This window comes from Brevibacillus sp. NRS-1366, from assembly GCF_050467985.1.
Genome location: NZ_JBITPN010000051.1, coordinates 1 through 115,343, shown reverse-complemented (window position 1 = coordinate 115,343; position 115,343 = coordinate 1). Strand labels below are relative to the sequence as shown.

General features: G+C 47.9%; 112 protein-coding genes and 1 riboswitch (1 of these 113 running past the window's edge). Of the genes, 74 read left to right on the top strand and 38 right to left on the bottom strand.

Annotated elements, in window-relative coordinates; all coding sequences use genetic code 11:
• From ACIFQN_RS29745 to ACIFQN_RS29730, 4 genes are all read right to left on the bottom strand, one after another.
• On the bottom strand, positions 1-353 hold the start of the coding sequence (locus ACIFQN_RS29745) for a molybdenum cofactor biosynthesis protein (RefSeq protein ID WP_429836660.1). The gene continues 355 nt to the left of window position 1, outside the view; only the first 353 of its 708 coding nucleotides appear in the window; its start codon is at positions 351-353; its stop codon lies off the left edge, out of view.
• Between the two features lie 106 nt (positions 354-459).
• Positions 460-1,278 (bottom strand): SPL family radical SAM protein, encoded by an 819-nt coding sequence (locus tag ACIFQN_RS29740; protein ID WP_429836659.1) that lies wholly within the window; start codon positions 1,276-1,278, stop codon positions 460-462.
• Between the two features lie 11 nt (positions 1,279-1,289).
• The gene (locus tag ACIFQN_RS29735) at positions 1,290-2,003 is read right to left on the bottom strand and encodes a 2OG-Fe(II) oxygenase (RefSeq protein ID WP_429836657.1); all 714 of its coding nucleotides are present in this window, start codon (positions 2,001-2,003) and stop codon (positions 1,290-1,292) included.
• A complete protein-coding gene (locus ACIFQN_RS29730) occupies positions 1,993-2,544 on the bottom strand; it encodes a methylated-DNA--[protein]-cysteine S-methyltransferase (RefSeq protein ID WP_429836656.1) in 552 nt (183 codons plus the stop codon). Before ACIFQN_RS29730 ends, ACIFQN_RS29735 begins: the two co-directional genes overlap by 11 nt.
• Before the next feature lie 188 nt (positions 2,545-2,732).
• Here ACIFQN_RS29730 and ACIFQN_RS29725 point away from each other — a divergent pair, with 188 nt between their 5' ends.
• From ACIFQN_RS29725 to ACIFQN_RS29715, 3 genes are all read left to right on the top strand, one after another.
• On the top strand, positions 2,733-3,680 hold the full coding sequence (locus tag ACIFQN_RS29725; RefSeq protein WP_429836655.1) for a DNA-3-methyladenine glycosylase family protein: 948 nt from the start codon (positions 2,733-2,735) through the stop codon (positions 3,678-3,680).
• A gap of 117 nt (positions 3,681-3,797) precedes the next feature.
• Positions 3,798-4,280, top strand: a complete 483-nt coding sequence (gene moaC / locus ACIFQN_RS29720) for a cyclic pyranopterin monophosphate synthase MoaC (protein WP_429836654.1) — start codon at positions 3,798-3,800, stop codon at positions 4,278-4,280.
• A gap of 3 nt (positions 4,281-4,283) precedes the next feature.
• A complete protein-coding gene (locus ACIFQN_RS29715; protein ID WP_429836653.1) occupies positions 4,284-5,540 on the top strand; it encodes an MFS transporter in 1,257 nt (418 codons plus the stop codon).
• A gap of 42 nt (positions 5,541-5,582) precedes the next feature.
• On the opposite strand, the gene ACIFQN_RS29710 is transcribed toward ACIFQN_RS29715, so the two are convergent.
• Together ACIFQN_RS29710 and ACIFQN_RS29705 are read right to left on the bottom strand one after the other, a co-directional pair.
• On the bottom strand, positions 5,583-7,733 hold the full coding sequence (locus tag ACIFQN_RS29710; RefSeq protein ID WP_429836652.1) for an ATP-binding protein: 2,151 nt from the start codon (positions 7,731-7,733) through the stop codon (positions 5,583-5,585).
• Entirely contained in the window at positions 7,711-8,415 is a 705-nt protein-coding gene (locus ACIFQN_RS29705) for a response regulator transcription factor (protein WP_429836651.1), read from the bottom strand. Before ACIFQN_RS29705 ends, ACIFQN_RS29710 begins: the two co-directional genes overlap by 23 nt.
• A gap of 177 nt (positions 8,416-8,592) precedes the next feature.
• On the opposite strand from ACIFQN_RS29705, the gene qhpC reads away from it, so the two are divergent.
• The 10 genes from qhpC to ACIFQN_RS29655 are packed head-to-tail and all read left to right on the top strand — an operon-like array spanning position 8,593 to position 20,678.
• Entirely contained in the window at positions 8,593-8,913 is a 321-nt protein-coding gene (gene qhpC / locus ACIFQN_RS29700; RefSeq protein ID WP_213024910.1) for a quinohemoprotein amine dehydrogenase subunit gamma, read from the top strand.
• Positions 8,914-8,925: 12 nt separating this feature from the next.
• Positions 8,926-10,581 (top strand): quinohemoprotein amine dehydrogenase subunit alpha, encoded by a 1,656-nt coding sequence (gene peaA / locus ACIFQN_RS29695; protein ID WP_429836650.1) that lies wholly within the window; start codon positions 8,926-8,928, stop codon positions 10,579-10,581.
• A gap of 17 nt (positions 10,582-10,598) precedes the next feature.
• Positions 10,599-12,038 carry an SPASM domain-containing protein gene (locus ACIFQN_RS29690; RefSeq protein WP_429836649.1) on the top strand — a complete coding sequence of 480 codons (1,440 nt, stop codon included), beginning with the start codon at positions 10,599-10,601 and terminating at the stop codon, positions 12,036-12,038.
• Positions 12,038-13,114 (top strand): YncE family protein, encoded by a 1,077-nt coding sequence (locus ACIFQN_RS29685; protein WP_429836648.1) that lies wholly within the window; start codon positions 12,038-12,040, stop codon positions 13,112-13,114. Before ACIFQN_RS29690 ends, ACIFQN_RS29685 begins: the two co-directional genes overlap by 1 nt.
• A 14-nt stretch (positions 13,115-13,128) precedes the next feature.
• Complete coding sequence (locus tag ACIFQN_RS29680; RefSeq protein WP_429836647.1) at positions 13,129-14,064, top strand: hypothetical protein; 936 nt, start codon at positions 13,129-13,131, stop codon at positions 14,062-14,064.
• A gap of 32 nt (positions 14,065-14,096) precedes the next feature.
• Positions 14,097-15,089: a peptidase U32 family protein gene (locus ACIFQN_RS29675; protein WP_429836646.1), complete on the top strand. Its 993-nt coding sequence runs from the start codon at positions 14,097-14,099 to the stop codon at positions 15,087-15,089.
• A 7-nt stretch (positions 15,090-15,096) separates the two neighbouring features.
• Positions 15,097-16,782, top strand: a complete 1,686-nt coding sequence (locus tag ACIFQN_RS29670) for an ABC transporter ATP-binding protein (RefSeq protein ID WP_429836645.1) — start codon at positions 15,097-15,099, stop codon at positions 16,780-16,782.
• Positions 16,754-17,488, top strand: coding sequence for a subtilisin-like serine protease QhpE (qhpE, locus tag ACIFQN_RS29665; RefSeq protein ID WP_429836644.1), 735 nt, complete (start codon positions 16,754-16,756; stop codon positions 17,486-17,488). The genes ACIFQN_RS29670 and qhpE overlap by 29 nt, the downstream gene beginning before the upstream one ends.
• Positions 17,489-17,533: 45 nt before the next feature.
• Entirely contained in the window at positions 17,534-19,033 is a 1,500-nt protein-coding gene (locus ACIFQN_RS29660; RefSeq protein ID WP_429836643.1) for an aldehyde dehydrogenase family protein, read from the top strand.
• 37 nt (positions 19,034-19,070) lie between these two features.
• On the top strand, positions 19,071-20,678 hold the full coding sequence (locus ACIFQN_RS29655) for an acyl-CoA synthetase (protein WP_429836642.1): 1,608 nt from the start codon (positions 19,071-19,073) through the stop codon (positions 20,676-20,678).
• Positions 20,679-20,869: 191 nt separating this feature from the next.
• On the opposite strand, the gene ACIFQN_RS29650 is transcribed toward ACIFQN_RS29655, so the two are convergent.
• The gene (locus ACIFQN_RS29650) at positions 20,870-21,220 is read right to left on the bottom strand and encodes a winged helix-turn-helix transcriptional regulator (RefSeq protein ID WP_429836641.1); all 351 of its coding nucleotides are present in this window, start codon (positions 21,218-21,220) and stop codon (positions 20,870-20,872) included.
• 177 nt (positions 21,221-21,397) lie between these two features.
• Between ACIFQN_RS29650 and ACIFQN_RS29645 the strand changes: the two genes are divergently transcribed.
• From ACIFQN_RS29645 to ACIFQN_RS29560, 18 genes are all read left to right on the top strand, one after another.
• Complete coding sequence (locus ACIFQN_RS29645) at positions 21,398-22,153, top strand: NAD(P)-dependent oxidoreductase (protein WP_429836640.1); 756 nt, start codon at positions 21,398-21,400, stop codon at positions 22,151-22,153.
• A gap of 312 nt (positions 22,154-22,465) precedes the next feature.
• Positions 22,466-23,425, top strand: a complete 960-nt coding sequence (locus ACIFQN_RS29640; RefSeq protein WP_429836639.1) for a VOC family protein — start codon at positions 22,466-22,468, stop codon at positions 23,423-23,425.
• Positions 23,426-23,468: 43 nt separating this feature from the next.
• Positions 23,469-24,311 (top strand): alpha/beta fold hydrolase, encoded by an 843-nt coding sequence (locus tag ACIFQN_RS29635; protein ID WP_429836638.1) that lies wholly within the window; start codon positions 23,469-23,471, stop codon positions 24,309-24,311.
• The gene (locus ACIFQN_RS29630) at positions 24,311-24,964 is read left to right on the top strand and encodes a GntR family transcriptional regulator (protein ID WP_429836637.1); all 654 of its coding nucleotides are present in this window, start codon (positions 24,311-24,313) and stop codon (positions 24,962-24,964) included. The genes ACIFQN_RS29635 and ACIFQN_RS29630 overlap by 1 nt, the downstream gene beginning before the upstream one ends.
• Positions 24,965-25,010: 46 nt before the next feature.
• Complete coding sequence (locus ACIFQN_RS29625; protein ID WP_429836636.1) at positions 25,011-26,357, top strand: aromatic ring-hydroxylating dioxygenase subunit alpha; 1,347 nt, start codon at positions 25,011-25,013, stop codon at positions 26,355-26,357.
• 43 nt (positions 26,358-26,400) lie between these two features.
• The gene (locus ACIFQN_RS29620) at positions 26,401-26,913 is read left to right on the top strand and encodes an aromatic-ring-hydroxylating dioxygenase subunit beta (protein ID WP_429836635.1); all 513 of its coding nucleotides are present in this window, start codon (positions 26,401-26,403) and stop codon (positions 26,911-26,913) included.
• Between the two features lie 55 nt (positions 26,914-26,968).
• Complete coding sequence (locus ACIFQN_RS29615; protein ID WP_429836634.1) at positions 26,969-27,184, top strand: hypothetical protein; 216 nt, start codon at positions 26,969-26,971, stop codon at positions 27,182-27,184.
• Between the two features lie 26 nt (positions 27,185-27,210).
• A complete protein-coding gene (gene hcaB / locus ACIFQN_RS29610; protein WP_429836633.1) occupies positions 27,211-28,023 on the top strand; it encodes a 3-(cis-5,6-dihydroxycyclohexa-1,3-dien-1-yl)propanoate dehydrogenase in 813 nt (270 codons plus the stop codon).
• Positions 28,024-28,068: 45 nt separating this feature from the next.
• Positions 28,069-28,854 (top strand): 2-keto-4-pentenoate hydratase, encoded by a 786-nt coding sequence (locus ACIFQN_RS29605; RefSeq protein WP_429836632.1) that lies wholly within the window; start codon positions 28,069-28,071, stop codon positions 28,852-28,854.
• A 32-nt stretch (positions 28,855-28,886) separates the two neighbouring features.
• Positions 28,887-29,765, top strand: a complete 879-nt coding sequence (locus ACIFQN_RS29600) for an acetaldehyde dehydrogenase (acetylating) (RefSeq protein ID WP_429836631.1) — start codon at positions 28,887-28,889, stop codon at positions 29,763-29,765.
• A gap of 18 nt (positions 29,766-29,783) precedes the next feature.
• Complete coding sequence (gene dmpG, locus ACIFQN_RS29595) at positions 29,784-30,794, top strand: 4-hydroxy-2-oxovalerate aldolase (protein WP_429836630.1); 1,011 nt, start codon at positions 29,784-29,786, stop codon at positions 30,792-30,794.
• Complete coding sequence (locus tag ACIFQN_RS29590; protein ID WP_429836629.1) at positions 30,791-32,200, top strand: MFS transporter; 1,410 nt, start codon at positions 30,791-30,793, stop codon at positions 32,198-32,200. Before dmpG ends, ACIFQN_RS29590 begins: the two co-directional genes overlap by 4 nt.
• A gap of 121 nt (positions 32,201-32,321) precedes the next feature.
• Positions 32,322-32,448: riboswitch (SAM riboswitch) on the top strand.
• 99 nt (positions 32,449-32,547) lie between these two features.
• A complete protein-coding gene (locus tag ACIFQN_RS29585) occupies positions 32,548-33,729 on the top strand; it encodes a pyridoxal phosphate-dependent aminotransferase (RefSeq protein ID WP_429836628.1) in 1,182 nt (393 codons plus the stop codon).
• A gap of 713 nt (positions 33,730-34,442) precedes the next feature.
• The gene (locus ACIFQN_RS29580) at positions 34,443-34,913 is read left to right on the top strand and encodes a hypothetical protein (protein ID WP_429836627.1); all 471 of its coding nucleotides are present in this window, start codon (positions 34,443-34,445) and stop codon (positions 34,911-34,913) included.
• A 207-nt stretch (positions 34,914-35,120) separates the two neighbouring features.
• The gene (locus ACIFQN_RS29575; protein WP_429836626.1) at positions 35,121-36,329 is read left to right on the top strand and encodes a PLP-dependent aminotransferase family protein; all 1,209 of its coding nucleotides are present in this window, start codon (positions 35,121-35,123) and stop codon (positions 36,327-36,329) included.
• A gap of 168 nt (positions 36,330-36,497) precedes the next feature.
• The gene (locus ACIFQN_RS29570) at positions 36,498-38,018 is read left to right on the top strand and encodes a spore germination protein (protein WP_429836625.1); all 1,521 of its coding nucleotides are present in this window, start codon (positions 36,498-36,500) and stop codon (positions 38,016-38,018) included.
• Positions 38,015-39,226, top strand: coding sequence for a Ger(x)C family spore germination protein (locus ACIFQN_RS29565; protein WP_429836624.1), 1,212 nt, complete (start codon positions 38,015-38,017; stop codon positions 39,224-39,226). Before ACIFQN_RS29570 ends, ACIFQN_RS29565 begins: the two co-directional genes overlap by 4 nt.
• A 225-nt stretch (positions 39,227-39,451) precedes the next feature.
• Complete coding sequence (locus ACIFQN_RS29560) at positions 39,452-40,549, top strand: GerAB/ArcD/ProY family transporter (RefSeq protein WP_429836623.1); 1,098 nt, start codon at positions 39,452-39,454, stop codon at positions 40,547-40,549.
• A 69-nt stretch (positions 40,550-40,618) separates the two neighbouring features.
• On the opposite strand, the gene ACIFQN_RS29555 is transcribed toward ACIFQN_RS29560, so the two are convergent.
• Both ACIFQN_RS29555 and ACIFQN_RS29550 read right to left on the bottom strand, forming a co-directional pair.
• Entirely contained in the window at positions 40,619-41,467 is an 849-nt protein-coding gene (locus ACIFQN_RS29555) for a family 1 encapsulin nanocompartment shell protein (protein WP_429836622.1), read from the bottom strand.
• A 35-nt stretch (positions 41,468-41,502) separates the two neighbouring features.
• Positions 41,503-42,102 carry an IMEF encapsulin system ferritin-like cargo protein gene (locus ACIFQN_RS29550; RefSeq protein ID WP_429836621.1) on the bottom strand — a complete coding sequence of 200 codons (600 nt, stop codon included), beginning with the start codon at positions 42,100-42,102 and terminating at the stop codon, positions 41,503-41,505.
• 293 nt (positions 42,103-42,395) lie between these two features.
• On the opposite strand from ACIFQN_RS29550, the gene ACIFQN_RS29545 reads away from it, so the two are divergent.
• Positions 42,396-42,677: a DUF2325 domain-containing protein gene (locus ACIFQN_RS29545; protein ID WP_429836620.1), complete on the top strand. Its 282-nt coding sequence runs from the start codon at positions 42,396-42,398 to the stop codon at positions 42,675-42,677.
• A 62-nt stretch (positions 42,678-42,739) separates the two neighbouring features.
• Positions 42,740-42,886: a hypothetical protein gene (locus ACIFQN_RS29540; RefSeq protein ID WP_429836619.1), complete on the top strand. Its 147-nt coding sequence runs from the start codon at positions 42,740-42,742 to the stop codon at positions 42,884-42,886.
• Between the two features lie 21 nt (positions 42,887-42,907).
• On the opposite strand, the gene ACIFQN_RS29535 is transcribed toward ACIFQN_RS29540, so the two are convergent.
• The 3 genes from ACIFQN_RS29535 to ACIFQN_RS29525 all read right to left on the bottom strand — a co-directional run bounded on the left by ACIFQN_RS29535 (position 42,908) and on the right by ACIFQN_RS29525 (position 45,100).
• A complete protein-coding gene (locus tag ACIFQN_RS29535) occupies positions 42,908-43,207 on the bottom strand; it encodes a S1C family serine protease (protein WP_429836753.1) in 300 nt (99 codons plus the stop codon).
• The gene (locus ACIFQN_RS29530) at positions 43,203-44,663 is read right to left on the bottom strand and encodes a recombinase family protein (RefSeq protein ID WP_429836618.1); all 1,461 of its coding nucleotides are present in this window, start codon (positions 44,661-44,663) and stop codon (positions 43,203-43,205) included. Before ACIFQN_RS29530 ends, ACIFQN_RS29535 begins: the two co-directional genes overlap by 5 nt.
• A 116-nt stretch (positions 44,664-44,779) precedes the next feature.
• On the bottom strand, positions 44,780-45,100 hold the full coding sequence (locus tag ACIFQN_RS29525) for a winged helix-turn-helix transcriptional regulator (RefSeq protein WP_429836617.1): 321 nt from the start codon (positions 45,098-45,100) through the stop codon (positions 44,780-44,782).
• Positions 45,101-45,287: 187 nt separating this feature from the next.
• Between ACIFQN_RS29525 and ACIFQN_RS29520 the strand changes: the two genes are divergently transcribed.
• Positions 45,288-46,400: a YheC/YheD family protein gene (locus ACIFQN_RS29520; protein ID WP_429836616.1), complete on the top strand. Its 1,113-nt coding sequence runs from the start codon at positions 45,288-45,290 to the stop codon at positions 46,398-46,400.
• Here the strand turns inward: ACIFQN_RS29520 and ACIFQN_RS29515 are convergent.
• Complete coding sequence (locus ACIFQN_RS29515; protein ID WP_429836615.1) at positions 46,343-46,897, bottom strand: trypsin-like peptidase domain-containing protein; 555 nt, start codon at positions 46,895-46,897, stop codon at positions 46,343-46,345. The genes ACIFQN_RS29520 and ACIFQN_RS29515 overlap by 58 nt on opposite strands.
• 278 nt (positions 46,898-47,175) lie before the next feature.
• On the opposite strand from ACIFQN_RS29515, the gene ACIFQN_RS29510 reads away from it, so the two are divergent.
• Positions 47,176-47,715, top strand: a complete 540-nt coding sequence (locus ACIFQN_RS29510; protein WP_429836614.1) for a PadR family transcriptional regulator — start codon at positions 47,176-47,178, stop codon at positions 47,713-47,715.
• A 72-nt stretch (positions 47,716-47,787) separates the two neighbouring features.
• On the opposite strand, the gene ACIFQN_RS29505 is transcribed toward ACIFQN_RS29510, so the two are convergent.
• Positions 47,788-48,900 carry an aminopeptidase gene (locus tag ACIFQN_RS29505; RefSeq protein ID WP_429836613.1) on the bottom strand — a complete coding sequence of 371 codons (1,113 nt, stop codon included), beginning with the start codon at positions 48,898-48,900 and terminating at the stop codon, positions 47,788-47,790.
• Between the two features lie 166 nt (positions 48,901-49,066).
• Positions 49,067-49,162 (bottom strand): YjcZ family sporulation protein, encoded by a 96-nt coding sequence (locus ACIFQN_RS29500; protein ID WP_429836612.1) that lies wholly within the window; start codon positions 49,160-49,162, stop codon positions 49,067-49,069.
• 248 nt (positions 49,163-49,410) lie between these two features.
• On the opposite strand from ACIFQN_RS29500, the gene ACIFQN_RS29495 reads away from it, so the two are divergent.
• The 3 genes from ACIFQN_RS29495 (at position 49,411) to ytxJ (ending at position 50,695) form a co-directional block, all read left to right on the top strand.
• On the top strand, positions 49,411-49,644 hold the full coding sequence (locus ACIFQN_RS29495; protein WP_429836611.1) for a hypothetical protein: 234 nt from the start codon (positions 49,411-49,413) through the stop codon (positions 49,642-49,644).
• Positions 49,645-49,807: 163 nt separating this feature from the next.
• Positions 49,808-50,206, top strand: coding sequence for a hypothetical protein (locus ACIFQN_RS29490; protein WP_429836610.1), 399 nt, complete (start codon positions 49,808-49,810; stop codon positions 50,204-50,206).
• 162 nt (positions 50,207-50,368) lie between these two features.
• Positions 50,369-50,695 (top strand): bacillithiol system redox-active protein YtxJ, encoded by a 327-nt coding sequence (gene ytxJ / locus ACIFQN_RS29485; protein ID WP_429836609.1) that lies wholly within the window; start codon positions 50,369-50,371, stop codon positions 50,693-50,695.
• Between the two features lie 48 nt (positions 50,696-50,743).
• Here ytxJ and ACIFQN_RS29480 read toward each other — a convergent pair whose 3' ends face one another.
• Positions 50,744-52,921 (bottom strand): cell division protein FtsA, encoded by a 2,178-nt coding sequence (locus tag ACIFQN_RS29480; protein WP_429836608.1) that lies wholly within the window; start codon positions 52,919-52,921, stop codon positions 50,744-50,746.
• A 275-nt stretch (positions 52,922-53,196) separates the two neighbouring features.
• On the opposite strand from ACIFQN_RS29480, the gene ACIFQN_RS29475 reads away from it, so the two are divergent.
• The 4 genes from ACIFQN_RS29475 to ACIFQN_RS29460 all read left to right on the top strand — a co-directional run bounded on the left by ACIFQN_RS29475 (position 53,197) and on the right by ACIFQN_RS29460 (position 56,825).
• Complete coding sequence (locus ACIFQN_RS29475) at positions 53,197-54,294, top strand: bifunctional 3-deoxy-7-phosphoheptulonate synthase/chorismate mutase (protein WP_429836607.1); 1,098 nt, start codon at positions 53,197-53,199, stop codon at positions 54,292-54,294.
• Positions 54,295-54,412: 118 nt separating this feature from the next.
• Positions 54,413-54,721: a metal-sensitive transcriptional regulator gene (locus tag ACIFQN_RS29470; RefSeq protein WP_429836606.1), complete on the top strand. Its 309-nt coding sequence runs from the start codon at positions 54,413-54,415 to the stop codon at positions 54,719-54,721.
• A 118-nt stretch (positions 54,722-54,839) separates the two neighbouring features.
• Positions 54,840-55,850 (top strand): catabolite control protein A, encoded by a 1,011-nt coding sequence (gene ccpA / locus ACIFQN_RS29465; RefSeq protein ID WP_429836605.1) that lies wholly within the window; start codon positions 54,840-54,842, stop codon positions 55,848-55,850.
• 42 nt (positions 55,851-55,892) lie between these two features.
• Complete coding sequence (locus ACIFQN_RS29460) at positions 55,893-56,825, top strand: 5'-methylthioadenosine/adenosylhomocysteine nucleosidase (RefSeq protein WP_429836752.1); 933 nt, start codon at positions 55,893-55,895, stop codon at positions 56,823-56,825.
• 284 nt (positions 56,826-57,109) lie between these two features.
• Here ACIFQN_RS29460 and ACIFQN_RS29455 read toward each other — a convergent pair whose 3' ends face one another.
• The 6 genes from ACIFQN_RS29455 to ACIFQN_RS29430 all read right to left on the bottom strand — a co-directional run bounded on the left by ACIFQN_RS29455 (position 57,110) and on the right by ACIFQN_RS29430 (position 66,272).
• The gene (locus ACIFQN_RS29455; RefSeq protein WP_429836604.1) at positions 57,110-58,273 is read right to left on the bottom strand and encodes an acetoin utilization protein AcuC; all 1,164 of its coding nucleotides are present in this window, start codon (positions 58,271-58,273) and stop codon (positions 57,110-57,112) included.
• Positions 58,270-58,914 carry a CBS and ACT domain-containing protein gene (locus tag ACIFQN_RS29450; RefSeq protein WP_429836603.1) on the bottom strand — a complete coding sequence of 215 codons (645 nt, stop codon included), beginning with the start codon at positions 58,912-58,914 and terminating at the stop codon, positions 58,270-58,272. Before ACIFQN_RS29450 ends, ACIFQN_RS29455 begins: the two co-directional genes overlap by 4 nt.
• 40 nt (positions 58,915-58,954) lie before the next feature.
• Positions 58,955-59,587 carry an N-acetyltransferase gene (locus ACIFQN_RS29445; RefSeq protein ID WP_429836602.1) on the bottom strand — a complete coding sequence of 211 codons (633 nt, stop codon included), beginning with the start codon at positions 59,585-59,587 and terminating at the stop codon, positions 58,955-58,957.
• 79 nt (positions 59,588-59,666) lie between these two features.
• Positions 59,667-62,801, bottom strand: a complete 3,135-nt coding sequence (locus tag ACIFQN_RS29440) for a PBP1A family penicillin-binding protein (RefSeq protein ID WP_429836601.1) — start codon at positions 62,799-62,801, stop codon at positions 59,667-59,669.
• Between the two features lie 283 nt (positions 62,802-63,084).
• A complete protein-coding gene (gene rpsD / locus ACIFQN_RS29435) occupies positions 63,085-63,684 on the bottom strand; it encodes a 30S ribosomal protein S4 (RefSeq protein ID WP_429836600.1) in 600 nt (199 codons plus the stop codon).
• Positions 63,685-63,980: 296 nt separating this feature from the next.
• Positions 63,981-66,272, bottom strand: a complete 2,292-nt coding sequence (locus tag ACIFQN_RS29430) for a YcdB/YcdC domain-containing protein (protein ID WP_429836599.1) — start codon at positions 66,270-66,272, stop codon at positions 63,981-63,983.
• 232 nt (positions 66,273-66,504) lie between these two features.
• Here ACIFQN_RS29430 and ACIFQN_RS29425 point away from each other — a divergent pair, with 232 nt between their 5' ends.
• From ACIFQN_RS29425 to ACIFQN_RS29400, 6 genes are all read left to right on the top strand, one after another.
• Positions 66,505-67,083, top strand: coding sequence for a histidine phosphatase family protein (locus ACIFQN_RS29425; RefSeq protein ID WP_429836598.1), 579 nt, complete (start codon positions 66,505-66,507; stop codon positions 67,081-67,083).
• 167 nt (positions 67,084-67,250) lie between these two features.
• Positions 67,251-69,494, top strand: a complete 2,244-nt coding sequence (locus tag ACIFQN_RS29420) for a diguanylate cyclase (RefSeq protein ID WP_429836751.1) — start codon at positions 67,251-67,253, stop codon at positions 69,492-69,494.
• A 75-nt stretch (positions 69,495-69,569) separates the two neighbouring features.
• Positions 69,570-70,565 (top strand): MBL fold metallo-hydrolase, encoded by a 996-nt coding sequence (locus tag ACIFQN_RS29415; RefSeq protein WP_429836597.1) that lies wholly within the window; start codon positions 69,570-69,572, stop codon positions 70,563-70,565.
• A gap of 123 nt (positions 70,566-70,688) precedes the next feature.
• The gene (locus ACIFQN_RS29410; protein ID WP_429836596.1) at positions 70,689-71,603 is read left to right on the top strand and encodes a hypothetical protein; all 915 of its coding nucleotides are present in this window, start codon (positions 70,689-70,691) and stop codon (positions 71,601-71,603) included.
• 359 nt (positions 71,604-71,962) lie between these two features.
• Complete coding sequence (refZ, locus tag ACIFQN_RS29405; protein ID WP_429836595.1) at positions 71,963-72,586, top strand: forespore capture DNA-binding protein RefZ; 624 nt, start codon at positions 71,963-71,965, stop codon at positions 72,584-72,586.
• Between the two features lie 28 nt (positions 72,587-72,614).
• Positions 72,615-75,020 (top strand): septation ring formation regulator EzrA, encoded by a 2,406-nt coding sequence (locus ACIFQN_RS29400; RefSeq protein WP_429836594.1) that lies wholly within the window; start codon positions 72,615-72,617, stop codon positions 75,018-75,020.
• A 347-nt stretch (positions 75,021-75,367) separates the two neighbouring features.
• Here the strand turns inward: ACIFQN_RS29400 and ACIFQN_RS29395 are convergent, their stop codons facing one another.
• On the bottom strand, positions 75,368-76,246 hold the full coding sequence (locus ACIFQN_RS29395) for a LysR family transcriptional regulator (protein ID WP_429836593.1): 879 nt from the start codon (positions 76,244-76,246) through the stop codon (positions 75,368-75,370).
• 100 nt (positions 76,247-76,346) lie between these two features.
• Between ACIFQN_RS29395 and ACIFQN_RS29390 the strand changes: the two genes are divergently transcribed.
• Positions 76,347-77,492, top strand: a complete 1,146-nt coding sequence (locus ACIFQN_RS29390; protein ID WP_429836592.1) for an MFS transporter — start codon at positions 76,347-76,349, stop codon at positions 77,490-77,492.
• Positions 77,493-77,725: 233 nt separating this feature from the next.
• Here the strand turns inward: ACIFQN_RS29390 and ACIFQN_RS29385 are convergent, their stop codons facing one another.
• Both ACIFQN_RS29385 and ACIFQN_RS29380 read right to left on the bottom strand, forming a co-directional pair.
• Positions 77,726-79,012: an NAD(P)/FAD-dependent oxidoreductase gene (locus tag ACIFQN_RS29385; RefSeq protein WP_429836591.1), complete on the bottom strand. Its 1,287-nt coding sequence runs from the start codon at positions 79,010-79,012 to the stop codon at positions 77,726-77,728.
• A 94-nt stretch (positions 79,013-79,106) separates the two neighbouring features.
• Positions 79,107-79,928 carry a GNAT family N-acetyltransferase gene (locus ACIFQN_RS29380; protein WP_429836590.1) on the bottom strand — a complete coding sequence of 274 codons (822 nt, stop codon included), beginning with the start codon at positions 79,926-79,928 and terminating at the stop codon, positions 79,107-79,109.
• A 162-nt stretch (positions 79,929-80,090) separates the two neighbouring features.
• Between ACIFQN_RS29380 and ACIFQN_RS29375 the strand changes: the two genes are divergently transcribed.
• Positions 80,091-81,170 (top strand): M42 family metallopeptidase, encoded by a 1,080-nt coding sequence (locus ACIFQN_RS29375; protein ID WP_429836589.1) that lies wholly within the window; start codon positions 80,091-80,093, stop codon positions 81,168-81,170.
• A 19-nt stretch (positions 81,171-81,189) separates the two neighbouring features.
• Positions 81,190-81,699 carry a hypothetical protein gene (locus ACIFQN_RS29370; protein ID WP_429836588.1) on the top strand — a complete coding sequence of 170 codons (510 nt, stop codon included), beginning with the start codon at positions 81,190-81,192 and terminating at the stop codon, positions 81,697-81,699.
• Positions 81,700-81,763: 64 nt separating this feature from the next.
• Here the strand turns inward: ACIFQN_RS29370 and ACIFQN_RS29365 are convergent, their stop codons facing one another.
• The 4 genes from ACIFQN_RS29365 to hutG all read right to left on the bottom strand — a co-directional run bounded on the left by ACIFQN_RS29365 (position 81,764) and on the right by hutG (position 85,522).
• Complete coding sequence (locus ACIFQN_RS29365; protein WP_429836757.1) at positions 81,764-81,904, bottom strand: hypothetical protein; 141 nt, start codon at positions 81,902-81,904, stop codon at positions 81,764-81,766.
• 26 nt (positions 81,905-81,930) lie between these two features.
• Positions 81,931-83,181 (bottom strand): MFS transporter, encoded by a 1,251-nt coding sequence (locus tag ACIFQN_RS29360; RefSeq protein WP_429836587.1) that lies wholly within the window; start codon positions 83,179-83,181, stop codon positions 81,931-81,933.
• A gap of 183 nt (positions 83,182-83,364) precedes the next feature.
• Positions 83,365-84,552: a sodium/glutamate symporter gene (gltS, locus tag ACIFQN_RS29355; protein ID WP_429836586.1), complete on the bottom strand. Its 1,188-nt coding sequence runs from the start codon at positions 84,550-84,552 to the stop codon at positions 83,365-83,367.
• A complete protein-coding gene (hutG, locus tag ACIFQN_RS29350) occupies positions 84,536-85,522 on the bottom strand; it encodes a formimidoylglutamase (RefSeq protein WP_429836585.1) in 987 nt (328 codons plus the stop codon). The genes gltS and hutG overlap by 17 nt, the downstream gene beginning before the upstream one ends.
• A 122-nt stretch (positions 85,523-85,644) precedes the next feature.
• Between hutG and ACIFQN_RS29345 the strand changes: the two genes are divergently transcribed.
• From ACIFQN_RS29345 to ACIFQN_RS29325, 5 genes are all read left to right on the top strand, one after another.
• Positions 85,645-86,550: a LysR family transcriptional regulator gene (locus ACIFQN_RS29345; RefSeq protein ID WP_429836584.1), complete on the top strand. Its 906-nt coding sequence runs from the start codon at positions 85,645-85,647 to the stop codon at positions 86,548-86,550.
• A 352-nt stretch (positions 86,551-86,902) separates the two neighbouring features.
• Entirely contained in the window at positions 86,903-87,127 is a 225-nt protein-coding gene (locus ACIFQN_RS29340; RefSeq protein WP_429836583.1) for a hypothetical protein, read from the top strand.
• Between the two features lie 111 nt (positions 87,128-87,238).
• Positions 87,239-87,550 (top strand): YtrH family sporulation protein, encoded by a 312-nt coding sequence (locus ACIFQN_RS29335; protein ID WP_429836582.1) that lies wholly within the window; start codon positions 87,239-87,241, stop codon positions 87,548-87,550.
• Positions 87,547-88,086 (top strand): hypothetical protein, encoded by a 540-nt coding sequence (locus tag ACIFQN_RS29330; RefSeq protein WP_429836581.1) that lies wholly within the window; start codon positions 87,547-87,549, stop codon positions 88,084-88,086. Before ACIFQN_RS29335 ends, ACIFQN_RS29330 begins: the two co-directional genes overlap by 4 nt.
• A gap of 48 nt (positions 88,087-88,134) precedes the next feature.
• Positions 88,135-88,911: a sporulation protein gene (locus ACIFQN_RS29325; protein ID WP_429836580.1), complete on the top strand. Its 777-nt coding sequence runs from the start codon at positions 88,135-88,137 to the stop codon at positions 88,909-88,911.
• 81 nt (positions 88,912-88,992) lie between these two features.
• Here ACIFQN_RS29325 and ACIFQN_RS29320 read toward each other — a convergent pair whose 3' ends face one another.
• Complete coding sequence (locus tag ACIFQN_RS29320) at positions 88,993-89,085, bottom strand: YjcZ family sporulation protein (RefSeq protein ID WP_429836579.1); 93 nt, start codon at positions 89,083-89,085, stop codon at positions 88,993-88,995.
• Positions 89,086-89,289: 204 nt separating this feature from the next.
• On the opposite strand from ACIFQN_RS29320, the gene codY reads away from it, so the two are divergent.
• From codY to ACIFQN_RS29270, 10 genes are all read left to right on the top strand, one after another.
• Positions 89,290-90,066 (top strand): GTP-sensing pleiotropic transcriptional regulator CodY, encoded by a 777-nt coding sequence (gene codY / locus ACIFQN_RS29315; protein ID WP_429836578.1) that lies wholly within the window; start codon positions 89,290-89,292, stop codon positions 90,064-90,066.
• Between the two features lie 203 nt (positions 90,067-90,269).
• Positions 90,270-91,763 (top strand): M81 family metallopeptidase, encoded by a 1,494-nt coding sequence (locus ACIFQN_RS29310; RefSeq protein WP_429836577.1) that lies wholly within the window; start codon positions 90,270-90,272, stop codon positions 91,761-91,763.
• Positions 91,764-91,770: 7 nt separating this feature from the next.
• Positions 91,771-92,643, top strand: a complete 873-nt coding sequence (locus ACIFQN_RS29305) for a MurR/RpiR family transcriptional regulator (protein WP_429836576.1) — start codon at positions 91,771-91,773, stop codon at positions 92,641-92,643.
• Positions 92,644-92,675: 32 nt separating this feature from the next.
• Complete coding sequence (locus ACIFQN_RS29300; protein ID WP_429836575.1) at positions 92,676-94,286, top strand: ABC transporter substrate-binding protein; 1,611 nt, start codon at positions 92,676-92,678, stop codon at positions 94,284-94,286.
• Positions 94,287-94,306: 20 nt separating this feature from the next.
• Positions 94,307-95,227: an ABC transporter permease gene (locus tag ACIFQN_RS29295; RefSeq protein ID WP_429836574.1), complete on the top strand. Its 921-nt coding sequence runs from the start codon at positions 94,307-94,309 to the stop codon at positions 95,225-95,227.
• 16 nt (positions 95,228-95,243) lie between these two features.
• A complete protein-coding gene (locus tag ACIFQN_RS29290) occupies positions 95,244-96,098 on the top strand; it encodes an ABC transporter permease (protein WP_429836750.1) in 855 nt (284 codons plus the stop codon).
• A 26-nt stretch (positions 96,099-96,124) separates the two neighbouring features.
• Complete coding sequence (locus tag ACIFQN_RS29285; protein WP_429836573.1) at positions 96,125-97,108, top strand: ABC transporter ATP-binding protein; 984 nt, start codon at positions 96,125-96,127, stop codon at positions 97,106-97,108.
• Entirely contained in the window at positions 97,105-98,112 is a 1,008-nt protein-coding gene (locus tag ACIFQN_RS29280; protein WP_429836572.1) for an ABC transporter ATP-binding protein, read from the top strand. The genes ACIFQN_RS29285 and ACIFQN_RS29280 overlap by 4 nt, the downstream gene beginning before the upstream one ends.
• Positions 98,093-99,205: an o-succinylbenzoate synthase gene (gene menC, locus ACIFQN_RS29275; protein WP_429836571.1), complete on the top strand. Its 1,113-nt coding sequence runs from the start codon at positions 98,093-98,095 to the stop codon at positions 99,203-99,205. The genes ACIFQN_RS29280 and menC overlap by 20 nt, the downstream gene beginning before the upstream one ends.
• Before the next feature lie 63 nt (positions 99,206-99,268).
• Positions 99,269-100,711, top strand: coding sequence for a serine hydrolase (locus ACIFQN_RS29270; RefSeq protein WP_429836570.1), 1,443 nt, complete (start codon positions 99,269-99,271; stop codon positions 100,709-100,711).
• Between the two features lie 58 nt (positions 100,712-100,769).
• Here the strand turns inward: ACIFQN_RS29270 and ACIFQN_RS29265 are convergent, their stop codons facing one another.
• Together ACIFQN_RS29265 and ACIFQN_RS29260 are read right to left on the bottom strand one after the other, a co-directional pair.
• Complete coding sequence (locus tag ACIFQN_RS29265; RefSeq protein ID WP_429836569.1) at positions 100,770-102,092, bottom strand: MFS transporter; 1,323 nt, start codon at positions 102,090-102,092, stop codon at positions 100,770-100,772.
• On the bottom strand, positions 102,070-102,804 hold the full coding sequence (locus tag ACIFQN_RS29260; protein WP_429836568.1) for an ArsR/SmtB family transcription factor: 735 nt from the start codon (positions 102,802-102,804) through the stop codon (positions 102,070-102,072). Before ACIFQN_RS29260 ends, ACIFQN_RS29265 begins: the two co-directional genes overlap by 23 nt.
• Positions 102,805-102,969: 165 nt before the next feature.
• Between ACIFQN_RS29260 and ACIFQN_RS29255 the strand changes: the two genes are divergently transcribed.
• Positions 102,970-104,181, top strand: a complete 1,212-nt coding sequence (locus tag ACIFQN_RS29255; RefSeq protein WP_429836567.1) for an MFS transporter — start codon at positions 102,970-102,972, stop codon at positions 104,179-104,181.
• A 228-nt stretch (positions 104,182-104,409) separates the two neighbouring features.
• Positions 104,410-105,675, top strand: a complete 1,266-nt coding sequence (locus tag ACIFQN_RS29250) for an MFS transporter (protein WP_429836566.1) — start codon at positions 104,410-104,412, stop codon at positions 105,673-105,675.
• On the opposite strand, the gene ACIFQN_RS29245 is transcribed toward ACIFQN_RS29250, so the two are convergent.
• Positions 105,646-106,425: an SDR family NAD(P)-dependent oxidoreductase gene (locus ACIFQN_RS29245; protein WP_429836565.1), complete on the bottom strand. Its 780-nt coding sequence runs from the start codon at positions 106,423-106,425 to the stop codon at positions 105,646-105,648. The genes ACIFQN_RS29250 and ACIFQN_RS29245 overlap by 30 nt on opposite strands.
• A 129-nt stretch (positions 106,426-106,554) precedes the next feature.
• Here ACIFQN_RS29245 and ACIFQN_RS29240 point away from each other — a divergent pair, with 129 nt between their 5' ends.
• Positions 106,555-106,767, top strand: coding sequence for a DUF1540 domain-containing protein (locus ACIFQN_RS29240; protein ID WP_429836564.1), 213 nt, complete (start codon positions 106,555-106,557; stop codon positions 106,765-106,767).
• 71 nt (positions 106,768-106,838) lie between these two features.
• On the opposite strand, the gene ACIFQN_RS29235 is transcribed toward ACIFQN_RS29240, so the two are convergent.
• Entirely contained in the window at positions 106,839-107,429 is a 591-nt protein-coding gene (locus tag ACIFQN_RS29235) for a hypothetical protein (RefSeq protein WP_429836563.1), read from the bottom strand.
• Between the two features lie 95 nt (positions 107,430-107,524).
• Here ACIFQN_RS29235 and ACIFQN_RS29230 point away from each other — a divergent pair, with 95 nt between their 5' ends.
• Positions 107,525-108,103, top strand: a complete 579-nt coding sequence (locus tag ACIFQN_RS29230; RefSeq protein WP_429836562.1) for a DUF456 domain-containing protein — start codon at positions 107,525-107,527, stop codon at positions 108,101-108,103.
• A 64-nt stretch (positions 108,104-108,167) separates the two neighbouring features.
• Here ACIFQN_RS29230 and ACIFQN_RS29225 read toward each other — a convergent pair whose 3' ends face one another.
• Positions 108,168-108,701 carry a DUF84 family protein gene (locus tag ACIFQN_RS29225; protein ID WP_429836561.1) on the bottom strand — a complete coding sequence of 178 codons (534 nt, stop codon included), beginning with the start codon at positions 108,699-108,701 and terminating at the stop codon, positions 108,168-108,170.
• A 122-nt stretch (positions 108,702-108,823) separates the two neighbouring features.
• Here ACIFQN_RS29225 and dapF point away from each other — a divergent pair, with 122 nt between their 5' ends.
• Complete coding sequence (dapF, locus tag ACIFQN_RS29220) at positions 108,824-109,684, top strand: diaminopimelate epimerase (RefSeq protein ID WP_429836560.1); 861 nt, start codon at positions 108,824-108,826, stop codon at positions 109,682-109,684.
• 61 nt (positions 109,685-109,745) lie between these two features.
• Here dapF and ACIFQN_RS29215 read toward each other — a convergent pair whose 3' ends face one another.
• Both ACIFQN_RS29215 and ACIFQN_RS29210 read right to left on the bottom strand, forming a co-directional pair.
• On the bottom strand, positions 109,746-110,759 hold the full coding sequence (locus tag ACIFQN_RS29215; protein ID WP_429836559.1) for a LysM peptidoglycan-binding domain-containing protein: 1,014 nt from the start codon (positions 110,757-110,759) through the stop codon (positions 109,746-109,748).
• 270 nt (positions 110,760-111,029) lie between these two features.
• A complete protein-coding gene (locus ACIFQN_RS29210) occupies positions 111,030-111,167 on the bottom strand; it encodes a hypothetical protein (protein WP_164684945.1) in 138 nt (45 codons plus the stop codon).
• 272 nt (positions 111,168-111,439) lie between these two features.
• Here ACIFQN_RS29210 and ACIFQN_RS29205 point away from each other — a divergent pair, with 272 nt between their 5' ends.
• From ACIFQN_RS29205 to ACIFQN_RS29195, 3 genes are read left to right on the top strand one after another with little or no spacing between them, the layout of a single operon-like run.
• Positions 111,440-112,582, top strand: a complete 1,143-nt coding sequence (locus tag ACIFQN_RS29205; protein WP_429836558.1) for a cysteine desulfurase family protein — start codon at positions 111,440-111,442, stop codon at positions 112,580-112,582.
• Between the two features lie 48 nt (positions 112,583-112,630).
• On the top strand, positions 112,631-113,830 hold the full coding sequence (gene thiI / locus ACIFQN_RS29200) for a tRNA uracil 4-sulfurtransferase ThiI (protein WP_429836557.1): 1,200 nt from the start codon (positions 112,631-112,633) through the stop codon (positions 113,828-113,830).
• Between the two features lie 44 nt (positions 113,831-113,874).
• Entirely contained in the window at positions 113,875-114,651 is a 777-nt protein-coding gene (locus ACIFQN_RS29195) for a fumarylacetoacetate hydrolase family protein (RefSeq protein ID WP_429836556.1), read from the top strand.
• Between the two features lie 75 nt (positions 114,652-114,726).
• Here the strand turns inward: ACIFQN_RS29195 and ACIFQN_RS29190 are convergent, their stop codons facing one another.
• Positions 114,727-115,008 carry a hypothetical protein gene (locus ACIFQN_RS29190; RefSeq protein ID WP_429836555.1) on the bottom strand — a complete coding sequence of 94 codons (282 nt, stop codon included), beginning with the start codon at positions 115,006-115,008 and terminating at the stop codon, positions 114,727-114,729.
• Positions 115,009-115,343 lie beyond the last annotated feature (335 nt).

Sequence of the window (115,343 nt, the reverse complement as noted above, 5' to 3'; positions counted from 1 at the left end):
ACGGTTCCGACAAAAGTGAGGACCGCTCCGGCATGCGGATTGCTCACGAGGCGAACCAGCTTATCTGCGGAAAGAGGCTCCGTCGTAATGGCAAAACGCGGTTCTTCTTCTCCACCGCTTACCGGGGGAAGCAGGGCGATCTCATCGTCCGGCGAGATGAGGCGGTCTGGAGCTGCATATTCGTGATTAATGGAAACGAAGCAACTGCCAAGCAAGGGAGACAGCGCCGAATGCTCCTCCCCAATCACTTGGAGAAGTTCGCGAACGCTCATATTTTCAGGCAAGGTTACCTGCACCTCGCGTGCATTAGCCTTCTCAGCAAGACCAGCAAACAACAGGATCGTAATCGTCAAGGCAACTCCTCATTTCCCATTGAGATAACAGTTCTCTATGGTTTGAAGATATCATAATCCGCCACAGATGCCAATGAAAGAGGCAGCATAAACCCGCTTTCTTTCGTTAAGGGGCAAAGCCATTTTGACTCAAAAACACTTCCTCTTTGCCAAATACAGCGGTGAGTCGATCATAAACCGTTTGATAGGCAGTCGGTTCATACCATTCTGTCTGACCAAGCTGTTCATAGAGCGCAGCAATCCCATTTTTCTTGGTTCGCTTGCCGCCGCTGCCATCTCCCATGTAAAAATCATCCACACAGACTCGATTCACCAATGGGCGCAGGAGTTGGGCAAATGCTTCGCTGCTCGGCAACACCGGGGCGATCGTGGCTTGCGTGGGAATCCCTGCCTCTCGTAATAGCTGAAGCGTCTTGAGGCGCGCTTGGATCGGCGGTGCTTCGGGCGAAAAATGCTTGCGAATGGCATCCAAATCAGTCTCCACGGTCATGCTGACTCGCACACGATCCTGCAAAAGGGAAAGCAAATTGATATCACGGCGAACCAGCGGACTGCGCGTTTGGACGAGAAGAAAATCGGGCGGATCGTCCACCATTACTTCAAGCAGTGAGCGTGTCACTCGCTCCTTATGTTCGATAGGCTGATACGGGTCGGTCGCAGAAGACATAAAGATGGTGACTCTACCCTTCGACTTGGCTCTGCGAAGCTCTTTTCTGAGCAAATCGGCTGCTTCCTGCTTGATGTCTACCCACGTTCCCCATGGTTTTTCGCGAAAAAGAGAGACAGGCATTTGCCGCACGTAACAGTATGAACAAGCAAAAGAACAACCTGTATAAGGATTGAGAGAATGTGTGTAATCGGAAAGAAAACCGCTTCCTTTATTCAGCAAGGTTTTCGGGTACTTGTGGAATAACTCGGTTTTCACGCAGCAATCCCTCACTTCGCATCATGAAAAATAATTCCCAGACTGTATCTTGTACCCGCGGTGATCGTGCTGACGCCATGCCGCAGCGTAGTCCGGTAATAACCGCGCGATCCAGCTACAGGTCGATGATTGGTTGGAAAAATGAGTCCTGATCCTTGCTCCAGTGTAATGACATGACCTCTGCTTTGTGCTCTTGGCCTCTGTTCCATTAATAAAAATTCTCCACCCGAGTAATCTACCTCTTTTTGATTGAGCACAAAGACGACTTGAAACGGAAAATACACCTCGCCGTACAAGTCCTGATGCAGACAGTTGTACCCGCCAGCCTCGTATTTCAGAATCAGTGGGGTGGAGCGTACTTGCCCTTGCTCGTGACATTGCTTGAGGAAAGCAGATAGTGTTTCAGGATAGAGGGCATCATGACCGAGCAGCACAAGCCACCGATTCGCCGTTTTGGCAAGCTCAGGATAAAAACCTTCCCGTAGCTGCTGCATGAGTGGCGGGAGGGGAGCCTGGTAATAGCGGTATTGCCCCATTCCAAAACGGTATCTCGCCATATCGATTGTGCTTCGAAAACGGACATCCTCCTGATAGGTTGCGATGATCTCCTGGCATTGATCAGCGTCGAGTAAAGCTGGCAATGTCGCAAAGCCTTGTTCGTCCAATGTCTGCTGCAAGAGGCTCCAGTCAAGTCCTGCCATACGCTTCTCCAAGCTACTGGGCATGCTGTTTGCTCCCTTCAGCAAGTGTACCTCTCTTTTCTAGTTGAAGCAGCTTGGTCTTCATTTCCAGCCCGCCTCGATAACCGGTTAGCGAGCCGTTTTTTCCGATGACGCGATGACAGGGCACAGTGATTAACACCGGATTCGCCCCGATTGCGGTACCTACTGCCCGTACGGCTGCCGGTTTTTGAATGGAGGCGGCAATATCAGAGTAGGACGTTGTTTGCCCATAAGGAATTTGGCAGAGCGCATCCCATACGGCAACCTGAAAGGGAGTGCCCTGATAATCAAAGGGAATGGAAAATTGTGTGCGTTTGCCCTGTATATATTCAATGATTTCTGCCGTATAAGGCTGTAGCACGGTGGAATCTTCTATAAGTGTGCTGTTTGGGAAACGGTTTCGTGCCCAATCTGTCAATTCTTCAAAGGGCTTGTGCAAAGACCCAATATAACACAGACCCTTTATGGTTGCTGCGATAAACAAGCTCCAATCCTCGTACACGAGCTTTGTCCAATAAATCGGTTGATTTGTATTTGCCCTCACGTGGGAATCCCTCCTAGATCGCTTAACTATATACATTTTTGTCGCTTCAGAGACAGTATACCTCTGAGAGCAGCATCATGTACGCATTTGCGAATGGAACAGCAAGATAACGAAATAATGTGAAAAGGTTGGTATGATAAAACAAGAAGAGCAAAGGTACGAGGCACTGGCCGAAACGGAGGATGACGATGAAGCAGAGTACGACTGAAGTAAAGTGGGATGGGCACTGGGAAGATTACGAGCAAGAGCTGAAGCTGTTTGTACCAAATGAATTTCGCTTTATCCAAAATCTAAACTACTTGTCGAATGCTTCGGGTGAATGCTTGTTTCATATAAAGGATCAGCGAATATACAGGGCGATTCCGATTGGTCTACAGACACCGGTAGTTGAGATACGTGCCGATGGTGATCACGCGATGATTATTCGTTTTTTAGGAGATACGAAACCCAAGGAAAAAGGGGTACGATCTGCAATCGCCCGCTATGTTTACGAATGGTTCGATCTGGATACGGATTTGACCGCTTTCTATGAACTGGCAAAAAGGGATGCACTGCTGCAAAGAGCCGTTCAAGAGTTTTATGGACTACGCAATATCGGGATTCCTGATTTATTCGAAGCAATCAGTTGGGGAATTATTGGCCAGCAAATTAATATGACGTTTGCGTATACATTGAAAAGAAGGTTAGTCGAAAGCTATGGTCGGCAAGTGGAGTGCGACGGTCATGTATACTGGCTGTATCCTACCCCGCAGGATATCGCCGCACTGCGCGTAGAAGACTTACAGGAACTGAAAATGAGCGTCAAAAAAAGCGAGTATCTCATCGACGTAGCTAGACTGATCGTGGAAGGGAAACTGTGCAAAGAACAATTGATGGACGCCGGGACTGTGAAAGCAGCTGAAAAAATGCTCGTCCAAATCCGCGGGATCGGTCCGTGGACAGCCAATTATGTATTAATGCGCTGCCTCAGAATGCCAGCGGCTTTTCCGATTGATGATGTGGGGCTGCACAACGCCATCAAGTACCTGCTCGGGACAAAGGAAAAACCGACGAAGGAAGAAATAATCAAGCTGTCCGCAGCATGGACGAATTGGGAGTCGTATGCGACGTTTTACTTATGGAGATTTCTGTATTGATAAGGCACTTCCTCCTCGATATTCTCATTGCTTTTATCCAGCGGCGGGAGTAAGGTAAAGAGTAGATTAGCAACTAATGTAGACCTGAGTTGTTCCGATGGAGGATAGAGCAAAAACATGAGCGACCAATTAACGCATTTTAATGAACAAAATCGTGCGCGGATGGTAGATGTCTCAGATAAGGATATCACCAAGAGGGAAGCTGTTGCCCATAGCCAAATCATCATGAAGCCCGAGACACTTGGACGTATTCGCGAAGGGCGTGTAGAGAAGGGCGACGTACTGGCTGTTGCACAAGTAGCTGGAGTGATGGCTGCCAAAAAAACGTGGGAAATCATTCCGATGTGCCATCCCCTGCCTCTTACCGGGATTGATATCCGCTTTTCCTTTACGGATGAAACCACGCTCGAGGTAGAAGCAGCCGTAAAGACGACCGGAAAAACAGGCGTAGAGATGGAAGCATTGACAGCTGTGAGTGTAGCTGCTCTGACTGTGTATGATATGTGCAAAGCGATGGACAAGGAAATGATCATCGGACCGACTAGTCTCCTCACCAAAACAGGCGGAAAAAGCGGCGACTTTCGGCGGGGAGAGAAATAAACCATGAAAGAGAAATGGGAGTCCTATCCGAGCAGCATTCGTCTATTGGCGATTGCTGCCATCATTTTTTCTACAGGAATGGCTTGTATCTGGCCACTGGTAACGATCTATATTCACGATTATTTAGGAAAGCCGCTTACTGTTGCCGGCTTTTTGCTGCTTTTGAATCAGGGAGCCTTCCTCATCGGCAGTGTGGCTGGCGGCATGCTGTTTGACCGCTGGGGAAAAATGAGAACGATCATCCTTTCTTCTGCCGGCATTATTGCCATGTCTACCAGCCTTGGATTTACGGATGATTTTACGTTGTATACGATCTTCTTTCTGTTAAACGGCCTGTTTTATGGCACGTTGTCGCCGGTAATCAATGCGCTCGCCGTCGTTTTGTGGCCTGAAGGCGGACGCAAGGGCCTCAACATGATTTATGTGGCACAGAATGCGGGTGTCGCTGCAGGCTCTGCCTTGGGGGGAGTTCTGGCAAGCGTATCGTTTGCATGGACCTTCTTTGGCAACGCCATCACCCAAGTAATTGTGCTCGTCCTGTTTGCGGTTATGCTGCCGCGTTACGTGAAGTCGTTGGCCTTAAAGCCGCAAAGTCCGGAAATGCCGGCACAGGAAGCAGGCAAGGCGGAGATGCTGCTGTCTCAGCCTGCCCCAGCGAAAAAGGTTGTCTGGGGAGCACTCCTCATGCTGTGTGCCGGGCTTTTGATCAGCTGGATTGTGTACGTGCAATGGACCACGGTCCTGTCTGCGTATATGCAGTCGCTTGGAATCTCTTTGCGCCAGTATAGCTTCTTGTGGACGATTAACGGGGGCTTGATCTTGTTTGGACAGCCGTTGATTGCCTGGGTGATCAGTCGTTTTGCCCGGACGCTAAAAGCACAGATGCTGCTTGGCTCCTATGTATTTGTACTGTCGATGCTGATCTTGTCTCAGACGACATCGTATACGGGCTTTGTTGCTGCGATGTTTGTCATGACGCTGGGCGAGATGCTCGTGTGGCCAGCGGTTCCAGCCGTAGCCGCCGAGTATACACCAGAAGGTCAGGAAGGCTTCATCCAAGGGCTGGTTTCAGGCACAGGCTCTGCGGGCCGCATGCTCGGACCGCTCCTTGGCGCCTTCATTTTTCAAACCTTCCAAGCAGAGGGACTGCTTTATATCATGGCAGGCTTGGCTCTGTTATCAGTCCTGTTCTTCGCCCTGCACAGCTCCTTCCAAAAAGGGAGCCACCGGGTACCCGTACAAACAGCGGAAAAATTATAAAGAAAAAAGACGCCTTGTGCGTCTTTTTTCACCTTTTCGATTCTAAACGACTTCCAAATGATCCGTCCCCACATCTGGGAATGAAATCGAAACGGTAGTTCCTACGCCTTTCTTGCTGGTTATGAGAATTTCTCCCTTATGTCCTTCGATGATTTTTTGAGATATAGCCAAACCTAATCCGGTCCCAATAATCTGTGCTTTAAAGACCTCTGGGTCTCTGAAAAAAGGAGTAAAGATCTTTTCGACATGTTCCTCAGATATCCCCATCCCGTTGTCCGCAATTTCGATGATGACCGATGCATGCTGTTGAAGGGCATTGATCCGAATTTCGCCTTTTCTATGACTTTGCGAATACTTGATTGCGTTGTCAATAATGTTGATGAGCGCTCGGTTTACTTTAGCGGGATCAACGTATATAAGCGGCAAGTCGTCTTCGAAGGTCATTTGAAACTGAACCGCTGAATCCAGCGAATTGTTTCGCGCAATGTTCACAGCGTGTTCGATAAGGAATTCAACAGGCACCCACTCTTTTTTGAAATGAGTTTCATGTAGTTCCATCGCCGAAATCTCAAACAAATCATCAATCAGCCTGATGATGTGGTTGGTTCGAAGGAGAATCAACTGTGTCCATTCCTGTTGCTTTTCAGCCGAAAACTGATGTTCATGCAGTAGTTGAAGATAGCCTTTGATCGAGGTAAGTGGGGTCTTTAGGTCATGCGAAATTTGAACAATTAATTCCGTACGAGCTGTTTCCGACTGTTGCAATTTTATTAGTGTTTCATTCAACTGCATGTTGGCGTCCCACAGCTCTTTTGTCCGTTCCAATACGCGTTCTTCCAATACGCTGGCCTTCTTTGTCAGCTCATTGATCAACTTTTCAATTGTTGTCTCCATAAAATGGAAAGTCTTGGTTAACTGTCCGATCTCATCAGATGACGTGATGGGAATATGGACTCGATAATTCCCTTTGATGATTTCCTGGGATGCGCGTATCAACCGATTGATCGGCTCGGTTACGGTTTTAGAGAAATAGTAAGAGAATAGAATGACGACCAGAGAACCTAGTAGAAGAAAGAGCAGCAGTCGCCATATAAATCGTTCCTTTTGCATGGACGTTTGCACGTTTGCATCATGGATAATGGGAGCAGTAATATCTGATTCAGGAATGACAAACTGTAACTCCCAGCCATTGCTTGTAATAGGGGCGGAAAGCAAGTATAAAATACCTTCACTCGTTGAAATCTTTTGAATGGGCTCTGTATACTTCTTTTCTGAAAGTCTGGGTGAAGCGTGATCAGAAAACAGCTTTTCCGAGAGTTCATTGCTTTGGCTGGCTACTAGATTGCCTTCGTTATCCCGAATGAAAGCGAACGCATGTGGTTCTGGAAATGTAAGGTTCAAGAGTTTATCGTTAATAAACTGAATGGGCAAATCGGCTCCGACTACACCACGCAAGGTTCCCGAGGGGAGATAAACCGGAATGGCAGCTGTAACGACCATTTCCCAGTGCGTCACGTCAGAATACGGATCAGTCCACTGGATATCTCTGTTTGGATTATGTTCTTCGTCGGCTATCGAGTAAAATTCAAAGTCTTTCACATTGATATCAGGTGGCAATTTGTTGATAGAGGTTTCATGATCCGCATTCATAGCCGGATAAATGAGCCATGCCGATTCAGAAAAACAGAAAAATACGCCTTTCAGGAGCGGTTCATTTTCAAACGTTTGCATAAAGAGCGGTTCCAGCCCCTTTGCCGTTGCCAGATCTTGCGAGGAAAACGGCTTTGGAGCGATTGCGCTGATAAACAGATTGGCTTTCTCATATTCGCTATGAAACGGTTCCCACTGGTATCCCTCCGAACTGCTTACCAATGGGATCGTCCCGGTTGCGTGTAAGGCAGCCTTGTTTGCGAAGAGATATTCAGCTTGCCGCTGTATGATTTTCAAGTGCTGCTCGACATTCAAAAATTTTACATTAATATTATCCGCTTCTTTTTGCAGAAGGGCAGACTTTTGTTCCAAGACTTTCCCGATGGTTTGCTGAATCTGAAGCTGTGTAATGCTTTGGGAAAAGGAATTGACTTGAACAACACTGTAGAAACCCAGAGCTACAAAGGGGATAAACGCGAGCAAAGCCATAAGAGACAGGATTTTCAGGTAAAATGATTGTTTAATGACTCGATACGGCCACAAACTTGTATCCCACTCCTCGTACGGTCACAATATAGCGCGGGTTCAGCGGATCTTCCTCCAGCTTCTTCCGCAGACTTGACAGATGAACGATAACGGTTCTTTTTTCACTTAACGAGTCGATTCCCCAGATTTTGTCCAACAATTGTTCAGGAGAGAACACTTGGTTAGGATGCTTGGTGAAAAAGGCAAGGAGGTCAAACTCCTTCGCTGTCAGGTGAACCCTGTTGCCATCGCAAAATACTTCTCGTGAGCCTTTGTCGACCGTGATCTGGTCGAAACAGAAGACTTGATCCTGCTGTTTTGGCTGAGTCTGTCTGAGGATGCGGTTTCTGCGCAAATGAGCAAGGACACGCGCCAAGAGGACATTCACATTAAACGGTTTTTCGATGTAATCATCTGCCCCTATGCTTAGCCCCAAAATTTTATCATCGTCACCGCTTTTGCAGCTGACAAACAGAATCGGCGCAGACGTGAGCAAGCGAAGCTGCTTACATAGCTGAATGCCGTCGACATCCGGCAGCATAATGTCCAAGAGGACCAGGGCAGGCTGATTTTTTTTGACATGTTCAAGCGCTTCTTTCCCCGTAGAGGCAATCACATGAGGAAGTGCCTCGATATCCAAACAGGTGGAAAGGAGTTTCTGAATCTCACTGTCATCTTCCACGATCAGGATTTCCTCCACGATGAACCCCCTTTTCGTATCTCGGTATCTCCACTTTTGCAATCATTGTCGGAAGATTCTTGAAAAACTTGACGTGAACTTGATCAAAATTTGACTTCGCTTGAACCTGAAATTGAGCGAATTGTCTTATTATGCATTATAAAGCAGGAGCAGAAAAAAGAAAGGGGGGGGTTCTCTATGAGACATGTTCACTCGTTGAATTGGAAAGGAAAAAAAGTAGAAAGACTGGTTCGAATGGAAAAAGAGCCTGAGGTGGAAGGCTTGGGGCTCTTGCCGATGGGATGTTCCACGCTTTTTGATCCTGGCTGGGAGGTTGATTTTTCTGGTACCGGTCAGGAGGGGCTTTGTCAGCCGCACTATCGTGATATTTACGGGTGCTACGGCGATTGCTGGTGGGCCGCTCAAGTACCTGACGGCCTGACGAACTACGGCAGTTGGGCGGATGAATGCCCAGTCGCTGCAAATGATTGGCGAAAAATCCAATACGTCAAACCTTAGTGGGGTGAACCGATGTCAAAATCAAAACTGCTCGTCGGTTTGTCCGTCGCAGTCGTCTTGATTGTTGTGATTATCAGTCTGTTAAACGGGGAATCGAAGGAAGCGGTGAAGCAAGAGGCCGAACAGACAAAGCAGGAAGGACCAAAGTCAACGTCTTCCGTCCATGTAAGCGCAAAGGTGGAACAATCCTGTATGAGCTGCCATGCCGTGGATAACAGCGGAAAACTTGCCCGTATCGAATATGTGAGGAAAAGTCCTGAAGGATGGAGCGACACGATTGCACGGATGGAACGCAATCATGGCGTGAAATTGACAGATGCTGACCGCGAACAAATCATCGAGGATTTAAGCCGGGAACGCGGGCTCGCTCCAGAGGAAGCCGAACAGGTCCAATACTGGTTGGCGAACAAACAATCCTTTGCGGAGCCAACTCCTGCAAATGTGAATCTGCAAAATTCATGCATGACTTGTCATGCGACCGGAAGATTTATGGCACAGCGTCGGACGGAAGAGGAGTGGAAAAACCTGAAGGACTTTCACCTCGTCTCATTCCCTTCCACCTATTTGAATCATCGGCATATGGACTGGCCGAAAGAAGCGGAAGATGTCCTCCGTTACCTGGCGGAACAATACCCGGAGGAGACGCCGGAGTGGAAAGAGTGGAAGGGCAAGGAATTTGACCCGACAGGAGCTTGGAAAGTCGTCGGCTTTCAAGGGACAAAAGGGTTTTACATCGGCGACAGTACATTTGCAAAAAACGGAAACGGGTTTACCGAAACCAAGAGCGTTCGCTACGTATATGACCAATCGAGCGTTCAGTCATCGGGGGATGTGCAGATCTACTCAGGATATATGCTGCGCGCCCACTATATGAAGGATGGCAAAAAAGTAAACGGCGTCTACAACATGGCAGAGAACGGAACCATGATCATAGGAGATTGGTCGGAGCAAAAAGACCAGGGAATTGCTGGAGAGGAGACCTATTACAAGGTACAAACGGAGAAGCCGGAAGTGATTTTTGTGACACAGACGGCACTGAAAAAAGGAAGCACCAATCAGATCACCTTGTACGGAATGAATCTGAACAAGCTGAAGAAGGAAGATTTGCAGCTTCCAGCAGGCGTTACTGTAGATAATCTGACAGCCAAGTCGAGTGAGGAAGTGCAGCTCTCCGTTAGGGTGAGTGACGCTGCGCAGATTGGTTCCTTCGCCATCGGTACACCGCAGACCACAGTCCGAAGCAATCTGGTTGTCTATGACAACGTAGATACGATCAAAGTCACTCCTGATTATGCGATAGCACGGATCGGCGGAGCAGGGCCGATGGACAAGGTCAGCGTCCAGTTTGTCGCTTATGCCTACAGCAACGGCAAGGATGGAAAACCAGGAACAGCCGATGACCTGTCATTGGGACCTGTGGAAGCAAATTGGACGTTTGAACCATTCCCTGCTGGATCAGACCCGCAGAATACGCAATACATGGGTACGCTTGACAAGAACGGTTTGTTTACGCCGCAAGTAGAAGGCATAAATCCAAAACGGACGTATACGCAAGAAAATCTGGGCACTGCTACGGTGATTGCCACGGCCACAATCGACGGACGAACAGTAACGGCCGAGAGCCACCTTGTTTCCACCGTACCGGATTACAACAATCTCATTCACTGACGACGGGAGGGAGTCCATTGGAAAGTCTCGTGCTTAGCAATATTCTTCATTTCGACGTAGGTGAGGATGAATATTTGTTCCATGGCTTGACGGGAAATATTTTGAAGCTTGACGATGTAGCAAAAGAATTCGTTTATTTTGCCAAAACGCTTGGAGAAAGGAAAGGGGATTCATTTCATGTGGATGTCAACCGGTATCTAGCGGAGAGGGCGGCAGACCATCGGGACATGCTGGAAGAGCTTAAGGAGCTGGAAATCATCAATCCTGCAGGCCGTTTTTCCGCAACGCCTCCTGCTCCTAAGCATACAGAGAGACTTCCGGTTAAAACCCTCGTCTTTCATCTGGTGAATGAATGCAATTTGCGTTGCACGTACTGCTATGCAGGCGACGGCGAGTACGGCGCGCCGAAAAAGTACATGACAATGGAAACCGCAGATCGGGCTATCGAATTCCTCATGGAAAACAGCTATCAAGAGGAATCGGTCACAATCGTACTCTTTGGTGGCGAACCGTTTTTAAATTGGAAAGTCTTAAAGCATATTGTGGAGCAAGCCGTCGAACAAGGGGAGAAGTGGGGCAAAAAGGTTCATTTTTCGCTGACGACAAACGGAACACTGATGTCTACCGAACAGATGGAATTTCTTCACCAGTACCAGATCGGCACGTCTGTCAGCATGGATGGTACGCGCGAAGCTCATGACAAAAACAGGCCCATGGCAGGGGGCCAAGGCTCTTATGAGCGAACAAGCAAAAATGTGGCGAAATTAATGGCCACGCATAAATCAGCCCCGGTCGGTACCCGAGTAACTGTGGCAAAAGGCTTTGAAAAGCTGGAAACCTCACTTGCCCATTTGCTTTCCAAAGGCTTTTATGAAGTAGGCTTCGCTCCTGTTACCGAAACCGATCAGCACCTGGCCTTAGGTGAGGAAGATCTAAACGAATTGCTGCACCAGTTCCGCGACCTGTCCGACCACTATGTGGAACATGCGCTGCGAAATGAATATCTGGGTTTCTCCAATCTGACCAATGTCCTGAAGGAACTGCATATGGGAACCAACAAGGCATACGGGTGTGGGGCAGGGCTGGGATTTTTTGCGGTCAGTCCGGACGGAGGGCTATTCCTTTGCCACCGGTTTAATGAGAATGAACAGTTCCGGATGGGCGACATCTACTCCGGTGTCAATCGCAGCAAGCAGCGGCAGATGTTGGATGAGCTGCATGTGGATCGCAAAGAATCTTGCGGAACATGCTCACTCAAGCACATCTGTTCTGGCGGCTGCTACTATGAAGCGATGGAGAGACAGGGAGATTACCGGCGGCCAAATGCCCATTACTGCGATTGGATGCATGAATGGATCACTATCGGCTTACAAGCGTACGTCAGAATCCTTGAGGGTAATCCTGCTTTTCTTGATACGATTAGCGGCACAGGAAAAGAGAGGTGTGTCAGCAATTGATGCTAAAGAGAATCCTGAGCATATGTTACCTGTCTGTTGCACTGGCCGGATTATTCGTCTACTCGCACGGTCACGCCAGCGCCGAAGGGTACACGGAAAAAGTTTTTTGGGCGGGCTACAATGAAGTGACTGTGGTGAACCCGACTGTTCCAGAGGTTGTGGCAAGCATCAAAATAAAAGGACCTGCCAGGGACATGAGTTTTACCGAAGATGGGAAAAAGGGGCTTATTCTGGGGAATGGAAGAACCACCCTGTATGTCATTGATACCGTGCAAAACAAGGTCACTGATGAGATCAACCTGAGCGGCAGAACGGATACAGGCCTGTTGGACAGAAGGGTATGGGGCAGTACCATTTCGCCTGATGGCACAAAGGCATATGCCTTCGTGACACAGGGAGAAAAACAAGTCAATCGCTATAAGCTGCACCCGAGCAAGATTTTGGAGATCGATTTGCAAACCAAAGAGGTATTAAGAAGCGTAGAAGCGCCTTATGGCATCCATGTCCTGCAATTTCATCTCGAACACCGGGACACGATCTTAGTCTGGGGCTATGATTTGTACACCATGGATGTAAAAGAGATGAAACTTACGCTCAAGCAGGGGATCAAGCATCCGACGAAACCGGAAGACGGATCGACTAACATGCTGATGCTCTTCCCGCGCGATCGCGAGTCTAACTTGAACATCACCCCAGTGACTACATCCTATCCGGATGGCCGCGTCACGGAAGGGATTTTGTGGTACGACTTCAAAACCGACAAGTTGAAAACGGTTGCATTTGACAAGGAACCGGTGGGAATGTTTTCGGCTGTAGCCAATTTAGAAAAAACGCATGCTTACGTGATCATGAACCACTGGTACAAGGTGGATATGAAGACAGGACGCGTGCTAAAAGATATCTACCCGCCGACAGGCACCATCTATGACATGAATATGAGCGCAGATGGCAAGAAATTGTATCTGGGCGGCGGCGGCAATGACTTTATCATCGCCGACATGGACATGAACATTCAGAAAACGTTGAAAATGCCCACGGATGGTTGGAGCATGAAAGTCGTCCGAGTCAAAAACTAGTTCGAGAGGTGCCTATGGTTGAATTTGCTGTAGCTGTTCAGTCTGTTCGGGACCTGCCTATGACGACAGCACCCTGGACTCCCTTTGCACATCAAAACAATGTCGAGGCAGAATTGCAGACGCTCTTTTTTGAAGAGTGGTCTACTCAACTCGGGGCTTTGGTGAAGCCCGGCCGGATATACTTTGGTTCTGAATTTTGTCAATACAGGCTAGCACCGCTCTTTGCTGTCAAACAAGCGCTAACGTTTTGTCGGGAAAACGGTTTTACCTTTACCTTTGCTACACCCTTTGTGCATCAGGACCAATTTCACCGGTTGGCTGAGCTTCTCTCCTTTCTAAACGATGCAGGCCCCTGCTCAGGAAAGCGGATTGAGGTGGTGGTTAACGATTGGGGTGTTTACCACCACATCCGAACGCATTTTGTGAACCTTGATGTAGTAATCGGCCGGCTGTTAAACAAAATGATCCGTGACCCGCGTGTCGCACATCATTATGACAACGAGAGGGCGCCGGAGTCGGCGAGAGAGTTTTTCAAGCAGTCGGGGCTATTGTCAACCTGGTTCACCCATTTCCTGGATGGCAGCAATGTGGTTGGCTTCGATTTTGATCAGCTGATACAAGGGACGGATGTGTCGGATAAGGATTCACCCCTCATTGCCTCCTTGCATTTTCCGTTTGGTTTTGTGGCTAGCGGCAGCGCCTGTTTGGTGGGATTCATGGATACTCCAAAATCCGACAAGTTTCGCGGGGACCCCAACTGTAAGCAGCAGTGCCAATCGTACGTGTTCGAGCTGTCAAACAGGCGGCATACCGACATGGAGCATCGCGTGTTTCAAAAAGGGACAACGGCCTTTTATGCCCACAAAACCGCAACAATCAAGCAAGGGCTTAGCAGCGTGCAAACAATTCTCAATCCGCGGGTAGTCTTCAGCCCGAGAATTCCTATGTAATGAAACCAGACGCGTGAAAGGAGGGTTCATCCTTGAAGATTTTAGCACCTTTAGGCTCAGCTGATGAAGTGGAGATGCTTGCGGAAAATGGGGCGGAAGAATTTTATTGCGGGATCACTCCGCTTGAATGGATAAACAAGTATTCCTCCGGTGTCTGGATTAACCGCCGCAATCCATTTGCCGGTCTCCCGTCTTTCAAGGAGCTGAAACGGGCGGTTTCCTTGTCACACAGCTATGGCATCCCTGTATTTCTTACACTAAACGCTCCTTACTATGTGGAAGAGCAGTACCCGATGCTCCTCGATCTGGTGACGCATTGCAACAATGACATCGGGATCAACGCCTTTATCGTAAGCGACATCGGTCTGATGAAAGCGATCAAGCATCACTGCCCGGATGCGGCGATTCATGTCAGCAGTCTGGCAGCACCGATTAATACGGGAAGCATTGCCCTCTATAAAGAGCTGCAGGCCGAGAGGATCGTATTATCACGCAGCGTCCAACTGCAAGAAATGCCAGCATTGAGGAAGGCAGCGGGAGATATTGAGCTTGAGGTGTTTATCTTGAATGATGGTTGTGTATATGAAGAAAGCTTTTGCATGACCACCCACAGCGCAGGTGCGTTTTGCTCGCAAACGCAATGGGACTTTAATCTTTTTTCATCGGATGGCAACAAGAAGATAAGCGATGCAGAAAAGGTGAAATTACAGGAACAGATACAGGATTACCGTGAATTCGTCTGGTTTGTCAACGATTGCGGCTGTCAGATTGCACAAGATGGCCTTCCACTTGGGCCGTGCGGATTGTGCGACATCTGGAAGCTGCACCAGATTGGAGTGGATTCGCTCAAGATCGTAGGCAGGGAAGGCGCTCCGTATCGAAAGCTCGCCAGCGTGCAGTTGGTTAAAGCCTTGGTTGATCAGGTACGTGCCAAACTTGGTGAGTCAGAAGCGGTTCAAGAGGCGAGACGGTTGAGAAATCAGCCGCAGTTCTGCGAATCAGGCTTGATGTGCTATTACCGTTAGGCTTCCTATGAAAGAGAGAATGCTTTCGTACCTGCGTCCCTATCGTTTTACGCTTGTGATTGTCTTGATTTTTAATGTTTGCTCAACGCTTATCACCACCATCCAACCGATGCTGGGGAAAATCATGATCGATGACGTGCTTCTTTCACAAAAATATCCGTTTCCACTCGCTTTGGGTGCTGCTGCTTCCTTGATGGCGATCGCGTATGGGCTGTCTCTGGCAACGAAGTACCTGTATATGAAAACAAGTCTAAACCTGATGCTCGATATGCGGACTTCTTTTTACGATCATTTGCTGCACCTCCCTTATTCGTTTTTCTCGCAAAAACGGGTGGGTGACGTCGTCTCGCGGGTGAATGAGGATTTGGCGGAAACGCAGCGATTGTATACGGATAGCTTCATGCAGCTGGTCAGTATTGGACTAACCTGTTTGCTGCACGTCGGATTGCTATTTTACTTGGAGTGGAAAACAGCGTTTGGCTGCCTCGCATTGCTGCCGCTATTGATTTGGGGCACGCAAAAATTTCGCGATCTGCTATATCTGGGCAATCTGACATTGCGTGAATTGTCGGCGCATAATCAAAGCTTTTTGTTTGACACGCTGTCATCTGTCAGGTTCATTCGGACAGCTAACCTGCAAAGCTGGCTGAAGCATCAATACAAAGAAAAGCTGCAAAAAACAAACAAGCAGACCATAAAAGTGACGTTTGTCAGTGCGCTTGCCCAGGGTGTTCCCCAGGCCGTGCTTATTTTCTCCACGCTAGGCATCCTGTTGTTTTTGGGCCTAAAGGTGCAGGCCGGAAGCATGAGCATCGGAACACTCATCGCCTTTACAGCGTATCAAACGGGCCTTTATTCAGCGATTCAGGGCTTAGCCAATCTGTACATTCGCTTGCAAAAAGGAAAAGCAGCTGTGCAGCGGGTCAACGAGTTTTTGAATATTCCCGAGGAATGTGACGGCCGGGAGACGATGATTCCGTTTCGCAGAGAGCTACGGTTTGAGCAGGTCTGTTTTTCACACGATGGAGGCTCGCTGATTCTGAACAATCTGGACCTTTCTATTCAGAAAGGTGAAAAAATCGGGATTGTCGGTGAGAGTGGAATCGGGAAAAGCACGCTCGCTGACCTGTTGGCACGGCTGTTTCAGCCATCGAGCGGGATCATCACGTTAGATGGTGTCGATATTAGGCACATGAAACGAAGCGAATGGATGCAACATGTATGCCTCTTGGCTCATGATCACCCTATCTGGTTCGGCTCCCTTGCCGACTATCTCCGGTTGGGCTCGCGTACTGTCAGCGAAGAACAGATGCAAATCGCGTTGCAAGAGGTAGGTCTATGGAAAGATGTTGAAAAAATGCCAGACGCACTTCAGACGCAAGTTGGTGAAAAGGGAGTAAAGCTGTCCGCCGGGCAAAGGCAGCGCTTACTACTAGCTCGGGCCTTGCTGCAGGAGCCTGAGATTCTCATTTTGGATGAAGCCACCTGCCATTTGGATCTGGAAGCGGAACGAAAAATCATGGAGCTGATTCAACAACGATTCATGCATAAAACCGTGATCCTGATCACACACCGGCTGCCAAACATCATGTGGGTAGATCGTTTGCTTCGTTTGAAGGACGGTTCCATCCGTGATGAGAAACGAAAATGGGGAGGTGATGAACGTGGTGCACCTGCGAGGTTGCATGGCTGAGAAAGATTGGGGAAGGGGACAAGGAGTCAAAATCGCTTGCATAGATAGCGGGATCAACCCATGGCACCCGCATATCAACACCTTAGCCGGGGGGATCGGCTTTACGGTAACGGGTGACGGCCGTATCTTGGCAACGGAAAATTATCACGATGAGCTGGGCCACGGCACAGCAGTGGCTGGCGTCATCATGGAGCAGGTTCCCGAAGCGGAATTGTGGTCGGTCAAAATTTTTCACCACACGCTTTCAACTTATATGGAAGTGCTTTGCACAGCGATTGAATGGTGTATAGAAGAAAGAATGGATTTAATCAATTTAAGCCTCGGGATCAGGCGCGATGCTCCAGAGCTTAAGCTTTTGTGCGAGCAGGCAGCAGAAGCGGGAGTCCTCATCGTGACCGCCTGCGATGAGCAAAACAATCTGGTATGGCCCGGCTATTATGACTCAGTATTTGGGGTGAGGGCAGGTCAGCATTGCAGTAGTGACGTGTTTTTCTATCACCCTGAGCAAAAGCCTTCCTTTCATGCTTTCGGTTTGCCTCGAGAGCTTGCGGGACCCATGCAGAAGTTTAATTTTCAGGGGCACAGCTTTGCGGCTGCCCATGTGACAGGCTATTTAGCCAAACTGAAGGAACACTTCAAGATTACTTCCAAAATGGAAATGGAACAGGCTTTACAAGAGGTTTGTTGGTCCAAGGTTAGCCCTTGAATCATAGATATGATCACTTAGGTCCAATTGGAGGAGGAATTTAGTATGGCAGAAAGCACAGCGGTAAAGCTCGACCCACGGGTTCAACAATTTTTAGAAGGGGGACCCAAGCGGCTTTTTATTGGCGGAGAGTTCGTGGAGGCTGAATCCGGCAAGACATTTCCGACCATCAATCCTGCTACCAGCGAGGTGCTTGCACATGTTTGCGAAGCAGACCAAACCGATGTAGAACTCGCGGTGCAAGCGGCGGAACGGGCATTTGCCGTCTGGTCAAAAGTATCGCCGAGCGACCGGGGCAAACTGCTTTGGAAATTAGCCGATCTGATGGAAGCGAACCTGGAAGCACTGGCCCAATTGGACACATTGGACAATGGAAAGCCGATTCGTGAGACGCGACATGCCGACGTGCCGCTTTCTATCGAACACATCCGTTATTACGCAGGCTGGACTACCAAAATCCACGGTGAAGTGATCAACAATTCCGTCAGTCCCAACATGCTTACCTATACGCGGCGTGAACCATTAGGCGTTGTTGGCCAAATCATCCCTTGGAATTTCCCTTTGTTAATGCTTTCTTGGAAAATAGCCGCTGCGCTTGCTGCTGGAAACACTGTTGTGCTGAAAAGTGCGGAACAAACGCCTCTGACCGCTTTGTATATGGCCCACCTAATTCAAGAAGCTGGTTTCCCAGGCGGGGTAGTCAATATTTTGTCAGGGGACGGCCCCAATACGGGAGCGGCGATCGTCAAACATCCACGCATCCGAAAAATTGCCTTTACCGGTTCCACGGAAGTAGGCAAGCTGATCATGCGTGAATCGGCAAGCAATCTGAAATGCATCTCCCTGGAATTGGGCGGCAAATCACCCAATATTATTTTCCCTGATGCTGATTTTACCAAAGCAGTTCCTGGCGCACTGCTGGGCATTTTCTTCAACCAAGGACAGGTATGCTGCGCGGGCTCTAGGCTGTTTGTTCATAAAAAGGTGTACGACAATGTGCTTGCCGACATGAGCAGTTATGCTTCCAAGCTGAAGCAAGGACCAGGGCTCGATCATTCTACCGAAATCGGTCCACTTGTATCTGATGAACAATACAACAGGGTTTCCTACTATCTGAACAAAGGCAGAGAGGAGGGAGCCAACGCTTTGATCGGCGGCAAACCGCTTGATGGCCCTGGCTATTTTGTGCCGCCGACGATTTTCACAGATGTCAGCGATGAGATGTCGATCGCCCGGGAAGAGATCTTCGGGCCTGTCGTGACTGCCCTTCCGTTTTCCGACGAAGACCAAATCGCAGATGTGATTCGCCGGGCGAACGATACCGAATATGGGCTGGCAGCAGGTGTATGGACGACGGACGTGAAAAAAGCGCACCGGGTTGCCCATGCGCTGGAGGCGGGGACAGTGTGGGTAAACTGCTACAACTCGTTTGATGCGTCCGTGCCGTTCGGCGGATACAAGCAATCCGGATTTGGCCGGGAAAACGGCAGTTATGCTCTTGAGTTGTATACGCAGGTGAAAGCCGTTTGGATGAATCTCGATTAGTCCAAGTGGTTTGACGGAATGAAGCAGGAGGCTGACCATGACAAAAACAATCCACGACGGTTCCTTTCAGATACCGGAGAGGTACAATTTTGCGGGTGTTGTAAGTGATTATGCAAAGAAGAACCCGGACAAAAATGCGATCATCACGGTAAACGAGGCAGGTGAAGCCAAATCCTGTACGTACCGGGAATTGATCGGTCGAGCAAACCGAATCGGAAACGGCTTGCGTTCACTTGGGCTGGGGCGGGGCGACAAAGTGCTTGTCATCGTTCCAAGGGGAGTGGAGGCTTACGCGATCTATCTTGCGTTAAACAAGATTGGTGCGGTCATTATGCCGTGTTCAGAATTGCTGCGGGGGCATGATATCGAGTATCGGAGCAATCATGCCGGTGCCAAGGCGGTCATCGCCTATCCAGATATTGTGGAGGAGCTGGAAGGCATACGTCCCAGATGCACGACGCTTACGTACTACATTCAGCTCGGCCGGCCGCATGCAGGCTGGTTATCGCTTGACGAGCTATCGGCCGATGCAGAAGACAAGTTGGAAGCCATTCAGACGAGTTCGGATGAGCTTGCGTTTCTTTCCTACACATCAGGGACAACAGGCGGGCCAAAAGGAGTCATGCACGTTCACGGATGGCCTTATGCTCATCTATCCGTTGCAGCAACTCATTGGCTCGATGTGAGAGAAGAGGACCTGGTGTGGGCAACGGCCGGACCTGGTTGGGCAAAATGGGTTTGGAGCCCGTTTGTCTCCACATTGGGAAAGGGAGCAACCGCTTTTGTCTACGAGGGAAAATTCTCAGCAACGACGTATTTGAAATGGCTGGAACAATTCCCGATCTCCGTTTTATGCGCGACACCGACTGAATACCGTTTCATGGCCAAAGTCAGCGATATTGAAAATGTTTCACCGTCTGCTCTGCGTTCCGCCTGCTCTGCTGGTGAACCGCTCAATCGGGAAGTCATCTCTACCTTTCAGCGCGTTTTCGGTGTTGGCGTCCGTGACGGTTACGGTCAAACGGAAAATACCCTCTTGGTTGGAACATTCGTAGGCATGGAGCCAAAGCCTGGTTCGATGGGACGTCCGTCACCAGTGGTACGCGTGGCTATTATCAATGAAGAGGGAAAAGAAGTTCCGGTTGGAGAGATTGGCGATATTGCCATCGACCGAAACATGACGGCTCTTTTCAGGGGGTATCTGCATGATGCTGAGCGAACGGCAAAAGCGTTTCGCGGTAATTGGTATGTAACAGGCGACCAGGGACGGCTCGATGAGGATGGCTATATCTGGTTTGAAGGACGCGCCGACGACATTATTATCTCGGCAGGATACACGATCGGTCCATTCGAAGTCGAAGATGCACTGGTGAAACACCCTGCGGTAGCCGAATGTGCAGCTGTCGCTAGCCCAGACCCGGACCGCGGCGAGGTAGTAAAAGCATTTGTCGTACTAAAGGCTGGGTACACAGGCTCTGAGGAGCTCATCAGGGAGCTGCAGGAGCATTCGAAAAAGCTGACGGCTCCCTATAAATATCCGCGAAAAATCGAGTTTCTCCAAGAATTGCCCAAAACCACGTCAGGCAAAATTCGCCGTATGGAGCTGCGCGGAAAAGAAAAGGAAAGCATCACTGATGTGAACTGACCCCTGTCAAGTAGACTGGAAATACTTCTTGCGTGTATCCATGACGAGTATCAGATCATTTCTTCGAATGATCTGATAGACGATGATCTCGTTGTTATAGAGGTCTTTCATGGCGGAAGATCGAGCTTTACTGTCAAAGATTCGCTGTAAACCTCAGACAGCCCTCATCATGTCCGCATGGTGGGGGCTGTCTACTTCTCCAACGGCAATTCGTGTGCATGATCGTGCGTCCATTGTGCAACGGCGTTTAGTGGTTCGATCAAGGTTACTCCCAATGGGGTCAATGAATATTCCACCTGCGGCGGAACATGCGGATATACGGTTCGCTTGACAATGCCGGTAAACTCCAACTGCCGGAGCGTTTGCGAAAGCATTTTGTGAGAAATTCCATCAATATCTTGGTGCAGCTGAGTATATCGACGGGGCTCCCTATGCAGATGATAAATCACGATGACCGTCCATTTCTGAAAGATAAGATCCAATACTCCTCGGTGGGGACATCCATGTACGCCCTTCAGTTGCTCAGGCAGTGTCTGTTCCATCTTTTTCACCCTCCTCGTGAAGTTGGTTTTTACATCCTATAGCTCTCATTTTGGTTAGTATATCACGAAAAAGTGCATTCTTGAGGTCTTTTTAGCAAGCATGCTATAGTTCACTAAATGCTAAGATGTCGACACCGCATGAACCGATAATTCAATCAACACTTACAGGAGGTAAATATGAACGTAATCATCTTTGGGGCGAATGGAAATCTCGGAAGGTGTCTGGTTTCGGAGGGTATTCTGGCTGGCTGCAATGTGACCGGATTTGTGAGAAACCGTGGGAAATGGACCGAGCGAACCGGAGCGTCTCTCCCAACTGAACGATTAACGATAATGGAGGGCGACGCCACCAATCCGCAGCAAGTATATGATGCATTAACGGACTGCGATGCGGCTGTCATAGCGGCAGGCAATCCCAAGGATGCGGATAGATTCGCCTGCATCGTTGACACGATTGTCACTCAAGCGGATCGACATCCCCGATTTGGCGGACGACTCTGGATGCTGAGTGGTGCTGCACTTCTCGATATTCCGCATACGAATCGGAACATGATTGGCCTGCCCGGAATGCCTCCTATGTATCAGGTTCATCAGATCAATTACGACCGCATCCGCCAATCAAAGCTCGACTGGTCCGTTCTTTGCCCGGGCCCGATGGTAGAGAATGCAGACAACGCTTATATGACAAATCTTCGTTTTTCGACGGAAGAGTCGCCTCTGACCGTCTCAGAATCCGAACGATCTTTGCCAGAGCCAGCGCTGCTTGGCCTGCTCGCCCAGAAGACTCCCGAACTGATCATTCCCTACAAAGAGGCAGCGCGCTTCATCATGAACCATCTGGAACATTCTGGTCCGTTCGCAGGGAAACGCGTTGGAATTGCCCTGCCTGAAGGGAGAGTTGGGGAGAAGGCTGGCTGGAACCTTGGACAATGACACTAGTAGACAAGAAACCGCCCATTAAGACGGAAGTCGCAGGATCGATCGAGCCGACTCCTCATTCAAGAAGATAATTCTTAAATGGTAGCTAAAATGTTAGTTCGCTGAACGAAAATGCGGTTTCTACTGATAATGAACACGTTTACTCAAAAAGGCTGCCGGTAAAATGGCAGCCTTTTCTCAGCTGAAAGGCTAAATACTTGAAGGAACGCCGTGTCAAATTATGGTTGACAGCTAATATACTAAAATATTAGAATGGGGTTAGAAGCGATTGATCAGCTTTTAAACGACCGAAAAGGAGTTGCTAAAATGTTAATGCCGGAAATTTCTAAGCTTGGACATGTGGCTTTAATAACACCTGATTTGGAAAAGTCGCTTTGGTTTTTTCGTGATGTGTTAGGACTTGAGGAAGTGGAGCGCAAAGACGGCACGATTTATTTGAAGGCTTGGGGAGATTTTGAACACCACACCCTTTCCCTGAAGGCTGGGGACACTGCCTCTGTCGACCATATTGGTTGGAGAACGAAACGTCCGGAAGATGTGGAGAATTTTGCGACTCTTCTGCAAACAGCAGGTACCAACGTGCAATGGATCGAAGCGGGTCAGGAAGCCGGTCAAGGAAAAGCGATTCGATTTAAATTGCCGAGCCAGCATTCCTTTGAGATTTACTACGATATAGAGAAACCATTAGCTGAAGAAGATCGACGTTCCGTATTGAAAAATCAAAGATATAAATCTTGGAATCGCGGCGTTTCCCCTCGACGGATCGATCACGTAAATCTGTCGACATCGATGGACCCGGGTGTTATTCACAACTGGCTGTCGGAGAATTTGGGATTCAAGCTGCGTGAATACATTAAAATTGAGAATGGTCCTGTTGTTGCAGGCTGGATGAGTGTAACGAATCTTGTTCATGATGTTGCGGTTATGGGAGATCCCCAAGCGGTTACGCCTAACCGTTTCCACCATCTGGCTTACTGGCTTGATAATAGTCAGGATGTGCTTAGAGCATGCGACATTTTGCGTGAGAATGGAATCGAGTTTCATGGACCGGGCAAGCATGGGATTACGCAGGCTTTGTACGCGTACGTACTGGATCCAGGAAGCGGACATCGGGTTGAGCTGTTCACCGGCAGTTACCTGATTTTTGAACCGGATTGGGAGCCGGTGGAATGGACAGAGAAAGATATGGCAGTAGGGCTAACCTATTGGGGACAAGAAATCGACCCTGTCAAATACCCGGTTAACAGCCATACCACGGAAGGTTAATCGACCCTAAAAGCAGTGAAATTAGAAAGTAGGAGAGATAGATATGGAAAATTATCGTACACAAGTCGTGGATACCGGCAACCACCAAACTTTTTTCTGCGAAGGAGGGGAATCAAATCCCGAGACCATCATCTTTCTTCATGGTTCCGGCCCAGGAGCAACAGCCCAGTCCAATTGGAGGGAAATACTTCCGGAGATGATGAAGTCTTTTCATGTGATCGCTCCCGACTTGTACGGATTCGGCCAAACCCGCCATCCTGAGGTTCTTCCCAAGAGCTTCTGGGAATGGACTCGATTAAGAGTGGAGCAAGTTTTGGAATTGATGGATCATCTGGGGATCCAGAAAGCCCGTTTGGTGGGGAATTCCATGGGGGGATATATCTCTCTCAATCTGGTTATGACCGCGCCGGAAAGATTTGAACGAGTGGTTTTGATGGGAAGTGCAGGAGGGGTGGCTACTCCATTTCCGGAAATCATGAGGATGTCCCGCTTTTTCAAAGATCCAAGCTATACGGCACTAAAAAATCTCACGAAGTGGTTTGTATACGATGATAAGGTTCTCGGAGATCAATTAGAGACCGTCTTGCAAGAGCGTTACCAGGAGATTATGCGACCGGAGATCCGGAGATCTTATGAAACCATGTTTCCTATGATGCCTGAAGAAATCATCGTACCGACTTCCGCTCTGAAACGCATGGATTTACCGTTCTTGCTCTTGCATGGACGCGATGATCGTTTTGTTTCCATGGAATCGAGTCTGTATTTCCTGCAGCATTTGCCTAACGTGCAGCTGCATCTCTTCGACCGCTGCGGTCATTGGCTTCAAATCGAGAAGAAAGAAACCTTCATTAAAATGATTTCCGACTTCTTCCGGGGCGAAATCTAGTGGGGGATGAAAAAGTTATGAGATCAAAAAGAATTGAAGCGTACAACTATATTAAAACCGGGATCCTGAACCAAGAATGGCAATCATCTCAAGCGATCGATGTCAATGAACTTAGCGAAAAATTAAACATGAGTCGCACACCAATCATGGAAGCACTTACCAGGCTTGAAGACGAAGGCATTGTGAGGATTGTTCCTCAGGTTGGTGCGTTCATTCGGCAACATACGAAGGAAGAAGCGTATGAGGTTCTTGTGATTCGCGCGGTTCTGGAAGGGATGCTGGTGGAAAGAGCAACTCCCCATTTGGATCAGAAATTCTTTGATGAATTGGACTTCATATTGAACAGTATGGAGAAACCGGATATCACTTCGAGAGAGTATGCTAACCTTAACAAAGATTTCCACCTTAAAATATATCAGGCAACCGGTATGCCCAATGCTCTGGCGCTTATCAGAAAATATTGGAACGTCACAGAATATTTAGCAATATCAGGAAGGTTGTTCAAGACACGGGAGGACATCTCGTATTCCATACTTGAACACAAGATGATCTACCACCATCTAAAGATGAAAAATGCCTTATTGGCGAGACAGCTGATGGAGAACCATTTACTCAGGGTGGCTCAAAACCAATTATCACAACATGATGACTGAGCAGTGTACGACTCGCCCTTCATCACAAATTGGGGAGGAATCCGAAGTGGCCGTTAACGAAAAACATGCAACCAACGCCGAAACCCTTTTGGAAGACATGAGTGAGAAATTAAAGGTAGGGATGATTCCGAGTAAAATTTTTTATGATCCAGAGCTTTTCGAGTTGGAGAAAGAAAAGATATTTGCGAAAACATGGTGTTTTTTAGCCCATGAGACGGAAATTCCCAATCCCGGAGACTATGTTGTAAGGTATATAGCAGACGATAGCTTTATCGTTGTTCGGGATGAAGCTGGCAAAGTCCAGGTTTTATTTAATTCATGCTCACACCGTGGCATGCCGCTGTGCAATGCGGAGGTAGGCAATGCATCGCATTTTCGTTGTCCCTACCACGGATGGACATATAAGAACACTGGCGATCTTATAGGCGTTCCCTTCGGTAAGGAGTTATATGGGGAAAAAGGGTTCTGCAAAGAGAAGTGGGGATTAAAAAACGCGCCCCGCTTTGACATCTACAATGAAATGATCTTCGGATGTCTCGATCCCGATGCCGCTTCGTTAGATGAATTTTTGGGAGATTTCAAGTGGTACCTGGACATCTATCTAAAAAAGAGCGAAGCAGGAATGGAGGTTATCGGAGCACCGCAGAGATGGATTATCGACGCGGATTGGAAGGTTGGGGCCGATAATTTTGTTGGTGACGCCTACCATGTTGGCGTTACGCATCGAAGCATATTCGAAGCTGAAATTAATGTGCCGCCTGGCATTAATCCTCACTTTCATAAACATGGTGTCCAGGCATTTGCCGGAATGGGTGGAGTCGGAATGGTAAATGTGCCTCCCAAAAGTTACGGCGGATATCCGGAAACAATGCTCGAAGGGATCAAGAAGAGCTTGTCGGAGCAGGATGCTATCATGAATTCCGATAAATATTCCTTGATGCAATCGCATGGGAATCTGTTTCCGAATCTGAGTTTTCTTGCAACCGCGGGAGCTCCCCCGACAGATACAGATGATGAATATAAGGCCCCTCAAACCACGATGCGGATTTGGCGTCCTGTCGCCCCAGGGAAAATGGAAGTCTGGTCATGGTTTATGGTTGAGAAAGATGCGCCTCAATGGTATAAAGATGCCTCGTACAAAGCGTATGTTTTAACTTTCGGCCCTTCCGGAACATTCGAGCAGGACGATGCAGAAAATTTCCGTGGAATTACGAAAGTAGCGAAAGGCCTGATGGCTAAAAATCACTATTTGAACTATACAATAGGCATGTTTTCCGACATCGAACCCATTGCGGATTGGCCTGGTCCGGGTACTGCTTACCCTACAGCCTATTTTGAAGCAAATCAACGTGCTTATTATTCTATTTACCTTGATTACATGAGTCGTAAGTAGCAGCTGATGATTTGTTTTTAAATTGATGTTAAGGAGGCAGGGCATGAAAACAGAAGTGAACGAACGAATCTTTCAGGAAGTTTCCCAATTTTTATACATGGAGTCTGCGTTGTTGGATGATCGTGATTTTCGCGGCTGGCTTGATGTGCTGACAAAAGATATCGAGTATCGAGTTCCTTTGCGCGTGACAAAAGATGAAGGGCAAGGTCCGGGTTTTCTTGCGAACATGGCTATCATGGACGATACCTATCGCTCATTGGAGGTTCGGATCAGAAGGCTTGAAACCGAATACAGCTGGGCGGAAATTCCGCCGTCACGAACAAGACACTATGTCACGAACATCAGGATCGAGCAGGGGACCGATGAAAATTCAGTTCAGGTAAAATCCAACTTACTACTCTATCGGAGCCGCGGTGATTCCCCGCTGTTCGACTTATTATCAGGGGAGAGACATGATGTCTTGCGCTTATCGGATGGGCAGTGGAGGTTGGCCAAACGGATTGTATATTTGGATCAAACAACGCTGTCTGCCCATAATGTGTCATTCTTTTTCTAGCCATTCGCTCCGTTGCCGAAAATACCAAGGGTTAATTGGGAAGGAGGATATGCATGTGAAAAAAGAAGAGTCAGAATGGACAATCTCTAATGAATTCGCAATCGTTACGTTAAAGCAGGTTAATACAAGAAACGGAATACGGCTGGAGATTCACTCGCCAAAGCTTGGACATACCATTTTACTCGATCCGTTAGAACTCGAGAGTCTGACCTGGCAGGATAAATCTACGTTTTCCGGTTTTCTTTCGACCCCCTTTGGTTCGAAGAAATAACGAGCTTTCAGAAAGGAGATGCTTGTATGGGGTGGTTGGACGGGAGAGTGGCATTGGTGGTTGGTGGCGGGTCCGGCATTGGCCGAGGGGTAGTTGAAGCATTTGTTAGAGAAGGAGCCTCGGTTGGGATTCTGGATATTTGCCCAAAGAAACTTGCAAATCTGGAGAAACTCGGAGCAACGGTGAAGTCAATACTGGGCGATGCCACTGTATATGAAGAAAATGAACGAGCAGTTGCACAAGTTGTCGATACATTCGGCAAGTTGGATATCCTGGTTTGCTGCGCGGGTTTATGGGATGGAGGCGTTGAATTACCGGGATTCCCTGCGGAAAAGATAGATGAGGCGTTTGACGAGATTTTTTCCGTTAATGTGAAAAGCAACATTTTAAGTGCCAAAGCTGCCCTGCCCGAGTTGCTCAAAAACGAAGGGAACATCGTTTTAACCGGATCTAACGCAAGTTTTTATCCGAACGGCGGAGGCCCTTTATATACTGCAACAAAATTCGCCGTGCGAGGATTGGTCACCGAATTAGCTTATGAGCTAGCCCCGAAAGTTCGAGTAAACGGTGTCGCTCCAGGGGGAACGATAACTGCTTTGAAAGCGCTTAGAAGTTTGGATCAGGGAGGTTTCGCACTGGACGATGACCCTAATTTGTCCAATTTCCTTCAAACCGGTACTCCTTTGCAAGTAGCCGGAACACCGGAAAGCCACTCTTGGGCCTATGTGTACCTTTCTTCCAAGGAAAGCACGAGAAATGTTACCGGAATGATGATTAATTCCGATGGTGGAATTTCATCCAGAGGGGTCATTTCCGGAAAGATAGCCGGGTTATTATAGTCATGCTTACGCTGTAAAACGGATGTCTTGGAAAGGAATATCAAAATGAACCAACAAGTAATGAATCAGTTAGCCGATTACCTTAGCCGAGCGGAACAGAACAGGCAAGGAGTCAAGCCTTTAACGAAACTTGTACCTGATATTCAAATGAAAGACGCTTATCAGGTACAGTTGCTGATCGTCCAGCGTAAAGTCGAAAGCGGCCAGAAAATCGTAGGGAAAAAGATTGGACTTACCTCTCTTGCCATGCAGCAATTGTTGGGAGTAGATCAGCCTGATTACGGACATTTGTTGGACAGTATGATCATAGAGAACGGCAGGACGTTATCGCTTGGCCAAGTTATCCAACCGAAAGTAGAAGCCGAAATTGCTTTTGTTTTGAAGAGCGATCTTATCGGGCCTAATGTCACCGCAGAAGATGTGATACTCGCTACGGATTACATTGTGCCCGCACTGGAAATTGTTGATAGTCGTATTGAAAATTGGCAAATCAAGCTGGAAGATACGGTTGCGGATAATGCTTCTTCTAGTCATTTTGTACTGGGTGGATCTCCGACTCAGGTAGATACTCTTGATCTCATGCAATTCAGTGCGACGCTCATGAAAAATGGTGAAGTCATGAACAAAGGAGTGGGGGCAGACGTATTAGGAGGCCCCGCTCTTTGTGTAGCGTGGCTCGCAAATAAGCTCCAAGAATTTGGAATCACGCTCTCAGCGGGCGAAGTGATTCTTTCGGGTGCCCTCTCGGCAGCTGTGGATGTCCAGCCAGGTGACTATGTCCAAGCCGTATTCGACCATATCGGTGAAGTGAGTGTTCGTTTTGGAGCTTAAAGGGGAAGCATCGGATTGAAGGAGGACAGTAAATGTCGAAAGCAAAAGTTGCCATTATCGGATCCGGCAATATAGGCACCGATCTCATGATGAAGGTACGCCGCTCGAATATTTTAGAATTGACGACTATGATTGGGATTGATCCTGAATCCGACGGCCTTCTACGTGCAAGAGAGCTGGGATATGAGACGATTGACACAGGAATTAATGGATTTGTGGAGAGGGCTGAACTGGCGGATATTTTGTTTGATGCTACATCTGCAAAGTCGCATATCCGTCATGCCAAGGTGTTAAAGAACTTGAACAAGAAAGTCATCGATATGACACCGGCAGCCGTAGGCCCTTTTGTTGTACCAGCGGTTAACCTACATTCTCATTTGGAAGCAGAAAATATTAATCTCATCACTTGCGGCGGTCAAGCGACAATTCCTTTGGTCCATGCTGTAAACCAGGTTTGTTCCGTTACTTATGCCGAAATCGTTGCTACGATATCCAGTCGGAGCGCAGGGCCTGGAACGCGCGCAAATATTGATGAATTTACCGAAACGACAGCCCGTGGAATCGAGTTGGTCGGAGGTGCAAAAAAAGGAAAAGCGATTATCATATTAAACCCGGCCGAACCTCCAATCTTGATGCGTGATACGGTATATTGTTTGGTAGAAAACATGAAAGAGACAGAGGTTGCTCGTTCCATACAGCAAATGGTCGAAAACGTTCAATCCTACGTTCCAGGATATCGACTTCGAAGGGAGCCGATTTTCGAAGGAAACAAGGTCACCATTTTCATAGAAGTGGAAGGTGCGGGCGACTACTTGCCTACCTATTCCGGGAATCTGGATATTATGACTTCTGCAGGTGTAAAGGTTGCCGAAGAATTTGCAAAAAAGAAGCTTGCGACACATTTGCAATAAGCAGGGGAGGTGACGATCATGGAAAGAGACTCGAAGATATATATAACTGAAGTGGCATTACGAGATGGAAGTCATGCCATTTCTCATCAATATACTGTCGATCAAGTAAAAAGAGTTACGAAAGCGCTGAACGAAGCGAATGTTCCTTATATTGAGGTTTCTCATGGTGATGGCCTCGCAGGTTCGTCTTTGCAATACGGGTTATCCAGAACAAATGAAATGGAATTAATTGAGACCGCAGTAGCCAACTGCACCCAAGCAAAGGTCGCTGTGCTCCTGCTACCGGGTATTGGCACGGTAAAAGAATTAAAGGAAGCGGCCGGCTTAGGGGCGAAAATGGCACGAATCGCGACTCATGTAACAGAGGCCGACGTATCGGCCCAACATCTTTCATCGGCCAAAGATCTGGGAATGGAGACCGTTGGATTCTTAATGATGTCCCACATGGTTCCAGTTGACAAACTAATCGAACAGGCGAAGCTGATGGAGAGCTATGGGGCGGATACGGTCTATATGGTTGACTCGGCAGGAGCATTACTGCCGCATCAAGTTGAAGAACGGATTCGCGCATTGCGGAATCATTTGGGTGTTAACATTGGTTTTCATGGTCATAATAATTTGTCTTTGGCTATGGCCAATACGTTGGTTGCGATAGAGCAGGGGGCTACCCGTATTGATGGAAGCGTTCGTTGCTTGGGCGCGGGTGCCGGAAATACGCAAACCGAGGTTCTGGTTGCAGTACTTGATCGACTAGGCATTTCGACAGGGATCGACCTCTATAAAATGATGGATTTGGCAGAAGATGTAGTCGCTCCTATTCTTCAGGCTCCTCAGGAAATCAATAGGGATAGCTTGGCATTAGGGTATGCCGGTGTCTATTCCAGTTTTCTGCTACATTCCAAGCGGGCCGCCCAACAATTTGGCGTGGACTCCCGCGACATCCTTATTCAACTCGGGAAACGAAAAGTAGTCGGTGGACAAGAAGATATGATCGTGGATGTTGCGGCAGAAATGGCGAATAAGCGATGACATCTGCAAGCGGCATGACGGCTTTTGCGAATGGGTCAGACCGGCAGCAATTGATGAAACGGATTACGTGGGTCGTTGCGCTCGGTGTTCTGCTCAACCCGCTGAATTCATCCATGATCGCCGTCGCGCTGCTGGAAATCGGGTCCGATTTCGGAATTGGCATAACAACTGTAACCTGGCTGATTTCGAGCTTCTACTTGGCGGCGACGGTAGGCCAGCCGCTGATGGGCAAGATTGCGGACCTATTCGGACCTCGCCGCGTGTTCTGTATCGGAATGACTCTGGTTATCGCCAGCAGCCTCCTCTCCATTTGGGCGCCGTCATTCGGTTGGCTGCTGGTCTTAAGGGTCTTGCAAGCATTTGGAACCACAAGTGCTTTTCCGGCAGGTCTGTCGATCATTCGCTCCATTTCCGGGACGGTAGACGGCGATGACGGCAAAAGCTCGGCTTCGGCGCTTGGGTTACTGTCCATCACGGCAAACGTAATGGCTGCATTCGGACCTACGCTGGGCGGCCTGCTCGTTACGAATGCGGGATGGCAGTCTATCTTCTGGATTAACATACCGATTGCGCTAGTCGTGCTCATTCTGGCTTTCAGATGGATTCCCGCGGACAGGAAGAATCCATCCTCAGCAGAACGTGGAAGCGTATTTCACTTGCTGGATTTGCCTGGAATTATCTTGTTCAGCGCCATGTTCACAAGCTTGATTTTTTTCCTTTTCTCGCTGGGCAAAGGAACGCAGTGGTGGTTGCTGATCGTCGTTCTGATCGCTGCGGCTTTCCTGATTCTGCGGGAGCTGCGCACAGACAAGCCGTTTCTGGACATAAGAATGCTAACCTCGAATATTCGGCTTGCTTCCGTATTTGTTCAGTATGCCGGCATGAACTTCGTCTTCTATTCGCTCTTCTTCGGTTTGCCCATGTGGCTAGGTCAAGTTAGAGGATATGAAGCGCAGACGGCCGGATTATTAATGCTTCCTTTCGCGGGGATCGGCGTATTGACGACGCCTCTCGCTGTCCGAATGATTCGCAGTTCAAGTTACCGACAGCCCATCATTATCGGCGGTATTGTGCTCGTGATCGGTACGCTCCTCCTGCTTGCGATTGGACCAAATACGCCTGTTGCGATCATTCTGCTCGTTGTAGCAGTCATTGGGATTCCCAATGGAATGTACAACATGGGGCTTTTCACGGCACTGTACAGCCATACGAAAGCGGAGGAAACGGGCGTCGCTTCTGGCTTGTTTCAGACGTTCCGTTCAATAGGCACCATTTTTTCCATCAGTTTGCTCGGGCTTATTTTCGACGGCACGGTGACGACTTCAGGTTTGCATTTTATTGCCGTCGTGACGGCAGGTATAAGCGCCGGGCTCCTGATCGTTGGTTGTTCCAGGAAACTTACTTAATAAATTCCGATCATTTGAAGGATGCAACCCATTTTTTGCCAAATGATATCCGCGCAACTTGACACGCAAACCCCTCTCAAGTAAGATAAAATTGCTAAAAAACATTATATTCCGTGTGCTTTACTTATGTAGAGAGGTGGAGGGACTGGCCCTATGAAACCCGGCAGCGGATCTGATCCATACAGTTATGCCTGGTGGATACAGATGCTGTGCCAATTCCAGCAGGATACATTCCTGGCAGATAAGGACGTGACGAAGCTGATCTACCCCTTTTTCTGTAAAGAAAGAGGGGTTTTTGCAGTACATTGATAAAAAAGCAGGACCCGACAGAAAGGAAATGAAGAAAGATGCGCATTCACCCCTCCGACATGATTGATCGGTTACCGACCCAGTTTTTCGCTACACTGGTGGCAAAAGTAAACAAAGTGATCGCGGCAGGTCATGATGTGATCAATCTGGGCCAAGGCAACCCTGATTTGCCCACACCACAGCATATTATCGAAGAATTACAAGCCCAAGCGGCGCAGCCTCTTCATCACAAATACCCGCCTTTTTCAGGACGACTGGAACTAAAGCAGGCAGTGGCACACTGGTACAAACAAGAATTCGATGTAGATCTCGATCCCGAAGAAGAAGTGGCTATTCTGTTTGGCAGCAAAACCGGTCTCGTGGAAATTTGCCAGGTGCTGATGAACAAAGGGGACGTAGCCTTGGTTCCAGATCCAGGCTATCCTGATTACTGGTCAGGCGTAGCGGTTGTAGACGGTCGGATGGTGATGATGCCACTCAAGTCGGAAAATCAGTTTCTCCCGGATTACAGCCAAATCTCCCAGGCGGATTTGGAGCGGGCCAAGCTGATGTTCTTGAACTACCCGAACAACCCGACTGCGGTCAATGCACCGTTTGAATTTTATGAAGAGACGGTTCGTTTTGCCCGTAAAAATGAGATCGTGGTTTGCCATGACTTCGCTTATGGCGCGATTAGCTACGACGGACAAAAACCTGTCAGCTTTATGCAAGTGCCAGGTGCAAAGGAAGTAGGCGTGGAATTTTACACCCTGTCTAAAACGTATAACATGGCCGGCTGGCGTGTAGGTGCAATGGTTGGCAATCGTGAGTTGGTTCGTCTGATTAATCTGATTCAAGACCACTATTTCGTCAGTCTGTTCGGGGCGGTCCAGATGGCTGCGGCTCGTGCGATGACAGGCTCTCAGCAGTGCGTCCGTGACCTGGTTGCTGTATACGAAGGTCGCCGCAATGCCTTGTACTCGAATTTACACCGCATTGGCTGGCAAGCACAGCCATCGCAAGGTTCGTTTTTCGCATGGCTTCCTATTCCAAGTGGTTTTTCTTCGGTCGAGTTTTCAGATTTGTTACTGGAAAAAGCGCATGTAGTTGTAGCGCCCGGTAATGGCTTTGGTCCGACAGGAGAAGGCTACGTCCGGGCAGCACTCTTATCCGATGAGCAGCGATTGGCAGAGGCCGTGAAGCGAATCGAGGAATTGGGCTTGTTCAACAAAGGAAAATAGGTGTTTCCAATGGATCAGACCACATATGCTGGTAAACAGCAGCTGTGGTCTTTTTGGTACAGATAGGAATTTATAGCCCTCCTAAGAGTGTCTGGAAAGGGGCTGTAGTGGGAGAAGCCTATTTCCATTCAGCGCTCCGGTCTCCACCCGCCGAACACAAGCTATCGCTTGCGTCCGGCGGGGCCTGGTCTCTGTCCTACAAGGAAGTGTAGACTGTCCGCTCCGTTTTTTGTTCATTTGACCAACGTTTTATGTTGAAAGTTTCTCAAAGAACCCCAATGGAAAGCCCAGAAGAAGGAAGTAGGGAAGACTCAAGGCTGGCCGAGGAAAAGGGAGAAAAAAGCGAAGCTCTTTGGGGCCCAGCCGAGGTGGAATGAAAAAAGGGAAACACGGTCTTAAGCGTCCACCTTTGAGAAGGGTCATGAATCGGCTACTTTGGACGCGGTTTCGCTTTTTTCATGGAACCGTGCAGGGATGACCCCTCAGCAAGGGACTGGGGAAGCTGGAGCATTTTCTCCCTTTTCCTCTCCTCCACAATAGCCTCACTGACCACGTAGCCAAAGGACGTGGACGCACTTCCCGCGTTTTTCTAATCATTCTCATTAAAAATCATTCTCATTATTGACAGATAATGATTTTCATTATACGATGGTGTTGTTAATGATAATTAGTCTCAACGTTGACTCGTCATTCATGAAAAGCAGGAGGGTAACATGCGCTATCAGATTAACGGTTACACGGATATGTATACGGTGATCGCCAACGAGCGTAAGGTAGGCGGAGCCATTGAAGCAGGCCAGGTTCGTCTGCGTACGGGTGAAGTTTTTACAAATGCCGTCCTCACTCGCTTGGAAATGTCAGGTGCGCATTTTTGCTCGATTGGTTTTGTGACTGAGGAAGGGAAGCGACTGATTGTTCACGTAAACGATGTGAGCATGGTTGCCGATGCACGTCATGTAAATGTATGTGAGCTCAGCAACGACTGTATGCGAGCAGAAAAAACAGCAGATCGTCTGAAGCGACTAAAGCGCCTTTGTGAATTAAACGAAGGAAGCTGTACACCTACATTCCAGGAAGAAGCATTGCTGTTGGCCGAGGACATCGGCGTAGAGGAAGCAAAAAAACACGTAGATCTCTCCTTCCTGCCACAAGAAGAAAAAGCGCGCGTATTCCGTATCGCGTAGCTTCACCCAGTAGATACATACACCCCCTTCCCATCGTGGAGAGGGGGTTTTTTGCGTAGTTGTTCAGAGTAGGCGAGCGATCTATCAGAGACGAACGAACAATCGCTCGACATAGTCAAAACCTATTTCCCCATAGCCAGCAGGGATTGGACAATGTTTATCGACAGTGATAAAACAGGTATAAGCAAAATCAAGGGGGAACGGAATATGGAGTACTCATTTTCAAAATCGGTAGAAGCACTATCCTCCTCGGCTGTCCGGGAAATCTTGAAGCTGACCCAAGGCAATCAAGTGCTCTCGCTCGCTGGAGGATTGCCGGCTGAGGATTCTTTTCCAATCGCTGAAATGCGTGAAGCTTTCAACCGTGCATTTGATCAAGGGGCAAAAGCCCTACAATATGGTTTGACTGATGGGTATCTACCGCTTCGTGAGTGGGTTGCATCTCGAATGAAGCAGAAGCACATGAATGTTGGCGTGGAGAATATGCTGCTGACTACCGGCTCCCAGCAGGCCGTCGACTTGCTCTGCCGTGTCTATTTGGATGAAGGCGACGTCGTGCTGGTAGAAAATCCTACGTATCTGGCTGCGGTCCAATTGTTCCAATTTCGTGGGATTCGCGCCATTCCGGTGGATGGTGATGCTGAAGGAATGGATCTGGACGATTTGGCAAAGAAAATTGCCCGGTATCGCCCGAAAATGGCTTACGTCATTCCTACCTTTGCAAATCCGACAGGAAAGGTATGGAGTATGGAGCGCCGTCTCGGCCTCTTGCGTCAATGTAAGGAAAACAACATCTTGATTCTGGAAGATGATCCATATGGAGAAATTCAGTTTGATGGGGAAGCACCGTATCGTTCGATCTTCTCTCTCGATGAACATCCAGAAAATTCTTGTGTCGTATACACCAGTACGTTCTCCAAAATCGTCGCCCCTGGCTTGCGTACAGGATGGGCGATTGGCGACAAGCGTGTGATTCAGATGATGGTGAAGGCAAAGCAAGCTGTCGATTTGCAATCGAGCACAATCGACCAGATCGCATTGCAGCAGTTGCTGGCGAATTTTGATCTAGAAAGCCATATTGATAAAATCCGTGCGTCCTATAAAGAGCGCATGGAATGGATGAATGAACTGATGATCGCCCAAAACTGGAGTGGAGTGAAGTGGGAAAAACCGCGCGGAGGCATGTTCCTCTGGGTAAATCTGCCTGAGCACGTGGATGCGGAGAAGCTGCTCGCTGCTTCTGTGAAGGAAGGCGTCGCTTTTGTACCGGGGAAGCCGTTCTATGCAGAGCAACCACAAGCAAACACGATGCGCCTTAACTACACGCTCTTGAACCGGGAAGATACACAATTGGCGATTGCCAGACTTGGCAAAGCTTTGGAGCTGTACAACCAAAGCCTGGCCGTAAACAAGTAAACCGTACACATAGAATTGATTGATGCAAAAGGCAGCCAGCTAATGGCTGTCTTTTTTGCTGTTTTTTCCTCACTGCCCAGAAAGAATAAAGGCAGGAAGTTCGTGCAAGGATATTCACAAAAGAAGCGATCTTTTTACGGACCGACGTAAGAGGGAAGAGGGCGGGAAATGGACAAGGAACGGGGCAAAAAAATGGGCGAAGCCGACCTGCGGATGGAGGAGCAGCTGAGCTGCCTGAAAGAGCAGCTGGCCAATTGCTCCGATGCTGTATTTCATGTTTTTGAGGCAGGTTTCCATCAAAAATGCGCGCTGATTTACTTGTCGGTGATGATCGATCTGCAAAGCATCCAGGAAGAAGTGCTCTCTCCCATTTTATCAATGGTTGTGAGCGATCAGGCAGAATTTCGCGAGCGTATCTTTGAACGCAAGCAGCTTCCTGTTTCCAATTTTCGAGTTATTTCGCTCGAGCAGGGGGTAAACGCCATTTTAGGGGGCAGCGCCCTTTTACTCATGGATCAAGAGCGGCGGGTCGTCGAGTTTCCGCTGGCTTCGGTGAAAGGCAGGTCAATCGACGAGCCTGCCAACGAAGCTACCGTTCGCGGGCCTCGCGAATCCTTTATCGAAAGTGCTGACGACAATCTGTCCTTGATCCGCAAGCGGTTGAAAACGCCTGATTTCAAGACAGAAACGATGCAGATCGGCAGGCTTACCCAAACAAAAGTAATGATTGCCTATATCCAAGGGCTCTGTCAAAACGAATGGATAGAGGAAGTCCGTACGGTATTGTCTCAAATCGAAATCGACGGGGTCCTGGGAAGCAGTTATCTCGAAGAGCTTTTCGACAGTTCTCCTTTTTCTCCCTTTCCCCAGGTACAGTATACGGAACGTCCAGATGTCGTCTCCGCTGCTTTATTGGAAGGGCGTCTGGCGGTTATCGTCGATGGCACGCCGATGGTTCTTCTCGTACCTGTTACCTTATTCATGCTGCTGCAGTCGGCGGAGGATTATTACCAGCGATTTATAGCGGGCACCTGGATTCGGTGGATTCGCTATCTTTTCGCCTTCATTTCCTTGCTGCTCCCCTCCTTTTACATCGCGATTACGACGTTTCATCCGGAAATGATACCCCCCAAGCTGCTGATCACGATAACGGCATCCAGAGAGGTCGTCCCTTTTCCAGCACTGATCGAAGCTTTCATCATGGAAATTTCCTTTGAAGCCCTGCGAGAAGCAGCGGTGCGAATCCCGAAATCAATTGGGCAGGCGGTATCCATTATCGGAGCACTGATCATTGGAACAGCTGCCGTTCAGGCGGGAATTGTGTCAGCGGCAATGGTCATCATCGTTTCGTTTACCGGGATCGCGTCATTTATCATCCCGCATTATGACCTTGGGCTGGCTTTTCGCTTTCTCCGGTTTCCCATCATGATTTTGGCAGGGGGATTTGGTCTCTTCGGGATTGCATGTGGCTTGATCATCCTCTACATCCATCTCATAAACTTGCGATCCTTAGGACTACCTTATTTGACACCGATCACGCCCTTTGTTGCAAGCGATCTCAAGGACACTCTTGTCCGTGCTCCATGGTGGTCCATGAAGAAAAGGCCATACCAGGTGCATCGAAACAAAATCAGGCAAAAGAATCTCGCGCGTAGACTGGAACATGAACAAGAGGAGAATGGAGATTGAAGCCGTTTACTCGATTGCAAATGCTGCTGATCCTAGTGGTTCTCGGGGTATTTCCACTGGTGTTTTTGACGGGCTGCTGGTCATCCGTAGAATTAAACAGCCGGAGCTTTGTCAGAATGATCCTGCTGGATAAGGCGGATGACGGTATTGAACTGACTCTCGCTTTTCCTCTGGCGAATCGGCTGATTCCGGGGCAAGCTGGCACTACCGGCGAGCAAACCGGTAAACCTTATACATACATCACAAAAAAGGGGCGAGACATCGGGGAAGCGTATCGATTAATCCAATCCGATCTATCCCGGAAAATTACATTTGGACAAACGAGCGTGGTAGTTATCGGAAGAGAGTTAGCCAAGGCAGGAATCAGCCAGATGTTGGAGTTTGTTGCGCGCGAACCGAGGTTTCATATCAATGCCAACATCTTTGTCACAACGGGAAAGGCACTGGAGGTCACGAAAGTCCCGATCATCTTTGAAAGGTTTCTAACGGATATCTTGATTGCGTATGGAAGAGAACATGTGACGCTCAAAATAACAACAACCGATTGCCTAAAGGCTTTGTATAACGGGGGAGATATGATCTTGCCCCTGCTGAAAGTGGAAACGAAAACGATACCAAGTGAGAATCCAAGGCAGCATGATTGGCTGGGAACGGATGGGGCAGCCATTTTTAAGGAGGCAAAGCTGGTACGGACTGCGTCCACTGACGAAATGAGAGGCGCTCTGTGGATTCTTGGACAATTGAAGGATGCCGAGGTATCCGTCCAGTCATCAACCGACAGAAAAAATGTTAATTATATGATCAATAAAGTAAAAACCAGGATCAAGCCAACGGTTGCAGGAGAGCAGACGACGATCTACATAGAGACGAGGGCAGATGCGTCCCTGATTTCGTCTGAGTCAAATGTCGACTTGCTCGATCAGGTAGAACGGAAGAAATTGGAGAGGGGGATTGAAGCCTTAATTGAAGAGCGGATGACCAAGGCCATTGAGAAGTCCAGGAAAGTAGGTGCGGATGTATTTCATTTCGGCTCCTATATCGATTGGCATTACCCTCGCCAGTGGAAAATGATTGCCCCGCGATGGAGAGAGCAGTACAGCCAGCATGTCAAGGTGGTTGCCCAGGCAAAGATCACGATCAAAAGGCTGGGGAGCGTCAAGGAGCCTATGCGGGTTCACAAGACTTCGCATATGGGGGAAAAACAATGATCACAATTGCGATCGTATATGTTTGTATCTTCTTGTTTGAATGGAGATATTTGCAGAAAAGACAAAGGAAGCCACGCACCCATCGTCTCGTGCTAGGTTTTGTCGTACTTACGTTCCTGTGCTTCGAAGCCTTATATTACTTTAGGGATCAATTTTTGTTGGCGAACGTGATAGAAATGGTGTTTGACCCCATCGAAAAGTTGATCATGTGGAGTGTAGATAAAAATGACCAACACTAGGGTGCATGTTACGCCGACACAGTTATACATGCTCTTTTCCCAGTATCTTTTTACGACGATACTAGGATTTCGAGAAAGTACCTTGGTGGATAAAGCGGGATTTGCCGTATGGCTGCCTCTAATCATTGGTTCACTTGCGGGCTTGTTTCTGACTTTTTTCTCCTATCGCTTGGCGATGAAACGCCCGACGCGCTTTTTTGGACAATATGGGCAAGAAATCGTAGGAAAATGGCTGCATTATCCATTGGTCATTACGATGATCTTTTCTTTTCTCTTTTCAGCCGCTTTTGTCCTAAGGGAATTGCAAGATTTTATGGTAGAGGTTTTCTTGCCCGATACACCGGAATGGGCGGTTACCTCCCTCTTCAGCGTTTGTGTTGCCTATGCGGTCCGATCCGGGGTTCAGACGATCTTTCGCTGTGCCCAGGGAATTTTTTTCCTGACGCTCTTTGGCATCCTGCTCATTCCCATTTTTGTCATGAGCGAGATGAATTGGGACATGGCCATCGCCTTTCTAAACCACTTCGATAAAGCGGAGATCGGGAAAACCAGTTATTTTGTCGCGTCGCTTTACGGACAGATGGGATACATTCTCTTCTTTTTTCCCTTCTTTTCCGAGCCGCGAAAAACAATGAAATCGCTGACGTTGGCGACGGTTACTTCCCTCCTTATTGTCTTCTCCAATTTACTGCCTGCCATCTTGATTTTCGGCCCCAATTTGACCAGCAATATGAGTTATCCTGAATTGGAGCTCATTCGCTACATTCGGGCAGGCTACTTTTTGGAAAACCTCGATCCCGTGCTAATCGCAATCTGGCTGACCAGCCTATTTGTTAAAATCAGCATGTTTCTCTACGTAGCGGTGATTGCCCTCACGCATACCCTCTCCTTGAATGATCACAAACCGCTTTCCCTTTCGATGTCGGCAATCATGGTAGGTATGGCTCTCTTTATGGTCAAAACGGGCACGGAGCTTGATCATTTGCTTGCCCATGGGGAAATCATGTTTTTGATTGTGACAGAGTCCATTCCGATTCTGTACCTCATCGTCGATCATTTCCGATCACGATGGAAAAATGCTTAGTACAAAAGGGAATAGGCGTATCCATTCCTGTCTTGCGACGATGGATACGCCTGTTTATGGTTTCTGTGCCTATTCTTCTGTCTCTTCCAATGTGCAGATGGCACTTGGACGCTTGATACGCAGTACTACGCACTCGTAGACGCGGAACAAACTGTTCATTTGCTCATCTCCGAGGAAGGCAGAGTCGAAGTCTTCTGCAATAGCCAGGTCCAGATTGTGACGGCCGGTTGCAACAAGAACACCGGAGCGGCCTTTAATCGTAGGAGATTGAAAGACACCATCCGTCACGAGATTGCGGACGTGCTCGATCTCCAGTACGTTTGTACCTTTGTGAACGCGGTGCAAGAGAGAGTACAGCTCTGGTGAAACAACGAGGGCATACGGGCCACTGTGGCCCATTTTCAGAAGCTTGTTGCGCGCTTCTACGATATCAGCAAACGCGTTGCCAGATTCCATCCAGTCGCTTTTCAGATGGGTGAGGCGCCCTTTCACGTTCATCAGACCAGGCAGATCAAATTCTGCGGCGCCGTTGAAGATCAGGTCGTCTTCCATCAGCGCTCCGCCAGCAGCGGCGTTGGCAGCAGCACTCATATCGAGTGGCATGCCCAAAGTACGCGCTTGTGCGACATCACGCCAGTAGAGCATGAAATCCTTGTATAGGATCGGGATGGTCATGCTGACACGGCGGCTAGGCTGGGTCATTTCCAGTGACTCACCGCGAAGGGAGAGCCCGCCAAAACGGGATTCATCATACACGTCGTTCGTAATCGTTTGAATGCCTTCTCCGAGTGGTCCGTAAATGTCGATAAAACGGCGTCCCACCAATTGACGGCGTGCCATGTCAATGATGGTGGCATCCATTTGGTTCCATTCGTCATGGGTCAAAGGGGAGTCAGGGTATTTACGAAGCTTGTCCATAGCGTTACCTCCAAGTCATAAAGGATCGTTGTTTATTACTGTCCTTTCAGGCTGCCTACTGTCAGTCCCTTTTTACCGGGTGCCGGAGTGGAGGCATGCTTAATAACGGATGCGACACCGTGAGGCGCTGAAGCCGAGGCTTTCAGGTGATCTACCTGATGAATGTCGTGTCCTTCATCGTGGTCGGTGAGATCGGCATGGTACACGTCGGAGAATCGTCCGCTCAGTGTGGCCATCATATCTTTTACCTGTAAATAGTCCTCGTGCGTTTTTTCGCGCATGCCGTCTAGTATTTGGCGCGTTGCTTCATCCTGAAATTCATACAGGGACAGCTCCAAATGCTCACGGAAGTTGTGCAAACCAAAACGCTCCAGATTAATATCGGAAAGCATCTGAGACAGCTCGCGGTCACTTAGCTTGTCCGTTTTATTCTCGGTGGAAAGCGACTCCAGATAAGGAATCAATTCTTGCAGACGACCCATACGCTGTTCTTCTTCTTCCAAAATGTGATGGTAGTAAAGGCGCGTATGCTCATCCTGGGCAGCGTCAATAATCGGCTGGATAATGCCCATAAAGCGATTGATGTAACCTCTGGTTCGATCAAAAATGGCGTGCAGTTGAGTAATTTCTTGCACCCTACGCCACCTCCTCATTCACGATCTATTTGTTCATTATACAGTTGGAAAAATGCACCGGGCAACAACTATGTACAATTTCCTTTTTTACAGAAGCAAAAAGGGTAGACGTTACTTATCGACAGCCGTTTCAACTAGTTTTGTTTTTTTACAAAAAAGTTATCATGGAGAGTATTGTCAAAGGTAAATGGGAATGATAATATTTATCAATAAGAGTGATATTCATTATCAATTAACTCATTAAGAAGATAACATAAATCAAGCGTACACCACTCATAAGGAGGTAACAAGTTATGTCATCCATTTTAGTAATCGGCGGAGATCGCCTCGGGAATATTATCGAGCTGCTGCAAGGTCAGGGCTTCCGCGAAATTCATCACGTCACAGGGCGTAAAAGCTCCCAAACGGGCGTGAAAATCCCTACAGGTATCCATATGATTCTCGTCTTGACCGACTTTGTTAACCACAACCTGGCGAAGACCGTGAAAAGCCAGGCGAAAGATCGTGAGCTTCCGATTCTCTTTTGTAAACGCTCATGCTCCGCGATTGCCAAAGCGTTTGACATGACAGCGTAAATACATACCTCTCGTACTGGACAGACTACATTACGAGTCTGATACCATGGGAGGAATGGCGTGTGGAACAAAATACTCTGGGCGAAATGCCCATTGCGCAGCTGACGGCCGTACAGCTGCAACAGTTAAAGCAGGCGGAAGAACAAATTAATCATGAAGGTCAAAACATCTATCTCATTGCGTTTGAGAAGCAGGCCCCGTCCCGTTAGACGGGGTTTTTTTTGTGCTCCTCATTTGAATACGTACTGTTCCAACTGTAATTTTAAGGCGTCAATCCCGATTGCAAAGCCGAGGCATTGACTGGATTGAATGATAAAGGCGTTGAGGCCGATAACTTCACCATTCAGATTGATCAAGGGACCCCCGCTGTTTCCTGGATTAATGGCTGCATCTGTCTGGAAAATTTCCTCATATAACCGCTTGGCTACCTGTAAACGCCGGTTTTTGGCACTGATGATGCCTGCGGTGACGGAGTTTTCCAAACCAAGCGGGGAACCACTTGCCCGCGTAGAGGCAAAATAAAGCCTAATGAAAATGAATCAATCTTAGGCAGATCGACCGTTTGTTTTCAGTAGGACACACTTCCGCTTCTACCCGTTTGAATAAACAACCAATGAGTAATTTTCTCTCTTCTTCTGTCGCATGCGACCAGAGCAGCTCCCAGTTCGTGAGCCTCTCAAGCCCGTTTTCATCTGGAGGAGGCAGGAATGGATGATTGGCAGAAGCGATGCTCATCGGATCGGTGTTTGGTTTCTTTTGCTTTAATTCCTGCAGTTTTTCCCTGAGGGCACGTAATGAGAGGAGTCCTTCTGCGTACGCCCGCTCCCAGCGTTCCCGTTTTTGTTGTCGCTTTTGTTCGACTTTGTCGTGATCCACAAACGTTCCCTTTTTTTGCAGGACGATCATAGCCTCAGAAGCTGCTGCCTTCGCTTCGACACGATAGTGCAGCAGTTCTTTCACGATCGCTTTCTCCAAACGGTCTTCCCGAATCGCAGGGGCATTACATGAGCCTGTGAGCTTGTTTTTGCACCAATAATAGTGATGGATATACTGCTTGACTCCGGTGCTTTGGGTACGGGTTGTTTTGCCGCGCATGCCAGCTTTGCAGCGAGAGCAAAAAAGCAGTCCAGAAAAAAGGAAGGAAGACCCGAGTGTGCGTGGATGAAGGGAGCTGCGATCAGTCATTCGTTTTTGGACGCGAAGAAAGCAGCCTTCATCGATAATAGCAGGATGTGTTTCTTCCTCTAATATCCAGTGATCAGGGGGATTTTGACGCTGATCGGCACTGGCGTAATTCCAGCGGAGAGCTCCGTAGTAGACTGGATTTTTTAGCAGGCGCAAAACAGCACTTGCACTCCACATAGCTCCGTTCTTTCCACGCAATCCATGGGTGTTGGCCATTTCGGCGATTCGGCGTGGAGACTCCCCACGCGCATATTGTTCAAACATGACGCGAACACCATCTGCCTCTGCAGGGTTGACGGTCAATTGTCCGTCGACGAGCTCATATCCAAAGGGAGGAGGTCCCCCAGGGCGTTTTCGCTCCCGCACCATCTGTCCCATGCCCATTTTGACTCGTTCAGCCAGATTTTCCCGTTCCCATTGGGCCAGAGCGGCAACCAGCGTAATAAACAAACGTCCAATAGCTGTAGTGGTATCGTATACTTCCGTACTGCTTTTAAATCGTACCCCGTATTGCTCAAACTCCTGCAGGAGCTGATACAGATCGAGGACGGAGCGAGTGAGCCGATCCAGCCGGTATACCAGGACAACATCAATTTTCCCCAGTCGAACGTCAGCTAAAAGGCGAGCCAATGCGGGGCGATTGGTGTCTTTGGCACTCACCCCCTCATCGGCGTAGATGTCGGCCAGTTCCCAAGCCTGCGAGTGTATATAGGAGAGCAGCTTTTCTCGTTGGGCGGGTATAGAAAACCCATCCCTCGCCTGATCATCGGTACTGACCCTCATGTAGACAGCCGTTCTCATCGAACCCCTCCTGTCGCATCAGGTTGCTAGAGTCTACAACAGAAGGGAATTGGTTATGCCTGACCATAAAAAAAAAAGCCCCGTTTCATCCGTTGGTTGGACAAGACGGGGAAGGGCTACATCCATTTTTGACCCCATTCATGAATGGAATCGATGACAGGACGAAGATCCTTTCCTTTTTCTGTTAGCTCGTATTCGATGCGAACGGGGGTCTCAGGGTACACCCTACGCTCCAAAATTTCCAGTTCCTCAAGTTCCTTCAAACGTTCCGATAACATTTTATCGCTCATATGAGGAACCATCTCGCGAATGTCTTTGAAGCGTACGGTTCCACGCAAGAGAACATGGATGATGAGTCCAGTCCATCTTTTGCCCAGAACATTGATCGCACCTTCATATTTTGGACACATGTGTTCGCCAGCAAATTCTTCTTTCATGACGGCGTCACCTCAATACAGCAAGTTTATATCTTATTGTACCATAATAACTTGAAAAAAGTAAGTAAGGTAAAGGACAGATCCCCAGCCTTTTCTAGTTCAAGCCCGATTCCCCAGCATTGCGTCCCCTCGCCAAGGTGAAGCACATAGACTGTAGGCGTAGGAACCGAGGAGGAGAGGCGAGGAAATGCATCAAAAACGGGTAATCGGCATTTTGACCTGGCGAGAAGGGCACCGTTTTTCCGAACCCGATTATTTGCGGCGTTTGGTTAAGGCCGGCTGGAAGCTGGGGGCGCAGGTCTATCTGTTTTCCCATCAGGATGTGAATGCCAAAGAACGCAAAATCAAGGGATTCATCCCGAAGACCGGGGGCGGCTGGGAGAGCAAGTGGTTTCCGTGGCCGGAGGTGGTGATTGATCGCTATCGCAGACGGGTGCCACAATATATGCGGCTGCGGCACAGCGGTTTGTTCGTTTTTGCGAATAGTCCGTTCAGTAAAAAGTGGAAAGTCACGCAGCTCTTGGCAGAGGACGAGCGAGTGAAACAGTGGGTGCCGGAAACCCATATCTATACAAAAGGAAAAGTAATGGCTATGCTTCGGCGCCATCCGCTGTTGTACATTAAGCCTGGTAATGGTACCGGCGGCAGGAGCATCCTGAAAGTGGCGACAGTGGGGAAAATGTATCAGTTGCAAGGACGGGGCAAACAGTACGCCAAGCATAAAGCCCGTGTGGACAGCGCGGCTGCTGTGGAAAGCTGGGTAAAGCGTTGGGTAACCAAAGAGAGAATCAGTGATGGCAATTTCTTGGTTCAGCAAGGCTTGGATTTGGCCTTGATTCCAAATCGGGTAGCAGATGTTCGGCTGTTGATCCAAAAAGATGGCGATGGCGAGTGGAGTGTGACAGGGTGCGGTGTCAGGATGGGGCCCAGCGGCAGCTCCACGTCAAATCTGCACGGTGGGGGAAAGGCAATTCCTTTTCATCTGTTCATCGCAAAGCGTTTTGGAGAGGAAGGGGCGCAGCGAATTTTGAAGGAGTGTCACACGATGGCCCATCAGATTGCCCAAACGCTGGAGGAGCGGTTTGGAAGGATGATGGAGTTTGGTCTTGACATTGGCGTAGATGTGAACGGGCGTTCCTGGCTGATTGAGGTTAATCCCAAGCCAGGTCGAGAAGTATTTCGCCAGATGGGTGACATGGAAACGTATGCGGAGGCGATCAGCCGGCCAATGAAATTTGCCCTTCATCTCGCCCAGAATGGTCTGGCGAAACGGCAAATAAAAAAACAAGTTGTCGGATAGAGAGGCTTGGTTTTTGTCTCTATGACGACAGGTGGGGAACCGACACTGATGACCCACTCACCCACTTTGGTATGAGCAGAGCGACCAAGTACGAGTGGATACAGCTTGCAATCTGCATCAATTTTGATGACAGCGTAGTCGCGCACACGATCAGCAAGAATGCGTTTGGCTTCAAACACCCGCCCGTTGTATAGCTTGACGAATATGTTTTTTGATTTTCCAATCACATGCTCACTGGTCAGGATGTAGCCCTTGGGATGAAAAAGGAATCCTGAGCCAAAACTGCGCTCGGTTGGTGTCGAAGGCTCTTCTTCATCAATCAGACTGCGGATCAATGAATCTACATCTTTGGAATGGGGAGTGTCTTCAGTGACAATGGAGACTACACCCTCCTGTACGCGCTCTACAATAGGAACAAAAAAATTAAAGGGATGCAAACTGCTGCTGCTCACAGGGTACTTTACTCGCGTATATTGGGACCATTTTTTACTTTTCACCGATCTTCCCCCCTACAGCAGATAGGTATGTATCATCTTATGGGGGGAAGAAAGAGAAGGGACGCCCAATTTAGAAGGATATGTACGTTTATCATTATTTTTGATTGATATAATAAAGAAATAACATTGGTATAATTATTTGAATCGAATTATAATACCTGTAGTTAAAGAATATTTCGAACATAAAGGCTACGCAGATACTAATCGATCTGCTAGATGGAAGAATTTGCCCTAGCCGCTAGAGAGAGAAAAAGAACGGTAATGGAGGATGCGAAGAGATGGATGTTAAAACGATCATACTTGGTTTTTTAAGTTACGGCGAGATGAGTGGTTACGACATCAAACAAGCGTTTACCAATAGTATTGGTTTCTTTTATGACGCTAGTTTTGGTGCCATTTACCCGGCACTCCGTAAATTGGAGGAAGAGGGATTTGTCACCAAACAGGAGATTATTCAATCGGGAAAACCAAACAAAATCCTGTACCGAGTTACGGATCATGGCAGAGAGGCTTTCCGCCAAGAAATTCAAACGCCCATTTTGCCGCCTGTCCTGCGCTCTGATATGCTGGTAAAAATGTTCTTTGGCAAAAGCCGAACAAATGAAGAGCAAAAAAATTTGCTGGAAGGCTGCATCGAGCTCCAACGCGACATGCTGCAGCAAAGCAAAGTAAATTTCAAAAAACTAGAGATTCATTTTGACGAATATCAGCGCTTTTGCTGGGAATATACCATTCATCATCTGGAGACGACTATTTCGTTTTTGGAGCAAAAAATGTCTTCCTTGGTGAAACAGCCAGTCTGTTCGGTTTCCGTTTAATCTTCGGACAAAAAATAGCCAGGACACATACAAAAAGCGAAGGGACCCTAAGGGAGCCCTCCGCTTTTTTCATTACTTCAAGTTTTCAGGGTTGAGACACTCGAGCTCTGGTACTACAAATCGGCCGTCTTTGCGAATCAGGCGATCATCAAACCAGATTTCTCCACCGCCCCATTCTGGACGCTGAATCATGACGAGGTCCCAGTGAATGGAGGACTTGTTGCCATTGAATGCTTCATCATAGGCTTGACCAGGAGTAAAGTGGAAGCTTCCGTCGATTTTTTCGTCAAACAAAATATCCTTCATTGGGTTTTGAATGTACGGGTTCACGCCGATAGCAAATTCGCCTACGTAGCGAGCCCCTTCATCGGTATCAAACACGTGGTTGATTTTTTCCGTGTCATTGGCAGTTGCTTCAATAATTTTGCCATCTTTAAAGGTCAGCTTGATATTGTCGTATGTAAATCCTTGGTAAGGTGATGGCGTATTATAGGCAATCGTGCCGTTGATGGAATCACGGACAGGAGCGGTAAATACTTCTCCGTCTGGAATGTTGGCTTCTCCCGCACATTTGATTGCAGGAATTCCTTTGATCGAGAAGGTAAGATCTGTCCCCGGACCAGTCAGGCGGACTTTGTCTGTTTTCTCCATCAATTCTACCAGGCTGTCCATCGCTTTATCCATTTTGCCGTAATCGAGTGTGCACACTTTGAAGTAAAAGTCTTCGAAAGCAGCGGTACTCATATTCGCCAGTTGAGCCATAGAAGCATTTGGATAGCGCAGAACGACCCATTTGGTGTCTGGTACACGAACATCCAGTACAGGGCGCATCAGCAGTTTGGAGTACAGCTGCATTTTGTCACTAGGCACGTCAGCCAGCTCACTGATGTTATCCCCGCCGCGAATGCCGATGTAGCAATCCATTTGCTTCATAAAAGCAACGTCCGCGTCGCGCATAACACCCAGTTGGGTTTCGTTTGCACCGAGTAAAAGCTCGCGTTGTACCGTTTGGTCAATGAGCTGTACGTACGGATTGCCGCCAGCCTCATACACTTTGGCGATTACAGCGCGCACCAATTCAGTAACATGACCGATCGCATAAATCAAAACATTTTCTCCCTGCTGCACACGGGTTGAATAGTTAACGAGTACATTTGCCAATTGTTCGATACGTGGATCTTTCATAGGAAGAGTATCCCTCGCTTTCCATGTCTTATCTGTAGTATTGTACACAACTTAAATAGAAAAAAGCTACCCATGAGAACGGGTAGCGTACAGGTGAAACGCACAACAGGATTCGGTTTTACTATATATGCAACTCCCTGCTAAAAATTGCTAAGTCTGCTCGGCTTTAATTATCGCAGCCGCATCCAACAATTACCAGCAGGATGAAGAGAATCAAGATCAAGGTAAAACCGTCGAATTCTCCGTTGAAAATGCTACTCATGTGATAAACATCCTCCTTTAGTGTGTTAAGCGTCTTGTGCTTACATCCATAACATATGGGTTTGCGCATAGAGCCGATACGGGCATTCGCCCATTTTTGGGAAGATTCTTTTTGCTAAAATCATGAACGGTACGGGCACTTCCATAGAAATATCCGCGATAAAGGCTTTTCTATGTTTATTATTCTGAAAAGCAGGAAAAGCTAGAGGATACCAAAAGACTTTGCAAAAACGAAAGGATGTCATTGGGATGCAAAGATCATTATCGAGTCTCCAACACGACCTCTTTCCCATTACGATTAATGTAGGGGAAGATTTTAAATCCATTGTATGGAAAGCGCAATACGATATGGATTTTAATACGGAGTGCCTGTTTTGCTTCTCCGAGCAAATCACCGGATATCGCGTAGAGGATGAAGCCGGTCATGCAGGAAAGGTTGCAGTTTGCCCGCACTGTGAAAAAGTAAACGCGATTTACGCTTGACGAAAAAGAGAAGACAAAAAACGATGCTGAATCAGGCATCGTTTTTATTTTGTACTTTACTGCCACTCCATCCACCATGTACCACCTGGTTTTTAGCAGGATTGAAGGAAGGTCTCACGAATACGTATGGAGAGCTGTACATATGTGAATAGGGGTGAAATCATTGCAGAAGAAATGCAGCCGCTGCGGTAGTGACATGGAGATCGTGCTGCGCAACGTCGTGTACCGTAACCGCGTTAAAATTATGAATGTACCCGTACACGTTTGCGTAGATGACTCATGCGCTTATTCCCAAGTGGTGGATGTAATCAAGGACGATTTAAAGTCACTCATGGAGGAACTGGGCCAACATCCGCAGCGACAGGCCATTGAATTCGAAGAGATGTCAGAGTTATCCAACTTATTGGTATTGATTGCTAATGAGGGGGAAGACTCCACAGTACGTGAAGTACTGAGTGAACGGGTCAACGAGCTTTTGGATCTGTTTTTGTTGGCGCAGTCCCTTGGCGACGAGAAGTGGATGGTCGAGCTACGTGAACGCTTAACGAAAATCATGGTATAAAATGCGAGGCGCCCAAAAGTAGAGGGCGTCTTTCTTTTGGATCTCCCTTGCGATTGCCTGAACGAATAGCCACAAAGCTGTGCACGGCGAACGTAGACTTTAAGGCATCGCTTTTTGTATACTGGAACTCACATGGTAACTGATGATAAGGAGAGATGAATTGTGACACAAAAACAACTTCATTCAACAGAAGAGCTGGATCAGTTTGTGGCTGAAGACGGCAAAAGACTCCTGTTTAAGCATAGTACAATCTGCCCGATCAGCACGGCTGCTTACGACGAGTTCCAAGCATATGTGCAGGATCATGCTGTGCCATCTGCGGTCATTCTTGTACGTGAAGACCGCCCCGTATCCAATGCTGCGGCTGAGCGTTTTGACATCAAACACGAGTCCCCGCAAATCTTTTTGCTTGAAAATGGTGAAGTGAAATGGCACACATCCCATTGGAAAATTACCAAGGATGCGATTGCCCAAGCTGTTCAGGCGTAAAAAAAAGAGCTACCAACTCAGGCTGAGTTTGGCAGCTCTTTTTTACACTTATTCCCAAAATAACTCGAGCTTGTCTCCACTTTTCAGCTCCGTCTGGAAAGAAGCCAGCTCGCCATTTACCAGCATGACAAAGCCCGAGATGCTTTCCCGATCCGGCTTTTCCAAGGAAACATCGACGAAACGGAAGACGTCGCTAAAAACCGGAGTCGCAGAGGGGGACGATTTCACAGTGATGACGGCCCCATCGGCTACAGGATCTGCTGGATTCGCAGTCCGACCGTCCATTGTAATCGCCACTTGGGCTACGGGTAGATCAACCCGTTCCCCATTGAATAGAACCGTTATAGTTTCCTGTACCCACTCATCCAAGGGAATGACATCACGGATGGTTGGCGATGAAATTTGGTTGATCCGATAAACGAGCTCATCTCCTTGACGAACGACGTCAGAGAGTGTGGCTGGCTTTCCATTTCGTTCAACCACTTCGACCCGCGACGGGATGGAATAGCTGTGTCCATTTACACTAAATTGCAGGTGTGGCGCAGGTTCTTCATCACTTGAAGCAGCCAGCTCCGCAGAGCGCAGGACTTCTTCGATGGTACGAGGTAAGCGAATCTCCACCTCGGAACGGTCTGCGAGAGCGGCATCCAAAGGCTGAGGTTCACCGTTAACCAAAATGACCGGACCCAAGGAAAGGGGACGGTCGTTGCACATGATCTCCAGTGTATCGAGCCGGTCGAGTAAATCTTTTACTTCGGCATGAGCATCTTCCCCATGAGTACCTGCGATGATGACAATGCTGTCTCCATCGGCGATTGGCGAATCGAGGCCAGCGGCTTCCCCATTTTTTTCAATCACTGGCGGTGTTCCGTGGTCGCCTGGGATCATTTTGATCCGTCCATTGATTGTAATCGTCATCGCCAGCCCGGGGCGTCCATAGAGACGTCGAATGTCCAGACCGGCTCCGATCAAAGCATCACCCAATGTCATTTTCCGCAGGTCAAAGATGCGTATAGGATTATCATTCACTGTGACCGTAACATAACGTAGTGGATGGCGGCGCGCTGCTACAGCAATTCCTACAGGAGTGACAAACTCAGGTCCGGACAAGAGTGGCTGGTCGCCCACAAATTGTTTGATCGCATCGCCGCCTCTGACGGCTACCCGAGCGGCAGGAATTTGCAGCACCTGGGCTACTTTATCGGTCAATCCAGGCGTCAGGCTGCCTCCGCCAATGAGCATAACGGCTTGAGGGGCTTTCCCATTCAATTCGATGATTTTAAAGGCAATTTTTTCTGCAAGCTGCTGGATGTCATTCTCTATGGCGGCGGTTACCTCAGCGGCACTCAGCGTTTGCTCCAAGCCCAAAATATCGGTGAAGGTTACGGATTCATGGGTGGCTAATACCCGTTTTGCCTCTTCGGCCATCGGAAAATCCAAAAGGAATGCATTCATCAAAGCATCGGTAATCTCGTCTCCTGCCACAGGAACCATGCCATATGCAGTGATGGCGCCCTCCTCTGTCAAGGCGACGTCAGATGTACCTGCACCAATATCAACGAGTGCAATATTGAGTCGGCGCATGGTGACCGGGATCAGTACATTGATCGCAGCAATCGGCTCCAAGGTCAGCGCCTGCATCTCCAGGTCGCAGCGCTTCAAGGCAGCGATCAGCGAGTCTACAACGACCCGTGGCAAAAAGGTAGCGATGACGTCCGTGCTGGCGGTATCTCCGCGTTGATCGATCAGACTGCCGATCAATTCGCCGTCCAGGTGGTAGTTTACGACACTGTAGCCTACACAGTAATAGCGGGTCACATCTTGTTCCTTCAGTTCTTTGGCAAGCTGTGTCTGGGCTTCCTGCACAGCAGCAAATTCCAGGGTCACCACATCTTCCCGAGAGATAAAAGCGTGACGGGAGAGGGGCATGTCGATGCGGACTCGGCGCGTGCGAAGCGAGCGTCCAGCCGCAGCTACAGCAACCTGATGGAGTTTTCCGTATTTTTGTTCCAATTCTTCCTTTATTTGTTGAATCACTTTGGCAACGGCGACGATGTCATGGATTTGTCCGTCGAGCATTGAGCGCTCATCGTGTTCCCGGATGGCGCAGTCCAAGACGCGGTATTTTTCGCCATCGGCCTCTACAATCAGCCCAACAACACTTCTCGTTCCGATATCCAAAGAAAAAATCAGCTCAGTGGAAGCTGTTTCTGTATGTTCAGACAAAGGTAGGTCACTCCTCGTTCCAGATCAGTTTCAGTAAATCGAACATGGAAAACATATCAAGTAATGATTCGACTCGAATCAAAAAGAATCCTGTCGAAACAAGGAATCTTCTTCATGTTTGGCGAAGTTTATGCAACAATAGAAAAATATTCACAATTTACTTTCGCGCTTTTTGGCGCTAAACTGCTGACAAGGGACTTTGAATCAATTATAATAACCCTAATTTATCGAGATGTATTATGGGCAACTATAAAAAGAGGAGAGTGGAGAGAGAGATGGCACACGATCAAATTGAAATCATGCGCAAACAGATAGACGAGGTCAATCTGGAAATTCTCGAGTTGATTAACAAGCGCGCAGCCTTGGTTCAAGAACTGGGAAAAGAAAAAGAAAAGCAGGGAAGCAACCGCTTTGATCCAGAGCGTGAGCGCCAAATGCTCAACCTGCTGGTAGAAAACAACAAAGGCCCATTCAATGACAGCGCAGTCCGTCATTTGTTCAAACAAATTTTCCAAGTATCTCTCGATCTGCAAAACGACGACAAGAAAAAGGTGCTCTTGGTCAGCCGCAAGAAAAAGGCTGAAGATACAGTTATCACTGTAAAAGGGGTGGAATTCGGCGCTGGTAATCCGATCCTGATTGCAGGTCCATGCTCGGTTGAAAGCTACGAGCAAGTAAAAGCAGTCGCACAAAACCATGTGCAACGCGGTCTGCGTACGCTGCGCGGCGGAGCTTACAAGCCTCGTACCTCTCCATACGATTTCCAAGGTTTGGGCGAGGAAGGCTTGCAAATTCTCAAGCGCATCGGGGATGAGTTCAACCTCGTGACGATCAGTGAGATTGTGACGCCAGGAGATCTCGAGATGGCTACCAAGTACATTGATGTCATCCAGATCGGTGCACGCAACATGCAAAACTTCGAGCTGTTGAAGGCTGCCGGTCGTGTGAACAAACCGATTTTGCTGAAACGTGGCTTGTCTGCCACCATCGAAGAATTCATCTACGCTGCAGAGTACATTCTCTCTGAAGGCAACAACCAGGTCATGCTGTGTGAGCGCGGTATCCGCACGTACGAAAAGGCTACACGCAACACACTGGACATTTCTGCTGTGCCGCTCCTCAAGCAAGAGACTCACTTGCCTGTATTCGTAGACGTGACACACTCCACTGGTCGTCGTGATCTGCTTCTTCCATGCGCGAAGGCTGGGATTGCTGTCGGCTCCGACGGTATCATGGTTGAGGTTCACCCTGATCCAGATGTTGCTCTGTCCGATGCGAAGCAGCAGTTGAACATCCCGCAGTTCAACGAATTTGTAGATGAATTGATTGCTTCTGGCTTGTACAAAGGAGAAGTAGTCGCATCCAGAGGATAAATCGATCGGCAAAGAAAGGTCCTTCCAGCATTAGGAAGGGCCTTTCTCATTTGACGAAAAACAAGTGACCAAGTAAGCTAGGGATACGTGCTGATATCGGCAAAGGAGGATATGCCAGATGAATGACCACGACCAATGCTGCTCGTCTGATCGAGCCACTCTCCGTACAGATAAAATAAAGTCCAACCTTGTTTCCCGCCTCAATCGGGTGGAAGGTCAAATACGCGGAATTCGTGGAATGGTGGAAAAGGATGTTTACTGTGATGACATTCTCAATCAGATCGCTGCTGTACAATCCGCACTGAATGCAGTAGGCAAAATACTCCTGGAAGGACACATGAAAAGCTGTGTAATGGAGCGCATTCAGCAAGGGGATAGCGAAGTGATTGACGAGCTCTTGAAAACCATGAACAAACTTATGAAATGAGAGACTGTGCGAGCTGGTAAAAACGATTGCAACCACTTACAGCTTGTCGTATCATAAGTGCATATATTTATGAAAATAATTATGAAAACCATTTTATAGGGGAAAGTGAGGGTGTGTGATGCCGGTTACTATCTACGACGTGGCAAGAGAAGCGGGGGTTTCGATGGCAACGGTCTCCCGGGTTGTAAATGGGAATCCAAACGTAAAACCGTTGACCCGAAAAAAAGTGTTGGCTGCAATTGAACGCTTGGGATATCGACCCAATGCAGTCGCACGCGGACTCGCCAGCAAAAAAACAACAACAGTCGGTGTCATTATCCCGGATATCTCCAGTTTGTTTTTTTCTGAGTTGGCCCGAGGGATTGAAGATATTGCCACCATGTACAAGTACAACATCATTTTGTGTAACTCTGACCAACGGATGGAAAAGGAGTTGCAGCTGATCAATACGCTGCTGGAGAAGCAGGTGGACGGGCTTTTGTTTATGGGAGCGGAGATCAAGGAAGATCATTTGCAAGCGCTCACCAGCACGTCTGTGCCGACCGTTCTAGCTGCTACACGCGATGCAGATAACGTACTGCCTTCTGTCAGCATTGATCATTTCCAGGCAGCCTACGATGCAACCAAGGCGCTGATTGATCGCGGTCACAAGCGGATTGCAATGATTACCGGTCCGTTGAATGACCCGTTGGGTGGATTGATGTGCTTTGAAGGGTACAAAAAAGCATTGATGGATGCGGGAATCGGTCTGAACGATGAGCTGGTTGGCACCGGAAACTACTTCTACGAGTCAGGTCTATCGGTGACAAAAGGATTCCTCAAACTGGCACAGCCACCTACAGCGATTTTCGCGGCCAATGATGAGATGGCTATTGGTGCCATTCATGGAATCCAAGATTCCGGAATGCATGTGCCGGGTGATATCGAAGTAATTGGTCACGACAATATTCGTCTGGTTGAAATGGTACGACCTCGCCTGACTTCCGTAGTACAGCCGATGTACGATATCGGAGCAGTGGCGATGCGTCTGTTGACGAAATACATGAATAACGAAAACGTTGAAGAACATGTTGTACTCCTTCCGCATCGAATTGAGTACCGGGAAAGTACAAGACCCGAGCAAGCTTAATTCACGGATGACAAAATGATAGCAGCACGAGGGGGATGGATGATGCGGATCGGAATTATCGGTGCGATGGACGAGGAAATCGCGCTGTATTTGGAAGCGATGGGGCAGACGACCCAAACGGTGAAGGCTGGCATCACGTACTATGTCGGTATCATGGAAGGTAGGGAAGTCGTTCTGTGTAAATCGGGTGTCGGCAAAGTGAACTCTGCGGTGACGACCCAGATTTTAATCGATCAGTTCCAGGTAGAACGTGTTATTTTTACAGGGGTAGCAGGAGCTGTCCACCCCGATTTAAATATTGGCGATATTGTCGTCTCAACGGATTGTATTCAGCACGATATTGATGTATCTCCGCTAGGCTTTGCTCCAGGGCAAATTCCTTTTACAGAGAAATGGATTTGGAGCGCAGATCAAGAGTTGATGCAGCAAGCAATCGAAGCGGGTAAAGAACTGGAAGCAGGCGTGCAGGTAGTGAGTGGACGAATTTTGTCTGGTGACCAGTTTGTTGCGAGCCGTGAAAAAGTAAAGTGGCTGTATGAGCAGTTCCAAGCACACTGCACAGAGATGGAAGGAGCTTCTGTAGGGCAGGTGTGCGCTATGAACAGCGTACCATTCGTCGTTGTTCGTTCGATGTCGGACAAGGCTGACGGCTCTGCCCATGTCAATTTCGTCGAGTTCACCAAGCTTGCTTCTGAGCGCTCGTATGCAATTGTTCGCAATATGCTCAAAGCGACCGCCGGGGCACCTGACGCCATCGTTTATTCGACGAAAAACTGTGTCGATTGCAACCTGGTGAAGGAATGGCTGACAGCAAAAGGCGTTTCTTTTGAAGTGCGTGATGTCATGACGAGCCGCACCTATCAGGAAGAAGTAGAACGCTTTGGCTTCATGGGCGTACCTGTCACCGTCGTGGGGGATAAAGCAGTGAAAGGCTTTGCTCCGTCTGAACTGGAACAGCTCGTGGGCAACAAATAAAGAAGCATCAGCCATAGAAAAAACGGCTTCTCTTCAGAGGGGCCGTTTTTTTATAAGGGCTTGGGTGGGATAGATCTTTGGGGCACCAACCGAGGCGCAATGGAAAAAGTGAAACACGCTCTTAAGCGTCCACCTCTGAAAAGGCCTCCTGAAACGGCTACTTTGGACGCTGTTTCGCTTTTTTTTGGAGCTGGGCAGGGATGCCCCCCAAGCTGGTGACCCAAGAATCTGGAGCGTTTTCTCCTTTTTCCTCTCCTCCTCTACGGCCTCGCGAACCACTCGTATTACTCTCCCTGATTTGGCCCAGTAGGCGCATACATCATCACACGCTCTAGCGTCAGCCGATTTTTTTCGGTAATTTCCGTGCGACGGGGGATCGCCGGGAACTCCTGATCAAACAGACGTGCCGGCAAAGGCAGCTCAGACTGTGGCTGCCAGCGTTCAAGCCATTGTTTGGGCAGGGCTTCATCTGCCAAGAGCTGATCGCTCATTTCGCTCCACAATAGCGTCCAGGCACGCGGAACGACACGCCATATATCGTAACCGCCACCGCCGACTGCAATCCAGCGTCCATTGCAATGCTCGTGCGCTAGGCGGTGCGCAAGCCGGGGAATCTCCTGGTAAATTTTCATTGAACACGAAAGATGCGTCAATGGATCATAAGCATGTGCGTCACAGCCATTCTGGGTCAAAATGACGTCTGGTTTAAACCCTTTGGCAAGCTTGGACACGAGCTCTTGATAAATGGTCAAAAACGAATCATCCTCGGTAAAAGCATCCAGTGGGACATTAATCGAGTACCCATAACCGGCTCCATCTCCACGTTCTGTTAAGCTGCCAGTTCCGGGAAACAGGTATTTTCCCGTTTCATGCATGGAGACTGTCAATACATTCGGATCATCGTAAAAGGACCACTGCACACCGTCACCGTGGTGGGCGTCTGTGTCGATGTACAAGACACGGGCATTCCAGTGCTTGCGCAAATAAGCAATCGCGACGGAGCAGTCATTGTAAATGCAAAATCCGGAAGCACGGCCGGAAAAGGCGTGATGCAATCCACCAGCAGGATTAAAAGCGTGCTCAGCCTGACCGTTCATGACAGCATCTACTGCATTTAGCGTACCACCTACGATGAGAGCGGCTGATTCATGCATATTGGCAAAGCAAGGCACGTCTTCCGTTCCCAGACCATAGCTCGCAGCTTGAGGTAGTTCTTTTTCGTTGTGCCCTTGATCGCGGACGAACTGTATGTAGCGCGGGTCATGTACGAGTGCGAGTTCTTCATCCGTTGCAAGCCTTGGAGCAAGGATGTCTGATTCCGAGAGAATTCCGTAACTGCTCATCAGATCGTGGGTGAGGAGCAAACGACGCTGGTTAAAAGGATGATCATCATGAAAATAATATTGCGTGTAGTCCGGAGAGTAGATCAGACGAGCATTGCGGCTCACAGGAGAATCTCTCCTTCCGTTGGCCCGATGACGGTAAACCCTCTGTCAGCAAGCAGCCTGGTGACAAGACGAGGGTCGATCGTCTGCACGCGGAAGACGAGATTCTTTTTGTGTGGTTTTTTTCCGGGATAAACAATGACGCTGGATACATTTACTTGAGCTTCTCGGAAGATTTGGCTTACCTTTGCAAGCATACCGACCCGATCATCGACTTCCACCTCGATATGGGAGCTGGGTCTGTTGACGCCAAACAACTCGATCAAGCTAGAAAATAAATCGGATTCCGTAATCATGCCGACGAGACGATCCCCTTCTACAATGGGGAGAGAGCCAATTTTATGCTCATAGATCTGGAGGGCTGCGTCTTCGATAAAATCAAGCGGGTGAGCGGTAATTACCTGTTTATTCATGATGTCCGCCACTGGTTTGTGCAGCACCGTACCGTCGTCATCGTGCGTGATGAGTCGGGATGGTAGGGCATCTCGCAGGTCCCGGTCCGAGACGATGCCCACGAGAATGTCTCTCTCGATTACTGGCAGGTGCCGGATCCGATTGGCTCGAAGCAGGAGTAAAGCTTCCCCGATCTCGGTTGTCGGGTTTACTGTGATCACCGTTTTTCGCATGATATCCTCGATGCGCATGTGAGAGACCTCCTTTTCATCTTTGGAGAGGGGGCGAAAATTAGTAGAGAAAACGATTTTGAAAGCGCATGGCGTCAAATGCCAGGACTGTTTCCGGCGGGACACGCTTGCCGATTTTCGCCATCAAACAGTTGGCGGGGTGGGAGCATATTTCTGGATCGTCAGTAGCAACCCAGCTCATACCCACACTGCCCATCACTTTTTCCATGACTTTTCGGTATTGCCATACGTCCAGTCCCGTTCCTTTCAAATCCCAATGCCAATAATACTCAGTAGTAATAATGACGTAATCTTCCATGGCGTCATCAGCGAAAGATACTTCAAGCAGTTTTTTAGCCACTCCACCAGCTCTGACGGATTGGCTGATTTCAATTGCCCCCAGTTCGAGCAAATCTGGCAGCTTTGCCTGTGACCAACGTTCAAGCGGGTCAGGATGCAGGAAGGTAACGTAACCGAGTACGAGATCATCCTCTCGGGCAACGATAATCCGTCCCTCAGGCAAATCTGCAATTTCAATGAGAGCTTGGTGTTGTTGTTCTGGAATACGGAAAGCCTTTAGACCCTCGTCGAACCGTAAAGAGGCCAGTTGGCTTCCAGTAATGGGACCTTCGATGAACAGTTCTTTTCCATTCACAGTCATGCTAAACGAATGATAGCGCTTGACGTGGTCCATTCGTTCCTCCCCTTTGCGTTTGTAGAAAAACAGAGATGGCGTGATAACCATCTCTGCAAGTTCTTCTTGTAGTCTATTCTCAGTTGCCGGCGGATACGTTGCCCGATTGTGACGATTCACCGTAACTATTGACTGCGGTGATGTAATAGCTGCCGTTCGTTACGTTAGTAGTGTGGGTATAGCTTGTAGCGGATACCGTATCGAGGAGAAAATAGCCGCTTGCGGTGTCTGGACTAAAGTAAATGTTGTAGGCAATGACCCCGTCAGCAGCTTTGTTTTCCTTCCATTGCAGCTTCCAGCCGCTGCCCGTTGAATGAATGGACAACGATTTGGGAGTAGATGGTGGCACCGCGTTGGGTGACCCTGAACTATTGTTATTCTGTCCATCCGTTGAGGTGGTATCGGATGGAGATGTTTGCCCGTTGTTCGTGCCAGGGCTTGTAACATCAATGATTGGATCTTCCATCCCGGCATTCGGATCTGGCAGTTCCCATGTTTGTGAGCCAGAGCCAACGGATGCGATGGCAGACGGCTGAGATTCATGACCTGAAATATCAACCGAGGTTACATAATAACCGGAGTCGCCACTGCCCGCGGTGGCTTCAAAGGTCAACACGGACGGATCTTTTACTGTTGAGATGTGGACAAAGCCATTTTGGGCGTCTGCACGGTAGATGCGATAGCCCAACAAGTCAGCTTCTTTGGCAGATTGCCAGGAGAGCAAGACCTGTTTGCCGGAACTGTTCGCCGTAAGCCCGCTAGGGGCAGATGGTGCGCCAGCTACTTCCGTCCGTGGATCTTCGCGATCAGGGAGACGCTGTTCCCAGTCTGGCGGCTGCACGGCCACCCTAGAGTTCTTCGCTTGAATCTGCTCTTTTGTAGGGAGCGGATCAGGAGAGCGGAAGAAGACTCCTTCGGTGACAAAATCATCAGGGGTTCCTGCTTTGGCCAAATACCGTTCGCCATTGTACGTGATCAAACGTGCTTTTTGATGCGAGTCGTCTACTTTTTTAGGGACAAAACGGCGGTTGAAAATGTCTGTGATCAAATGGCCTGCTTCTTTGGACAGCTCACTTGGGAGCATGCCGGATTTAGAGTCTACGGTCGCAGTCACGATTCCATCTGGTTTTTTAAAGGTAGCATCAGGAGGAGAAAGCTTTGGTTGTTTCTCGATGATTTCCTTCATGACCTTACCCCAAACGACCATCGGTACATACTTGTCCGCATCCGGCATTGGATACGGTTCGTCAAACCCGACCCAGACACCCATTGACAGCTCCGGTGTGTAACCGACAAACCAGAGGTCGTTACTGTTATTTGTCGTACCTGTTTTTCCTGCAACATCAACCTTGCGAGGCACAAATTTGCGTATGTGTGTACCCGTACCCGCATTGACTACAGAACGCATCATATCTGTGATCAGATAGGCGGTTTGCTCACTGTAAACCTGTACCGGCTGCGATTCATGACGGTATATGATTTTTCCTTGGCTGTCTTCGATGCGATCAATGAGGTACGCATCTAAGAACGATCCATTATTCGCAAAGGTTGCATACGCATTGGTGATTTCCTCAGCAGTCGTACCGTATGTAAGCCCGCCGATAACGCCTGTTGCTGCGTAATTATCCTCGTCCACGAGGGTGGTGATCCCCATTTTTTTCACGTATTCCAGTGCTGTTGGAATGCCGACCTTGAGATAAGTCTTGATGGCCGGGATATTCCATGACATCCGCAGCGCTTCACGGGCACTCATGATTCCTTGCCACTTGTTGTTCCAGTTCTTCGGCAAATGGGAGCCGTTTTGACCGTCAGCGAGCAGCACGGGTGAGTCATCTATCGGCGAGGCAGGCTGCAGTATTCCGAGTTCAAACGCCGGGGCGTAGGCAGCAAGCGGCTTCATTGCTGAACCTGGCTGACGTGGAGCGGTAGCGTGGTTCGTCTGTTCCACTTTGAAGTCACGTCCGCCAATCATTCCCAGAATGGCGCCGGTTTTGTTGTGGATCAGCATAGCGCCGACTTCTTCCAGTGCATTTTCGATTTTTTCTGTTTTGCCGTTTGAGCGGCGAATCGTATAAGAGCGGTTTTTTCCGAAGTTTTTCGGATCATTTGCGACTGCTTGCATGATGTCGTACACACTCTTGTCAATCGTAGTGTGAACCTTGTAGCCTTTACGCAGGAGGTCACGTCGTTTTTCTTCAACTAATTGACGGTACTCATTTCGCCCAATCGTTGATTTGTCCCGTCCCTTTTCCTTGAGGTCGGCGTCAACCAACTGACGTGCTGCGCGTTCTTCAATCTCCATCATCAAAAACGGCACTTCACGGTAAGCTTGCTGGCTTGGTTTTGCCAGTTGTGCTTTCAAATCTGTTTTGCTGGCACCATCGTATTGGGTTTGGGTGATATACCCATTTTCCAGCATGCGGTCCAGTACCATTTTTTGGCGTTCACGGCCTCTCTGATAGCTTTCATTGCCAAACGGAGAGTAGGCGCCCGGATTTTGAATCATGCCCGCTAGATAGGAGCCTTCGCTGAGACTGAGCTCCTTTACATCTTTTCCAAATATCCCTTTTGCTGCTGCCTGCACGCCGTAAACGTTGGAACCGTTGGCGTTCTTCCCGAAGTAGATTTCGTTCATGTAGGCTTCTAGAATCTGATCTTTGGAAAACATGCGCTCGATCCGCATCGCACTGAAGATTTCCCGGACTTTACGGGTATGGCTTACTTCAGCGGAGAGAATCGTATTTTTTACAAGCTGCTGTGTGATCGTACTACCACCGGTTACGACAGGCTGGTTGGTAAATTCCTGGATGGCCCCGCGCATCGTGGATTGAAAGGCTATCCCGTTGTGGTGGTAGAAGTTTTTGTCCTCGGTGGCGATGATCGCATTAATTAAATAGGGAGAAACATCTGCCTTCTTCACCAAACGCCTATCGCCCTCTTCTGCCCGCAATTGGCCGATGAGAGAGCCGTCATTGTAGTAGGCGAATCCGGTCAGGTAGTTTGTGAAAATCTTATTTTCCAATTCTTCTTTGCTGCGCACAGGCTCGTCCTTTACGAGCGAGGCAACATAACCCGTCACGATTCCTCCAGCGACAGCGGCTCCCATAAGCCCTAGCAGGAAAAGCAGCTGAACGATGATCCAGATCGTCTTTCCACGGCTGCGCCTGCGTTTTTTCTTTGTCGGTTCAGAGGAAGAAGTGTGGTTATTCGACATATAATTACGACCCCCTAGCATACCCCCTGATTATACCATACGAGGAACCTGTAGGGATAGAAGCTGAGAAGTTGACAGCCGTTAGTTCGTATGCCTTCATAGCGATTGTATCCTTTGCCTATGAGAGATGGTTGGTGAATGGTAGGAAGTGCGAAATAGGCGAATTTTGGCAAAAGGAGTCGAAAGAGCGGGCTGGAAACAGGATCATGTGCAGGCATAACTGATCAAACAAAAAAAAGAGCAGGCCGCAAGCGGCGCTACTCTTTTTTCGTTATCCAAACGATTAACGGCTGTAGAACTCAACGATCAGAACTTCGTTGATTTCAGCAGGCATTTCTTCACGGTCAGGCAGACGAGTGAAAGTACCTTCAGCTGCAGTATCGTTGAAAGTGATGTAGTTTGGCAAGAAGTTGCGGCTTTCCAGAGAGTCCTTAATCAGTTGCAGACCACGGGACTTTTCACGAATTGTGATCACATCACCCGGTTGTACACGGTAAGATGGGATGTTCACTTTTTTGCCGTTTACCAGGAAGTGGCCATGGTTTACCAATTGACGAGCTGCTGGGCGAGTTGGTGCAAAGCCCATGCGGTATACCACGTTATCCAGACGGGATTCCAGCAATTTCATGAAGTTTTCGCCCACTACGCCAGCCATTTTGTTAGCATGGTCGAAAGTACGACGGAATTGTTTTTCGTTAAGGCCAAACATGTGGCGCAGCTTTTGTTTTTCTTGCAACTGGAGTCCATACTCGCTCAGTTTACGACGGTTGTTTTGACCGTGTTGACCAGGAGGGAAGTTGCGCTTGATGTCTTTTCCTGTACCATCGAGAGAGATACCCAGACGACGGGCCAGTTTGTGACGAGGTCCTGTGTAACGTGACATGTTTTCATTCTCCTTTAATATGGATTCGCAGGTGTTTACTTCCGGTAGGTTAGTTCCTACTTTATCTACACGAACTTCAGACGGTAGCGTTTCCGCATCGTGCTCCTCACAGGTAGTACAGCCGCTGCCTGAAAGGGAGGGAACTAAGAGGATGAATCCTTCCGTTTTTACCTACAATCAATGCTACCCTGTACACATACAATCAATAATACTCGGGATTGCATCTATAAGTCAAGAAAAAGAAGAGCGCCATCCAGCGCCAGAAGTGGTGTGGATGGCGTTTTTTGCTCTGTGTTTTATTCGCGGTAAAGGATTGGTTGTGTATCCTGTTCGCCGCGTTTTTCGAGGAAGCGGGTAAAGGTGATCGCGGCATCAGCGCGGGACACGATTGCTTGTGGTTGGAATTTTTGTTTGTCTGTCGGTACAATTCCGAGAGTTGTCGCGATGACGATAGACCCGCGGTGCTTCGTATTGGCAATATCAGTTAGCTGTGATTGGAACATGCCGGAATAATCGGCGAGCTTGTTGTAGCCAAGGGCGCGAACGATCATATCAGCCAGTTCTTCCCGATTGATGGCTTCATCTGGGTTTAGCTTGGATGCATTTTTGTCGAGAAGGCCACGATCCACAGCAGCTTCAACAGCTGAGAAGTAACGAGAGCCATTGGCAACATCACTGTACGTCGCTTTTCGTTCTGCCGCGTACATAGGATAATGGCGTCCCTGATTGAGACTGATCATCAGCATTTCGATCATTTCACCGCGTGTAATCTGCTTTTGTGGCATGATCTTGCCGTCTTCGAGTGAGAGAGCATCATATTCATACATGAGCAGCAGCTCTTTTTCCGCAGGATGTCCTTTTAAATCATCAGGTGCAGGACGATGCAGATTAATCGTCTTGCCAGACGAGAGGGACCGCCAATCCCCGGTAGTAGCATCAAAGAAGTAAGGCTGATCCATTGGGGTAGATGTTACGCGGTATACCAGCTTGGCAGTGCGCTGCGGGATATAGGACGGCTGCTGCTGCAATTTCTTTTTATCCTCTGGGCTAAGAGGCGTCATCATGTAGATGGCTTCGATTTCGGATTCTTTCCACCATGCCTCCACTGCTTCTTCGGCAGAGAGGTGTTTCGGTAGCTCGGCCGGATAGGTTTCGTTACCAAAATCTGTACTGTAGGATAGAATCTCGCCAGATTGTGCGTCAAAAGTAAAGTAAGCCGAACCGCTGGCAGCAGCAATTCCATTGACATAACGAGCAAAGCTGATGCTGTAGCGATCTGAATCGGGAAGCTCTCCTTCCTCAGTGGAGCGGTCAGTCAAAAATAACTGATTTGCAGTGGTAGGAGTCCATTTGCGGATTGTCTCCATTGCTTTTTCCTTGAGATTCTCGGGGTTTTGTTTCTTGGCTGACTTCTCATTTTCTTTAACAATCGGCTGATCCTTGTTATACGAATAAACATCACCGGTTACTGCGTCGATGGATACATAGGCATAACGTGTGTTCGAGTTGCTCTTTTCTACGTATTCCAGATTCCAGACGGAGCGATTGCCTTGATAATCTTTTTCGCTGTAGTTGGCAGACCTTAGCTCATATTTAGAGAGATCAAAGAGTTGGGATGCGATTTTGGCCGCTTCATCCTGAGAGAGCGCTTTTCCCGAGTGGCGAGCGGGAAGCTGCTTTTTGCTGACAGCGACAGGCTCATTGAGATCGCCGCGCGGGGCAAGTGATTGGTTTAAAGCTTTGCCGTCAGTTGCATCTAGGTAAAAAGTAAAGGGATTCATATAGCCTAAGATCGGCTTATTGCGATCGGCGCCTGCTCTCTCCCAAGGAAGCAGATAATAAAGGCTGGCCCCAGATAGCTCCAATAGTTTATCTCCAGCTTCTTCCTTTGAGATTGGATCAGAACTCTTTTCGAATTTCACATCATTCCAGGAAAGAGAGTAGTTCGTAACAGTACCGGCACTGTTGACCGTGATGTCCGCGCCGTTGTCCGGGAATAATACGCCATCGACGCTGCGAACAAAGCGGAATGTGTAGGAAATGTCATTATTCAATGGTGTCTTAGGCGCTGGCATATCGCGCAAGTACAAGCGCGTCTGGGCTGCTTTGTCAGCGTTGTTCTTTTCCAAGAAACGTTCGGCCTGAGTTTTTGCATCCTCATAAGAAATGCGTTTTGCATACGGCAGGTTGCTTGCACCTGGTTCATAGCGGGAATAGTTGGTCAGCTCACCTGTATTGCCATGGATGTTGACGCTGTACGATAGCTTGATTTCTTCGGTGTTAGCGTCCTTCTTTGACCAGCTGAAGGACCACTCGGGAAATGTGCGCCAGGAGTCTGAAGAACGAAGTGATACATTAGTGAGCTCAAGTCCGCTCGTAGGCACCAGCTTACTGGCGATAGCAAGTGCTGCTTCTTTGGAAAGCTTAGCAGTGCTGGCAACAGCGAGTACCGTAGTGCTCCCTTGTGCGCTTCCTGAGACTGCTTTGCTTACGCTAGCAGATGGCATTTGGGCGTGTGCATGGGCGACAGGCAATAACAGACTTGCCGTCAAAAGAACCGAGCTAGAGCGTACAAACCAAGGTTTCATGTGGACCCCTCCAACGATGTCAATGTCAGTAATTTCACTTATCACCTCTGACGAGTATAAGAAGCCGATCGTTTCATCCCATTCAAGAAAAAAGAGTCCAGGTATTGCCAGAAGGAATGAAAATATAGGAATTTTGTACCAAATGTTTTTTTATCAATCTAGAATTGTGAACAAGCTTCTTATATAATAAGGAGTACTATTCATAGTTTGTTGTCAAAGGAGATTAGTCGTCTTGGAAACCATCATGTATCTCGTTCGCCACGGAGAAACGGACTGGAATCAAGTCCGGCGCATACAAGGACACAGCGATACAGACTTAAACGAACTGGGATTGCGCCAGGCAGAGCAGGTAGCCGGTCGGTTTCGAGGCGAATTGATCCACGCAGTCTATTCGAGTGACCTGAGCCGTGCACGTGAGACAGCAATGCGAATCGCCCAAAATTTTGATTCCACTGTTTCCACGCTGATCACCTTGCGTGAGCGCTGCTATGGCCAGTGGGAAGGACTCACCTATGAAGAAATTCGTGCTCGTTTCGAGAACCAGGATGAAGCAGCATGCGGAATTGAAACATTCGAAGGGATGCAAAGGCGTGCTGTAACAGCTTTGACCGAACTGGCAAAAGCTCATCGCGGCGAGACCATTGTCGTAGTATCTCACGGCGGGCTCATTAATAGTTTCTTGCACTATGTTACGTCAGGAGAGCAAGGGACAGGTATAACACGCATAGACAATACCGGAATCACGAAATTTTGCTATACAGATCATTGGAATGTCTTGCATGTGAATGTTACAGATCATTTGGAAGCTTAAAAAAACCTCTATCGAGGCCTGTTCGCGAAAGGTGCGATCGCGTTTTAGTGGAAAGTTTGTATGCGTTCCAGAAAGTTTAAGTAAGATTGCTTTCACACAGTGAAGTAATTAAACTTTCTTACACGTTGAGAAAATGCTGAGAGAGGGAGTTTCTCGTGTCAAGTAAAATGTTGGGGAAGTTAGAGACAGTCTTTTCCTACACGGCCCATTTTATTTTGCAATCTTGGCCGGAAAAGCGCCCAGGCATCCTTTTCTTGACAGATTCCGGGGGCCGTGTCATCAACTACATGAAAATGCAGGTCGGCCACTCCTGGAACCCTCAAGGACTTGATCTGCTGACAGACCCTGTTCGAAATGGAGAATGGTGCGATTACGTCATGGACGCTATTCGTACAGGCGAGATCGTAGTGAAGACGAGCGAAGAGGATTCCCTCGTCTGTGGGGCATTTCCACTGCGTGAGCAAGACGGTCAGGTACGTGCAGTGATCGGAATGGTAACTCCTCAAGCGGAGATTGATTTCGACCTTTCTTCCTATATGCGTGGACTGGAGCCGTTGATTCGCATGGGGTATGACGCCTATATTCAGCATGTGACTAGTCAAATTGTGATGGATTTGACACTCCATGACACCACGCGCGAATTGCTGGAAAGTCTGACAAGTCAGATTAGTGATATTATCCAAAAGGGCTATTGCTCAGCTGTAAAGCTTTCTGAGAACGGCTTGCTCATTCCGCAAGAATTTGTAACGACACAGGATGTAGATTATGGGCTTATCGAAATTACTCATCTGGTGGCCCGCTTTGGCATAGCTCCGATCACACCTTTCGTTCTTGATAACAACCGGATTGTTGTGGTACCGATCAGTCTGAATAATAGTCCGCTGTACGCGTTGTTTTTACATCTTTCACCAGACGAGACCGATTACAAGTACGATGAACGGGATATCGCCTTTTTGCAGGAAGTGAGCGGAAAAGCAAGTTGTGCGCTGTGGCGGGCAATAATGTCAGATGATTTGCGCCGTGAAGCTAGTAAAAAGGACTTGTTGTATCAGCTCATGTCCAAAATCCAGGCATCGATTGATGTAAATGATGTGCTTCATGAAATTGTAACGAGCATTCCTGTCCTGTATCCGTACTTATCGGTGGAGCTGTTCCTGACGGTTGAACCGAATGCAACTACACCCGTCAAGCAGCTGTCTTTCCAAGAAGAGAAGCCGTCGACCAGTACCAAAGCTTATTTGGAAGGGCGTCTCGTTGTCGATCAGATCGAGGACGGCGACCAGCAAGTGACGGTAATTGCTGCGCCGCTACTTGGAAAGCAGGGAATCTACGGTGTCTTGCAGGTGACATCGGATCAGTTGGTTTCCTTGAGTCAGCATGAAACAAACTACATCGCGATTTTGGCTGATACCGCTGGAACGGCATTTGAAAACGCCCAACTTTACCAGCAATCACGCAATTTGATTCGTGAACTTAGGTTGATCAACGAAATGGCGAGGCAGTTGAACCGAAGTCTCAATTTAAAGGAGATTTTGGATTTTGTAACTACCATGATGCGGGCGACCTTCGATGCGGAATTTTGTGCAATTTTAAGCAAAACGCCTGGAGAGGAGAGCTTTCAAGTCCTTTCGACTTCTATTCCTGCGTATAATGGCGCAGTGATTCAGGCATCTGAAAAACCATTTCAGGAAATACTGCAAAACAAACAAGCGCTGCTATTGGCCCAACCCGGTGCTGGACCACTTCCGTTTTCACTGATGCCGTGTTCTTCACTGATGGGCGTACCGCTGGTTGTAGAGGGAGAAATTAGTGGAGTCCTTTTAGTCGCTGATTCACGCTATCATTTTTTTAGTTTTGACGACTACAAGCTCCTCGAAATTTTTGGACAACACGCCAGCCTGGCGATGACTAATGCTGTACTCCATAATGAGATGGAGCGTATGGTGATAACGGACAACCTGACAGGCTTGTTCACACGTCGTTATTTGAATGAGCGAGTCAGGGCATCGCTAGAAAAGGACAGTTACGGATCGCTCATCTTGATTGATATAGATTACTTTAAAACAGTGAATGACACGTACGGACATCAGGTTGGGGATGAAGTGTTGATTCAGGTTTCCAACCTCATTCGCCACAGTATCCGCGATAGTGATATTGCAGCCCGTTGGGGAGGCGAAGAGCTTGCTGTTTATCTGCCCAGGGTGGACAAGATGATGGCTCATACAGTTGCTGAACGAATCCGTGAGTGTGTGGAACAGGAGACGTCTCCGCGCGTTACGATTTCATGCGGTCTAGCCAAATGGAACAAGGAAATGGATGTAAATCTCAGCGTAGAGGCTTTGTTTCATCAGGCAGATGTGGCTTTGTACGAAGCGAAAAATTCGGGTAGAAACCAAGTTGTGTTAGCATAGAGCCAAAAATGGCTCTTTTCTCTTTTCGGAAGAAAGGAGGATAAATTTGTGTGGGGAAGATGAGGGGAAAACAAGATGAAAGCACATGAACGACATGAAATCGCTACAGAAATGGCACCGGGGGTATTTCGACTGGAAATACCAACTCCATTTAATGTGGGTCCAGTGAATGTGTACCTGTTGCAAGGGGAGAAGCGGACGCTAGTAGACGTCGGCCCATTGACAGAGGATGCATGGAAGGCGCTCACAACAGGTCTACATTCAATCGGATACAAGGTAGAGGATATTGAACAGGTCGTATTAACGCATCATCACGTTGATCATTGCGGCTTGCTGGAAAAAGTCAGGCAAGCCTCAGGGGCAACGACCCTGGCCCATCCCCTGGCGGCCCCTTATGTCGAGCTGGACGAAGACTTCATGGTTTTTCACGACTGTTTTTTTACAGAACTGTATAAAGAAGCAGGCGTCCCTAAAGAGAAGATGATCATCATTATGAAATTCCATCAACTGATGAAAACCTTTTCTGCTCCTGCCCGAATTGACGGGCTGCTAAGGCATGAGCAGGTGGCTCCCCATTTGTCCGAGTGGCAGGTTCTCTACACGCCAGGTCACAGTCAAAGCCATCTCTCTTTGTACCGGGCGCAAGATCGTGTAATGATTGGTGGAGACCATATAATTAAACACATCTCCTCCAATGCGTTTATCGAACCGCCGAGGGATCGTTCCAGACAGCGTCCGTTGACCTTGGTACAGTACCGGACAGCGTTGCAGATGTGTGCGGATATGAACATTGAGCTGGTACTGTCTGGTCATGGAGAACCTGTCACCAACCATCGGGAATTGGTGTTGTCCCGGTTACAAAAAAACTGGGAACGTACAGATACCCTGCGTCGCCTGCTGGAGCGTGGAGAAAAGACGGCGTACGAACTGACTGCCCTGCTTTTCCCAACGCTCTATGAGAAGGAACTGCCATTGACCCTCTCAGAAACGCTTGGCCATCTAGACTTGCTCACCATTCTTCACCAAGTGGAAATTCGCGAGCAGGATGGGGTTCTCTACTACTATCTGTAACGGAATTGACGAAGTGTGCCAACCGGCAGAATAAGCCCTTTCCTCCCCGGAAACGATAAAGGGGACGAGACCGCCTGTAGGTACCCCATGGGGTTACCAAGAGTAGCGGAAGGAGGGGCAAGTATGCGCAAGTGTTGGACCCTTTGTATGATGATGACAGTGTTATGCACAGCACTGGTTGGCTGTAATCAGATGGGAGTCAAGCAAAATCCGGGTTCCACCTACGAGCAAGTACGTGATCATTTTTCTGCACAACCGTCGTATGCGTTTTACGGCCGAACCAAGCTGTTGACAGCGAATAGCTCCAATGCCAACATGGTCAATTTTTCTGGCCGCAAAGATGGTGATGCCGTGTATATGAAAGTAAAGCTATCGGTTCCTGATGAAAAGCGGGTAGACACATTGGCTCTTTTGAACCAGGGAGACAAGCTGTATGCCAAGGAAGGCAATGACCAGAACTGGAAAAATGTCGCCAGCAAAGATGCGGCACTGCAGCAGGAGATGAACAACTGGAGTCCGATCTTTTCGTTTCAACAGATGGATGAAATGAAAAAAAACGTGCGGCAATTGCCTGATGAAAATCCAAATGATGACTTGGAGGCCATCCGGGTTACGCTTGACTCTGCCAAACTGAAAACCTGGCTGGCGACGCAGATGCGAGAGCAGACTGGCACCGGCAGTGGAACCAGCATTCAATCCACGTCCGACTTCAAACATAAACCTAAATTAAAGCTTGCGATGGCACTCTCCGACGGGAATTGGAAGAAAACCCATGCCAAGCAAGCTGGGCCTTCCATCCAGTCTCGAATGAGTCCCGATGTGAATGACATCGTAGATCAAATGGATGTAGAAGCAGAGTATACGATCTACTACAATAAAACCAGTATGCTTCCAACCAGCTTGAGTATGTCGATACGCTCCGTATACGATCTGAACAATCAGCGTGTTCATGAGCATTCTCAGGTGGAAACGTATCTACAAAATTACGGTCGTGTACAACCGCTTCCATCCCCTGCTGACCATACGATAGAAGGTTAACGAGAAAAGACGCTTCCTTTCCTTTCATTCAGCGGAAAGCCAGCGTCTTTTTTGGAGAGAGCGATCGCCGCATCCTTTCCATCCGCACTGGGTAATGATCAGATGGACCAACAGGCGGAGCGGTTGCCTGAATAAATTGTAGGGGTGTTATACGTAACGACAACGAGTCGGTCTACGTAATAACTGTCGATAGCAGGAAGGGAAGAAACCAACTATTTGCTTTTTTTTATCATAGCGTTTCACGAGACGGGAGGAATACTGGAAAAGTTTGTCGAACATACATCAGGACTATCTTTTTGCGTCGAACAATCTGTACAATGGGAAAGATGCCTGACTAGCCTTGGAGGGAAAGAAAGGCAATGGATCAAACCAAACTACGCATTCTGTCTGCAGCCGCGAAGCTGTTTGACATACATGGATACAAAGGTACATCTGTTCGACATATTGCCGAGGAGGCCCGGGTTAACTCCGCTTTGATTTCCTATCACTTTCAGGGGAAACAGGGTGTGTTGGAAACCTTGATAGCCTCCTATTTCGAGACTTTATTTAGACACGTAGAAGAACTGGCGGAAGAACACAAACATGCTACACCGTATGAGCGATTAAAGAGTATCGTTCATCTCTACGTAAGCTTTCAAACGGAGCATGCCTCCATCACGAGACTCATACAAAGAGAGCTGAGTGTCGAGTCGATGCTTGCTCGTGAAGTGATGACCCTGTATATCAGCAGGTGGAAACATAGGCTCTCAGAGTCAATCGAGTCTGGAATCGCTTCTGGCGATTTTTTGCCTGTGTCAGTAGATCGTGTTGTATTGGCATTGAGCAGCTTGATGATCTATCCATTTTTGCAGCCGCAAATGGTTCGTCAAGTATATGATCTAGAACCTTCCGAAGAGGAGTTCGCTCTGTGGCTGGAGGCTTCAATCTTGCACTATCTGCAAGCCTGCTTGCTTCCTTCTCCAATAGGGAATACCCTCCCATGAATTAATACGTTAAGGGGTTGTATGATAAGTGAAACGAAAACTATTCATGCTCTGTCTGGCAGGCATGTTGCTATATACGAATCCGGCCTATGCCACTCCATTTCCCGATAAAACCGACCAAGTCGTTCAGGATGCTGACAAATATCTGAAAAAAGAAGACATAACCAAGTTCGAAAACTCGATGAAGAATGAACCGGGCAGCTACAAGGTTGTCGTTGTAGAAAGTACTTCTCCAGAAGCGGAGTCTCCTGATCAGTACGCTCAAAGGCTCTTCGATAACTACAATTTGGTCGATGATGCGATCATGGTCGTTCTCGATATGAACACGGAGCAGTTAGGTGTGTACGCTGGACCAAGCCTGCAAACAAAAGGAGCCAATCGGGAGATGCTCCAGGAGAAGGTCACCTCCTACTATGAACCTTTCCGGACGCAAAAGCAGTATTTGACTGGGATTCAAACCCTGATTACAGAAGTGCATGCAGAGATAGGGCGAATCGAAAATAACTCAGGACAAGCAGCAGCCACTCCTAATCAGGCCGACGCTGCAAAAGAGGACACAGAGCAGTCCGGGCTTGAGCTCGGCGGCATTCCTTGGTGGATTTATTTGATCGGTGCCGTTTTTGCAGGACTTTCTATCGGCTTGATTTACGCGATGATCCGTAGACGCGCTATTTTTGCCCAGGTAGACGATGTGGAGGATTGGAAGGAAGAGCTGGCAGAGAAAATCAATGTCATCGAAGTAGAAAAGCCGATGCGCCGTTCCAGCGGAGTGACTGAGGTGCGATACCATCACTTGGCTGATCAAAAAGAAAATCTTTTACGCAACCGTATTCCTGACGTCGAGATGATGATTCTCGATGCCGAGGAAGCCTGTGATCGATTCCGTTTTTCTCTTGCATTAGGCATGCTGGACGAAGCCAGAGAGACTTTGACTTTGATCGAGCAGGAATTGAGTGAGCTGAAAACCGATACGAGCCAAGTGGCTGTCACCAAACAAGAGAACAAGGTCGTCATTCCGGAAATCGGGAAAGTCGTCGAGCAGATCGAACGCCGCTTGTCTGATTTGCGTTTGGAATACGGTTTGTCCTTTCATGACCTGAAATCCTCACTGGATGAAGTAGAAACCATGCGAAGCCTGATCAAAACATCGCGATCTGCAGGTGATGACCTGCAAGCCTATAATACAACGCTGAAAGCTCAACAACTGTTGGATCGGATCAGCACTACAATGGAGCAGATTCCGACGCTAGTACATCGCGTGAAAAAAGAGATGCCGGATGAATTCAGGCAACTGGAAGAAGGCATCGATAAAGCGATCAAGGATGGTTACGTTGTCCACCAGGACGTATGGGAAAATGCACTGTTACAGGCAAAGCAGCTTCTGTCTGCTGCCAAAAGCGCACTGGAAGAAGGCAGCCTGGAAATGGTGACACAGCATCAAAAGGCTTTTGAAGTTCTCCTGGACACGACGTACCAATCAATCGAAGAAGGTGTACTTGCCCAGCGTGAAATAGCTGTTTCTGCTTCGAATGAGCAAATCCCAATTATCGAAGAGATTTCCAATCCTTTTGGAGAGCAAAAAGAATCGTACGTAGAAGAGAAAGCAGAACGGTATGAAGAACCGATCCTTTTATCGGATAAGCCAGAAAAAGAGCTTTCTTCCGGGCAAGAAACAAGTCGCGTAGAACAAAGGCATTCCGAGCCAGCCCAGGATATTATGCCGCCACGTACCGCTGAATTGAGTGAGGCCGAAAGACTTGTCTTGCTGCAAGCTGTGAAACAGCCTAAACAAGAAAAAGCGTCGCCACCAGTCCCGACACCTAAAGTGGAAGAAACAAAACCAATCATAGAAAAGCAACCAGTGCAGGATGAAGAAGAATACGAACTCGTCATCCCCAAACTGCCCGTACAACAAGAAGAAACCATACAAGAGGCAGGGCCGGTACAAATAGTGATTGAGTCGGAAGACGACGCGTTAGATGAGCTGGAGCGCATCTCGAATACACTCGTTCGGATTCGACAACAAATTAAACGGAGCTATCTCCCAGGTATCCCAGACCAGTTGAAATATATGTTTGAAGAAATTATTCAGACGCTGGCACGGGTTCAGGCCATTATGGATGAATACCGTTACGATTTGGAAGAAGTGGCGATTCTGATTCAAGATGCGAATGAATTGGTGGAAGAAACGGAGAAGTTGGCAGAGCGAATCATCTCAACTTGCCAAATGGCGGAGGGAGCTATTCAATACACCAACCGCTATCGTCGTCAAAACCGTCAAGTGAACGAGCTGTTGACCAAGGCAGAACAGTCTTTTAGACAACTGGCATTTGCGGAGGCGTATCAGTTAGCCGAGGAGGCGCGTCTTGTCGTCGAAGGAGCACCGGCTGTGGAAGACACAGGCTGGCTGCTCAGACGTAAGAAAAAGGGGTGACCTGAGTATCCATGTCCTTTCCCATTTTTCTCATCGTCATTGGAATTATTGTGATGCTTCAACCGCGTACTAACCGCTGGAAAGCTCGTATGAATTCTTTTTTTCAAGGGAATGAAAAACGTGTAAAACAGCGGGCGAATACGTTTTTTATATTGGGGTTCGCATTTATTTTGGCAGGCTTTGCGTACCTATTCCGATTTGTTGGGTAAACGAAAGAAAAAAGAAAAAAGAAAAAGAAAACACCCGAGCGAGTAGGAGGGCCAAACTTCACGGAACCTTCCAGCCGCAACGGGTGTTTTTTCGTACAAATCGTATATCAATCATTCCTAAGAGCAATCGAATAGGCTCTACCTGTCAGTGGCGAAAACACTTTTAGCTTCTGTAAGAAATGCTTTGACGGCAGGGGACGCATCAGATATTGATGGGCATGCAAGTGCGACCGTACGCCAATTGGATAGATTCAGGTTTGCGATTTGAATATTTTGCTGTGTTTTGAGAAACAATTTAGGACCAATAGTGACTCCGAGCCCTTCTTGGACCATATTGGCAATCGTGTTGCAATCATGTACTTCAAAGCGTATAGTCGGTTTGATCTGAGCTTGTTGAAAAATCTCCTCTACATGCGATTGATACATTCCTTTTGGCATAATGAAAGGTTCATCTTTTACATCTTGAATAGATATGATTTTCTCTTTGTGAAACTTGTGTTGAACAGGAAAAGCTATAACCATTTTATCTTTTATGAGCGGAATCGTGGAAAATTTTGTATGCGCGTCCTGTTGTACGACAAATCCTATCTCTATTGCTCCTGTATCTAACCATTCCATTATTTCTTCATAAGTGCCTTCGTAAAATCTAAACTCAATTTTGGGATATTTCTTCTGAAACTTCGAGAGTATTTTAGGCAACAGACAGGCAGAAGCGCTGGCAAAAGTACCGATGCGTATGGTACCTACTTCTAATTTTGACGCTAAAGCAAGCTCCTGGTTAATTTTTTCTGTTCTATTTAAAATTTCTCTTATATGAATCAGTATTTTTTGTCCTACCTCTGTAAGAAGAATTCCTTTCTTACGATCACGAATGAATAACGTTGTGCCCCATTCCGATTCCAGACTGGAGATAGCATGACTTACCGCTGATTGTGTCATATTAAGATTTTCAGATGCTTTTGTGAAATTCCCAAGTTCGACAATTTTGGTGAATACTTCAAAACGAGCAATTGTCATGAGTAATCACTCAACTCCTCTATTAAATGTATTAATTTTACTCATGTTATCATCTGCTTTAAAATAAAAGCAAGTTGTATTGGTCAAAGGAGATGAAATCATGAATCGCTTTGCAATCTATTTATTAACTCTTGGTGCGTTTGTAACAGGTACAGCCGAATTCGTCGTTTCTGGTGTTTTAGAGATTATTTCACGTGACTTACGTGTGTCGATTTCAATGGCTGGACAATTAGTATCGATATATTCCTTTTCGTATGCACTTGGCGCACTTGTATTGGTCATGCTGACAGCAAAGTTTGAAAGAAAAAAAGTGTTGTTGAATTCAATGGTTATCTTTATCGCGGGAAATATGATTGCCTTTTTCAGTTTTCATTTTGGTATGCTTATGCTCTCTCGTATTATATTGGCAATGAGTGGAGGTTTGTACATCGTTGTTGCCATTAACTACGCAGCTCAGCTTGCTCAACCTGCAAAACGTGGCAGTGCAATGGCAACGGTAATTACAGGATTTACGGTTTCTTTGGCATTGGGTGTACCTATTGGAACGTTGATTGCCGCATATATGGATTGGCGTTATATCTATCTGATTATCGCTGTAGTTTCGATTATCAATCTCATGCTACTAAACAAATTTATTCCGATGCTAAAAGCGAATAAACAGATACCTTTGAAGCAGCAATTACTTGTGTGGAGAGATAAGCGTTTAATAAGTGGATTATTGACTACAGTATTTTGGATTCTCGGATACACAATGGTATTTGCTTACATCGCTCCTCTTTTACGTACATTAGCCGGGTTTTCTATAGAAATGATCAGTGCAGCTCTCTTAGTATTAGGTGTCTTTGCTTTTATTGGGTCACGTTTTGGGGGGTATGCAGTCGATAGATGGGGACCTGTTCGAACCATTTCCATCAGCTTAGTGATTCATGCAATGGCTTTAATCGTATTAACAGTAACGGCAACTTCAACGCTAGGTGCGCTTTTGACCATTATGGTTTGGGGAACTGCTGCATGGATGACAACACCTGCGAACCAATTTTATTTGGTTTCCTTAAAATCGAAATCTTCAGAGATTGTGTTGAGCTTCAATACTGCACTAATGAATATTGGAATGACAGTAGGTGCGGGTTTAGGTGGGGGGGTGATTGAGTATACATCTGTTCTGAATTTGGGCTGGATTGGTGGAGTAATGGTGTTAGTAGCATTAATTACGGCTTCATATTCATTTGTAGGCAATAAAAAATAAAATGAAAATTTGCTTGGTAGTAAGAACGGATGCAATCTCTTTTTTCCGAAATCCAAAAAAAGAAGCGCCGCTCACGAATGCGACACTCCATCTAGGGAAGATAAAAGGGAGTAAAGGTTGTCATAACCAGCACCTTACAACTAGGGGGGAGTAAGGTGCTGGTTAACTCTTGTGGAAAAAGAGTACCTTACCTACTAGTTTCCCTTATCTCCACGTGTTTAAACCTGTTTATTTTAAAAAATTCCCAATGCTTCTTTGGCACTATATGTACCCGCTACATAACCAGAAGAAAAAGCGATGGTAATATTGTAACCTCCTGTATGCGCATGTACATCCATCACTTCACCCGCAAAGTACAATCCCGCCTTAAGCTTGGATTCCATGGTTCGCGGGTCAATCTCTTTGACGCTTACTCCTCCGCCAGTAATGAAGGCTTCCTGAAGGGAGAGCGTGCCTGTAATCGTCAGGGGAAAAGCTTTGATCGTTTTGGCAAGAAGGGACCATTCCTGTTTTTTCATATGGCTGAGAGTGGTCTCTTCGGAAATCGCAGATAAAGACAGTAGCAGTGGAATCATCCGTTCAGGCAGGTAACCCTTGAGGACATTTTTCACTGCTTTCTTCGGTTGCTCCTCCAACAATCTCCAGCTTTCGGATGCGATCTCGTCAGCTGTTTTGCCTGGCATCAGATCGAGAGTGAGTGAGAGCGGGATAGCACCATGCTTACGCCTCGTGATGGATACATAGTGTCCCATCCGTAGAGAAGCAGGACCAGACAGGCCAAAATGGGTAAAAATCATATCCCCTTCCTGGGTGTTTACCTTTTTCCCATTCGGGGCGTACAAGGTCATCTCGACATCGCGAAGGGACAGGCCTTGCAATGACTTGTCGCGGATGTAGGCATCACTGGCAGTAAGCGGCACTTCTGTTGGATACAGATCGGTGATGGTGTGTCCCGCTTCTTTTGCCCAGGCATAGCCATCGCCCGTTGATCCGGTCTGCGGTACAGAGCAGCCGCCAACAGCGATAATGACGCAGCGGGAAGTAATTTGCTCCCCTGAATGCAGCGATATGCCGACGGCGCGCTCTTCGTCATAGAGAACGTGGCTTACGGAACAATTTAATTGAATGGTAGCGCCTTGCCTTTTCAAAAGGTCAATCAGGGCCTGCGCAACGGTCACAGCTTTATCCGTGACAGGAAACATGCGACCGCGATCTTCTTCTTTCAAAGCTACTCCCAGCTCTTCAAAAAAGCGCATAATCTCACGGTTGCCAAATTGCGCTAAAGCGCTATACATAAAGCGGCCATTGCCAGGCATTTGCTTGATCAGTTCATCCTGTTCCTTGGCATTGGTCACATTGCACCGACCACCTCCGGAGATGATCAGCTTGCGCCCAAGCTTGGAGCCTTTTTCCACTAGACAGACTCGTGCTCCCTGACTGGAAGCAGCAATAGCAGACATGAGTCCCGAGGGACCGCCACCGATGATAATGACATCGTAATCGTAATCAGTTCGATTCATTCTGTTCTCGTCCTTTTTTCATATAGGGTAGGGCAACCCCCATTGTAACACATCGACGCACTTCGACCGAATGCGCGGACACGACGATTATGAATCAGGAGAGAATATCGTCAAGCGGTTGCTTTTCCAGAACGTAACGTACGACTGATTGGTCGCGGAGGATGTTGGTCACCACGTAGCCTTGGGCAAAATAGTTTTCAAATAAACGACGAGTCGATTCACGCCAGCGACGAGCAATTTCCATATCTGCACGTTTGACTTCTTGAAAGTGAGCAGGTACTGGTAGCAGGAGCACAGGTTCTTCGTGACTTAGCGAAATGTCAGTCGGCTGCGGGATGGTGCCCGCGATTTCATAGCTGAGAATTTCAGGTGCATGCTCCGTTGACGGGTGCATAGCTTGTCCGACCCGATGGCGAGCTACACGATCGCTGTCTACAAACCACTCCACGAGAAACCGGTCTGTTGGCAGTCCACGATTAAAATCGTCATCCAATTCGCCGTAGCAATCAGGGTAGTATGTGCGGACCACGCCACCTAACTTGGCGATGTTGAGAAAACCATTGACGGTTTCGAGTGGATCGTAGGTCCAGGTGATTTTTGGAAACCCTTGTTCTTTTGCTGCATCTAGCTGCATCCATTTCATTTGTACGCCTAATCCTTGTTTACGGTAGTCGGGCAAAAAGCCGAGCATATGTGAGCAAAGATGGGATTCACCGTTCGTGTATCCAGGGAAACTGTACAAAAACCCAATCATCTTCTCCTCATCGTATGCTCCCAAAAACAGACCGCCGAATTTGGCCATTGTCAGTGTCATGTGATAGGGAATAACCGAATTAGGGTCCCAGATCAGCCCTTCCAGCTTTTCCACCTGCTCTATTTCACTTCGTTCTGTTAACTTTCGGAATGTAATTGCCATCTCGTTCTACCTCCCCAATTTTTCTCTTTTGTCATTTAGACTGTAATTGCATTCGGGAAAAGAGTGCACATTCCTGCTACCGGCGGTTGCATCCCATTCATTCTACGCAGATAATAGATACGATGATAAACATCCGTTGTGGATGGAGGAGGCTTGACCGATATGGGAAATAAATTTCAGCAAGAGGTATGGAATCGGTTGACACAAGCGCCTGGAGCGCCAGGTTTTGAAGGACCGGTTCGTGATATCATGCGGGAATACATAAGCCAATATACGAATGAGCTCGTTTATGACAATCTGGGCAGTATCTTTGGTGTGATGCGTGGAGATGAGAACGGCCCTAAAATTATGGTTGCCGGTCACATGGATGAAGTGGGCTTCATGGTAACACGAATTTCTGAAAAAGGATTCATTTCCTTCCAGACGCTTGGTGGATGGTGGGGACAGGTTTTACTGGCACAACGCGTACAAATCGTTACAGACAAAGGTGTGATTGAAGGCGTCATCAGCTCTATTCCCCCACATGTCCTAAGTGATGATCAACGGAATCGTCCGATGGACATTCGTAACATGTACATTGATATCGGAGTGGATACCCGTGCGGAAGCAGAGCGTCTAGGCATCCGCCCAGGTCAACAAATCGTTCCGGTGTGTCCTCTTCAGGTAATGGCGAATCCGAATCGGATCATGGCGAAAGCATGGGATAACCGCTACGGATGCAGCCTGGCTGTGGAGCTGGCAAACGAGCTTCATGAGCGTCCGGGACATCCGAATGTCGTGTATGTAGGTGCTACTGTCCAGGAAGAGCTGTCGGGAGCGCGTGGGGCAAAAACAGCGGCTGCCAGCATCGAGCCGGATCTTTTCCTCGCCCTGGATGCCAGTCCAGCCAGTGATATTCCAGGAGTGAGGGAGGAAGGCGCCAAGTTGGGCGGCGGCCTCTTGATGCGTATCTACGACCCGATGTATGTAATGCCGCTCGGACTGCGTGAGCTGTTGATTTCCACCTGTGAGGAAGAAAAGATTCCGTATCAAATTTATGTGGCCAAAGGCGGCACAGACTCCGGTGTGGTTCAGTACCATGGCAAGGGTGTGCCGTCCGCAGTGATTGGCATCCCTTCTCGCTATATTCACAGCCACGCTTCGATCATTGACAGAAAAGACTATGAGGCTGCAAAACGTTTGCTGTTCTCGCTCATTCGCAAGCTGGACCGTTCTACTTGGGATTCCATTCTGCCACGCTAAGGAAAAGGAGGTGGCGCTTTTGAACGCAATCATTTTGTACACACGATACCTAGGCGATGCCACGTCATTTGAGTTTAACGTCTTCGACAACCAATTCGCCACCGAAAATCTGGCCGTACGCAAGGTGCTTATGGCCATGCTTGAATCCGTTCACCACTCTTTGACTGATGTGGAGATTGAATACAATGACAGCATCCTGATCGAAAAGGTCGGAGCAAGACGTGCAGGGGAGCTTCTCCGCTTTCTGGGGGCAACCAAAGAGAACAGTCGGGAAAATCGCAGCAATGATGTCGTGGTTAGCCGTTCTTTTCGGGCACCGCTTACAGAAGAGAGGTACGATTATTTTTACAACCTCACGGATATTGCTCAGCTTTCACACTATCGGCTGAAAGAAGGAGAAGAAGACCGCATCGTCTTTTATTTCACCCGTTACTTGCAGCTGCTCGCACCTGATCAAAAGGCACACGATGCATTCTTGAACAGACTCGAATCGTTTTCACTACCGTATAAGCTGGTATCGATCACGTAGTCGTGATTTTTACAAAAAAAGCCATTTTCTCTCCTCTAGCGGGAGCAAATGGCTTTTCTATTTCCTAAGTAGATGGTCGATTCGGTCCTTCCAATTTTTTGTCTCCGTAGCCAGGAGCATCGTTCTGCACATTTTTTGGCTGGTGATTACGATTTTTCACTCTGTTTTTCGCGGGTGAGTTGTGGATATCTTGTTCTTTCATCATGGTCATCCCCTCTTTCTGGTAACAGTTTACGTCGCGCCTTCTTTTCTGCCTGACCCTGCTTTTGCTTGGGTCATTGCGGGGTTTTTATGACGAGCGATCGCGTAGATGGCAAACAGACCGAGAATCGCTGCTAAAAATAGAGTGACTGCACCATAAGCAATCCAAGGATAGGGACTGCCTACACCTCCTAATCTTTCCACCATCGCACCGCCAATACTGGTCCCAATGGCCGTGCCAATTCCCGATACAAAGTTGGAGAAGCCAAAGTAGGCGCCAAGCCACTCTTCTTTGGCAAAATGAGTAACGAGGCTGTCTTGTACAGGCATGAACAGCATTTCACCCAAAATAAACAAAATGGCCGCTGCACTGAGTGTGACAAATTGTTCAGCCCAGCCCATTGCAGTCAGCCCCGCACCGAGAAGAGTAGTACCGATGGCAAGTGAAATATAAGGATTGATGCGTTGAAGCACAAACCGGGAGACAAAGCCTTGGATCAAGACGACACTCATGGAGTTGATCGTCCAGATCAGACCAATCAAGGTGGCCGAATGCAGCACGTGTTCTCCGCGGAGCGGCAAGATAAGCGCAAACTGAGCGTAGAGCGCCCAAATGAGCAAGGTGATGACGGAAAACAATAGAAAGCTGCGATGGGTCAGGATGTTTTTGTACTCGGAGAGCGGGGTTCGTTTGCAATCGGGTCCCACGCAGCGATCATCGGGCAGACTGAACCAGGTGAGGGCTGCCAACATGGCAAATACAAGCGCAGCTATTAAAAAAGGCTGTTGTCCCAAAGCGGTCATCCACGTAATGACTAAGCCCGCTACGATGATCCCCGAGTGAGCGAGAATTCCGCGCCACGAAAAGGCAGCCGTTCGCTGTGTGGAGGCAACCTCGTCGGCAATCATTGCTTTGATGGTAGGAGCCAACAAGCCGAGTCCGAGGCCGTTCACCGAGGAAAACAAGAGAAATACGCCAAACGACAGGCTATAGTGATAGCCAAGCATCGCACTGCCTTGCAGCATAGAGCCTAGTACGATAATGGCGCGTCTGCCCAGACGATCAGACAAAGGACCTCCCAACAAGCTGCCGACTTGATAAGCAATACTGCCTGCTCCAAGCACGAGTCCGACTTGGGAAAGATGAAGAGAACGGACCTTTTGCAAGAAAACAGGAAACACAGGAATGACCAGATAAGAGGCCAGATGCATGAAGAAAACAAGCAACAATAGCAGCAAATAAGGTTTGTTACGCCAAAGTGAACGCGTGCTTACTTCCATAATCGACTCCTATGTTCTGTGAAAAACGTCTCGACGATTTTCATGAAATGGGATGTGACCGCTCGCGGTCTATTTCACGATTAGTATTAGTGGAAAGGGATGGGCTCTATGCAGACAATTTAGGTGAACAAAAAAATCCCTCCAGCCAGAATATTTCCAGCACGAAGGGATTGCTTCAACTTCTTATTTAAACAAATTAATCGTCGTAATAATGATCGGCATGGCAAACACGTCAATCAGGAAAGCACCTACAATGGGGACGACCAGATACGCTTTACGCGAAGGACCAAAACGCTCTGTCACTGCAGCCATATTCGCCATTGCATTCGGTGTAGCACCCAGACCATGTCCGGTAAAGCCTGCCACCATCACAGCGGCATCGTAGTTTTTGCCCAGCAAGCGGAACAAAACGAATGCTCCGAACAGAACGATAAACACCACCTGTACAAACACAATCACTAACATTGGAAGTGCCAGGTCGGCTACTTCCCATAATTTAATGCTCATGAGTGCCATGGACAGGAAAATGCCAAGTGTTACGTCACTGATGAGGTTGATGCTTTTCATATCAATCGCTTTTGGATTGAATTTATCTACGACGTTGCGAACGATTACTGCTACAAACATGGCGCCTACATAACCAGGGAGGACAAAGCCTGTTGCATCCGAGAACAGCCCGCCTAAAAACGTCCCTATCGCCATGCAGAACGTAATGAGCAGTACTTGGATGAAGAAGGTATTCGTCGTAATCGGTTGTACTTTTTCTTCCACATTTTGTACGGTTTCTTCTGTTTCAGTCGGCTTTAGATCGTATTTGGAGATCAAGTATTTTACCGTCGGACCGCCAACCAAGCCACCGGCAACGAGGCCAAAGGTGGCTGCCGCGATCCCAACAGACAATGCTGAATTGATGCCCATGTCTTCGAGTGTTTGTCCAAAGGCGCCTGCCGCTCCATGTCCGCCTTCCATGGAAACTGCACCTGCCATCATGCCGATCAGCGGATGAATATTGAATAGCGAGGCCATGGAAACACCGATTACGTTTTGTGCCAAAGCCAAGAATCCGCAAGCGATCCAGTAAATGACGAGCAGCTTTCCGCCCAGCTTGATGAGCTTAAAGCTAGCACCCAATCCTACGGTGGTGAAGAATGTGAGCATGAACAGACTTTGGAGCGAGGTATCCAGTGTAATTTCCAAAACACCCGTCGCTTTCAGGATCGTGGCAACGATCGCAAACAGCAGTCCGCCAACTACGGGAGCAGGAATACAAAATTTTTGCAGAAATCCCGCTTTTTTCACGAGATAGGTTCCCAATACGAGCAGTGCAACCGCTAGAAAAATCGTATTTACTTGATTAAGTGCTAATGTCATAGTTGTCTCCTCCTAAAAATGCCACGATGGCTTCATTCGTCAAGTAAGCACCTAATTTTACGGTTCTTCCGTTTTCGTCTACAGCCGGATTCACTTCACAAATATCAAAAGAAAGCGTTTTCTTATGAGAGGCAACTGTGCGGATGATGGTCCGGACAATCATTGGTGTTAACCCAAATGGAGACGGGGCACTCACTCCTGGTGCAAAAGCTGCATTTAAGACATCTGTGCAAAGGGTGAGCATGACATGGTCATGTTTTTCTATGAATTCGTTCATTGTAGAAGTGATTGCATCCATCCGTCCATCCGTCATCTCTTCTTCGTAAATGTAACGGGCCCCAAGCTCGTCCGCTGTATCAAAGAGCTCCTGCGTATTTCCGAAGCGTTGAATGCCAAGCACCAAATAATGACTATTTTTATCCTGATCCAAAATTTGCTTGAACATGGTGCCTGATGAAGGCTGATTTTCGTAGGAGCGTAAATCGAAATGAGCGTCGATGTTGATGATTCCAAGAGAAGCATTCTTTCCGATATGATTGCGGACACCCAGGTAATGACCATACAGGGTTTCGTGTCCTCCGCCTAAAATGATGGGGGTCACCGATTTTGAAAAGAGGAGGGAGACAGCATGACCCAATGCCTCCTGGGCTTGTTCGAGCTCTTCGTTTTGACAGGAGATATTCCCCACATCGACGACGCTCTTGCCTCTCGCCAGCTTCCAGGGGAGGCTTGCAAGCGCTTGCCGAATTGCGTTTGGAGCTTTTGCAGCACCTAATCGGCCTTGATTCCGCCTAACCCCTTCTTCACATTCAAACCCGATAATGGCACAAGTTTGGTCAGACGGAGCCGTCCATGTATCCAGGTCAACCAAGTCCACAATTTGATGGTAACGAAAGCTGCTTCTTCTTTCCGTATGATCAGTCCGGCCGGTCCATAAATCAACTGAAACATTTGTCGGCAATTTATTCATCCTTTCTAAAAGTTTTGAAGTATAATTTATTTTTCGATTATATAATGGCAAACTTATTATTTCTAATATATAATTTAAATAATTTAATAGCTTGAAGCTATAAATGGTGAGGGAGGATTTATGTGGACATCAAACAACTGCACTATTTTGTGACGGTTTGTGATCAGTTAAGCTACTCCAAAGCCGCGCAAAAACTGCATATCTCACAGCCTTCATTAAGCAACGCGATTAAAAATTTGGAGCGTGAGGTGGGCTCCCCTCTGCTTGAGCGAAATACACGGAAGATTGAACTGACGGACGCTGGTAAAATTTTGTATGAGAAATCCATCCTGCTTTTATCGAATATGAACATGCTGAAAAAAGAGATGGATGAAGTGAGGCTGACTGGCAACGGTGAGCTTATTATCGGAATCATCGAGTCTGTCAAGTATTGGATTCCCAAAGTGATTCGGGAGTACCAAGGGCGCTTTCCCTCTATAAACTTTAAGCTGATAGAAGTGCTAGGCGGCAGGGCTGTGAAAGAATCATTGCGGAAATATCATACGCACATGCTCATAACCAACCAGTACATTTGCGAGGAAGACATTGAGCTGCTCTCTTTGTATGATGAAAGGCTTGTACTTGTCCTGCACAAGGACCACCCCTTGGCTCAGAAGGAAACGGTTGCTTTAAAAGAGTTGGAGAGTGAACCTTTTATTATTAGTACGGAAGGTTTTCAGACAAGAGAAGATATTTTACGGGCGTTTTCCCTAGAGCAAGTGTCGCCGAATATTAAATTTGAAATTGAGCGGTTTGAAACAGCTTTAACCTTAGTAAGAGAAAATCTGGGAATTACCATCATCCCCGAAAATTACTTATCTGAACCCAATGATGCATCACTCGTGTGGAAAACGATGGATTCACCAGCGTTGAAGAGGACCGTTTATTTAGCGTTCATGAAAAATCGCTATCTGGCTCCCGCGGTCCAAGCTTTCCTGGAAGATATTCGAAGAAGCTTTGCTACAAAAAGTCGATTTCCCCTGGTGTGAGGAATCGACTTTTTCGTACGGCTCCGCAAAAAGCATGACGCAGCCAGGTTTTCTAATATTTTTTCTCATTAATCTAGTGCTCACCTAATTGTTCGCTTGTCATAATATAACAATAGATGAGGCTAGAGTAGTGGTCAGGACCGGATGGGTGATAGGTAAAAGCTTGTTACTTCCTACTGATAACGGTAAAGAATGGGCGGTATGCCTGGGGTAAGGCTCGATGCTGGGGGAAGGGGGGGATCAGACATGAAAGGTTTTGGTTTTTTTAACCAAGATGGCTTTGAAGTGGTGATCTGGATCATCGTGATCATCTTTCTCCTCTCCATATTCTTTGACGAAGGGATAGATTGAGATGAGTGCATATCGACCTGTTCGCCGCTTGAACAACTATTACAAGTCAAACGATGGGTTTAAAGCATGGATTAGGGCAAACGAGCAATGGTTTAGGGAAAATCCCGAAGTATTCAACCAGATGTTGCGCAATCCAAACATGGTTAATTTATTCATGGATCTCATGGTAATGAATTCACCCCGGATTCAGAAACGGCTGCGAAAAATGGGACGGAAAAGTAAGTAGCGCGAAGCGGCATGCGAGGTAAAAGCATGCCGCTTTATTTGCCATCATAAAATCCAGACAAGCAGCGTAGGGATAAGCATATGTTGCTTGGTCGGGAGGATGGATTCCAACATGGCACAAATCATTCTGACGTTCTTTGTCGCTTATGGCATCGTAGTTGGGGGGGCTCTCAGTGGCGGAATAGGTGCTTTTTTGACCAATAAACCACCGCTTTTTTCCATGGAACTGCTCGCAGATCAGCTTAAAATCTTTGGAATCGTCGGAGCGTTGGGTGGGTCGTTTGATTCGTTCTTGCAAATTGAGAAAATTTTGCTCGGGAATTTCTCGCCGGTAGTTAAGCAATTGGCGATGATCGTCGTTGCCTTTATGGGTGCACATATCGGAACGATTTGTGTGCAGTGGCTGGTGCAGGTGCGTTCATGATCGTGATCCTGTGGAAAAGATACGTTGCTCTTTTGCTTATCGGGATTTTGTTGGGCGCGACGACGATCCTCTTTTTATACGGACGGGAAAAGGAAGAGTTGATATTGGTCAATAAAAGTCTGGAGCTGCAAAATAGACAACTGCATGAAGAGCTTCAGTCCATGAAAGAAAATCAGCGGGTATCCCGCAGGAACCAAGATCTGGTGATAAAGGAAGTGCGTGCATCGGTATTGGTTGGAGAGCAAAAGCTGCATCCGACCATCGAAGTGCAGGTAGTCGATCACTTGGAGAAGGATCTGGCTTCCTTGAAGGGCAAAAAAGTGGAGCAGGTCGCTTATGTCCATCAGGTTTTGCATGAGATGCTTCGCCGTCGTGAATACGTGCTCTCGGATGGTACAATGGTTGAAGTCCGAATCAAGACAGTAGTAATCAGCCAAACCTTGCATGTGTTTGTTACGGCCGAGGTAAAAAAAGAAGACGTTTTGAAAAAGGTTGCGCGAAACTTTCTTTTTATCGAGTCGTATATTCCTACATAAGACTTGAAGCAAGACTGCTAGCGACAACATTTGAGGAGAAAGCGGGAGATGTCGATGTTCAAAAAATTGCTGGCCAGCCTTGGGATTGGATCGTCGCAGGTAGACGCGCGACTGGAACAAGAATCCCTCATTCCCGGAGATGTGGTAAGAGGAGAAGTACACATCACCGGTGGAGACGTGGCCCAGGAGATCGACGAAATTTACATGTATGTAGTCACTCATTACGAGCGGGAAGTGAACGATAAAAAGGTCAAGGAAGAGTGTACGCTAGTCAAGTATCGTCTGACAGAGCGTTTTCATTTACAGCCAAAAGAAAATAAGGTGCTGCCGTTTTCTTTCCAGCTGCCATATGAGACTCCACTAACAATGGGGCGTCAGCCCGTTTATCTTCGTACAGGATTGGATATTAAAAATGCGATTGACCCGGGTGATTCCGATTTCATCGAGGTGCGTCCTCATCCGCTAATGGCTAAGGTGCTCGACGCCATTCAATCAATCGGGTTCCAATTATACAAGGTGGATTGTGAATATAATCGTTATCTGGGACGAACGTATCCATTTGTCCAAGAATTTGAATTCCGTCCAACAGGTCCGCTTCGCAAACGCTTGGAAGAGCTGGAAGCCGTTTTTTACTTGCGCGATGGAGAAGTCGAGGTGCTTCTGGAGCTGGATAAGCGTGCGCGTGGTTTCATGGGGGCGTTTGAAGAGGCCTTTAATTTGGATGAACGATTTGTACGTTTCCGTCTATCTACAGAAGATCTGAATAAGCCGCTGAGTGTTATTGCGAATTCAATCGAGAGTCTCATTCAACAACAGATTCGGTAATTTCGTCAAAAGGCTGCCTGAGTTGAGTACTCAGACAGCCTTTCAACATGCCATTTTATAGAATATGGGGAATGCTATTTTCTAGTCGTCAGATACACCGACAATGGATAGCAGAACAAACAACACCAGAATAAGGGCAATCCCGCTGAAGCCCCCACCGTTAAACAATCCCATGTGATCTCCTCCTAACTCGTGACATGCACTGCAGCTCCCTACATGATAGTCGCCAACCACCGATTAGGTGTGCAGGCTCCCACCCATTTAATTGGCAGAGCCTTTCCTCTCCATGAGGTGTCTTTCTAATTTTTTGATTTGCATGTATGGGACTGGATTTTTCTGACAATACTGTGAGCATAAGAATCCAAGGAGGAAATCATTATGAATTTGTTAGAAAAAACGAGAAAAATTAACATGATGCTGCAAAAAACAATGGGAGGAAGCGGTGTCGGCTACCAGGATCTGGCCAAGCTCTTGTCAGAAGTGATTTCAGCAAACGTATACATCATCACAGCAGACGGATCGATTCTCGGTAGCGGTATGAACCAGGAGATCGCACTCAATGACGAAGGACGCCCGTCGAGTCAGCTTCAAACAGGGGTACATCAAAAATTGCTGGAGGTTACACAGACGATTGCGAATGAACCGATTCAAAGTCCATACAGCCTCGTGCCAAAAGAGCTTAGCTCACTCTTCCCGCAGATGATGACAACGGTTGTACCAATCCATGCAGGGGGAAGCCGCTTAGGAACACTCGTACTATTGCGCGCCTACGGTCAGTTTGAAACGGAAGATCTGATTTTGGGAGAGATCGGTGCCACTGTGATCGGCATGAAAATTGTCCGTCAACGTACGGAACAGATTGAAAACGAAGTACGTGACAAAACCTTTGCTAAAATTGCACTCTCTTCATTGTCTTACAGCGAGCAGATTGCCATTGAAAAAATTATGGAAGAGCTCGATGCCCGCGAAGGCTTGCTGGTAGCGAGTCAATTGGCAGACCAAGCTGGACTTACCCGTTCTGTGATTGTGAATGCTCTGCGAAAGCTGGCGAGTGCTGGTGTTCTGGAGTCCCGTTCATTGGGGATGAAAGGTACATATATTAAGGTCCTCAACGACAAATTCCCATCTGAATTGGCAAAATGGAAATCCTCATAAAGAGCGATAGCAAAAAACAAGCCCTTCCTTTCTAAAGGAAGGGCTTTGGTTAGTGAATCAAGAAGTATAGCTTTATGAAAAAAAGTTCACGATTTAGCGATTGATCATCTGTTATCTAGCCTATATAATGTCCACAAAGGTTGAAACTTCATAAAATTCAAAAAATAAAGTGTATACTTCAGATGAATATGGAGGATATAGAGATGAAAATCATGATAGGTGGTGTGGTTCATGAAACCAACACCTTTTCCAATGTGCCTTCTACCCTTGATTTGTTTCAGAGATGGGAGTGGGATCACAAGGAAACCATTCTGGATCGTAACAGGCGAGTCAGAAACTATCTCGGCGGGATGATTGATCGTGCGGAAGAGACGGGAATCGAGCTTTTGCCCACTTTTTCCACCTTTGCGTACCCGGCAGGAACGATTACAAAAGAAACATATCTGCGGATGAAGAATGAGCTTCTGGATGCGATTCGTGACGCAGGACCTGCGGATGCCATCTGCCTGTCTCTTCACGGAGCGGGAGTCGCAGAAGAGGTCGACGATTTGGAGGGAGATCTGTTAGCAGCCGTTCGGGCACTGGTCGGTTACGAGATTCCCCTCGTTGTCACACTTGATCTACATGCTAACATGACTGACCAAATGGTAAAAGAGGCAGATGCATTGCTAGGCGTCCATCTCTACCCGCACGTCGACTGTTATGAGCGGGGAATGGAAGCGATCGACGTCGCGCGTAAAATGGTGGAGGAAAATTGCAAGCCTACCATGCATCTGACAAGACTGCCACTCATCATCCCTACATCGGCAACCCATCATTCTCCCACAAAAGAGATTAACGAAGCTTGCTGGGCATGGGAAAAGAAAGAAGGAGTCATTGATTGCGCTCTGTTCCATGGCTTTCCATATACGGACATTCCAGAGCTGGGAGTAGCCATTCTTGCTGTTACCGACAATGATAGCGAGCTGGCCAAAAAAGTCAGTGAAGACGTTGCCAGGCAGGTTTGGGAGAAACGGGATGATTTCGCGCTAATCATGCCGACACCAGCAGAAGGAATCGAGCTGGCTTTGCAAACGGAAGGGATGCCGGTTGTCATCAATGAGACCTCCGACAATCCAGGGGGCGGAACACCCGGAGATGGTACCTATTTGCTCCGGGCAATGCTGGATGCCAAACTAAAAGACGCGTGCTTCGGGTTTATTTACGATCCGGAAGTAGTACAGCTCGCTCACCAAGCGGGAGTAGGAGCCACCATCGAGGTACAACTTGGCGGAAAGACCGATCATTTGCACGGCGAGCCGATTTCTGCAACCGCTTACGTAAAATGCTTGACGGATGGCAAATTTATCGCTACAACCCCAATGGGGCAGGGTGGACGAGTAGACTATGGGAATTCTGTCCGCTTACAAATAGATGGCGTGGACGTTGTCGTTTGCTCCGTGAAGTCGCAGGTGCTGGATGAGCAAATCTTCCAGATCCACGGAATTGATGTAACCCAATACAAGATCGTCGCATTAAAATCCAGCACACATTTCCGCGCTGCCTTTGAACCAATCAGTGCGAAGGTGATCACCGTAGACTCCCCTGGATTGACCACACTGAACTTTCGCTTTTTCCAATACGAACGAGCGAATCGACCCATTTATCCGATAGATCAAGTAAGTGACCCATTCAAAGAAATTCTGACAAGGAAGTAGAGCCCAGATGGAAACCGTACAAGAACGCATTCGCAAGCATTTTCCCGAACTGACGAACCAGCAGAAGCTGGCCGCCAAATACATTCTCGCCGAACCAAAGGAGGTAGCTCTCCATCCCGCCAAAGTGGTAGGGGTCCTGAGTGGAACGAGCGAAACCACGATCATTCGGCTTTCATACGCCCTATCTTATTCCGGGTATAGCGAATTGCAGAATGAAATCCGCAGCTCCCTCTTAGAAAGAGTTCCGAAAGATAATGCCATCACCAGTTTTCTAACCGCCGCGGAAGAAATACGAGGGCGCAATGACCTGATTACTTTTAGCATGGAGCAGGATGTGGCCTACATCAGGCAGACACTGGAGGAACTGCGTGATGAACAGCTTCAGCAAGCAGTGGCTAGCATTTTAGCCGCCAAGCAAATAGTAGTCGTTGGGTTTCGAAGCTCATACGCTTCAGCCCATTGGCTCGCTTTTAATCTGAATATCATTAAAGGAAATGCACACCTCTACAACGGTCCCGTAGATGATGCCAATTACCTGATCACACAAGTCAACCGGGACTGGCTGGTCATTGCCTTGTCTTTCCCTCGCTATATTAGTGAAACGATCCTGTTTGCCAAGGCAGCCAAGGATAAGGGAGCAAAGATATTGGCCATTACCGATGATGAGCTTTCACCGCTTGGACCGATCGCCGATCAGGTGTTAAAGGTATACGCACCTTCACCGATAGCAATAAAAGGCATGGCCTCGATTTTTTCCATGCTGAATGTTTTAGTCAGCGGTGTCATTTCGGCAAATGGGGAAAAGGTGCAAGAGCGAATCAAGGAGTATGAGGAGACAAGCCGACAGATCTATCCGTTTGTAGATACGTCAGATAAATAAGCTATACCCAAGATAAAAGGGGGAGAAAGGAAATGAAAAAGAACGGGTGGAAAAAAGGGGCGCTGAGCGTGCTACTGGCAGGAGCCGTCGTAGCAGCCGGATGCACTTCGCAAAACTCAAACAATCCTGGGCAATCAGGTAGTGATACAGCAAAGGGCGGAAATACTTTGGTGATTTCCGCTCTGGTTGATCCCGATACATTGGATTTACATAAATCCACCTGGCTGAGCCCCGCGAACACCCTGCTGTATGAGCCACTGTTGACACGTGACATGACAGGGAAAATCATTCCTGGTCTGGCTGAGAAATACGAGGTTTCGGAAGACGGCAAGGTTTGGACGTTTACGCTGCGCAAGGACATTCGTTTCCACTCGGGAGAAGCAGTAACAGCAGCAGCGGTCAAGGACTCATTCGACCGCATGTTAGAAGTCTCGCCGGTAAAAGGGATCGTCGGTCCAATTGAAAAAGTCGAGGCGACAGACGAGCAGACCTTCAAAGTTTACTTCAGTACTCCGTTTGCTCCTTTTATCAATGTGGTGATCAGCGGCATGATTTCTCCAATCGACCCGAAGAAAGCGAAAGAACTAGGGGACGGTTTCGGCGACAATCCATCTGGAACAGGCTCCGTCATGTTTGAAAAGCGAGAGCGGGGAGCTTCCCTGACCTACAAGAAAAATCCCGATTACAACTGGGGACCAGAATACGTAACCAACAAAGGACCGTTGCAGGTAGACCATGTGATGTTCCGTTTCTTGAAAGATGACGACACCCGAATGATGGAGTTCAAGAAAGGTACGATTCATGTCTTGAACGACGTACCGGCAAATGCAGTAGCAGAATTACAAGGGCTGCCGGGAGTAGAGATTAAAAAAACGATGGATTTGGGGATTAAATATATTGCTTTTAATAACCTGCACCCTCTCTTCTCTGATGTTCGTCTGCGCAAGGCGGTTGCGCTCTCTGTCGATCGTGATCCATTGGTAAAAGTGGCTCTTAACGGTTTTGGGAAACCAGTCTATGGCCCACTCGCTCCAACGATTTTTGGCTACAGCGACAAAATTGAGGCTAAGGCGAAGCAGATGTATTCCCGGGATTTGGATCAAGCCCGTAAGCTGTTGGCAGATGCAGGCTGGACAGACACCAATGGCGACGGCATCGTGGACAAAGACGGCAAAGCATTATCTGTAGAAATACTTGTTTCCCCTGAACCTTCCTTCCAACGTGCTGTACAGATTTTACAGAGTCAGTTGAAAGAAGCGGGGATTGATTTGAAGATTACAGTTCAGGAAATAACAACGATCAAGGATCGTATCAGCAAAAAGTCCTATGATATGGCCCTGATGTATTACGGTTGGTACGACGCCGATATTTTCTATCTGCTCTTTGAAAAAAGTAATTACTCAAGTCGGATGTACTTCACGCGACCAGACCTGGATGATCTCTTGAATAAAGGGCGTGCAGAGATGAATGATGAGGAGCGCATCAAAATTTATGAAGAAGCCCAGGAGATTATGCTGAATGAATCACCGTGGGTACCATTATGGGCTAATGAAACGGTAACAGCTATACAAGGTGTGAAAGGCTTTGTTATCAACCCGTACACCCAAAACATGGTCCTAAATGACGTCAAACTCGATAAATAAACAACAAAGAGGTGGGTGGCATGCGTCGATACGTACTAAAGAGGCTGCTTTCCCTAGTAGGTACACTACTAGGGGTATCCGTCCTCATCTTCCTCATGGTGCATCTAATCCCAGGTGATCCCGTTACAGTGATTCTTGGACAGTTTGCTACCCCGGAGGCAGTCAGCCAAATGCGTGCAACACTTGGGCTTGATCAGCCGCTTTGGCAGCAATACGTGCACTTTTTAGGAAGACTAATGGTCGGTGATTTAGGGACTTCCCTTTTTACAGGAGAAACGGTGTGGGAGCAAATTACGTCACGTTTTCCAATAACACTGCAGCTCGCTGTTTTAAGCGTAATCATTGCGGCAATATTCGGGATTATTCTCGGAACCATCGCCGCAATTAAGCAAAATACGATAGTTGACAGGCTGGTTGTTCTCTCATCCTTGGTGGGGATCTCGGCACCAGGCTTCTGGATTGCACTGTTCCTGATTTGGGTCTTTGCTTATAAGCTGGCGCTATTCCCGATCTCTGGGTATGAAGGTGTTCATTCTTTGTTACTTCCCGCAATCACGTTAGGATTGGCGGAAGCGGGGATGATCGCTCGGATGACCCGCTCCAGTATGCTGGAAGTCATCAGGCAGGATTACATGCGCACAGCGGAAGCCAAGGGAGCGGCGTTGATCCGTATGGTTTTCAGCCATGGACTGCCGAATGCGATCATCCCGGTCATCACTATGATTGGTTTGCAATTTGGCTCGCTCATGGCAGGAGCAGTGGTAGTAGAAACCGTCTTTTCCTTGCAGGGGATCGGTAGTTTGGCGATCGAAGCCATAGGCAAGCGAGATATGCCAACGGTACAAGGAATGGTGTTCTTCATGGCATTGATTTTTGCAACAACGAATTTGATCGTGGATTTAATTTACAGTGTGGTTGATCCGCGTATCCACTACGACTAGGGAGAGGAGCAGAACGATCGTGAACAATAATCGACCTGAGTCGTATTGGAAAGTCATCGGAATGCGATTGAGCCGCAATAAAACAGCGATGGGTGGGGCCATCATTCTTCTCCTGTTTATTGTCGGATCACTGCTTGCTCCGCTGATTGCACCGCACCCTGTGGATCAGATGAATTTTGATAATCGTCTGGCCTCCCCAAGCCTCACGAACCTTTTGGGAACGGATGATTTTGGGAGAGATATTTTTTCAAGATTGCTGCACGGCGGACGAATCTCCTTGTTGATGGGGCTGATTACAGTCGTACTCTCTACTGTCATTGGCGTTACACTGGGGATTATTGCTGGATACTACCGCCGGGTTGACCTGTTTATCATGCAAGGAATGGATATTCTCATGTCGTTGCCAGCTCTCTTGCTAGCGATTGCGGTCATTGCCGTCCTGGGACCGGGGCTGACGAATGCCATGATCGCAGTTGTGATTGCTGTCATTCCTTCCTATGTTAGGATCGTACGTTCGGCTGTCCTGTCTATACGTGAAAAGGAATTCATTGAGGCTGTCAGAGCTTTGGGAATACGGGACTGGCAAATCATGATGAAGCATGTTTTGCCCAATATTTTGTCGCCGATTATCGTGCTGTCTACCATCCAGTTTGGCGTCAGCATATTGGCAGCAGCAGCGTTGAGCTTTCTTGGACTGGGTGCGCAGCCGCCTATGCCGGAGTGGGGAGCAATGGTTTTTGTAGGAAAATCGTTTTTGAGTCAAGCTTGGTGGATGTCGATCTTTCCAGGAATGGCCATTATGCTGGTGGTCCTTGGCTTTAATCTGTTAGGGGACGGATTGCGCGATGCGCTAGATCCAAAAACAAGGTAATGGGAGGAAAGGGGGGCAACCACCTGATGCAGGATGTTTTGCTTGCGGTAAAAGATCTACGTGTTCAATTTCAGACGGAAAAAGGAACGCTTCCTGCGCTGCAGAGTATTTCCTTTCACATTCGACAGGGAGAAACGGTCGCATTGGTAGGGGAGTCGGGCTGCGGCAAGAGTGTTACATCGCTCGCGATCATGGGCCTCTTGTCCGAGACGTTTACGCGGATGGAAGGAAGCATCCACTTCAGGGATAGAATTCTGAATCAATTAGATAAGAAAGCCATGCGTTCGATACGTGGAAATGAGATCGCCATGATTTTCCAGGAACCGATGACGTCGCTCAACCCCGTTCACACAATTGGCAAGCAATTGGAGGAAGTGTACCTGCTCCACAGTGATTTATCCAAAAAAGAACGTCAGGCCAAAGCGATCGAGATGCTCAAAAAAGTCGGAGTGCCTCGTCCGGAAAGCATCATGCGGGAGTATCCCCACCAACTGTCCGGTGGGATGAAGCAGCGGGTCATGATCGCCATGGCGATGGCATGCAATCCTGACTTGTTGATTGCCGATGAGCCGACTACCGCTTTAGACGTTACGATCCAAGCGCAAATATTGGAACTAATGAATGAGCTGAAAGAAAACAGTAATACTTCAGTGCTTTTGATTACCCATGACTTGGGTGTTGTGGCAGAGATGGCTGACCGTGTACTGGTGATGTATTACGGTGAGATTGTAGAAGAAGCAGATGTTGCCAGTTTGTTCGTAAATCCGTTGCATCCGTATACTACAGGGCTATTGCGCAGTATACCGGATATGGATGAACAAGACCGGCTCAGGCTGGAACCGATTGAAGGGAGTGTACCTCTTCTGGGAGAAGTTACGCAGGGATGTGCATTTCGGTTCCGCTGTCCCCATGCCCATGAGCGTTGTCACAATGAAAAACCGCCACTGCTGGCAACTGGATCACAAGCGGTACGCTGCTGGCTGTACGAGAATAAGGAGATGGCGGTATGAGAGAGGAACTGTTAGCAGTCAACGATCTGAAAACGTACTTTTCCATCAACAAAGGGCTCTTTAAGAAAAATGAAGAAGTGGTCAAGGCCGTTGATGGGGTGACCTTCCATGTAAAAAAGGGCGAAACGCTTGGCTTGGTTGGGGAAAGCGGCTGCGGGAAATCGACTACTGGCCGAAGCATCATGCGACTCATCGAACCAACAGGCGGAACCATTCATTTTGAAGGACAAGAGATTTCAAAATTATCCGCTTCTCGTTTTCGTCCTTTGCGAAAACGGATGCAAATCGTGTTTCAAGACCCGTATGCATCGCTGAACCCAAGAATGACGGTGCAAAAAGCATTGGAAGAAGCGATTGGAGTTCGTCTGCCGCATCTATCTGCTAATGAACGCGTTGATCAGGTGAAGGAGTTGCTTCAACTGGTGGGGCTCAATGCGTCGTTCGCTAGTCGGTATCCACATGAATTCAGTGGTGGACAGCGTCAGCGAATCGGGATTGCCCGCGCTTTGGCTGTTCAGCCTTCGCTGATTGTTGCCGACGAACCTGTATCAGCACTGGATGTCTCCATTCAAGCTCAAATCGTCAATCTTTTACAGGATTTACAGCAACGCCTCGGATTAGGCTATCTGTTCATCTCGCATGACCTGGGTATCGTTCGTCACATCAGTGACCGCATCGCTGTGATGTATTTGGGGCGAATCGTTGAAATCGCAGATAAAAAAGATCTGTTTGCAAGACCGATGCATCCGTACACACAAGCGCTGATGTCTGCTGTGCCCAAAGCCAATCCGTTGCGAAAAAAAGAGAGAATCGTACTTACAGGTGACGTCCCTAATCCGGCAAGACCACCATCAGGCTGCACGTTCCATACGCGTTGCCCGCACAGTGTGGAGCTGTGTCGAACCGTCAGACCAGTTGCTATCCAGGAAAATCCAGGACATTTTGTAGCGTGCCACCTTTACGGCGAAGAAGGGATGAAAATCATTGAAAATAGAGCGAATTGAATTACAGCAGCTACACATGCCACTTCGTTTCCGCTTTGAAACCAGTTTTGGGAGCACGGTTATGAAAGATTTACTCCTGGTCAGCGTCTATGGAGAAGGAGGGGTTGGGCACGCGGAATGCGTAGCGATGCCGGATCCTTACTATAATGAAGAAACAACTGAGACCGCTTGGCACATGATGGAACGGTTCCTCGTTCCGAAGCTTTTTGCCAATCCGATCGAGACACCGGAAGATGTAGATCGCCTGTTTGCTCCCGTACGGCGTAACAACATGGCAAAAGCAGTTTTGGAAGGCGCTATTTGGGATCTCTACAGCAAACAAAAAGGGATCTCACTTGCCAAGGCACTAGGTGGAGAGAAATCGGTCATCGATGTGGGCATCAGCATTGGGATTGAACCAACGGTAGGCCAGGTACTCGACAAAGTAGAGCGGCATCTGGGCGAAGGGTATAAAAAGATCAAGGTAAAAATCAAGCCGGGCTTTGACGTTGAGGTAATCCGTTCGATCAGGGAGCGCTTCGGAGATGATGTGCCGCTGATGGCCGATGCCAACTCTGCGTATACGATGGAGCATCTGGACGTGATGAAGGAGCTGGATCAATACGGACTGATCATGATTGAACAGCCGCTGGCACATGATGACATCATCGATCATGCCAAGCTGCAAAAAGAGCTGCGCACGCCGATTTGTTTGGATGAGAGCATCCACAGTGTAGAAGATGCGCGCAAAGCGATCGAATTGGGCAGCTGCAAGATCATTAATATTAAAGTGGGCCGCGTAGGGGGACTGACCGAGTCCAAGCGGATTCACGATTTTTGTCAGGCTCATGACATTCCCGTCTGGTGCGGCGGCATGATTGAATCAGGAGTAGGTCGTGCGCACAATATCGCTATAACTACATTGCCTAATTTTACAATCCCGGGAGATACGGCTGCTTCCAGTCGCTATTGGGAGGAAGACATCGTGGAGCCTGGTGTTGAACTTGTCGCTCCTGGACAAATGGCAGTTCCAGACCGCCATGGAATCGGCTTCACGGTAAATCCACGGGCTGTCGGCAAGTATGTGATTCGTTCAGTAAACTTTCGGCCGTAGCAGCAAGAGGCAATGTAAGTGCCCTCCTAATCATATAGAAAGAAAATAAAGGGGAGAAGGAAAGTGGCAAAGTGGATCCAATCGTTTGAAGAGTATGCGCAAAAGCTGCTTGAAAAGGCGAAGATCACGGGGGCAACTGTGGGACTGGCAGAGAATGGTGAAATGAGCTATTTTCAAGGGTTCGGTCTCACGGATAACACGGATGATGCTCAGCCTGTGACTGCGGATACGGTATTTGGGATCGGATCGGTTACCAAAATGTTTACATGTGTCGCAATCATGCAGCTTCAAGAAGCGGGAAAGCTCTCTGTTCACGATCCAGTGATCAAGTATATTCCGGAGCTGCGTACCCCCAATGAAGCATTTACCCGGGAAATAACGATTCATCATCTGATGACGCACACTGCCGGCTTCCCTGCATTTGACACGTTAATGGGCGCAATGAAAAGAAGTATGGAAAACGATCCAGAAAGCGGTAGCTTCAGCTCTGGTTTAGAGTTTGATTTAGAAAAGATGGAAGCGATTGATACAAAAGACCAGTTTGTCACCTACATTTCTGGACTTGATTACGAGCTGCTTGGTCCTCCAGGCACGCAGTTCAGCTATTCTAACGACAGCTACGCACTGCTTGGAGTCATCATCGAGCGAGTGAGCGAAATTTTGTATGAGCAGTTCGTGAAAGAGAATATTTTGGACCCTGCCGGGATGACACGGAGTGCTTTTCTCCTCGAGGACCTGCCTCAAGACACTCAAGTCGCGACACTGTTTACCCGCAAAAGTGCGGCGGATGGTGGTGAGGTTTACCGATCTCCAGCTTGGTGGGATGCACCGTCTATGCGTGCAGGAGGTAAGTTGAAATCAACCATCCATGATTTGCTACGCTTTACTGAGATTTTCCGCACAGGTGGGTTGGTTGGCGAGAAACGGATTTTGTCTGAAGAGAGCGTGAGTCAGATGACACTCTCTCACACTCCGATGAATCCTCATCAAGGATATGGGTACGGGTTTATGATTGCGAGTGACTGCCATGGTGGAACGCTGATTGAGCATGGGGGAGCTGTAAAAGGTGTCAGTGCCCAATTGTTTTTCATCCCAGAGCGCAATTTGACGGGAGCCGTTCTCATGAATGTCGATGGTGGGCCTGCGGCAGACATCATGCACGGCATCTTGAATGAGACCAACGGAAAGCCTGCTAATACCGCCCCGTTCGTTTATCCTGATTATGAAGTGTCAACAGAGTTGCTTACATCCTTAGTCGGTGCTTATCGCTCCGCGGAAGGGGCGAAAGTAACCGTTGAGATTCAGGAAAATGGTTTGGTTGTGAAAATTATGGGAACAAGCATACCGTTAAGACCTGTCGGAGAAGACAGCTTTGTTTTTAAAAGGGGAGAGAATGATTCGTTTATTCGATTCGTTCGAGATGAGACGGGAGTCAGTATCAGGTTGTTCATTGGAGGACGTCAATTGCTCAAGTCTTCAGTCGTAAAAGAACAGACGACAGTCTAAACGCGAAAACGCGCACCTGCAAGCATGCAATCAGCTTGTAAGGTGTGCGTTTCTTGTTTTACGAGGAAAGGGACGCGCTTGCTTCGGACGCTTTAACGGATGTACGTTTCCAATCGGGATGCTCTTCCATTTTCCGAAAAGGAGGAATCAACAAGAGGCTGAGTCCGATGCAGGTAAAAATAATTCCCCCGGTAAAGAGTAGAAGTCCGGGCGTTGCTATTTTGGCTTCAAGTAAAAAGGAGCAGAGGGCATAGCTAACCGGACCAAACCCGATGGACATGAGGGAAAGCAAAGACATGACGCGTCCAAGCACGTTTGCAGGCACAATGGTCTGGATATACGTAATTAAGGGAATGTTCGTCATTGTAAGTGTCATTCCGATGAGGGACATCGCTATCAAACCAAAAGGAAGCTGCTGCATGAAGAATAGAGAGCTCATACCGACGCCCATGATGCCTAGAAGAACTGGAAGAATGAGGAACCTTCCGCGAAAACCCTTGCATAAACCTGTCAAAATCCCGCCCACAATGGTACCAATGCCAAGCGAAAGGCTCAATGAGCTATACGAGCTGCCGTCCCAGCCGAGGTCCTTGACATGAAGCGGTATGCCCATGTTGATGGGGCCCGAAAACATCATATTGGTAAAGAGGGAAGTCACTAGAATAATACAAAGGATCGGAATAGAAAAAGTATAGCGGATTCCTCCTGTAATGTCTTTCAAATAGGAGGTTTTGGCAGCGGAAGAGGTATGCTCCCTATCACCTGAATCTTTTACACCTGCACGCGGAGGCAAACGGAGTGAGAGGATAAACAAGGTTCCTGCGAAAAAAGCGATCCCTAGTATGAGGAACATGACAGGATACGTAGTCGTTTTGATCAGCAGCGCTGAAACGACAGGACCGCCAACCATGCTGATTTGTTGGGAGATTTCCATCATGCTGTTGGCTGGCGCCAGTTGTTCACGTGAAACGAGAGAGGGCAGAATTGAGCTGCGGGCAGGCCAAAAAAAGGCGTCTACCGTTCCAAAAAGCACAGCCAATACATAAGCGGAGATAGGCAGTAGGCTATTGCCCTCATTCATCAAAAGCAGGCTGAAACCGACGAGAATCAAGCCTCTGGCCAGGATGGAGACAAACATAATCCATTTGCGGTTCCATCTATCCGCGGCAACTCCCCCTGCGAGCATAAAGAGCAGGCGGGGGATGGACATGCAGATCAAGGTCGTGCCCAGCATCGCTTCTGAGCCTGTCACATCCACAATAAACCACGATAGCAGGATAAAAAAAGCTCCATCTGCCATCGCAGAGAGAATCGTTCCACACCAGAGCCTGACAAAGGAACTGTTCCTCCAGAGCGCTTTATTCGCTGCTTGACTTGTCATCTCGACCTGCTCCTTTCTTCTTTTTGACGACCAGCTTACCAGACAGATGTTTGAAATCTGAGGAAATATACTCATAGTTGTCAGGCAGAGATTCATCATTTGCAACATAGTAGCGCTCATTGGTCATAAACCCAACTGTCACCATGTAAAAGTTTTCTTCGGTATCTTCGACTTCCCCAGCAGCAATACGCTTTAAATAGCGTTCTTCCATGTCTCCCAGCTCATCTATAAGCGCCTGATATTTAGCCAGCCATTCGGCGATTTCGTGGCGGGGAGCCTTCACTTCTGAATTCAACGCTATAGCTGGAGGACGGTTCCCAGGCTCAGCAAATTGCATAAACGACTCATCCGGGGCGTTGTATAAACGGCTGATGCTCGAGCGCAAATGATTCAACATCGACTCTTGTAAAAGCATCGTATCTTCGTGCAACGAGGGGAGTAGGTCGTCACTTACTTTAAAATCATAAGCAACGGCTCGATAAAACTTTTGCACGATACCGTTCTTTTCTTCTGTACGGACGACCTCGATGAAGCCGTGGTTTTCCAATTCCTTGAGATGATAATGAACTTTGGACGCGGAGAGGGAGAGGAGCGTGGATAGCTGCTTTCCTGTGTATGCGTCTTTTACCAGTATCGTAATCATTTGCATCCGCAAAGAATCGCTGACTGCTTTTAGTTGATCCAGTGATTCGACAACTAGGTAGCGCTTCAAGTAATCACCCTCATTTCGATTAAGATGAACGTTTTTTTAATTTTAGACGTTCAGTTTTATTTGAACGTATTGTAACAGTAAAACAGTCTGTTTCGCAAGAACAATTTGCCACTATTTTTTGACAAGTGTTACAATACGAGAAAACGGTGAAAGGATGCTTTTCTCATGTCTTTGCTGCAACATCCCGTCTTTCGCCGTTTGTATACGGCTCATATCATTCACATCATCGGGAATGAATTTACGTTTATCGCTGTTGTTGGCCTACTTAATGATTTAAGCGGGTCGGGTTTATCATTTGCGGCGGGCACTGTTTTTCGGATGCTGCCTTATGTTTTAACCAGCTTTTTCTCAGGTGCGCTCGTAGAAAACTGGGATAAACGTCGTGTGATGATTATCGTAAACTTGCTTCGCGGGGTTCTTGTCAGTCTCTTTTTCTTCATTACCTCTGTTACCTACTTATGGGTAGCTTTTTTATTGCTGATTCTGGTCAATATATGCAGTGCGTTTTTTCAGCCCGCGATGCAGGTTGCCATTGTCAGCTCGGTAGAGGAAAAAGATCGTTTAGCTGCCAATTCGCTTTTACAGGGAACAACATCCTTTTTAATTATTGTCTGCCAAGGGGTCGCTGCTATCCTGGTTTATTTGTTCTCCTATCGCTACAATTTTTTACTCGATGCAGCTTGTTATTTAGTCTCCCTATTGATTTTGCTGCGTCTACCCGAGATCGCCAGTGCATCTGTGTCACAGGCAAAAACAAGCTTTACGGAAAGGCTGCAGGAAGGCTTTCGCTATATCAGCAAGCAAAAAGAGATTGGCCGTGTCATCATGTATCAGATGGCAGAGCGGGTATGCGGGGCTTATTACATCATGCTCATGTTTCATGTGCTTTCCGAGCGCAAAGAAGGCTTGTACGTGTTCGGTTTGCTGGATATTCCGCTCGGGCTGGGCGGTGTTTTGGCAGGGCTTGTCGTCAACCGAATTTCCTATCGGCTAGGTGAAAAAGGGGTGTCAGCCGTACAAGGGTGGGCATTGGTGGCAATGGGGTGTTCGATCGTTGCCGTATTCCATATTAAGCCGCTGCTCGGTCTGGCTGTGGCGATTCTTTTTTGCTCGTTTGCTTCATTTGGCTCAACTATTTTGTCCGTTACCAAACTGCAGCGATTGGCGGACCCGGCTTACCTGGCACGAGTTTTTTCCATCAGAGAAATGGCGACCATGGGCAGCTTTTCGGTAAGCTGTCTCATCCTGGGCTATGGAGCAGAGAAGGTAGGAAGTGCTGTTGTTTCCGTATGGCTCGGCGTTTTTGGGGTGATAGCGGGATTCATTTGGTTATGGAGTCGTCGGCAACTGGAAAAAACGGAAGCGAAAGCCTATTAAAGGGAACGAAGAACCTTTTGCTTAATGAGCAAAGGGTTTTTCCTTGTACAGATAGGAATTTATTAAATTCCTATCCAGTATAAGGGCAACCGCGGCTGGCCAAAAGGCATGGCGCAGCCAGGTTTTCTAATTTCCAAAGAAGTTTTTTCATTTAATAAATATAATTATTGAAAAAGTATGGTTGAAAAGTTACAATTAGGGCAAACAAAGGAAAGAAAAGGAAGATAGATGATGAAAGAATTATGGCGCCAGCACTCTTTTCGCTGGTATTGGCTAGGCATGTTCTTATCCGGGCTAGGGGATCAGTTTGGCTGGATGGGCTTGACTTGGTTTATCATGAAAAAAACAGGCTCATCCGTCGCAATGGGAGGAGTCATACTTGCCTACATGCTTCCTGCTGTATTTGCAGGGCTGGTGGCGGGAGTGTTGTTGGATCGGTATGATCGACGAAAACTGATTATGGTGGACAATGTGGCGCGGGGATTTATCTTTATCGCTTTAGTCATCTTGCTCCAGGTAGATCAAGTACCGCTTTTCCTGGTGTATGTGTTGATTGTGATAGCGGGGGTTCTTTCACCGCTTAGTTCAGCGGGTGCCCAGACGCTATTGCCGAGATTGGTGACAGATAAAAAGCACCTCGTCAAGGCAAATGGCGTCATGGAAAGCCAGTGGCAAATTGTTTACATGTTTGGCCCAGCTTTGGCTGGTGTACTCATTAGTTTTATTGGAGAAGCGTACGTTCTCTTGATTGATGCCTTTAGCTTCTTTGTTTGCGCGTTCTGTTTTTCGCGACTGCCCAAAAAATTGACACAAAGTGCAAATCCGGCAGCGGCTATAAGCGGTCACATTGGACCATTTTTGCGCTCGCTGCTCACTGATATGAAGACGGGTTATCGTTATGTATTCGGTCAAAAACAAATGATTGCGCTCATTTTGTTTACCTTCTTGTTTAACATGTCGTATGGGCCGATTGAAGTCGCACTTCCTTTGTATGCGAATCAGGATTTGCAGGGCGGCTCAGTAGCTTTGGGAATGCTCTGGTCGTCTTTGGCAATCGGGGCACTGCTTGGTTCTTTATTCTTTTCAACGATTACCTGGAAAATGCCACTTGGAATAACACTGGCAGGAATCATCGTGGCTTGGGGCGTAACGACATTGCCACTCGCTCTATTTTCACGCCTAGAGGTTGCGATGCTGGCAATGGCGTTGGCAGGCTTTAGCTACTCTCCGTACAACATCTTGTACAAGAGCTATCTGCAAAAGCAGGTGCCTGATGCCCTGCTGGGGCGAGTAATGACAAGCATTCGAACGATTACGGGGACAGGAATGCCTGCAGGTGCCGTCATCTCAGGATTGTTGATTCCTGCATTAGGGGTGCAGGGCCTGTTTGGAGCTGGAGCAGTCGTCTGTATCATTTGCGGGGTCATCGCATTTGGGGTGCTAAGGCAAGTGGAGGATCAGTCTTCACTTGCGGTTGAGGAGCGGGGCGACTAGTGTTTTCAGCCGATACGGCAAAAAGCTGTATAGGCGGGAAAGGGCATGCAGGCGAAAAGGCATGGCTATTTCAGGCCGTTTGTTTTCTACTGCTTTGCAAATGAGAGCAGCTGTCCGCTCGGGGGACAGCAGGTAGCGGCTTACTTTGCTGCGGTACGCTCCTGTTTTGTCAGCCCGATCTAAAAATGGCGTATCAATCGGGCCGGGCAAGGCACAGGTGATGTGAATGCCACTATCGGCTAGCTCATGTCGAAGCCCCTCGCTAAAACGGATAACGGCTGCTTTACTCGCAGCATAAACAGCGGCTTTGGCTGTGGCAACCTGCCCAGCGAGCGATGCGATATTGATAATATGTCCAGTGCCCTCTTGCAGCATCATCGGCAAAAAAGCACGTGTCGTGTACATGACACCGGCGATGTTGGTGAGGAGAGTTTCTTCCAGCTCTTCTAATCGCATATTCACAAGCGATTCAAAAACCGCCATTCCGGCATTGTTATAGAGAAGGTCGCATTTGCCAAAACGTACGTGCACCCATGCAGCAAATTGGCGTACAGCGTCATTGCTCCCTACGTCCAAGGGATGGATATACAGTTTTTCATGCCTGGAAAGCTGGTCAGTCAATGCTTCCAGGGAACTTGGGGTGCGGCTTGTGGCAATGACCAAGTCTCCTTTTTTTAGATGGAGCTCGGTAAGTGCTCGCCCGAGTCCGCCGGAAGCACCAGTGATGACGACGATGCGTGAGGATGACATGGTAGAAACCAACCTCTTTCTAGTGGGATGAAATGACAAATCGAAAGCTGACATGGTCAATTTCCTCGCTGAATTTAAGTATAAGCGTAAGGCTAGTTGTGAAGGATAGCCCCTAGGGGGTGAAATGACATGCCACAAGTAAAGTGCAGTGTTGCAAACTGTGGATACTGGGGAGAAGGTAACAACTGTAACGCTGATATGATCATGGTGGAAATTGACGCGCACGCGAATGCGAAATTCAAGGAAGAGTTTGCCGGTGAATTCGAATACGCAAGTCAGCACCAAGATCAAGCGAATTCCTCATCCCAGACCTGTTGTCACACATTCAAACCGAAAAAATAGGAAAAGAAGTGCCGCCAATAGGCTCAAAAAGACGTATCTGCTAACGATACGTCTTTTTGCAATGACTTGCCCTAAAGGCTTGTCTTTGTGAGGATAAGCTCACTCACTTTTTCTTGGACATCATCCCAAGAAGTTACCCGATGCACGAGTTTTGGAAGTGTACCCTGATTGTAGGGGGTATCGAAGAGAAGGACTGGAATTTGCAGGGCTTCAGATAACTGCAAAGCGTTCTCCAGTCGGTCCTCCATAAACAAGTCTACTTGCCATTTTCGTGCCGCTGCCAGCTTATCGTGACTCCCCACCAGATCGATCTCATGAAAAGGAATGTCAAACCGTGAAAACCAGTTAAGTGTCACATCGCGATGACGCGCATCCCGCGCGCTAATATAGACGAGTCGAAATTGGGAATGCCACTTGCGGAGAATCTGATCGGCATTTCCGTGTACAGGGGATTCATCATACAGGCGGCCACCGTTTTGATCGAGCCAATCGTCAAATTCAGCGTCCGTGATGTTGTACACGTTAGCCAGATTATACTCGTAACAGTCTTCATATCGTAAATCTTTTCCAAAGCTTTCGTTCATCAAAGGGACAATACTGCTTGGTGAAGTCACTGTCCCGTCAATATCAATACCAATGGTTAGGACTTTCTCTGGTTTCATTCTTTCGCCTCCCGATTAAATTGTACACCTTAGGCAGACAATAAGGCTACTTCCTTCATCACAAATCCTTTGGACAAGAAGGGGCTGAGCATACCATGGCGGACCACAAAGAACGTATGAATGCGAAGCGGAAGGAAGATACCGGCTTTTCCGAGACCGTCGATATGCACGATACGGAGTTTGCTGCCGATACGTGGACCCAAGCTGAGTTCGATCGACACGAAGCCCGGACCAAAAAACGTATTGAGTATGACCCGTATACCCAGACAGAGCGCTACCTAGGCGATTCAGAAAGGGAGAGAACCGACTTTTCGGAGCGTCTGGACGGAGTGGTCCTAACAAGGGAGGAGCATGGTGATCCTCCTGCTGTTAGAGATAACGATGTTGAGGCGTCGGCGGAGATCGCCGAACCGATACCAGCACGTCGTTCTTCTCGTGCAGTTGATAATGAGGATGGTCGGGAAAATGGGGCGAGTGGCATCGGAATGACAGGCTTGGGATTATCCATCCTTTCCCTGTTTCTCATGCCGTATCTGGTTGCTCCCATAGGGATGGTGCTTGGTTACCTGGCGTATCGACGAAATTCGCGAGCGCTGGGGACTTGGGCGATGATTATAGGTGCAATCGCCATCTTGGGCGCATTGGTCATCTACCCGTACTACAGAGCCCGGTAAGCGCGAACCCGCAAAAACCTCTCCGGTCGTTGTACCTGGAGAGGTTTTTGCCCTTTTTACGGATTCATTTTCGGTAATAGGGAGAGACAAATGGAGTAATCGCGGCAATCACTGCGTCACGAAAAACATCCGCGCGCCGGACTCGATCATCCGTCAATAGAGCATAGGCGCCACCTCGGTGGTTGCTATGTGTCGTTTGGCTCCATTCGTCAATGATCGTACTTAGCTCTATTTTTTCTTGCTGGATACGCTGTACCGCCAAATTCGGGATCGGAAAGGACAAGCCTTTTCCAAAAAAAAGCTGCTGGCCGTTCCAGGCGGCACAGACGGATATGAGATACCATTGGCGAGTGAAGTGCTCATCGTACATCAGGCCACCTTCCAAGCCAAGACCAATTTGTGCTTCAGGTAGAGCTTCCAGTACGGTTTTTGCTCGATTGATGGCACCGGTAATTGTCTCGTCTTCACTCATAGGCTGATCGGAAATGCCTGATGGAACCGACAGACAGAGGGGATCCACTCCGGTAGCCATTTGAACAGCTGATCGCTTTGCATCATTCATGGTTCCTAGACAAAACCGCAACGAAGAAAAATCCATGCGCCAATCCTCCTTTTCCAACATTAAGACGTAGTATACCACTTTCCCACAAAAGGGTGTGTTGTGATAAGATAGACCTTATACGTAAAGTCAGATATCACAAAGAAAAAGAGGAGTGGACGATGAAATTTACGAAATTGCATGGATTGGGCAACGATTACGTATATGTCAACTGCTTTGAAGAAGACTTGGCTGGCGTAGATCTGCCTGAACTGGCAAGACGAGTAAGCGACCGTCATTTTGGAATTGGCGGAGATGGATTGATCTTGATTTTGCCATCCGAGCGAGCTGATTTTCGCATGCGCGTCTTCAACAACGATGGCAGCGAAGCAAAAAACTGTGGCAACGGTTTGCGCTGTGTGAGCAAATACGTATATGACCATGGGTTGACGGGGAAATCTACCTTCACTGTAGAGACACTGGGAGGGATCATGACACCTGTCGTTTCTCTCGGAGAGAACGGAAAGGTAGAACAGGTGACGATCGACATGGGTGAGCCACACTTCGAACGTGCGGCTATTCCGATGACAGGGATTCCTGAAGAACAGGCCCGGGAAGAAATAATTGAGGTTGATGGCAAAGTTTTTACGATGACAGCCGTTTCCATGGGCAATCCGCACGCGATTATTTTCGTTGACGAAGTACGTGACGAGGACGTAGTCTCGTTCGGACCGAAAATCGAATTTCATGAATGGTTCCCAGAACGCACTAATGTCGAATTTATCCAAATATTAAATCGTAAGGAAATTCTCTTCCGTGTATGGGAGCGCGGATCCGGAGTAACACTTGCATGTGGCACGGGAGCATGTGCTGCAGCGGTTGCTGCTTGCCTCAGCGGCAAGACGGACCGGGAAGTAACCGTCCATCTAGCTGGAGGAGACTTGATCATCCATTGGGCGGAAAACGACAATCGGGTCTTCATGACTGGTCCGGCCACAGAGGTGTTCTCAGGCAATTACCAGGGACCGATTCCTTATAAATAAAAAGAAAAAACCGTTTCGGTCAATTGCGACTGGAACGGTTTTTTAAGATTTTATTCAGCGATTATTTTTTGCCTGCAGCGATTTTAATTGCTTCCTGATGGTCTGGGTCAAACAGGTTATCTTTGTGGCGCAAGCTATTTGCGAAATGGATGTCAAAGTGTCCATTGAAATTGTTATCAGTAACGTACTCGATACTATGGGGCATCGAGGTCATCGACGCGGCTATTCGTCTGCCATCTACTTCAACGATAACCGGTCGTACGCTCCAGGAAAAAGTACCTCCCCAAATGCTTTTAATGATCGCGGTATCTGCCGAGGTTAGCGGTTCCGTATCGGAATGGGAAGCACCAATTGTCCGCTTTACAAGAAAGCTTTTTTTCGTTTGGAAGTCAGTAACCTTGGCGACGGCGTTTATCGGAAACAAATACTGACCTGCTTTAAACCAATCGAGGTATTCGCCGAATTGAGGGCCTGCTACTGCTGTCTTAGGGATGTGATGTACAGGAATCTGTACGGCTTGTCCAATTTGTAGGGTAGCCGTTTCGGATAGTCCGTTTACTTGCAGGAACTCTGACATGGGAATGCCATGGGCAAGGGAAATTGTCCAGGGAGTATCTCCTTTAGCGATTTGGTAGCGAACGTTTTCCACCCAAGGCTTGTCCGTTCCAGAGGACTGCTTTGCTAGTTCGGCTTGCTCTGTTGCTGCTGTTGTCGGGATGAGCAGCTTTTGACCAATGAAGAGGTCGGTTGTCTGTAGATTATTGGCATTCACAATAGTCTGAATGGTTACTTCGTGGTTGTCTGCGATCCTCCACAAGACATCGCCAGATTTCACTGTGTAAGTATCTGAGCGGGGAGGTATGTATAAAGTTTGCCCTACTAGAATCATGTCAGATGTCAGGTGATTAGCGAGCTTTAGCTGTTCAACAGTAATTTGATTCCGATAAGCGATATTCCCCAATGTGTCCCCCGGCGCTACCGAAACAGATTGTGCCCAGACAGATGTGGCAGGGAGCAAGGTAGCGATCAGTGTAGCTTGTGCAGCTAGACGTTTCCATCGTGTTGTTTTGAACATGAAAGCCTCCTCGATGCCGTAGCGAGATGTTTTTGACTGTTACAGTATCATTGTAAGCAGTCAAAGCACTGGCTTTCATTGGGTAAATCCTCCCTCTATTGGGCGGTATTTCCATACTGTGAGGATAGACTCGCAGTGGGAGAGCTCGGTTTATAACTATAGTAGGAGAATGGGTAGTGGAAAAAGGGTGTATAGACATAAAAATAGCGTGGTCGCGGCAAATTATTTCTTGCCACTACCCACGCTATCGAAAAGAAAATAAGCGAAAAGTCACCCGTTGTACACCTCATTTAGATATGCGACGTCCGTGCGGTCCGTGCTTTTGTTCATTTTGGCCAATTCGTCCTGCAGGCGTTTCAATTCTGCTTCCATCTTTCTGATTTTTTCTTGCATAGCTTGTGTTGTCATCGTTGTTCTCTCCTCGTTGTTTTTATCTAAATTTATTGACTATTCTAACGAATGGAATCAAGGAAGTAAATAGCCTATATGTGGTTGTAAGCGTTTTAGCTGTGAATACTCTGTGAACGATCGTTCGGATTTGGTCAAATTTGGCTGTTGCCTCCTGTAAAGTCGGGAAAAATAAGCTTGTGGAGTGCTTTGCACTGTATGAATAGGGAATAGTCATGTTATGATGTGAAGCGTAGACTTAGGGCAGCTTGCCCCAAGGAAGGTGTGGACTGGTGATTTACTTGGATAACAGTGCTACAACCCGACCGCATCCTCAAGTGATTGAGACAGTGAGACGGGCAATGGAAAACTACTATGGCAATCCATCCTCTTTGCATCATAAAGGCGTCGAAGCGGAAAATGTGCTGAAGCAGGCTCGAAAGATTGCCGCCGAGTATCTGGGATGCAAAGAGGGGGAAGTTATTTTTACCTCGGGTGGTACGGAGAGCAATAATACAGCGATTAAAGGTATTGCCTTTCAATATCAGAACAGAGGGAAGCATATTATTACGACCCAAGTGGAGCATCCGGCGGTGTACGATGTCTGTAAGCAACTGGAGAGCTTGGGATTTATGGTGACATATCTTCCTGTAGATCGCGATGGTCGAGTATCTGTAGAGGACGTCAAGTGTGCGATGCGCCCTGATACGATTCTAGTTTCTGTCATGCATGTGAACAATGAACTGGGGACCATTCAACCGATTGTAGAAATTGGCCAGTGGTTGAAACAATATCCCAAGGTTCTTTTTCATGTTGACGCGGTACAGGCGATCGGCAAAGTACCAATTCGGATCAAAGATTCAGGTATCGATTTGTTAAGCGTTTCCGCCCACAAATTTTACGGTCCTCGTGGAATCGGCATTTTGTATAAACGAGAGGGTTTGATCATTCATCCGCTGCTGATGGGTGGCGGACAAGAAGGCGGCGTGCGATCCGGCACAGAAAACCTCCCGTCGATTGCAGGAATGGCAAAGGCTTTTCGGATTTTAGAGGAGTTGGGCAGTGTAGAGGGCATCCGGCTGCAAGGCTTGAAACAGCAATTGCGTGACGGGATTGCACGCATCGACGGTTGTCTGGTGAACACTCCAGAAACAGGAGCCGCCCCCCATATAATGAATTTGTCTGTACCGGGAGTGAAGGCGGAGGTTCTGCTGCATGCTTTGGAGGAGAGAGGCTTTTTGATCTCTACCAAATCTGCTTGTTCGTCCAAAGCAAATGAGCCTAGTCGCGTACTTACTGCCATAGGCATTCAAAGGGATTGTGCATTGTCGTCCCTGCGTATCAGCTTGGGGAGAGAAAATACTGCGGAAGATATTAAGCAGTTTCTAGCGGCGCTACAGGATTGCGTCATCCAGTTACGTTCTTATATGAAGTAATGTCAAAGTGCCTTTTCAAAAAAGCATTTCTATATAAAGGAGATAAGCATGAACTACGATGTTATATTAATTCGCTACGGAGAACTTGCCTTAAAAGGAAAGAACCGTGATCAGTTTGAAGATGCTCTGGTGAGAAGTGTAAAAAGCGTGCTGCGTTCCTTTTTCAAAGTCAAGGTACGCCGCAATTATGGCAGAATGTATGTAGAGCTTCACGGTGAAGATGCCTACGCGGTCATGGAGCGTTTGAAGCGCGTTTTTGGCATATCATCTTTTAGCCCGACGATCCAGGTGGATCCAGATATTGAAACGATCAAGGAAAAAGCGCTTGAAATGATTCGTCAGCTGAGTCCGCAGCCGCGCACATTCCGTGTGGTATCACGTCGTGCTGACAAGCGCTACCCGATTGGTTCCATGGAAGTCAACCGCATGGTCGGTACCCATATTTTGCGCGCGCTTCCAGCCATCAGTGTAGATGTGCATGAGCCAGAAGCGATCGTGAACATCGAAATCCGGACAGAAGGAACTTACATTAGTTGCGAAACCATTCCTGGTCCTGGTGGCTTGCCTGTAGGTGTAAGTGGCAAAGTGCTGCTGTTGTTGTCCGGGGGAATCGACAGTCCGGTCGCTGGATGGATGATGTTGAAACGGGGCGTAACGCTCGAAGCGATTCACTTCCATAGCTATCCATTTACAAGTGAACGGGCTCTGCAAAAAGTACGTGATCTCGCGCAAAAGCTGACGAAGTGGGGCGGCACCGTTCGTCTTCACGTCGTACCTTTTACGGAGATCCAGACAGCTATTCGTGAAAAGTGCCCAGAAGATTATCTCATTACGATCATGCGTCGATTTATGATGCGTGTGTCGGAGAGAGTAGCGGCAAATACCAAAGCAAAAGCACTCGCTACCGGCGAAAGTCTGGGGCAAGTAGCCTCTCAGACGCTGGAGAGCATGGATACCATTAATAAAGTCATTTCAATCCCGATCTTGCGTCCTCTCGTCGGTATGGACAAGATTGATATCACAGATCTCTCCCGCAAAATTGATACGTATGAGCTGTCTATTTTGCCGTATGAAGACTGCTGCACCGTATTTACACCTAAGAATCCGGTTACGCGGCCAAAGCCATACCTTGCTGCCCGCTTTGAGGAGGCTTTGGATGTCGAATCTCTCGTTGAAGATGCGGTTGCTCGTACAGTAATAGAAGAAATTACAACCAAGCCAAAGGAAACAACAACGGATCTATTCTAATTAAGAAGCTGCTGGAAAAAGAGGAGTACGGGGGAGAGGACGTCATGATAATCCGTTATGAGCGCAACGGTAAGGTGAAGCATGGATGGATGGTGGAAGCGGATCACAAGGTGCGTGTGATTGAAGGGGACATTTATAAGATTCAAACGGCAAAACCAATCATGACTGGACTCGAGCTGTCATTGGATGAGATCACGTTAAAAGCCCCGAGCGAACCTGGCAAAGTGGTTTGCATCGGTGTAAACTATCGAGATCATGCTTCTGAGATGACGATAGAATTGCCGCAAGAACCACTGATGTTTTTGAAGCCATCCACAACTGTCGTAGGTCCGGGTGAACCGATTGTCTACCCGAAACTGACGGAGAACCTTCATTATGAAGGGGAACTGGCGGTTGTGATTAAAAAAGAGGCGAAAAAGATTAAAGCACAAGAGGCGGATGATTACATCCTTGGATTTACGTGCGCAATAGATGTGACTGCACGGGATTTGCAAATGAAGGACGGGCAATGGACACGTGCCAAAGGATTCGACACATTTTGCCCGCTTGGCCCTGCGATCGCTGCCAAACTGGATTATCAAAACTTGCGTATCGTGACGCGCGTGAATGGGGAAGTGCGTCAGGATTCAAATACGAGCCAAATGGTTTTCTCGATTCCGCAATTACTTGAGTCTGTTTCTGCCGTAATGACCTTGCGACCGGGGGACGTCATCCTTACGGGGACTCCATCCGGTGTTGGAGAGCTCAAACCAGGCGATGAGATCTCAGTAAGCATTGAAGGTATTGGAACACTGAGCACGCATGTGGTTGCTGAAGAATAGTCTTCGCTTGCTTGCTGGCATAAGCCAAGCCCCCTCTGGATAGTTGTAGAGGGGGCTTGGTACGTTATGATCCGATTATTCTTCTTCGTTTGGATCGTCGTGAACCGGATGAGCGGAAGGATCTTGACGGGGCAAATCTTGATGCATGAGTCGGGTTTCGTATGTGAAGCGGGTTGTTGTGGAGTGTTGACCAGGTTCCCAGCCTGTGGCCTTACCCAGCTTGACCTCATTCGTTGAAGCTCCATAGGGGCCTTCAGGAAATTCTTCTTGCAGAATTTCGTTTCGCTGTGATTCTACAGTGGATAGTTCACTGTAATGGTCATTTTCATACTCTTCATAGGTTGGTTTGGGATCCACCTGGACACCGCCTTTACTGTTGATCAGTTGAAGGAATACAGTTTCAGGGATAGTTTGAAATAAATAGACCGCTCCTATTCGTTTTTGTATTGACTTATCTCATTTATTTTATTAAATTTAAATTCTGCCTTGATTATTCATTTCTATTGAAAAAAACTTATTCAAGAATGCTAAAAAACATCTTGACTCTTCAGGCTGGTTTTTGTTATATTAGATCTTGTCGCCGCTGAGCGATAATAATTAGTCAAAAAAACCTCTTGCAAAACAAAATGCAATATGCTAAGATAAAGAGGTCGCCTTTTGGGCGAATTGGAAAAATGTTCTTTGAAAACTGA

Bases quoted from the DNA above. Each gene is read 5' to 3' on its own strand.
- ACIFQN_RS29735 (WP_429836657.1), bottom strand. From the start codon at position 2,003: ATGCCCAGTAGCTTGGAGAAGCGTATGGCAGGACTTGACTGGAGCCTC.
- ACIFQN_RS29725 (WP_429836655.1), top strand. From the start codon at position 2,733: ATGAAGCAGAGTACGACTGAAGTAAAGTGGGATGGGCACTGGGAAGAT.
- moaC (WP_429836654.1), top strand. From the start codon at position 3,798: ATGAGCGACCAATTAACGCATTTTAATGAACAAAATCGTGCGCGGATG.
- ACIFQN_RS29715 (WP_429836653.1), top strand. From the start codon at position 4,284: ATGAAAGAGAAATGGGAGTCCTATCCGAGCAGCATTCGTCTATTGGCG.
- qhpC (WP_213024910.1), top strand. From the start codon at position 8,593: ATGAGACATGTTCACTCGTTGAATTGGAAAGGAAAAAAAGTAGAAAGA.
- peaA (WP_429836650.1), top strand. From the start codon at position 8,926: ATGTCAAAATCAAAACTGCTCGTCGGTTTGTCCGTCGCAGTCGTCTTG.
- ACIFQN_RS29685 (WP_429836648.1), top strand. From the start codon at position 12,038: ATGCTAAAGAGAATCCTGAGCATATGTTACCTGTCTGTTGCACTGGCC.
- ACIFQN_RS29680 (WP_429836647.1), top strand. From the start codon at position 13,129: ATGGTTGAATTTGCTGTAGCTGTTCAGTCTGTTCGGGACCTGCCTATG.
- ACIFQN_RS29670 (WP_429836645.1), top strand. From the start codon at position 15,097: ATGAAAGAGAGAATGCTTTCGTACCTGCGTCCCTATCGTTTTACGCTT.
- ACIFQN_RS29660 (WP_429836643.1), top strand. From the start codon at position 17,534: ATGGCAGAAAGCACAGCGGTAAAGCTCGACCCACGGGTTCAACAATTT.
- ACIFQN_RS29655 (WP_429836642.1), top strand. From the start codon at position 19,071: ATGACAAAAACAATCCACGACGGTTCCTTTCAGATACCGGAGAGGTAC.
- ACIFQN_RS29650 (WP_429836641.1), bottom strand. From the start codon at position 21,220: ATGGAACAGACACTGCCTGAGCAACTGAAGGGCGTACATGGATGTCCC.
- ACIFQN_RS29645 (WP_429836640.1), top strand. From the start codon at position 21,398: ATGAACGTAATCATCTTTGGGGCGAATGGAAATCTCGGAAGGTGTCTG.
- ACIFQN_RS29640 (WP_429836639.1), top strand. From the start codon at position 22,466: ATGTTAATGCCGGAAATTTCTAAGCTTGGACATGTGGCTTTAATAACA.
- ACIFQN_RS29635 (WP_429836638.1), top strand. From the start codon at position 23,469: ATGGAAAATTATCGTACACAAGTCGTGGATACCGGCAACCACCAAACT.
- ACIFQN_RS29620 (WP_429836635.1), top strand. From the start codon at position 26,401: ATGAAAACAGAAGTGAACGAACGAATCTTTCAGGAAGTTTCCCAATTT.
- hcaB (WP_429836633.1), top strand. From the start codon at position 27,211: ATGGGGTGGTTGGACGGGAGAGTGGCATTGGTGGTTGGTGGCGGGTCC.
- ACIFQN_RS29605 (WP_429836632.1), top strand. From the start codon at position 28,069: ATGAACCAACAAGTAATGAATCAGTTAGCCGATTACCTTAGCCGAGCG.
- ACIFQN_RS29600 (WP_429836631.1), top strand. From the start codon at position 28,887: ATGTCGAAAGCAAAAGTTGCCATTATCGGATCCGGCAATATAGGCACC.
- dmpG (WP_429836630.1), top strand. From the start codon at position 29,784: ATGGAAAGAGACTCGAAGATATATATAACTGAAGTGGCATTACGAGAT.
- ACIFQN_RS29590 (WP_429836629.1), top strand. From the start codon at position 30,791: ATGACATCTGCAAGCGGCATGACGGCTTTTGCGAATGGGTCAGACCGG.
- ACIFQN_RS29585 (WP_429836628.1), top strand. From the start codon at position 32,548: ATGCGCATTCACCCCTCCGACATGATTGATCGGTTACCGACCCAGTTT.
- ACIFQN_RS29580 (WP_429836627.1), top strand. From the start codon at position 34,443: ATGCGCTATCAGATTAACGGTTACACGGATATGTATACGGTGATCGCC.
- ACIFQN_RS29575 (WP_429836626.1), top strand. From the start codon at position 35,121: ATGGAGTACTCATTTTCAAAATCGGTAGAAGCACTATCCTCCTCGGCT.
- ACIFQN_RS29570 (WP_429836625.1), top strand. From the start codon at position 36,498: ATGGACAAGGAACGGGGCAAAAAAATGGGCGAAGCCGACCTGCGGATG.
- ACIFQN_RS29560 (WP_429836623.1), top strand. From the start codon at position 39,452: ATGACCAACACTAGGGTGCATGTTACGCCGACACAGTTATACATGCTC.
- ACIFQN_RS29555 (WP_429836622.1), bottom strand. From the start codon at position 41,467: ATGGACAAGCTTCGTAAATACCCTGACTCCCCTTTGACCCATGACGAA.
- ACIFQN_RS29545 (WP_429836620.1), top strand. From the start codon at position 42,396: ATGTCATCCATTTTAGTAATCGGCGGAGATCGCCTCGGGAATATTATC.
- ACIFQN_RS29530 (WP_429836618.1), bottom strand. From the start codon at position 44,663: ATGAGAACGGCTGTCTACATGAGGGTCAGTACCGATGATCAGGCGAGG.
- ACIFQN_RS29525 (WP_429836617.1), bottom strand. From the start codon at position 45,100: ATGAAAGAAGAATTTGCTGGCGAACACATGTGTCCAAAATATGAAGGT.
- ACIFQN_RS29520 (WP_429836616.1), top strand. From the start codon at position 45,288: ATGCATCAAAAACGGGTAATCGGCATTTTGACCTGGCGAGAAGGGCAC.
- ACIFQN_RS29510 (WP_429836614.1), top strand. From the start codon at position 47,176: ATGGATGTTAAAACGATCATACTTGGTTTTTTAAGTTACGGCGAGATG.
- ACIFQN_RS29505 (WP_429836613.1), bottom strand. From the start codon at position 48,900: ATGAAAGATCCACGTATCGAACAATTGGCAAATGTACTCGTTAACTAT.
- ACIFQN_RS29500 (WP_429836612.1), bottom strand. From the start codon at position 49,162: ATGAGTAGCATTTTCAACGGAGAATTCGACGGTTTTACCTTGATCTTG.
- ACIFQN_RS29495 (WP_429836611.1), top strand. From the start codon at position 49,411: ATGCAAAGATCATTATCGAGTCTCCAACACGACCTCTTTCCCATTACG.
- ACIFQN_RS29475 (WP_429836607.1), top strand. From the start codon at position 53,197: ATGGCACACGATCAAATTGAAATCATGCGCAAACAGATAGACGAGGTC.
- ACIFQN_RS29470 (WP_429836606.1), top strand. From the start codon at position 54,413: ATGAATGACCACGACCAATGCTGCTCGTCTGATCGAGCCACTCTCCGT.
- ccpA (WP_429836605.1), top strand. From the start codon at position 54,840: ATGCCGGTTACTATCTACGACGTGGCAAGAGAAGCGGGGGTTTCGATG.
- ACIFQN_RS29460 (WP_429836752.1), top strand. From the start codon at position 55,893: ATGCGGATCGGAATTATCGGTGCGATGGACGAGGAAATCGCGCTGTAT.
- ACIFQN_RS29450 (WP_429836603.1), bottom strand. From the start codon at position 58,914: ATGCGCATCGAGGATATCATGCGAAAAACGGTGATCACAGTAAACCCG.
- ACIFQN_RS29445 (WP_429836602.1), bottom strand. From the start codon at position 59,587: ATGGACCACGTCAAGCGCTATCATTCGTTTAGCATGACTGTGAATGGA.
- ACIFQN_RS29440 (WP_429836601.1), bottom strand. From the start codon at position 62,801: ATGTCGAATAACCACACTTCTTCCTCTGAACCGACAAAGAAAAAACGC.
- rpsD (WP_429836600.1), bottom strand. From the start codon at position 63,684: ATGTCACGTTACACAGGACCTCGTCACAAACTGGCCCGTCGTCTGGGT.
- ACIFQN_RS29430 (WP_429836599.1), bottom strand. From the start codon at position 66,272: ATGAAACCTTGGTTTGTACGCTCTAGCTCGGTTCTTTTGACGGCAAGT.
- ACIFQN_RS29420 (WP_429836751.1), top strand. From the start codon at position 67,251: ATGTTGGGGAAGTTAGAGACAGTCTTTTCCTACACGGCCCATTTTATT.
- ACIFQN_RS29415 (WP_429836597.1), top strand. From the start codon at position 69,570: ATGAAAGCACATGAACGACATGAAATCGCTACAGAAATGGCACCGGGG.
- ACIFQN_RS29410 (WP_429836596.1), top strand. From the start codon at position 70,689: ATGCGCAAGTGTTGGACCCTTTGTATGATGATGACAGTGTTATGCACA.
- refZ (WP_429836595.1), top strand. From the start codon at position 71,963: ATGGATCAAACCAAACTACGCATTCTGTCTGCAGCCGCGAAGCTGTTT.
- ACIFQN_RS29395 (WP_429836593.1), bottom strand. From the start codon at position 76,246: ATGACAATTGCTCGTTTTGAAGTATTCACCAAAATTGTCGAACTTGGG.
- ACIFQN_RS29390 (WP_429836592.1), top strand. From the start codon at position 76,347: ATGAATCGCTTTGCAATCTATTTATTAACTCTTGGTGCGTTTGTAACA.
- ACIFQN_RS29385 (WP_429836591.1), bottom strand. From the start codon at position 79,012: ATGAATCGAACTGATTACGATTACGATGTCATTATCATCGGTGGCGGT.
- ACIFQN_RS29380 (WP_429836590.1), bottom strand. From the start codon at position 79,928: ATGGCAATTACATTCCGAAAGTTAACAGAACGAAGTGAAATAGAGCAG.
- ACIFQN_RS29375 (WP_429836589.1), top strand. From the start codon at position 80,091: ATGGGAAATAAATTTCAGCAAGAGGTATGGAATCGGTTGACACAAGCG.
- ACIFQN_RS29365 (WP_429836757.1), bottom strand. From the start codon at position 81,904: ATGATGAAAGAACAAGATATCCACAACTCACCCGCGAAAAACAGAGTG.
- ACIFQN_RS29360 (WP_429836587.1), bottom strand. From the start codon at position 83,181: ATGGAAGTAAGCACGCGTTCACTTTGGCGTAACAAACCTTATTTGCTG.
- gltS (WP_429836586.1), bottom strand. From the start codon at position 84,552: ATGACATTAGCACTTAATCAAGTAAATACGATTTTTCTAGCGGTTGCA.
- hutG (WP_429836585.1), bottom strand. From the start codon at position 85,522: ATGAATAAATTGCCGACAAATGTTTCAGTTGATTTATGGACCGGCCGG.
- ACIFQN_RS29340 (WP_429836583.1), top strand. From the start codon at position 86,903: ATGAGTGCATATCGACCTGTTCGCCGCTTGAACAACTATTACAAGTCA.
- ACIFQN_RS29335 (WP_429836582.1), top strand. From the start codon at position 87,239: ATGGCACAAATCATTCTGACGTTCTTTGTCGCTTATGGCATCGTAGTT.
- ACIFQN_RS29330 (WP_429836581.1), top strand. From the start codon at position 87,547: ATGATCGTGATCCTGTGGAAAAGATACGTTGCTCTTTTGCTTATCGGG.
- ACIFQN_RS29325 (WP_429836580.1), top strand. From the start codon at position 88,135: ATGTCGATGTTCAAAAAATTGCTGGCCAGCCTTGGGATTGGATCGTCG.
- ACIFQN_RS29320 (WP_429836579.1), bottom strand. From the start codon at position 89,085: ATGGGATTGTTTAACGGTGGGGGCTTCAGCGGGATTGCCCTTATTCTG.
- codY (WP_429836578.1), top strand. From the start codon at position 89,290: ATGAATTTGTTAGAAAAAACGAGAAAAATTAACATGATGCTGCAAAAA.
- ACIFQN_RS29310 (WP_429836577.1), top strand. From the start codon at position 90,270: ATGAAAATCATGATAGGTGGTGTGGTTCATGAAACCAACACCTTTTCC.
- ACIFQN_RS29305 (WP_429836576.1), top strand. From the start codon at position 91,771: ATGGAAACCGTACAAGAACGCATTCGCAAGCATTTTCCCGAACTGACG.
- ACIFQN_RS29300 (WP_429836575.1), top strand. From the start codon at position 92,676: ATGAAAAAGAACGGGTGGAAAAAAGGGGCGCTGAGCGTGCTACTGGCA.
- ACIFQN_RS29295 (WP_429836574.1), top strand. From the start codon at position 94,307: ATGCGTCGATACGTACTAAAGAGGCTGCTTTCCCTAGTAGGTACACTA.
- ACIFQN_RS29285 (WP_429836573.1), top strand. From the start codon at position 96,125: ATGCAGGATGTTTTGCTTGCGGTAAAAGATCTACGTGTTCAATTTCAG.
- ACIFQN_RS29280 (WP_429836572.1), top strand. From the start codon at position 97,105: ATGAGAGAGGAACTGTTAGCAGTCAACGATCTGAAAACGTACTTTTCC.
- ACIFQN_RS29265 (WP_429836569.1), bottom strand. From the start codon at position 102,092: ATGACAAGTCAAGCAGCGAATAAAGCGCTCTGGAGGAACAGTTCCTTT.
- ACIFQN_RS29255 (WP_429836567.1), top strand. From the start codon at position 102,970: ATGTCTTTGCTGCAACATCCCGTCTTTCGCCGTTTGTATACGGCTCAT.
- ACIFQN_RS29250 (WP_429836566.1), top strand. From the start codon at position 104,410: ATGATGAAAGAATTATGGCGCCAGCACTCTTTTCGCTGGTATTGGCTA.
- ACIFQN_RS29245 (WP_429836565.1), bottom strand. From the start codon at position 106,425: ATGTCATCCTCACGCATCGTCGTCATCACTGGTGCTTCCGGCGGACTC.
- ACIFQN_RS29240 (WP_429836564.1), top strand. From the start codon at position 106,555: ATGCCACAAGTAAAGTGCAGTGTTGCAAACTGTGGATACTGGGGAGAA.
- ACIFQN_RS29235 (WP_429836563.1), bottom strand. From the start codon at position 107,429: ATGAAACCAGAGAAAGTCCTAACCATTGGTATTGATATTGACGGGACA.
- ACIFQN_RS29230 (WP_429836562.1), top strand. From the start codon at position 107,525: ATGGCGGACCACAAAGAACGTATGAATGCGAAGCGGAAGGAAGATACC.
- ACIFQN_RS29225 (WP_429836561.1), bottom strand. From the start codon at position 108,701: ATGGATTTTTCTTCGTTGCGGTTTTGTCTAGGAACCATGAATGATGCA.
- dapF (WP_429836560.1), top strand. From the start codon at position 108,824: ATGAAATTTACGAAATTGCATGGATTGGGCAACGATTACGTATATGTC.
- ACIFQN_RS29215 (WP_429836559.1), bottom strand. From the start codon at position 110,759: ATGTTCAAAACAACACGATGGAAACGTCTAGCTGCACAAGCTACACTG.
- ACIFQN_RS29210 (WP_164684945.1), bottom strand. From the start codon at position 111,167: ATGACAACACAAGCTATGCAAGAAAAAATCAGAAAGATGGAAGCAGAA.
- thiI (WP_429836557.1), top strand. From the start codon at position 112,631: ATGAACTACGATGTTATATTAATTCGCTACGGAGAACTTGCCTTAAAA.
- ACIFQN_RS29195 (WP_429836556.1), top strand. From the start codon at position 113,875: ATGATAATCCGTTATGAGCGCAACGGTAAGGTGAAGCATGGATGGATG.